Here is a 115343-nt window from a genome sequence, read left to right on the forward strand (position 1 = left end):
TGCATCTTCAAAATTACGATCTACGATTGTAGAATCTTGTCTATTGTACATTTTATATCCTTCTGGATCGCTCGCCTCATCAATATGCAGTTCATACGGTATGACTGTTTCACCCATATGTAATTCAACAATAAGGCTTGTCTCATCACTATAAACAATTTTTAAATCATCAACTTTAGTAGCGATAGTTTCTAGTCGCTGTTTTAACTGCTCAATTGTAATTCTAGTTGGTATAACGGCAATCATATCTGAAAAATGACGTTCTAATGTTCCATTCATAGCTGCGCGGTATGTTTCTGTTTGCACTTCCATCCAATCACTCCTATTCAAATGAATTCATTTTACATGCCAATTAAATGTCGATATTTTCTGTTTTCTCTCTCTAACATTATAGAGTGCATTTGTAGAAGGTGTAAAATTATTATTTTGTATTATAGTTTGAAAGCGTGTAAATTAAATAAATCTTTTGTAAAATTTGTCGAAATATCATTCTATATAACGAATCATTTGTTATGATAGAAATGCTGAGAAAATATGAAATAGAGAGAGGAAAATGGCTGTGAAGAAATTGTTAAGTGTCTTTTTATCATTCATACTATTGCTTTCATTTACTGGAACTTTAGTACAAGCAGAAGAAACTACTTCTATGTCAGTAGAAAAAGCAATTCAAGTATTTAAGCAGCAAGGGAAAACGAAGGGGATTGTGGAAGGATATATTGTCGGATATACGCAAAGTTCTTCTAAATATACGAAGGATCCAGCTAAGTTTGATGATACAAACGTAGCAATTGCAGATTCGCCAAATGAAACGAATCCAGACAAAATCATGCCCGTTCAGTTGCCAAAAGGTGATGTGAGAACGGCAGTGAATGTAAAAGATCACCCTGAAAATATCGGGAAGAAAGTTAATTTGACTGGGACTCTTGAATTATATTTTAGTAACCCAGGTCTAAAATCAGTGACAGCTTATAAGTTTCAAGGTGAAGGCCAGAACCGTGTTAGCGATGTAGTAGCTTCACCGAACGGCGGAGAAGTTGCTAAAGGAACAGCGGTAACATTAACGACGAATACAGAAGGCGCAACAATCTACTATACGTTAGATGGCTCTAATCCTACTAACAAAAGTGTTCGTTATAATGGACAAATTGTAGTGAATGAAAATAGTGTAGTGAAAGCAATCGCAGAAAAAGAAGGACTTACTTCTTCAGCAATTTCGACATTTTCATTTATTATCGTAAATAATGAACAGGTTCGTATTCATGACATTCAAGGGAAATCACATATGTCTCCTTACAACGGGAAGAAAGTAAACAATGTGGAAGGCGTTGTCACAGCGCTTGATAAAAACGGCTTTTATATAGAAGATAATCAGCCAGATAATGATCCAGCTACTTCAGAAGGTATGTACGTATATAAAAAAGATGCGAATGTAGCAGTAGGAGATCTTATTCAAGTTGATGGAGTAGTAGAAGAATATGTTGGATCAGGATATGCAGAGCGATTTGAAACAGACTTAACCACTACAGAAATTAAGGCAAGTCGCGTTGCTGTAATCGCAAAAGATCAATCTTTGCTGGCACCGATTGTACTTGGGGAAAACGGTGTGAAAATCCCGGACCAGATTATTGATAATGATGCATTTGGTTTATTTGATCCAAATGAAGATGCAATCGACTTCTATGAAAGTATAGAAGGTATGCGTGTTACGATGCCAACACCAAAAATTATTACACCTCAGAAAAACGGAAATTTATATGTAACAGTAAAAAATGGTGGAGATAAAATAGTAACACAATATGGCACACCTCTATTAGATGAAAATCAATTAAACCCAGAGCGCCTTTCTGTAAAAGTACCTCGCGATTATGTAGCAAAAGTAGGAGATACTTTCACTGGAGATATAACAGGGGTAGTAGGATATGATTACGGTTCTTTCCGTATTTCGCCAATAACAGAACTGCCAGCTGTAGTGGATGGTGGATTTAAGCAAGTAGGGGCAAATATTCAGCCACGTCTTGATAAGTTAACGGTTGCTACATATAACATTGAAAACTTCTCAGCGAATAAAAAAGAAACAACAGATGAAAAGGTAAAAGCGTTAGCGTATTCTATTAAATACAACTTAAAAATGCCAGATATTATCGGTGTAGAGGAAATGCAAGATAATAACGGATCAATTAATGACGGTACAACAGATGCGTCATTAAGCGCAAAACGTATCATTGATGCAGTTCTAGAAATTCGTGGACCGAAGTATGAGTATGTCGAAATCGCTCCAAACAATAATCAAGACGGAGGAGCACCAGGAGCGAATATTCGCGTCGGCTTTTTCTATAATCCATCACGTGTGAAATTAGCGCCGGTACCGAAGTTACTTGATAAAAATGTTGTTCGTATTGGAGACGAAAATCCATTGTTTGAAAGTACACGTAAACCGCTAGCGGCAGAATTTATGTTCCAAGGACAAAACATTGTTGTCGTTGCAAATCACTTAAACTCAAAACTAGGAGATGCAACGCCATTTGGAAAAGTGCAGCCGCTCGTATTAAAGAGTGAAGACAAACGAATTCAGTTAGCGCAAGAAGTAAATCATTTCGTGCAAGGAATTCAGAAAAAGAATACGAATGCACCAGTTGTTGTGTTAGGTGATATGAACGATTTCGAATTCTCTAAACCACTAAAAACACTAGAGGGAACAATCTTAAAAGATATGTTAAACACAATGCCGAAAGAGAACCGCTACACGTACATTCATGAAGGAAATGCACAAGTGTTAGATCATATTTTAGTAACAAACAACATCGCACCGCACACAATTGTAGACCCAGTACACTTAAACTCAAACATTATGAAAGAACACGGACGTGTAAGTGACCACGACCCAGTACTTGCTCAAATTGATTTGAAGAAGGCTTCTTAAAGTGGGGAACGCTTAGGTGACTAAGCGTTCTTTTTTTTGCATCGTTATAGAATAGTATAAAGAGATGATTCCTTTTTTTGTAATCTAATGATAAAATTGATTGAATATTTAGTTTTTAAAAAGGAGGAAAACAATGCAGTTACAAATAAATGGAAAGGTAATGAATCAGTTTGCAATTTTTTTTAGTACGATCATCATGCTTCAGTTTGTAGCTGATATAACAGGACTTACAAGCAATCTAGATATTACGTATAACTTAATACATACAGCAGCTTCTTATATAACATTTAGTTTGGCGGTTATTTTCACTTTAATAGGTGCAAGGAGAGAATTAAGTAAATATGCAATTGTTTCATTATGTTTAGTAGTGGCGATTAAAGCAATTTATTTTGTAGCGATTGTTATTTTATGGGGATTGGCTGGTACGCCATAAGTGAATAGTAAATAAACCCTAATTTCCAATATAGTAAGGAAATTGGGGTTTTATTATACTTGAAACGCTTTTCTACACCGCTCTCTTTTTTGCAGTCTTCTTTTATATTTTTTTCTATCCCGCTTTACTCCTTGTATATACATAAGTAAGCTAACGAAAAGGAAGAAAGCACATTGCGTCATTAAAATATATGGTGACATGCCTTGCAATGGTTGTTTCGGATCATATAAATGAAAAGGTGCTCCGCCTATTGAAGGAAGTATTGTATTTAGCAGGACGTAAGGAATGGAGGCGGCTGCAAATGGAAAGAGAATTGCCATATAGTCTTTTTGTGACCATACAGATGCAGCAAGTCCTAAAAGGGCCATTAAACCTGCAAATAAAAAATTAATTCCGATATATACAGCAATGTAAGTGAGAGGCGCATCAAAATATAGGTTTGCGAACATTCCATCAGCATTTATGATGCCTGAACCAATCGTAGGTGTTCCGTCTGGAATGGTTAATTTGCAAAATAATAACGATAAGATGAATGGAAGTGTATAAAGAAATCCTCCGCAAAAAAAAGTAACGATATATTTCGCTACTGAATAAGGAAATATAGAAATCCCCTTACTCACAAACGGTTTAAAACCATCGGACTTATCCGAATTGTAACTTGTACTAAAGGGGAAACTCGCAATAACTGGCATTAATAATAAATAAACATCCATTTCATTGTCGCGAAATCCAATCCATTTTAAATCTGTTGATATAGGACCATTTGCTGCGTTTCCTAAATAACGAATTACATAATAATAGTGATAAATGCAAATAAGAACGAATCCACTAAGCATCATAATTAAAGAAATACGACTACAAAAAGCTTGCTTTATATTTAAACGAAGTGCACGCATCATGACTGAAAAAGCCTCCACTGTTTTGATAAACTTGTCTATTTTCTATATTACTATTAATTGTAAAGATTTTCTTGTTTTTTTATTTGATTATTTGAAAAAGAGGAATTTTGTTGTTGTGAAGTAAGGTTTAGCTGAAATTAATTTTTCTAAAATATGGTTGACAATTAAGTATTACATTTGTAATCTTAATTGTAGATTACAAATGTAATACTTAGGAGTGAAACAGACGATGACAAATCAATTACCTAAAATATCTGAAGCGGAATTAGAAATTATGAAAGTACTTTGGTCGAATTCTCCGCAAACAGCGAATGAAATTATAGAAGAACTGGAAGATGCAATGGACTGGAAACCGAAAACAATCCGCACATTAATTAATCGTTTAGTGCAAAAGGAAGCTGTTTCTTACCATCAAGATAAAGGGCGTATGTACGCTTATTACCCGTTAGTATCACAAGATAATTATTTGCAAGTGGAAACGAAATCTTTACTAAAACGTTTTTGCGGTGCAGCGTTTAAGCCATTACTTGTTAATTTCTTAAAAGAGGAGAAATTATCTTCAGAAGATATTAATGAATTAAAACGCATTTTAGATGAGAAGACAGAGGAGAATAAGAGGAAGGATCGATAAAAATGATAAACACGCTTATAAATGTATACCTTCCTCATTTTTTTGATTGGCTTATAGAAACGTCACTTATGGCTAGCATATTAGTCGGATTTATTTTATGTATAAAAGTTCTATTTAGAAATAAATTAACCCCCCGGTGGCAATATATGCTGTGGATCGTATTAATGATAAGACTCCTTTTACCGTGGTCGCCAGATAGCTCTTATAGCATTTACTCATTACTTTCTTATAGTTCTAGCGTATCGGAAGTTATTCCAAAAAATATGCCGGCTACTGAGAATATAGTGAACATAGAAAGCGACCGAAAAGTGGAATTGGAATCAAATTCTAAAATGGTGACAAAAACTAGCGAACCGGAAGTAAAAGTCAGTTCGGAAAAACAGACTACATTTTCTTTATACAAACTTGCTTTGTATGTGTGGCTAGCTGGGGTAATCGTATTAGCAGCCACCACGTTTCTTACAAATAGACGTTTATATTCTTACATAAAGAAACAACCGGATATTACGGACGAACAGGTCACTACAGTGTTTAATCGCTGTAAGCAGTCTATGAAAATGAAGAAGGCAGTTTCATTACGTCTTGCAGGAAAGATTGCAAGTCCAACGGTTTTTAGTTTCTTTCGCCCGAAAGTATTACTATCAAAAAAACATATGAAAGTATTAAATGAACAACAATTACAATATGTCTTTTACCATGAGTTAGCTCATATTAAGAGAAACGATGTAGCTGTAAATTGGATTATGTACAGTTTAATCCTATTAAATTGGTTCAATCCAATTCTTTGGTACGCCTATTTTTGTATGCGAGAAGATCAAGAATTAGCCTGTGATGCATATGCACTTACTTTTATAGATAAAGAGGAACAAATTGCATACGGTCATACAATTATTACCCTTTTAGAACACTATTCCTATCAAGTACCAAGCCTAGCAAATTTAAGTAGAAATAAACGATCACTAAAAAGGAGAATCATTATGATTAAAAAATTCCAAAAGAAATCGTATCGTCTTTCTTTACTTGGAGTTATTGTCATAGTTGCTATAGCATCTCTTTCTTTATTCAACGCACGTGCAACGGAAGGGAAAGAAAAACAAAAGGATAAAGTAGAGCAGTCAAAGGATGCTTTCCAAAATGCTGTAGATATGCTGTTTGGTACAGAAGAAAATGCAAAAAAAGAATATAGGTATTCAGCAAGAGTGTATGAAAATAAGACAGATTATTTATATTTAGCTGAAAAGGCTTTAACAACAGATGAGTTCCAACAGTACATAAAATTGTATAAAGAAATTATTAATATACAGAAAAAAGGTGCTCCGAGAGATTCTGACTACGAGTCAATATTTTTTAGGGAAGAACGTTTAACAGAAGCTGATCGTGAAAAATTATATGCACTTTATGATCAATCAAAACCGTTTAATGACAAAGTGGAAGAATCTTTAAATTACACGGTAAAGGAAGCGCAGGAACATGTAGATTTTCAAATTAAGAAGCCAACTTACACAATTGAAGGCTACGATCTAAAGGATGAAAAGGTAAGTTGTTTTATTAAGAGAAGACCCGAGTTAATTATAGAATTAGAGTATACAAACGGAAAAGGAAACTATACAACTTATCAATCACAAGTATTTGGAGAAAGTAAAGATCCGTTCCATGCTTTATTTGTTGTAGAAGAAAATATTGAACAGTACGAATTAGAAGGTAATCAAATATTCTATGCGACTCATAACTCGGATAGGAATTTACAAGGTATGAAGATGATTGTTCCAGCAAAAGGGAAAAATCGTGCATACCAAATCGTTATTATTAATCATAGTTTAGAGAACCCAGGAGAAGCAGTATTCGATAAGAATGTAAATAAAGAAGAATTAGAGAAAATTATGCTTTCTATGTTGAAATAGCAAAAAGGTGTTCTTAAGATGTATATCTCTAGAACATCTTTTCCTTTTCTCTTTTCTTCTGATAAACTATGGAAAGTATGATATACACTGACTGGAATTTTTTTATACTGGAAATAATAAAAAGAGAACTTGTATAGAATGTAAGCGTGTGGTAATATCAAAGATGTACTGATTGACTATATTATCCAATTGGTCATTTTTGGAGGTGACAATGTGGCGATAGATCGAAAACGTTCTATTATTGAAGCTGCAACAAAGTCTTTTTCAGCGTTCGGTTATAAAGCAACAACGATGGATCAAGTAGCGAAGTTAGCGAATGTAGGAAAAGGAACGATTTATACTTTTTTCAAAAATAAAGAAGAGCTATTTGGTGAAATTATTTCTAATTTAATTACAGAAATGAAGCAAGTTGCAGAAAATGCAATTCGTTCAGATGTTTCATTTTTTGAAAATGTACATAGAGCATTATATAGCATCTTGGAATTTAGAAAAGAACATCAGCTCATGATTAAATTAATTCAAGAAGAGCGCGATATGGGAACGAAAGAAGTACAAGAAGTTATGCAACAAGTTGATGTGGAAATCGTTTCTGTTATTCAATCGTATTTAAAGATTGCGATTGAAAAAGGTGAAATTAGCAAATGTGATCCAGAAATTACAGCATTTATTATGCTTCGTCTATATGTATCGCTTATTTTTGATTGGGAAAAAAATCATGAACCGCTAGAAAAAGAAAAAATTGCAGAGTTATTTGAACTTTATTTACTAAAAGGATTGTCAAACTAAGATAATCCTTTTAATTTTATAAAAAATGACCAAATGAACAATACGGTCATATATTTAAGTTAAGAGGGGATATAGAAAAATTATAATCATAATAAGAAAAAGTTGCATAGTAATAAATTCGGGGATAAGGCATATGTATGAACAAGTATAGCCTTTTTGTTTGGGTAAAAATGACTATATGAACATTTTGGTCATTTTATAAAAGGGGGAGAAATTATGAAAGGGAATCAGTTACTTCGGAAAGAGTTCACGGAAATTATAAAAAGTAAAAAAATATTAATTCCAATTATTGCGGTCTTATTCGTACCGATTTTATATGCAGGGATGTTTTTGTGGGCCTTTTGGGATCCGTATAAACAGTTAGATGACTTACCAGTTGCAGTAGTCAATTTAGATAAAGGCGCAGTATTTGATGGGAAATCAATTGAGGTCGGAAAAGGGCTCGTTGATAATTTAAAAGATAATAAAAGTTTTAAATGGGAGTTCGTAAGTGAAAAAGAAGCGAAGAAAGGAATGGAAGGTAGAAAGTATTACATGTTAGTGCGCATTCCAGATGACTTCTCAAGTAACGCTACAACGTTACTAAAAGACAATCCAAAGCCATTAAACTTAGAGTACATTCCAAACGAAAGCTTAAACTTCTTATCTTCACAAATTGGAGGAACAGCCATTGAAAAGATTAAAACTGAAGTATCAAGCACGTTAACGAAAACATATGCAGAGAAAATGTTCGATTCTATTAAAGATGTCTCAAAAGGATTAGCAGATGGATCAGAAGGGGCAAGTAAACTACACGACGGATCAAGTGAATTGCATGATGGTTCAAGTAAAGTGACGGATGGCCTTCATACACTTCAATGGAAGTCTGGGGAGATGAAGGATGGAGTTGAGAAACTATTTGATGGATCTGGGAAAGTGACAGCAGGTTTAAATACGTTAAATAGCAAAACCGGTGAAATGCAAATAGGTATCGGGAAATTAGTAGATGGCTCCGGAAAAGTAACAGATGGTTTACATGTATTAAATAGCAATGCAGGTATCGGGAAATTAGTAGATGGCTCCGGAAAAGTAACAGCAGGTTTAAATACATTAAATAGCAAAACGGGTGAATTGCGTGATGGATCTGAGAAAGTGACCGGTGGCTTGAACAAATTAGTAAGTAAATCCGGTGATTTAAAAACAGGAACAACTGATCTATCAAATGGTATGGGAAAACTTGTTGAAGGGCGAAGTCAATTAGAAAAAGGGTCTCAAGAAATTCAAAAGGGATTGCAAGATTTAAATAGTAACGTACAAAAGTCTGCTGCAGGCTTAGAGGAAATGCAGTCGAAAGTTCCTTCTATATTGAATACAGTAAATGAAAAAATAGATGGAGCTGGGGCGAATATAAATCAGTTAAATGAACTTACGCAATCAACAGTAGGAGATGCTAAAACTGCAGCACAAGATGTAGCGAATTTACAAAAGCAAATTGAAAGTTTACCAAAAGAATATCAAGAGCAGTTACAACCGTTCATAACAAGTGCTGTAAAAAGTACAGCGACAGTTCAGCAAAAGGCTGCCGGAGTAGCAGGTGGAACAAATAAACTAAATGAAGAAGTAAAACAATTAAAGGGTGAAATACATCAAACAACAAATGGATTGCAAAATAAATTACCAAATCTAGCAGGGATGAAAGCTCTGGCAGGTGGTGTTGAGAAACTAACGAACGCACAAAATGAATTTGTTAGTAAATTTCATGGATTTGGTGAGGGATTAGATAATGCAAAAATAGGTGCTGATAAATTAAAAGATGGATCAGTTCAATTAATTGATGGAGTAACGCAATTACAAAGCGGCTCTGGAAAAGTAACAGATGGATTAGGTCAATTATCTGCAGGAGTAAATCAATTAGCAGATGGCTCAAGCCAAGTAACAGGTGGTTTAGGAACATTATCTGCAGGAGTAAACCAATTAACGGATGGCTCAAGCCAAGTAACAGGCGGTTTAGGTACATTATCTGTAGGAGCAAATCAAATGGCAGGTGGAGTAAATCAATTAGCAGATGGCTCCGGTCAAGTAACAACAGGCTTAGGCACATTATCAACTGGCTCAACCCAGCTAATCGATGGCGTTAATAAACTAGCAGACGGATCAGGAAAAGTAACGGATGGTCTCGTAAAAGTAAACGATGGTTCAGGTGAACTTGCTGAGAAACTTGGCGAAGGGGCAGTGAAAACTGGTGAAGTAAAAGGGACGGATAAAACGTATGATATGTTTGCAAGTCCTGTAAAAGTGAAGACGGAGAAAATGGCGGAAGTTCCTAACTACGGAACTGGATTTACGCCGTATTTCCTATCACTCGGTTTATTCGTTGGGGCATTACTATTATCAATTGTATATCCATTACGCGATACAGTAGGAGTTCCAAAATCAGGATTTAGTTGGTTTATTAGTAAGTTCGGTGTTTTACTATCAGTTGGTATTATTCAAGCGATAGTAGCAGATGTTATATTACTGTTTGGATTAGGTGTAGAAGTACAAAGTATTCCGTACTTCATACTCTTTAGCATCGTTACAAGCTTAGCATTTATCGCATTAATTCAATGTTTAGTAACAGCTTTTGGTGATGCAGGCCGTTTTATCGCCATCATCACATTAATTATGCAGCTTACAACAAGTGCCGGAACATTCCCACTAGAATTGATTCCGAAGTTTTTACAACCATTCAATGCTTGGTTACCGATGACATACTCTGTATCAGGATTGAAAGCAGTCGTATCGAGTGGAGACTTTGACTTCATGTGGAAAAACATAGGAATACTCATGATTTTTATCGTTGTATTATCATTTGGAACAATCGTTTCTTTAACTTTGATGCACAAACGAAAATTTAAAAATGTGCTTGAAAATCAATCGGTTGAAGCGTAGATAAAAGCACCTTTTTGGTGCTTTTTTTATTAGTTTTGTTTTATCCCGCTTTAATGATGGGCAGTAAGACCCCACCTCAAAATTCAGCGAAAGCAAAGAAGTTAGGTGGGGATCAACTGCCCATTAAAGCCCGATTGGTGAGGGCTAATAATCAGTGGGGGATGAAGAAACCCCCACTGATTAAAGTTTCACTTCATTGGTTGAGAAAGTTCATTTGTTTTTCTGTTTTTACGGAACAAGTATATAACGATACTTATAAGAATAATTGTAGCTACAATCCAAATAAATGGACCATATTTTTCAGCAAAAGTATATAGTTTCATATTACTAGCAATTTCCTCTTTTGTTTTTCCTATTAGAATTTCAGAACCGCTATACCCTTCAAGGGTATCCCCCTTTTTTATGCCAAAAATAAGAGTGTCTGATTTGTTTTCTATTCCCGTATATCGGTATCCTTTACTTTTAATTGTTAATTGAGTATCATCCTTTTTTAGTGAGTAATCTTCGATGGAAATATCTTTTCCTGACAGTGTAATTGGTTCCATCGAAAAACGAATTTCTTTTAATGCAGGAAGAACCTCATTATTTAGTAAGAGCTGCTTTGCAATATGTTGCTCTGTATCAATGTTTATCCAATTTGCTTTTCGTCGTTTATACGTATTAATTTCAAGGAGTGCGAATTCTTTATTTTGAAGTTTTTCCTCTGTAATAGGTTGCGCAGTAGTTAATGCTCCTTTTAATAAAATCACACCGTCTTTTGCAGATTGAAATGAAGAGACTTCTTTCGTTTCTTTTAATGTATTGATAGCACTTCTATAATCTTCTTTTCCTAAAAGAACAGCTCCTGTATGTACGGTTAAAATAAGATATAGAATGCTTAATACTATAATAGCTTTTTTCACTATGTACCCTCCAAAGTATGTATAAGTTAATTGTAACATAATTTACCATTTTTAATTTGTTAATTTGAATAATAGGTTGCAAATGTAAAAGTGGTAAGTCAGTTTGAAGAAAGTGTGGGTGAGAGGAGTAAAAATGAAAAGGAATTCCATAATAGGAAACCAGAAGATACAAAGAAAATAGATAGTAGAATATATACGTCTGTCGTAGTAGCGTCATTATCGAATAAGAGAGGAAGCAGTGTTGAAGCACTTATGGTGAAAAATAGCAAAAAAGATAATGAATAAGAAAAATTTATCAATTTTAGAGTGAAATATCATTTATAATCATCCTTCTCCTTAATTTCACCATATCGCATGTGCAGTTTAAACGAAAGAAAAGGATTTACAACAATTTACAGAGAAAACTAGAATAGAGGAGTTGATATGATGAAAGGAAATCTTACTTATTATTTTATCTTAAATCCGCTAATCATCTTTCTTGTTTACGCCCTTTCACCTATCTTGTTTCATAAAGAAAAACATATAAATATGAAAGATGCACTAGGAATACTTTTAGTTTACTATGTGCTAATTAGCGGGTATTACTTTATGGATGTTATAAGTAAAAGAATGAAGAAGAATAGTGAGGACAAATAATAAAGTTTTATGGCGTAAAAATCGATGGAGGACAACAAAATGACTGAAAGTGAAATGAAATTCCGTGATACGACCATTCGTAACTTTTTCGATAAAGAGGATCGTTTAAAATCGATTCCAGGTCAAAAGAAGAAGAAACTAGTATTGTTAGAGCATTTAATTAGCAAGTTAGATGCTGGAAATCAATATACAGAAAAAGAAATTAATACATTTATAAAACAATATCATGATGATTTTTGTACGATTAGACGTGAATTTATTGTACATAGGTTTATGGATAGAGAGGATAATATGTACCGTATAAACGGGAGAGAAGTTTGGACGAAGTGGGAGGAGTTAAAATAATGAATCAGCGAGGGGATCCCCGCTGATTATAAGCCTGTGCTAGTCTTGCTGTTTCTTTGTAGTAAGTCTATGAACGCTTCAACATTCGAACTTGTAATGTACCCAAGCGTTATATATTCATCTTCATAGTAAAATATTATTTTTTTGTCAAAGATTCTTCTCTTCGTTTCTATGGATAGAATTTTTTCATAATCAAATTCGGCAATGAATGTGTTTTTATATTGGCTAAAAAAGAGAAGTCTTTGATTAGTAGCAAGTAACATGCCAGGATACGGGACTTTATGCGTAATCATATAGCCAGTAAGTGAACATTTTAAAGTAGATAAAATCTTTTCTTCTTTATGTAATAGTTGTTTTGCAGCTGTTAAGATTGGATTCATTGCATACATTCCTTTTATTTTGATGTATGAATATTGTATCAAGAGTAAAAAGATTCTCAATATGCAATATTGCATATTGGACGTTTTATAGTTTTAATATTATTTTTTAAAAGAAAAAGTACGAGGTGATTCAATGATACGATTAGCAAAAGAGGCTGATGCAGAAGCAATAATGAACATTAGAAAAGAAATTATATTATCGGAAAATACTACAAAGTTTTTCATAGTATCCCCGAAGAAGTTACCGAATGATATGAATGCAGAAAGAGAAAAGATACGGAAAAGCAATGAGAAAGGAAATCTTTATATCGTGTATGAAGTAGATGGGAAGGTAGTTGGCTTTTTAATTTTCAACCGATATGAACTAGAACGGTTACAACACGCAGGCACAATGGGAATGGGGATTAAAGAGGCGTATTGTAATCAAGGCATCGGCACGAAATTAATTGAATTTCTTATTAGTTGGGCTAAAAGGCAGAAAGGTTTAGAAAAAATTTGTTTAGGTGTAGTTTCTGTTAATGATCGGGCAATTAAAGTGTACAAACGTATGGGTTTTGTAGAAGAAGGAAGACAAAGAAAGCAAATAAAGTATGAAGATGGATCATATGGAGATGACGTATTGATGGGGTTTTATATTGAATAACAAAGAGGAGTATTCTATTGATAGCAAGTGGGAATTTATGAATTGTATAGGCGGTGCATATTCCACTAAAAAGAGACTGCCAATATTGGCAGTCTCTTTTTAGTGGAATTGTTAACACTTAGCAAACCTTAAGTTCCAATCTTTCTTTCTGACGAAGATGATGAGCAAAATGCATAGAAATAAGTTGAAACCATTCTGCTGCATTTAAGTAACCAAGCCCAGGATGTTCGACTTTACAATCACTTGGAATAGAAGAAAGTGTTGGCTCTGTATTTTTTACAATTGTAATTAATTCTAGAAATTGTTTCTGCATTTCTTCTTTGGTGCCTGGATTTTCAGGTGTATATCCAGGATGATTTGGTACTTTAATTTGTATATTTGGGAAAGCACCAAGTTTATATACTTTTTCACCCATCTCTGTTTTTATGTTAGTTATTGATGGTGTTTCTATTTTACATTTTGTGATTGCATTTAACTGCATGTATGTGGAGGCAATTAAATGATTATACATTTGACCAAGAGACCATTCCTCACTAGAAGGCTTCATCCTAAATTGCTCTATAGAGTACTTTTCTAATTCCTCTATGTAATACGTTGCTAACTCCTCAAATTTCTTCATAGTGTTAACTCCTTTTTATAAAAATGTATTTGTTAATACCTAATATAAAGGATGGCTACTGACAACATTATGTCAGTAGTGAAATTAAAGTTTTAACATTTTTTTTGCTTCATCACGAATTTTCTCAGAAAGAATTTTTGGCTCAAGTACTTTCACTTGGCTTCCCCAGCTCAATACCCACTGAAATACTTCGTCTATGTTTCTTGATTTCAAAAAAACGTGAAAACTGCTATCTCTATGCTCGTATGAATCTATAAAAAAGTAGCGGGATTCAATAATCTTATGTGCAATATGTGATGGAAATAGTAAATGAACCGTAAAAGTCCGATTGCTTTCAGGTTTATAGTTTTGTAAAGAAAAGTCTTTCGGCTTTGTAAAGAATTCTTGTTCTTGCTGTAACGTATCCATACGATCTAAACGAAAATTGCGTATTTGTTTTCGAAGTAAGCAATGTGCAACGATGTACCAAATTCCCGAAATATTGACTAAGCCGTAAGGATGGACGGTCCGCTGCATTTTTGTATTTTCCCTCGGTTTACGATAAGAAAAAGAGACAGCTTGTTCTTTTTGTATAGATTCTTGCAACAGAATCAGTTGGTTTTCAAGTTTTTTTTGTTCAGGTTGTTGCTGCGAAAATATAGGAGAAAGAAAACGAAAAGTTCCTCGTAATTCCCGGGCTTTCTTTTGTTGATCAGCAGGGAGAACAATTTCAAGTTTCTCTTTTGCTGATCGTGCATGTACAGAAAAAGAAGAAGTAAAAGTTTTCTCGATATAATCACCGCCTAGTAAAAGAGTAACAGCCTCTTCAGGCGTAAGCTGAATGGGGGGCAAGAAATAACCATCCATTAATGAATAACCGTGGCCGGGCATGGCGAAAAGTGGGACGCCAGATTCACTAAGTGCATCCATGTCTCGATAAATAGTCCTTATACTTGTTTCGAATTTTTCAGCTAAGCTTTTTGCTGTAACAGTTTGTCTTCTTTGTAATTCAATTAATATGGCTAATAAACGATCTGTCCGATTCATGAAATATCACCTTCAAATTTTTATAAATATGCTTACTATAAACTTCTAAAAGCAGTATGTTTTCCCCTCCCATTAACAGACTTTTCCCTATGTATAATATTAATATAGTAAAATCATAACAACCGATATTGCAGTTTCCAATAATATACTATATAATCAATTTAAGAAAACGTTTTCATGCAAAGGGGGAGAATTTCGTGTCGACTATAGAGGACGTGGCGAAATTAGCAGGGTTATCAAGGACAACGGTTTCTAGGGTGATTAATAATCATCCATATGTTTCAGATGAGAAGAAAAAAAGGGTTCAATTAGCAATGAAGCATTTAGGCTTCGTTCCTAATTCTGCGGCGAGAAGGCTTCGTAAACAAAAAACGGAAACAATTGCGGTGCTAGTTCCAAGGATTACAAATCCTTTCTTCAGTAGATTTATTGAAGCAATCGAGATTGCTGCTTCTGAACATAAATATAAACTGATTATTTGTCAAACAAGATATTTACCGGAAAAAGAGATGGAGTATTTACAATTATTATCTACGAAACAAGTAGATGGGATTATTCTATGTTCACTAGAAAATCCGTGGGAAGATGTAGAGCCATACTTACAGCACGGTCCAATCGTGTTGTGTAATGAATATATTGAGGAAGCAAATATTCCAACAGTGAAGTTTGATCATGCGCAAGGAGCATACATAGCTGCGAAGCATGTGTTAGATCAAGGATATCGTAATCTTATTTTTTGCCGTGGTAACGAAACCAAAGTCGTTAGCCAGCAGCGAAAAATGGGCTTTTTACGTGCAATAACTGAGAAGAGCCGCCAAGTAGAAGCGATTGACTTTCTTGAAAACGCTTTCTCTTGGGAAGATGGAAAACGAATATTCCATGAAGTATTAAAGGACAAAAAAAATCCTACCGCGATTTTGGCAGGAGGCGATGAGGTAGCAGCTGGAATTATCTCAGAGGCGAAACGCCATAACTGGAGCATTCCAGATGATCTTGCTGTTATCGGTTTTGATAATCAAATATTATCGCAGATTACAGAACCAGGTATTACGACAATTGAACAGCCAATTGATGAAATGGCCCGAAAAGTTGTCGACCTAATGATGGATAAAATCCATACGAAAAATTATCGGAAAAAAGAATTGTATGAGTTTGAACTGGAGCTCTTGGTGAAAGGTTCAACGATGAAGGATAAGATGTTATTAGCCTAGTAGACTATGTCTGCTAGGTTTTTTTATGTTCAAAAACTACTATTCTTCGTGAACGCAATCATCACATTTGTTATGGTATGCTTCGTGTTGCTCATCAATTTCTTTCCCGCAGTGTGCACAAGTTTTCGTCGGTAAATTTCTGAAAAACTCCATTGGTTGATCGATCATGTCAATCCCTCCATTTCCATTTCTTACTATCATTGTATTAGTACAAAAAATAAAAGTCAACAACTGTTTTATAACAAAATTGAAAATTAATGAAAAAGTTTAGGAAATGGATTATAGTTAACAATGTAGGATGTAAGTAAAACATGCATTTCTACTCGGTTTTAGAAAGGATGGATACATATGAAAATGACTGTTGTCGGCTTTTGGGGCGGCTTTCCAGAAGCGGGAGAAGCAACGTCGGGGTATTTGTTTGAACACGATGGTTTTCGTTTACTTGTAGACTGTGGTAGTGGTGTACTAGCACAGCTTCAAAAATATATAACACCATCTGATATAGATGCAGTTGTACTTTCGCATTATCATCACGATCATGTTGCAGACATTGGGGTATTGCAATATACGAGATTAATTATGAGCGGGGCGAAGGGGCAGCTACCGGAATTACCAATATACGGCCATACCTTTGACGAGAATGGATTCCATTCTTTAACGCATGAACCACATACGAAAGGAATCGCGTACAATCCAGAAGAAACACTTCAAGTTGGACCGTTCTCGATTTCATTCTTAAAAACTGTCCATCCTGTTACATGCTTTGCGATGCGTATTACAGCTGGTAGTGACGCTGTAGTATATAGTGCTGATTCCAGTTATATTCCTGAATTTATTCCATTCACAAAAGATGCTGATCTTTTCATTTGTGAGTGTAATATGTATGCACATCAGGAAGCAGCGAAAGCAGGGCATATGAATAGTACAGAAGTGGCAAGTATTGCGAAAGATGCGAACGTAAAAGAACTTCTATTAACGCACTTACCGCATACAGGCAACCCATCTGATTTAGTAACAGAAGCAAAACAAATTTTTAGTGGCCATATTACGTTAGCGCATAGTGGCTACGTATGGAACTCATGAGGTGATACGATGTTATTTATTGATAATAAAGGGATTACAGATCCTAGAATAAACTTAGCAATTGAAGAATATTGTGTGAAGAATTTAGATATTAACGAAACATATTTACTGTTCTACATTAACGAACCTTCTATTATCATTGGTAAAAACCAAAACACAGTAGAAGAAATTAATGCTGATTACGTAAAAGAAAAAGGGATTCATGTCGTTCGTCGTCTATCAGGCGGGGGCGCAGTATATCACGATTTAGGAAACTTAAACTTCAGCTTTATTACGAAAGATGATGGAGACAGTTTCAGCAACTTCAAAAAATTCACAGAGCCTGTAACGAAAGCGCTTGGTAAATTAGGCGTAAATGCAGAACTAAGTGGTCGTAACGACATTTTAGCTGAAGGTAGAAAAATTTCAGGTAACGCGCAGTTCTCAACGAAAGGTCGTATGTTCAGTCACGGTACGTTACTATTTGACTCTGAAATCGATCACGTCGTATCGGCATTAAAAGTAAAAATGGATAAGATTCAATCAAAAGGTATTAAATCAATCCGTAGCCGCGTTGCGAACATTACAGAGTTCCTAAACGAAGAAATGACGACAGAAGAGTTTAGACAACTTCTTCTAGAAACAATTTTCGAAGGAGAAACAGAAATCCCAATGTATGAATTAACAGAAGAGGATTGGAAAGAGATCCATAAACTTTCTGAAGAACGTTACCAAAATTGGGATTGGAACTACGGAAAATCACCGAAGTTCAACTTACAACATTCACACCGCTTCCCAGTTGGACAAGTTGACGTTCGTCTTGAAGTGAAAAAAGGAACAGTAACAGAATGCAAAATTTACGGCGACTTCTTCGGTTCACTAGATGTTCATGATATTGAAGAGCGTCTAACAGGCGTTCAATTCGATAAAGATGCATTCACTGCAGCTTTAGAAGGCGTAGATATTGCACGTTACTTCGGTAACATTACAACAGAAGATTTCTTACATTTATTCTTCTAAAAATAAGGGAGGTTGCCATAACGGGCAGCCTCTTTCTTTTTGTGTAGATTGTCAGATTTTGTCGGTAAGTCGATATAACTGGAAAATCGCTGATATAAATTGAGTTGCGCTGATATAACTGAAAAATCGCTCATATAATTTCATTTACCACAAAACATAAAATCACAGGACATTTGCCCCTCGTAAAGGAATATATATTCAAAAGGAGGCGAATCGAAATGAAAAGGGTAATGTACGTTGTATTATTACTTAGCTTCGTCGTCGGAATGACAGCGTGTAGCAGTGGATCGCCCTCAAGTCGTACAATTTTGTCTATCGGAAAACCAGCGGAGGATAATGTTATATATTTTACGCATACAGATAACAAACGAAAGATACATGATATACAAGACATGTTTCAAAATAAGAAGTGGAAAAGAAATGAAACATTCAGCACTGTTAATAAAACACCAGATGTCGTCTTATCGATAGATGAAGACAATACAGGGTTACCGGCATTATATGTTACCGTGTACTTTCATGAAAATGGAGCGGACGTTTTGAATTTGTATGGGGAGTATACGAGCTTAAATAAAGAGGAACTTGAAAATCTTAGAAAAAAGATGAGTGCATATTATCCTAAAATGATTTTTGGTCTAGTGTTATAAATTACTTGTAAATAAAATCCCCTTATTTTTCCAAAGTAAACTAAGAGAAGGTGATCTGTCTATATGCAGTTAATAGAATATCACTTGCCACTTTAATTTTCTTTTAATATAATTAATTTAGAATTTTTAAATATTCTAAATTTTATAAAGGTGGGGTTTTTGTGAATCTCGTTCAATCTTTGGCTGAAACGGCAAAAAAGAAGGGGGAAAAACCGGCTTATATATTTATGGATCAGTCGGTCTCATATGACCAATTAAACAAAATGGTCACAAGGTTTTCTAGCAATTTAGCAGAAATGGGCATTGGAAAAGGGGACAATGTCGCATTAGTTGTTGGGAACTCACCACATTTTTTGGTCGGTTTATACGGAACAATGAAAGCCGGAGCAACTGTTATTCCAGTTAATCCAATTTATACAGCAGACGAAATGCATTATATTTTACAAAATGGAGATGTAAAAACAATCATCGTACTCGACGTCCTTCTACCTGTTATACAATCTCTTACAACAAGACTTCCTTCATTAGAAAACATCATCATATGTGAAACCTCATCAGATTTTAACCATACAGAAACCGAAAAAATGAAAACGTTTACTAGTTTTGTGGGGACTGGAGATACAACTTACGAAGGTCCTGAACTAGATGAAGAAGATGTAGCGGTTATTCTATACACTTCGGGCACAACTGGAAAACCGAAAGGCGCTATGTTAACACATAAAAATTTATATAGTAATGCGAACGATGTGGCGTCGTATTTACAATATACGGCTGATGACCGCGTTGTTGCGGCACTGCCTATGTTCCATGTATTCTGTTTAACAGTTGCGGTAAATGCACCGATTGTGAACGGGGCAACGATTTTAATGTTACCGAAATTTAGTCCGAAAGAAGTATTCCGTATTTGTCGCACGTACGAACCAACGATCTTTGCTGGCGTACCGACAATGTACAATTATTTATATTTATTTGAAGAAGCAAGCGCAGAAGATGTGAAGACGCTTCGTCTTTGTATTTCCGGTGGTGCATCGATGCCTGTTGCTCTTCTGCAAAACTTTGAAAAACGTTTTAACGTTATTGTTTCAGAAGGATACGGTTTATCAGAAGCATCACCAGTTACTTGTTTCAATCCGCTAGATCGTCCTCGTAAACCAGGGTCGATTGGCACAAATATTTGGCATGTAGAAAATAAAATTGTAAATGAACTTGGGGAAGAAGTACCTGTCGGCGCAGTCGGCGAATTAATTGTTCGCGGACCTAACGTTATGAAAGGATACTATAATGCACCAGAAGATACAGCTGCGACATTGAAAGACGGCTGGCTATATACAGGTGACTTGGCGAAAATGGATGAAGAAGGTTATTTCTATATCGTTGATCGTAAAAAAGATATCGTCTTAGTTGGCGGTTATAACGTATACCCTCGTGAAGTAGAAGAAGTATTATATACGCACGAATCTGTAGCGGAAGTTGTTGTAATCGGTGTTCCTGATGAAAATTTAGGAGAAGCAGTGCGAGCTTACGTCGTTCTGAAACAAACGAACGTAACAGAAGAAGAACTAATGCATTACTGTACGTTACATTTAGCGAAATATAAAGTGCCGAAAAGTATTGAATTTTTAACAGAGCTACCGAAGAATACAACGGGTAAATTGTTAAGAAGAGCTTTGAGAGAAAAAGCGATGCAAGTATAAAAATAGGGGCAACCATCTTTATGAAGGTGGTTGCCTTTGTATTTTTTAGAATCGGTTAAGCTATAAACCCATATATTTAAACCGTAATATGACTAATAAGGAGGAGATATAAGTGGAGCAGAAGGAATTACGTTTGCGGCGAGTGCAATACCTTATTTGTGACATTATGGATGAAATGAACGCGGAAAGTGAGAAGAAAAACTTAGAAATACTGCAGCAAGTCATTGATCAACTTTCAGGTGCGATAGGTGATTTAGTTGATCCATCAAGCTCGTATTCTATCGATTATTTGGAAAGAAAAGTGCACACGGCTCATTATTTATTATTTAAAAATGAGCGGAAAGCGTATTTGTGTAGGAAATGATACTTTTTATTGATAATTATTATCAATAAAGGGATTGTGTTGCGTATATTCATATAGAAGCAGCTGATACATACGATGTTAATTTTAAAACTTATAAAGAGCAAACAAATGAAAATATAAAACTACTAAAAAATGTGCTGCTTAAAAAATTATTGGGGTGCGAAGTATGTTAATAGTTTAATTCAAGAAAATATTTCAATTGGAGCAGATAAGGGCTGGGTTCCAGATGAAGAGGTAAGCCGCGCGGAAGCAGTACAATAACATAATATATTTTATCAGTAGATATTCAGTCGGGGGGATAAGGATGATTGTGTTACGAAAAAATGAATATTATATATTTTTACCTAAAAGAAATGAAAAGTTTGCTGTTCACATAAAAAACCGAACCACCATCTAAATAGCGGTTCGGTTTTTTTATTTTTTCTCTACCAATTTTTTATTCTTCCAATCTAGTGTGAACAATTTATTAAATGTTTTTTGATCAACGTCTTTTACGTTGTTTCCAACCCAGTTTGCAGTTCCGAATGTGTAGCCTGGACGAAGTTGGTAATCGTCGGCGTGTTTTGTATAAGCGACTTGTAAGTTAGATTGATCTGTATTTTTTTCAGAGATAACAACAGCGATCATACCAGGAGAGAAACCGCTATTTGTTAGCGCTGGAAGTTGATCCATCGGTATTAAATTACCTTTTGCATCAGATTCATATAGGTATGTGCGAGAGTACATGAAAAGTTGGTTTCCATATAAAGAATGATAGGAGTCACGTGTATAAATACCCCAGTTTTGATTGTTATATCCGTTAAAGAATACGTTCCACTTTACGTTTTTGTTTGTTTGGTCAATTAAATTTGTTTTATAACTAGTTTGTTTATAGCTTACAGAGTCAGACCAAGTGACTTGACCAGTTGCACCAGCTTCACCGCTAGGGCCATTAGGCGTTACAGAAGCTTTAACAGAGCCACCAAGTTGATAAGATACGCTAGATGTTACAGTCGTTTCTTCTACAGCATTTGTAGGTGCTACGTTAAAGAAACGAGCGCTGTTATCTTGAAGGTTAAATGCAACATCATATTGTGAAGGATAACGTAATGTTGCACTAGCGCCAGGGATTGGGTAGTTATCAATAGGTGCATCACTTATAGTAGGATTTGCTTTTAGAAAACTACCAGTTGTATTAATAACGGCAATCTGTTTATCAGCGCTTGGGTCATCGATAAAAGTTACCTTTAAAGACATTGTCATATTATCAGCTTGGTCATTATTAAATGTATTATAGCTCGTATGTGTTTTTGCATTTTGCCCGATATCTGTTACAACTTGCGATGTTGTTTGAGCATAAGCAGCAGGTGTTGAAAGAGTTACAGCGCTACTAGCAAAAACAGCGGATAATGCTAAACATTTTAAGTATGTTTTAGAACGTTTCATACAATCACTTCCTTTTATCTTTGTCGATATATGTCGTATTACATTTATATCGTAACATGAAAATAAAACGGAATGGATGGTTATGCATAATTGCATAGATGAGTTTTGAAGGATAACGATAATAGCATTTTATCAATCCTTATTAAGGAAATTGATGTGATTTTATTTTATCCCGCTATTTGCTGGGCAGTAAGACCCACACCTCAAAATGTAGCGAAAGCAAAGAAGTTAGGTGGGGGATGAATAGATCCCCACTGATTAAAGTTTCATTTCATATATTCCTCCTAATCAATTCTCCAACTTGCGTCGCAACAAACGCAACATCACTATCAATTTCATCCAACACGTAAGACTCTAAAATGCCCATTACAGCTGTTCCTAAAAATTTTAAGACGATATGTTTATCGATGTTTTTATTTACTGATGTGTCTGTATTTAATTTTTTCTCTATTTCACCCATGATGAAAGTTAGTAATTTTTTTTGAAATGATAAGGTGCTGTTACTTCTAAATAGTGCCGCAAAAAATGGTTTGTGTTCTTTGAAGTATTCAAACCATATGATTGTTCCTTCTATAAATTCTTTGTTTTGCTTCTCGTAGCATATTTCTTTTAATTGGTCTAAATGATCGTCCACAATTTTATCTAATAAATTGTACTTATCTAGATAGTGTAAGTAAAACGTTTTTCTTCCGATGTTTGCTTTTTCGGTAATGTTTTTAACTGTAATTTCATCAAATCCATCTGTAATTAACATTTCTATAAATGCCGATTGAATGGCGTTTTGTGATTTTATAATTCTTCTATCGATTTTCTCCATATCGTGTCCCTCCGTTGTTGATACACATATTTCTTTATGTGTGTATTATCATCCAAATGCGTAAATGTGGTCATTGAAACAAGGTTCTACTCATTTTATTATAAATATACATGTGAGTAATAACTCTCACAAGTGTAAAATTAATAATAAGATAAGGGTGGTTTTATATATGGCAGTTACGAAGGAAAATATAAGATTTTATGCAAGAGGTTTACAAGTTGCAGGTATTTTGAACATTCCTGAAGGTGCTGAGGAAAAGAAACAAAATCCATCGATTGTTTGTGTGCATCCAGGTAGTAGCTGTAAAGATCAAACAGCAGGATTGTATGCCGAGAAGTTAGCGGAACAAGGATATGTAACGCTTGCGTTTGATGCGTCATATCAAGGTGAAAGTGAAGGTACACCGAGATATATTGAAGAGCCAGCTGCGTGAGTTGAGGATATTCGCTCAGCAGTAGATTATTTAACTACTCTTCCTTATATAGATGAAGAACGTATCGGTGTGTTAGGTGTTTGTGCAGGCGGTGGTTATGCGGTAAATGCTGCGATGACAGAGCGCCGCATTAAAGCAGTTGGTACAGTTGTTGGTGCAAATATCGGTCGTTTAAATCGTGAGTCTAACCCGATTGGTGTGTTAGAGGCAATTGGTAAACAACGTACTGCTGAAGCACGCGGAGCAGAGGAAATGATTACAAATTGGATTCCTAAAAATCAGGAAGAGTTAGTAGCAGCGGGTATGACCGATATAGATATTGTAGAAGCAGTTGAGTATTACACAACGCCGCGAGGGCAAAGTGTTAACTCTCCAAATAAGCTAAACTTTACGAGCATGGGATCGGTAATTGGTTTTGATGCGTTCCATTTAGCAGATACGTTATTAACGCAGCCGCTGCAAATTATTGTCGGTAGCAAGCAAGGCGCATTCGGTTCTTATAAAGATGGTCATGAGCTGTATGAGAAAGCAGCTTCAGAGAAAAAAGATTTACTTGTTGTGGAAGGTGCGAGTCATTACGATTTATACGATCAACCAGAACCAGTAAAAATTGCAGTTGAAAAATTAACAAGTTTTTATAAAGAGCATTTGTAAAAACAATGTTGATATAAATGGTGCCTATAGTTGTTAGATACAAGTCTAACAACTATAGGTTTTTGCTATGATGAGCGAAGTGCTTAATATTTACGTTATAAGTGCATAACAAGTTATAATAAAAGAAATCAATAAGGAGGCTGGCTGTGAAGAATCTTCGTTATCTCAATATATTTACTATGTTAATTATATACACACTACTTATGTTTTACATTGGCTGGAACGGATGGGTTTGGCTTCATGCGGTGTTTGGCTGGGAATCTTGGGGATATTATGCTTTTATAGTTGCATTTATTTCATATGCGTACATTCTCGTGCAAGTGTTTAAGTTTTTGCCATTTCTGCGAACGATAGGTTCGATTTGGTTTGCGGTTATTCAATATGCGCTTATGCTGTTGCCATTAGCTAATATTATGGTCTTTCTTTTACAGTTTTCAGTAGAGAAAGAAGCGGCAATTATTTGGACAGGGGCGGCTGTGATAGCTGCATTTATCTTTATCTTTGCGTATGGAGTATTTAATGCGTATAGTCCGGTAGTAAGAAAGTACGAGGTGCACATACCGAAAAAGGTAGAGGGGCGTAAAAGTTTATGCATTGCGATGGCTTCTGATATGCATTTCGGTAAACTGTCTGGCGTTTCGCATTTAAAAAGACTTGTTCGTCATGTAAATGAGATGGAACCTGATATTATTTTACTGCCAGGTGATATTATCGATGATCATCCAGGTGTGTTCATTCAAAAGAATATGGGACCAATCATGAAACAAATGAAAGCACCATTAGGCGTATATGGCGTATTAGGAAACCATGAATACTACGGTAGAGCGGTTCCAGAGTTTTTACAAGAGATGGATAAGATTGATATTCGTATTCTTTTAGATGAAGTAATTACAATTGAAGGTGACTTTTATCTCGTTGGAAGAAGAGATAAAACAGAGCGAGATCGCCAAAGCTTTGAACAATTAATGAGTACGGTAGATAAATCGATGCCTGTTATCGCAATGGATCACCAGCCATTTGAGTTGAAACAAGCAGCGGAGGCGGGTGTTGATTTACTATTATCAGGTCACACGCACCGCGGACAAATGGCGCCGAATCATATTGTAACGAGAAGAATGTACGAATTAGACTGGGGATACGCACAAAAAGGTGCATTCCACGCGATTGTTTCTTCTGGTTTCGGATTCTGGGGACCACCGCTTAGACTTGGAAGTAGATCAGAGATTGTACAGGTGGAAGTTACGTTTGAATAGCGTGATAAAAAGAAAAGGACCGATGAAAGTCAGTCCTTTTCTTTTTCGTTTTTTCTAAAATCATACGTGTCCGTCTCTACATGTAATTTATGATTATTAATCATTACTGTATGATCGTCTAACCATTGTACAGTTGCATCTTCTTCACGATAATTCCAGTATATATTTTTCTTGTTCATAAATTTTTTATTATTTGTTACAAGCTCTCCTCTTATAGCAAAGCTAGTCGTTGCACCGCCATTATGTCTGTATATATGTAAAGTATACGTATTATCTGGCGAGTGTATGGATTGAATCTTTTCACCGCCTGAAACCCCAGATAAAGTGAAGAATTTCCAATATCCTAAACTAATGAATACAATAATGATGAATAGAATGGTGAAGAAAATCTTTTTCATGTTTCTCCTCTTTCCCTTAACGGCCATAACTGTATTAAATCAAAAAAGAATTTAACTGACAATCTTATCCTTTTTATCGCCGAAATGTGTACGTTTCTATTTCTAGCGTCCTGTTCACGGTTTGGGATGAAAGTCCCTCTATTTTTCAATAAAAAAAGGCTCCACATAAGGAGCGCTCAATAAAAATAAATGAATGAAAAGAAATAACAGATATGTATAAAATAAATATATTAGAATTTAATATTTGTATTGATGTCGATTTCATAAAAAAGGTACGATTAAAAGACGCTGCTGAAATAAAGGGGGATTATAAGTGGTTATATCAGATGTGCTATACGGTGGGTTTGAAGTGAATCAGGTGTTAGAAGAATTAATTGTAAGTAAGTCTGTGCAAAGACTAAAAGGTATTCATCAAAATGGTGCAAGCTACTTAATAAATGAGAAATGGAATGTAACGCGCTTTGATCATTCAGTTGGTGTTATGTTGTTAGTGAAAAAACTTGGTGGTTCAGTAGAAGAACAAATTGCAGGTTTACTGCATGACGTATCACATACTGCTTTTTCTCATGTGATTGATTATGTTTTTGATAATATAAATGAAAGTTATCATGAAGAGATATTTAGCTCCGTTGTGAAAAACTCAGAAATTCCAGTGATTCTTTCAAAGCATGGTTATAACTATAAAGATATTTTGTTAGATGATTCGAAATGGACGTTACTCGAAAGGTCAGCACCAGAATTATGCGCAGACAGAGTTGATTATACGTTACGAGATATGTATACATATGGGTATGTTTCTTTAGAAGAAGTTCACAGTTTTTTAGAGGATGTCATTGCTGTAGATGGGAAAATGGTCCTTCAAAATATCGAAATAGCTGAATGGTTTGCAGAAACGTATTACAAAGAAGTAATCGATTTCTTTATGCAACCAATGAATATTTACGGAAATGATACGTTAGCAAAAACGCTAAAGTTAGCTCTACACAAAAAGGTTATTCATGCAGATGATTTTCTTCTTGAAGATGATGAGCTAATTTCGAAATTGCAGCAATGTACTGATTCAGAAGTACATGCTTTATTAAGAAAAGTTCATCCGAATGTAAAAGTAAAAGAAGATAGAAACGATTATGATTTGTATCAGAAAAATAAAGTCCGTCTCATTGATCCTCCATTATTTCGTGAAGGTGAAGTTGTTCCATCGTCTGTTGTGTCGGAAAAAATAAGACAGATGAGCGAGGTCGCTTATGAAAAAGCGGTGAGAGGGATGTATGTGAAAGTGATTTCGGATTAAAAAGGAGAGCATATCTTTGCTCTCCTTTTTAATCCGAAATCACTGATCAAACCAATTCCAAACCTCAATATCCCCAAGAGTCGCATAACGCACATTCGGTGAGTTTTGTAATTTCAATAATTCTTTCGACGGGCCAGTAATGACCATGCCGTATACTTTAACGCCGTTATCTTTTACATACTGATAGCGCTTATCTAAGTTCAGATCCTTTTCACGAGTCCAAGTCGTTTTACTTACAGTTTCTTTATTTATAGAAAGAATGCGCATCATTTCGATTACTTCATCTTCTTTTGTGTGTAGTTTTTTTGTTTCATTTTCAGGAAGATTTATATGTTCTCGAAATCCGATAACTTCTCCGCTATGCAAGAGAAAATCGTCTTCATTTATTCTTTCTTGTCCTGTGTCTAAGGCGTACCATAAAGGAGTTGGTGGCATTTCTTGTGCTTCAAATGCGCTATATAGAATGGATTCGACTTCTTGTAAAGTGTAAACTTTATCGAAAGATATCGCTAATTCTGCAACGGTACCCTCATGTATCTTTCCAAGTGTATCCCAAACTTTTTTAGATGATTCTTTCAAAGAAGCTTCTTCCTTAATTTTTGGATGAACAAAGGAAAGTTTTTTTGAATAGGCTCTGTTTTCCCAAGATTGATTTGTGACAGTTACAGATGATAAGAAACTACGCATTGTTACTGTACCAATTGGAAATTCTTTTTTACCGATCGTTTTATATAAATCCATTTCAGTTTCTGTACGAAAGAAAGGTTTAACCTTCGTATTTCCTCCAGCGGAACGACTATTTGGCATTGTTGCTTCTATTGCGAGTGCTGGTATATCATCCACTTTCCGGAAGTTTTTCATTTCGTTCGAATAGAAGTAAAAGGAAGATGCAAAATGACCAACAAAATAGATTGCTATACAAACAGCAAGGACAAAACTAACGGTTTGCCAACGCTGTTTCCATTTTATTTTCCAAAACGGGACTTTTAGATTTTGTGGTGGTAGTCTTTTCTTTATCGGTTCACTTTTTGAAAGCAAATCATCTAAGTAATCGTCACACTCTTCACATGTTTCAATATGACTTTCTAACCGCTCTTGTTCATCCTGCGTGAGCGTTCCGTTTTCGTATTTCTCCCATAGTTTTTTAAACTTTGTACAACCCATCCTAATCACTCCTTTATGCCTTGTGTTTCTTTTCGTCCCCTGTGTAATTCAATTTTCACTTTCGCTAGTGAGAGACCAGTCATCTCTGCTATTTCCTTATACGAGAATCCGTAGTAATCTCGTAATAGTAGAACATTTCGTCTTTCAAGGGGAAGCGAAGATAAACTGTCTAACCAACTAGCAATCTCATGTTTTACAAAATAAGAGTGTTCTGTACTTGGTACGTTTGGTAAATGGAATTCTTCAACTGTCGTTGTTTTATATCTTTTTTCTTTTCGATACCAATCGATAAAGGCGTTGTAGGCAATTGTAAATAACCACGGCCTAATTTCTTCTCCTTTATAATAGTCAATATGGATGAGCATGCGGTAAAACGTCTCTTGCATGAGATCTTCCGCGTAGTGAGAATCTCCGGTTAGGGAGAGAAGATAGCGAAATAAATCTTGCATGTGCTCGGAGTAAATGTCTTCTAATGATTGTTTGCGTTTCACTACATTTCCCTCCCTCCCTTCATACATAACAACGAAATACATATCAAAAAGTTACATTTGTTTTTAAAAATATAGTAAAAAACGTCAAGAATTGGATAGGATTCTCTTTTATCATAATACATATAAGGCGGGTGAACAGAGATGGAAAGCTATGAAACACAAATTCAAAGGTCAATTGATTATATTGAGGAAGATGTCATGGAAAAACAGACGCTGCGTAATTTAGCACGTATTGCAGGTTTTTCTGAGTCGCATTTTCATCGTGTATTTCAGGCGTTAGTAGGTGATACAGTAATGGAGTATGTTCGAAAGAGGAGGTTAGCCCGGGCAGCTTATCAACTTTCTCATACGGATGAAAAAGTTATTGATATCGCATTTGAGCATGGCTTTCAATCTCACGAAACGTTCACGAGGGCCTTTAAGAAATTATTTCAAATGACACCGAGTGAATATCGAAAACAAGAAATTGAAACGCCGATGTATTACAGCGTGAATGTAAAGCAAAGAAAATTAAATCCGTATTTAGGAGGCATACAAATGGAATATCGTATTGTAAATAAACCAGAATTTTTAATGGCGGGTTATGAACTGAAGACGACAAGTAAAGAAGGGAAAAACCATCAAGACATCCCAGCATTTTGGCAAGAATATTTACAGAAAGATCTTGGAACAACGATTCCGAATCGTAAAGATACGAGCCAATGGGTAGAGCTTGGATTATGTACTGATTTTAATCTAGAAACAGGCGATTTCACTTATATTATCGGAATGGAAGTTACAGGATTTGAAAATGTACCAAATGAAGTTGCGAAGCGTACTTTCCCAGCAGCGACATATGCTGTATTTACAACGCCGAAAGTTCCTCATGAAGAAATGGTATCGTCTATTCACCAAACGTGGAATGCAGTGTTCTCAGAATGGTTCCCGCATTCAGGATATGAACATTGCGGCGTTAATGAGTTTGAACTATACGATGAGCGTTCTCATGCAGATAAAAGCGAGTTCGCTCAAATTGAACTTTGGATACCAGTGAAGAAGAAGTAATAGAAAGAAAAGCGAGCCACTGAGTGGTTCGCTTTTTTCATATATGCTGCTATATTTGACGATTTTTGTCGGTAAGTCGATATATCTTGAAAATCGCTGATATATTTTGATTTACGCCGATATATTTGAAAAATCGCCGATATAATTCGAGTTGCGCCGATATATTTAGAAAATCGCCGATATAATTTCATATACCGAAGAACTCCCCAAAAAGAAAAGACGCCACATAGCGCCTTTCCTACGAATGAAACGGAAATACAAGTATAATTGTCGTTCCTTTTCCGAGTTCGCTATCAATTGAAATCGTTCCGTTATGAGCATGAACGAGCTGTTTTGTAATAGCGAGACCAAGTCCCGTTCCGATGTTGCTTTCTTCTGTATTGGTTCCTCTGTAATATCGCTCAAATAGAAGTTCTTTCGTTTTATCATCCATTCCTTTTCCATTATCTGAAATAGAGAGTGTAAATGAAGTAGCGTTTTGCGAAAGTTTTACGATGACGTTTGTCGTTTCATTATTATGTTTTACAGCGTTTACGAGTAAGTTTTCGATAATACGCTGGAACCATTTTTCTTCAATGAAATATTGAATTTTGTTTGAGCTTGGTACGAATTCAATATTTTGGTTTTGAAGTGTCGGATTATTAATGAATTGTAATAATACTTTTTGAACGAATTGATTCATTTCAATGTTTACATGCTGCGCAGGAAGAGTGTTATTTTTTAATTGATACGTTAAGCTTAAGTCATCAATTAATGTCGTCATATATTGCGATTTCTCTTTCATAACGCTGCCGAATTGTTGAATGTCACGATCAGTCCAGTTGTACTGCTTTGATTCTAGTAATAATGCGTAGCCATAAATAGAGCTAAGTGGCGTTTTTAAATCGTGCGTGAGACCGGTAATCCATTCTTCACGTGTTTGCTGCAATACTTGTCTCATTGCATCATTTTTTTTGAGTGTAATAGAAAGGTGCTCTAGTGAATTTGTCACATCACTAAATAAGCGAAATGACCATTTTTCTTTACCAGATCGCCGGAACCTGACAAGTTTCCCTTTTTTACTAACAGGCTCTTCGTACTTTCCGCCAGCGATATTTTTAAGCCAACGCATCGCATGTAATAACGGTTTTCCGAATTTATTACCGTACCAAATAGACAGAATGACTAAATAAACAAATACGATAAGAAGGATTAATCCGCATCCGATTAGAAACTTTTTAGTAAATACATCTTCTATTTCATCATCTGGGTAGTAGTGCTCATTTTTTGCAGTTACAACGAGAAGATGATTGCTATTGGTGTCGTAAAAGCTAGACGTGTTTTCTTTATGATTCCATGGTTCTTTTGCGTTAAGAGCAGCTTGTATGGCAGAAAACGTTTTTTTCTTTCCATTTGGATAGGAGAATACTTCTTCGCCGCCACTATTAAAGATTTGAAGAGTAGCCTTTTCTTTAGAAAGTAACTGTTTTTCTTCTTCTGTTAATGTGAACGTATCTGTAGATACAGAAGGGTGCTCTTTCTGGATCGTTTTCAGTAATACATTGCTTTTTAACATACCGCCATAAATAACAAGTACGTTCTTTTCTTCTAATTCTATTTCCCAATATTTAAATGTATAAGGGCTTTCTATATGATTCTGTATATACGAGAATAATGATGCTTTCGTATAAGATGTTGGCACGTCACTAGGCGTATTAAAGTGATAGAGAACTTTTCCGTTTTCCTCCACAACTTGAATCCAATCATTTTTCTCTTTAATTAAGTCTTTTACTTCAGCTTTTAACGAAATATCACCATCTTCTGAAGAGATATATCTTGCAATCATAAAATTATCAGAATCTGGAATGTTCGGTTCGTATGAAGTACTCGTAACAAGAAAAATTAAATACGTGAAAGCCGCTACTACAGCAATCAGTAATGTAACTAAAACAAAAACGTGTTGCATGATAAATTGAATAATAAGTCGTTTATTAAAATTCATATCGTCACCCTACTTTGTAACGAACTTATAACCAAGCCCGCGAACGGTTTTTATATATTCTGGTTTACTTGGATCGTGTTCAATTTTTTCACGTAGTTTTCGAATGTGGACCATAACAGTGTTGTCATCGCCATTATAGGCAGGTGCTCCCCAAACTTTTTCATATATTTCCTCTTTCGAAAATACGTAGTTCGGATTCTCGCAAAAGAAGAGTAGTAGTTGAAAGAGTTGAGCAGAACATTCGACAATGTGCCCATCTACTGTTAGTTCTGCAGAGTGCTGATCAATTTCAAATCTTCCAAATGAAATTGAGTGTGATTTTTGTTCGTGTGGTACGGTTTGTTTCATATGTCTCCGAAGCTGTGCTTTCATACGTGCTACTACTTCTAATGGATTAAATGGTTTCGTAATATAATCATCTGCACCGTATGAAAATCCGGATATTTTATCTAAATCAGATGCTTTTGCTGATAGGAAGAAAATTGGACAATCTGTTTGTTGGCGAATGATTGGACAAATATCAAAACCAGATTGTCCAGGAAGCATTACATCTAAAATAATTAAATCGTAATTGTTTTGCTTAGTTAGAGATAAAGCTATTTCAGCTGATGTTGCAGTTGTAATATGAGAAAAGCCTTCTTTTTCAAGAATGGTAGTTAGTAATTGTAAAATTGCTGTTTCATCATCAACGAGTAAAATATTTGCTTGGTACATAAATATCCCTCCTAATTTTCTCGAATATCATATCATCATTTTGTAACTTATGGAATTTTTAAGGAAATTTTAAGGTTTTCTTTCGCAAAAAATTAAGAATCAAATGATATGATAAAAGTAACATAGGGGAGGAGATGAGTGTGAACCCGTTTCAAGTGATGCGAGCTAGATATTTTTTAATTGTATTTGCACTATTAATTTTAATAGCGAGAAGTAGTGGCGATTTGCTAACAAGTATATTTCATATACAAAATTCTTCTTTTATAAATATCCTTATATTCTATATCCTTCCGATGGTATGGATTTCTTATGAGTATAGAAAGCACCACATTTCATTTTCATTATTTGTTAATAAAAATGAAACATTTAACTTGGTACAAGTTTTATACATTACCGTTATGTTATGCATGTTTAGTTACGGGTATCTTATTTTGTATATGTATAGTTTTGCATGGATTACACCGGACTTTATTATGAACGCCCTGCATGAACCAATTGTAGATAGTACTGGGGGATATGTATCTCAAGTCATTAGGGTCGTATTCATCGCACCAATTATCGGGGAATTTGTTTTTCGCGGATTTTTACTTCAACGTTTTGCAACAAAATGGGGAACGAGCATAGCGACCATCGTTGTAGCAATATTGTTTGCGTTGTTACATGTTGATTTCCTCGGTGCAGCCATATTCAGCATCGTATTGTCAATCGTATATATTCGTACGAAAAGTTTACTCATGCCAATTGCAATACATATGTTAAACAATGCATTTGTAATAGGTGCGTCTTTTTTAATAAGTAGAGAAAAAATTATGAGTTTTGCCGATTTCTCAAATTATACGACATTCTTTCCTGGACTTATTATTTTTATAACAGGATTAAACTTAGTACTTATCTTTTTATTTGTTAATCGCAAATATTGGAGTAAAGAAGTGCCAGTTATATATGCAGAGCAGAAAAAGAGCTTTTCAGATGTAGCCGGGAGTAAATAAGATGAAGAAGACGGTTGAAAAAATATTAAAAGACATTATAGATTCTACGTCTATTACAGATATGTGTGATAGAAGTGTTTGTCATTGGCTTCAACCTGTAGTAGATACGATTGTGTTTCCAGAGTATTACGTATTTTCTAGTACTCATTTAAAAGAAAATATTATTTCTCTTCTTATTGTGTTCGGGGTTTTACTAATATTTGGTCTAATTGTAGAAGAAATGATGAAGCGCATCTTCAAAAAGAATGAAGAGAAGTATATGTGGATTCATAAAGTATTCGAGAAAGTAATGGTGGCTTTCCTTTTGTTTTATGGTATGAAAACAATCATTTACTTTATAGCTTTGAAACATCATTAATTCGAAATTTGAAAGGGATGTATAAAATTATATGAATGAAACGATATCATCAAATAAGTTTTTTTATTTGATTTTACTTAGTCTAGTGTTAATAACGACAGTGAATGTTATTTTGCGCTGGGAGGAAGCTTATTTTTTCATGTATTTAGCGCTCCATTTGTTGGGGATTTTATGTATAAGTGGTGGAGTCGTTACTGAAAAAAAGAATGAAGAAAGCGTTAACTATATGTGTGTGATCGGTCTTGTTTTACTTTTAGCTGTACAGGGTATTATGAAATATAGTTCTTTCTCCTTACAAGATTTTAGTTTATTAATAGATGTACTTCCTTAAAGAGGCTTTTTATTTTATCTAAAAAGCAAGTAGGGTACGTGTTGGTTTGTAAGTGTGATCCTTATTACGGATTGTGAACCGAAGAAAGTGTTTAAAGATAGGTAAGACTCTTCTTATGTAGAAGAGTTTTTTTATGTAAATAAAAAGATTCAGAGCAATTCACATAATAAGCTTGTTCTAATTTAGCGTGTACGAACTTACAATAATAATAGACAGGCAGCATAGAGGAGGGAATAGCGTGAGGAAGGTTATCGGTTGGTCGCTTTTTTTGTACGTTGGATTTGCGTTACTTATATATTGGTATTTATTTGGATGGAATCATGAACTTATTCCGGACATGTATAAGGGAACGAGTGCAGATCCAGAAACGTTTATGAGTGCTAGAGAGCTTACGCTAAGCCAAGATTATTCGCGCGTGAAAAATTTACTATACTTTTTAGCGACGCCTCTTGAATGGATTATTTTATTATTTGTACTTGTGCTAGGTATTTCAAGAAAGTTTGAGAAATGGTCGAAGGAAACGACTAAAATAAGTGTTTTGCAAGTTGCGATTTATTTCTTTTATTTATCATTATTGACAACAGTGCTTGCCTTACCGATGCAATGGATTGGCCGGAAAGTGTCCGTTGATTACGGCATTTCAACACAAAGTACACAAAGCTGGATAAAAGATCATGTTATCGGTTTTTGGGAAAGTTATGCGACTATGTTAATCGTAGTTACCGTTCTATTATGGCTTATCCGTAAATTTCCGAAGAGATGGTGGCTCGCAGGATGGGCGCTCTCTGTTCCATTTACAATCTTTTTAACATTCATACAGCCTGTCGTTATTGATCCGCTTTATAACGACTTCTCGACGCTGAAAAATAAAGAATTAGAAACGAAAATTTTAGCGATAGCAGACAAAGCGGACATTCCTGCTAAACACGTATATGAAGTAAACATGTCAGAAAAAACGAATGCATTAAATGCTTACGTAACAGGAATTGGTCCTAACGCCCGTATTGTAATGTGGGATACAACGCTTAAGCAGTTAAAAGATAAAGAGATTTTATTTATAATGGCTCATGAAATGGGGCATTATGTTATGAAACATATATATTTTGGCGTTGCAAGTTATGTATTGCTATCGTTTATAGGTATGTTTTTAATTAGTCGTATTATAAATATGTGTATTCGCAAATGGGGAGATACATTGCAAATTTCAAAAGTAGCATGTTTCTCCATTTTACCTTTATTTTTCTTAATTTCTTCTGTACTCTCTTTTGCAGCACAACCAGCAACAAACTACGTTTCACGTATAGAAGAAAGAGCCGCAGATCAATATGCTTTAAATATGACGAAGGACGGGAAATCTGGTGTGAAAACTTTTCAATATTTATCAAAAACAAGTTTAAGCCAAGTAAATCCGCCTGCGTTAGTAAAATTTTTCTTATACACGCACCCACCAATTTTTGAAAGAATTCATACGTTTGAACAATATGAGAAACAAAGCAAAAAGGAGTAGCATGATAGCTACTTCTTTTTTTATAGGGATATAAGTTTGATATTGGGAATATTTATCATTGCTTTTTATTGCGATTTTGTAAATAATAAGCTATAAAATTCTAAAAATCTATATATAAAGGAATAAAGGTGGAAAAATGTATTTTTTACAAAATTTAAAAGTGAAATATAAATTATTGTCGCTTATTTCATTAGCAGTTTTAGGTATGGTAATTATGAGCAGTGTAGCAATTAGTTCTATTAATAAGATTAAGCATGATACAGAGGTTGTAGTAGATGATTATCAATATTCTGCAATTTTATTAGAAGGAATGCTTCGCACACAAAATTCACTAGAATATAATTTATTAGAATTAATTACGGTATCACAAAATGAAGTGGCAAATAAAGAGGGAATAATTGATAATATTGAAAAGGATCTTAAAAAATATGATTCTTTATTAAAAGAATATGATGATGGTTTTAATTTAAGTAAGCAAGAGGATGAACTGTTTCAGAAGATGAAGAAATCTTTGCCAAGTTATAAAGATACATATAAAAAATTATTTGAAAAGGCGAAGGCAACAAACGAGCCACAAATGGTAAATGAATTTGAGAAGGAATTAAAACCGAAGGGAATAGAGTTAGCTGGTTATGCAGTGGATCTAGAATCGTATGTTTCAAATTTAGCTGACCAAGTATTTAAAGATTCTCAAAAAATGATTGATCGTTCCGTTATTACCTTTATCATTCTTGTAGTAGTTACTACAATCGTTATATGTATAGTAAGTTATATTATTAGCAAGCTTATAGTTGCTCCTTTACAAACGGTTAGTCGTATGATGGAAAGAGCGAAAGAAGGAGATTTAACCGTACATGGTGATTATACTGCTAAGGATGAATTAGGTATATTAGTAAGTAATTTTAACGAGATGATTGCAGGGCTAAGAACAAATATGCAAGAAGTAGAGAATAATATTCAGCTTTTATTCCAACATGCAGACGGAGTAGTATCTGCATCAGAAGTATCTAGTAGTGCAGCGAAGAAAATCACTATGGATATTGAAGAAGTTGCAAATGGTGCAGAGAGTCAAATGCAAGCAATGGAACAAACTGCGGGTGCGATGGAAGAGTTGACGCAAGGAATGCAGAGTATAGTCAATACATCATCCTCTGTAAATGAATTATCTGCTCAATCAGCATTAGATGCAGAGAATGGTAACAAATTAATGAAACAAATGATTCAACAGATGGATACAATCCAAAATTCGGTACATAGCGGTGTGAAACAAGTAGAGACTATGAAAGAACAATCAGAAGAAATTGTTAAAATCATTGATGTTATGCAAGGTATTACCTCCCAGATTAACTTATTAGCATTAAACGCCGCAATAGAGGCTGCACGTGCTGGTGAAAGTGGTAGAGGATTTGCAATTGTGGCAGATGAAGTGCGGAAATTAGCAGAACAATCTAGTGATTCTGCAAAACAAATTGAGAATCTTATTACTCAAGTTATGGGAACAACGAACCATACGGTACATATGATGGGGAAAGTAGATAATGAGGTACAGGCAGGTACACAAGTAGTAATGCATACAGAAAAAGTATTTGGAACAATTACAGAAAAAGTACAGCAAGTATCTGAGCAAATTCAAACGGTATCTATGTCTACAGATGAAATTGCAGCGAGTAGTGAGGAAATCTCGGCTTCTGCAGAAGACATGGCTCAAATTTCCCAAAGATCATCTGACCGAACTGATAGGGTAAAAGAGTCTATTCAACAGCAAGAAAAATCTGTTCAAGAGATTTCGGTTTCAATTGAACATATGCATAACGCAGCAGGAAAATTAAAACAAATAGTTGCCCAATTTACTCTTCAAAAGTAGTAGCATATTTGAGTGTTAATAAATATAAAAAAATCATCCTCTTTTAAGAAAAAAGGATGATTTTTTTATCCCGTTATTTGCTGGGCAGTAAGACCCCCACCTCAAAATTCAGCGGAAAATGCTACCTCTGAAATATAAACCATGAATATAGTAATCTCCATTAGGCATCTCCTTTAGGTGCCAATAAAGGGAAGTTATAAAGTGAAAAGGAGTTTATAAAGAGATTGTAGAATGTTTTAGTATATAACACCTTAGATGTGACAACTTCCTTTTTGAAAAAGAAAGAAGGGGTATAAAGCAGAAAGGTAGTGGAAATATTTCTTCTAGAAGATTTGCATTTTATCTTACATTCACAAAAAAAATAGTACTCCTGAAACAATGAAGTTCATTTTATTTGAATGAAATAGGGAGAGAGGATAATGAAGAAAAAAATATTGGGTGTAATGATGATCGCGACAATGGCAGGAGGTATATTTGCAGGGGCGAATGTGACACCTGTAAAAGCGGAAGAGTATCCACAAATGATTGTGTTTGAAGATGTTCCATACGGATTTTGGGCATATGATGCTATTATGGATTTAGCGTATCATAAAATTATATTAGGGTATGGAAACGGGAAGTATGGTGTTGGCGATCTTATAACACGTGAACAAGTAGCTGGGACTATTTACAGAACACTTGAGATAAAAGAAGAAGGGCCAGTAGCGAATCCATATAAAGATGTTTCTGATAGTACAACCACTTTTAAAAAGGAAATTTTAGCGTTAACAAAACGTGGTGTTTTTACAGGGGATGGCCAAGGGGATTTTAGGCCGAAAGCACCAATCTCTAGAGCGGAAATGGCTGTCATTTTAAAACGAGCATTTAATTTTGAAACGAAACAAAAACATACATTTAAAGATATTCCAAAAGGTCACTGGGCAGAAGATGCAATTAGTGCGTTACAATCTAATAATGTTGTGAGAGGAACTGGGAATGGCATGTATGAATTAAATCGCCCTGTACCTAGAGAACAATATGCTCAGTTTATTAATAATGCGATTATTAATTATCATTTGAAAGAGGATTGGAAGTAGAGTGAAATATGAAAGCACAAATAGAAAAATTTGTGCTTTTTTGTTTGTTTTAAAAAGAATTATTATTCGTATTTATGTATTTTTATGGTTATAAACAAGCTTTATAATCAACCCGATGAAAAAGACATGATGTGTAATATGATTCACAAAAACGTCACGAAATGTGTCGGGAAATATATTGTCACTATACCATTTATTCTGTATATTTTTAAAAAAACATATACATATTGGGGAGATAATTTGATGAGCAAAAAATTATTAAAAACAGCTACAGCATTAACAATTATGGGTGGGGTGTTATTCTCAGCAGAGAGTAATAGTGTAAAAGCGGAAAGTGCACCGTTGCAAAAAGCAAATACAATTGTATTTAAAGATGTACCAAAAGGACATTGGGCATATGAGGCAATTCATGAATTAGCGGAACAAGAAATAATTTTGGGATATGGCGATGGAATATTCGGTTTTGGGGATAATGTAACACGTGAGCAAGTTGCAGCTTTAATTTACCGTGTGTTTGATATGGAAGAACAAGATGAATATGAAAACCCATATGGAGATATCGATGAAAATTCAACAAGCTTTATCGAGGAGATATTGGCTCTAACGGAAATCGGAATTTTCCAGGGAGACGAGAATGGAAACTTTAGACCGAAGGCGACGTTAACGCGTGCGGAAATGGCACAAGTTCTTACGAATGCTTTTGACCTACAGGCAAAGGGATCTCATAACTTTAATGATGTTTCAGCAAATTCATGGGCAACGAATGCAATTAGTGCAGTACAAACAAATGGTATTACAATGGGAATCGGAGAAGGTAAATTCGGTCCGTCTATGAAGGTAACGAGAGAACAATACGCACAGTTTTTACATAGAGCAATATTGCATGATATGGAACAAGGGCAGTAATAAAGTTTAACTAGTCAAAGTGAAATTCAAAAATAATACAAAAAGGTCGTTGTTGTATAACAGCGGCCTTTTTTGTATGAAATAAAGCGCGAAAGAATGGCGTTTTGAAAAAAAAACGAAATGAATTTTCAAAAAAAACTTCCTTTTCTGAAGATTTGTTATATAATATAAAACATGAAATCAAATCTGTTATAAAACAGTTTAAGAAGGGGATGCTAATATGTCGACGCAAACTTCACGGGTTACACTCGTTGGAGAAATGTTACCAGCGTACAGCGAAATATTGACACCTGAGGTGCTTAGTTTTTTGAAGGAACTACATGAGAATTTTAATGAGCGCCGCATAGAACTTTTACAAAAACGTGTAGAAAAACAAAAGAGAATTGATGCAGGGGAGTTTCCGAAGTTTCTAGAAGAAACAAAACACATACGTGAAGCGGATTGGACAATTGCCAAGCTGCCAAAAGACTTAGAGGATCGCCGTGTAGAGATTACTGGACCGGTAGATAGAAAGATGGTCATTAACGCTTTAAATTCAGGAGCGCATCTTTTTATGGCGGATTTTGAAGATTCGAATTCACCAACTTGGGAAAATGCAGTGGAAGGCCAAATCAATTTACGAGATGCAGTAAAGGGAACGATTTCACATGAAAATGATAAAGGGAAAGAATATAGATTAAATGAGAAAACAGCTGTACTCATTGTACGTCCAAGAGGATGGCATTTAGAGGAAAAGCATATGCAAGTTGATGGGAAAAATATGTCGGGTAGCTTAGTAGACTTCGGCTTGTACTTTTTCCATAATGCGAAAGCTCTTTTAGCAAAAGGGAGCGGCCCATACTTTTACTTACCGAAAATGGAAAGTTATTTAGAAGCGAGATTATGGAATGATGTATTCGTATTTGCTCAAAAATATATCGGCATTCCAAATGGAACGATTAAAGCAACTGTGTTACTGGAAACGATTCACGCTTCGTTTGAAATGGATGAAATTTTGTATGAGCTAAAAGATCATTCTGCTGGCTTAAACTGCGGAAGATGGGATTATATTTTTAGCTTTTTAAAGAGTTTCCGTAATCATAATAAATTCTTACTACCAGATAGAGCACAAGTCACGATGACGGCGCCATTTATGCGTTCGTATTCTTTGAAAGTAATTCAAACATGTCACCGCCGTAATGCACCAGCAATTGGAGGAATGGCGGCACAAATTCCGATTAAAAATAATCCAGAAGCAAATGAAGCAGCTTTTGAAAAAGTGCGTGCTGATAAGGAACGCGAAGCTTTAGACGGTCATGACGGGACTTGGGTTGCCCACCCTGGACTTGTACCGGTTGCAATGGAAGTGTTTAATCACATTATGAAAACACCAAATCAAATTTTTAGAAAACGTGAAGAAATATGTGTAACAGAAAGCGATTTACTAGAGGTACCAGTGGGAACGATTACAGAAGAGGGCCTTCGCATGAATATTAGCGTAGGTATTCAATATATTGCATCTTGGTTAAGCGGACGGGGAGCAGCACCCATTTATAACTTAATGGAAGATGCGGCAACAGCTGAAATTTCAAGAGCACAAGTATGGCAATGGATTCGTCATGAAGGTGGAAAACTAAATGATGGTCGTAATATTACGCTTGAATTAATGGAAGAATTAAAAGAAGAAGAATTAGCAAAAATAGAAAGAGAGATTGGTAAGGAAGCCTTTAAGAAAGGGAGATTCCAAGAGGCGACAACGTTGTTTACAAATCTCGTTCGAAATGATGAATTCGTACCATTTTTAACATTACCGGGTTATGAAATTTTATAAAAAATGAAAAGGGGATGGAACAAATGAAAAACGAAAGAATCGAGAAGTTACAAGAAAGCTGGGAATTAGATGAGCGTTGGAAAGGGATCACACGTCCATATTCGGCAGAAGATGTAATTCGCCTGCGCGGGTCAATTGATATTGAACATACGTTAGCGCGTCGTGGTGCTGAGAAGCTTTGGACATCGCTTCATACAGAAGACTATATTAACGCACTTGGCGCATTAACAGGAAACCAAGCGATGCAACAAGTAAAAGCTGGGTTAAAAGCGATTTACTTAAGTGGTTGGCAAGTAGCAGCTGATGCAAACCTTTCTGGGCATATGTATCCAGACCAAAGTTTATATCCAGCGAACAGCGTACCTGCTGTAGTAAAACGAATTAATCAAACGCTTCAACGTGCGGATCAAATTCAGCATATGGAAGGAAGCGATGATACAGACTATTTCGTACCGATTGTAGCAGATGCAGAAGCTGGATTTGGTGGGCAATTAAATGTATTCGAACTGATGAAAGGTATGATTGAAGCAGGTGCATCAGGTGTGCATTTTGAAGATCAATTATCTTCAGAGAAAAAATGTGGCCATTTAGGCGGAAAAGTACTACTACCAACGCAAACAGCAGTACGCAATTTAATTTCTGCACGCCTTGCAGCAGATGTAATGGGAGTGCCGACAATTATCGTTGCAAGAACAGATGCGGATGCAGCTGATTTAATTACGAGCGATATTGATCCTGTTGATAAAGCATTTATTACAGGAGAAAGAACACCAGAAGGGTTTTACCGTACGAATGCAGGTCTTGATCAAGCAATTGCGCGCGGTTTAGCGTATGCACCGTACGCAGACCTCGTTTGGTGTGAAACGTCAGAACCAAATTTAGAAGATGCAAAACGATTTGCGGACGCAATTCATAAGGAGCATCCAGGGAAGCTACTTGCATATAACTGCTCACCTTCATTCAACTGGAAACAAAAACTAGATGAAAAAACAATTGCAAGCTTCCAAAAGGAAATCGCATCTTACGGTTACAAGTTCCAATTCGTAACACTTGCTGGATTCCATTCATTAAATTACGGTATGTTTGAACTAGCACGTGGCTATAAAGAGCGCGGCATGGCAGCATACTCTGAACTACAACAAGCAGAATTCGCAGCTGAAAAACATGGCTACTCTGCAACACGTCATCAACGCGAAGTAGGAACAGGTTACTTTGATGAAGTGGCACAAGTGATTACAGGCGGAACTTCATCAACGACAGCGTTAAAAGGATCTACGGAAGAAGCACAGTTTACGAAATAAAAGGAAGGGGCACCTTTTTGAAAGGTGCCCCTTGTTATTTTCTAAACGATTCGAAAAGAGAGATTGAGTTGTCGGCAAAAAACGATACTAACTTTTCTTTATTACTAAATCAACTCCACTCAGCCCTATGATCACGAATAAACTTCATATCTTTCTCATAATGCTCTAGATGTCCTTCATCGATCATTCTTTGGAAATTCAAGTCGCCTTCTTGAGCTTTTCGTTTCATATATGTACATAACCCTTCTAATCGAAGCAACACCATTCCTAAGTAATCTTCATCCATATTTTTATCATAGGACTGAACGAACAAATTCACTCTCTCTTTAATACGATCTGCATGTTGCGATGAGTCATAATGAACGGCTTCACCGGATTCAGTATAATACACTCTACTTAAAGGCACACAAGGATAGAGTGTATAAGCGATATCCCATAGTCTTGGACCAGGAGCAGCAACATCGAAATCAATAATCCCTACTGGCTTCTCATTATTAAAAATAATGTTATATATGGCAAAATCATTGTGACATAAAACCTCAATGTTATTTGGAGTATGATCCATCGGTTTCCAATCAGCTAATAACGGAAAATCACTTACAGCATCATGGTAAAGGCGGAGCATCTTTGCTATTTCTTTTAATACATCATTAGATCGCATATATTCTTTTAATGGATAATTGCCAGCTTCTCCTTCAATAAAGGATAAAATCTCTCTATCCTTTTCATCTACACCTAAAAGCTTTGGAGCATAATGAAATCCTTTGTTTTCTAAATGTTGCAATAGCTTATGAATCTTTTCACTGCCTGGCTTTAACTCTCGCCGAACAGTATTTTCAGAACGATATACGCTTGAGACGTTTCCCCCTGTTAGCCTTTCTTCTTTAGCGTAGTTTGACATGTGAAAATTCCCCCTGTGATTAAAAAATCCAATTCCAAATAGTGAATAGACCAACAACGGCAGAAAAGAGAAGGGAAGCAAGCAATGCTAGACAGCCAAAAGGAACTAGCTTATCTTTCCATGTTTCTTTATACTCATAAATTAACTCCTCTGCTACTTTCTTCTGCACTGAAGATAAAGGTTGATCTTTATACAAACCTTTTATATGGTTAGAATCGCCTTTAAACTTTAAAGCACGTGCAATATGATGAGGACTATTTCCCATTGATTTTTCAAATAATAAACATGATTCATGCATAATATCTGTTTTATGCTCTTCTAGATACCAGTAACGCCCAGCCATTTCTGGATATTGTAATTTATAATAAATATCTCCGAGTTGTTTTCGAAGATGTAATTCATTTGGGTATGTAAAGATGAGGCCATGCAACCTATCTCTTGCTTTTCCAAGATTATTATTTTCAATATCCTCTTCAATTCTTTTTAATGTTTTTCTAGGAATTTTATTGGTCATAAATTCCTCCTTATTTAGAATAGAGATAATTATATTTTATAAGAAATACTAAAAATTAGAAATTCTATTTTCGAAAAAGATTGTACATTTTATTTTAATGTGCTATGATGATGTCAGTTGAATAGTTAAATTAAGCAATCCATATGTTATCAAGTGCTGAAAACGAACGAGAAAAAGTATGTGAGAACTAGTTTATGTTTCGTATTTGATAATGTGTGGATTCTTTTTTTAGACAGGAAGACTAAAAAATTTAAAATTTGTATTTTCTTAGGAGGAAATAATTATGGCAGTAACAGGACAAGTAAAATGGTTTAACAACGAAAAAGGTTTCGGTTTCATCGAAGTTCCAGGCGAAAACGACGTATTCGTACACTTCTCAGCAATCGAAACTGACGGTTTCAAATCTTTAGAAGAAGGTCAAAAAGTTAGCTTCGAAATCGAAGACGGTAACCGTGGACCTCAAGCTAAAAACGTAATCAAACTATAATTTTATAGTTGATGATGGAAAAAAGGATGGCTAATGCCATCCTTTTTTTGTTGTGGAGAAAGTTTTTTTAGAGCCTGTTTTTATATCTAAATCTCTTTTTCGATGTTACAACTGGTAAAAAATTATCTGGAATGCGTATTAGTTTCTGTAGAAGAATTAGTTCAGCAAGAGCATTTGCTGCGTATGATAGTAAATAACTATAAATTTGTATTCTCTGTTGAAATGGGGAAATCTTTTCCAGATAGGCCTTGAGTAACATCTTTTTTGTTAGCGTTGTTGTTGGAATTTTGTACGTTTTGAGATGATGTTTCTAACAGTTGTTCTTGTTCCTTACTAGGGGTATTCAGAGCATCTGAGGGAATGCTATTAACCTGCTGATTTAATGGATTTTCTTTATCCATAGTATACAACTCCTTTGTAGAATTCGATAAAAAGCAATGTAATTATAAATAGCTACTTATATATATTGTGTTTTTGAATGACATTATATACAAAACTTATATTGCAAAGTTAACTAATTAACGAATTGTTAGTGATGGATAAAGATGTACAAATTTTAATTTTTTAATAAAAATTAAAAGCGGGTAACAAGTACAAATACTCTTTCTCATGTTTTATATAAGGATCATATTACAAATCAAAAAAGATGTAGAGAACCTTGGAAGAAAATATAGTCGTTTTTTAGGGGGAAGAAGAATAAATAAAATGATACTACAAATGTAAAAAGGCATTCCATAAAGGAAGGCCTTTTATTGTTCTTGCCCTGATTTTTTCTTCTCACGTTTTTTACATTCTGGACATTTTGATTTACGAAACGGTTTGGCAAAGAATAGCAGAATGAAAAATAAACCGAATATAATACTAGCTGAGTTTTTCACGATAATGACGCTACTATTTTTCATTTGAATCGATGGTTGGATCTCTTTTTCTTCCATAGTGGCCCTCCATATATTGGATTTACATTTTAATTATAGCAAAGTTAGTTGTTGTAATGATGTGAAATGAGGAATGGATAATAAATATTTATAGGTAGTATAAATGCTGTTTTTATAACTTTAAAATTAATTAATTTCTATATTGTGATTTTATTGTTTAACAAATGTTTGATAAATGATAAAAAATTGTAAAAAAGCGGAACTTGTAAGCTATTTTCTTTTCATAGATGCTAAAATTATATATGCAGCTGCTAATATAAATGGAAAAAAGGAGATAATGGAGTATGGAAAGTAAAGTGGAACGCTATGTCGAAAATTATGTTGTAACGAAAAATACGATGGCCTTACTTCCTGTTATTCTAAGTGAAAAGAAAATTGTTACGCGAGTCGTTGAAATGAATGATTCTTTTTTCGTATTTCAAAAACCTCTAGATATTATAGAAAGAAGTTGCCGCAAGCATGGCTCTAGTTTCTTAGGCAGAAAAGAAGGAACGAAAGAGTTAACTCATATTACACATAAAGCACCGATTGCGATTAGTCCAGCAGATCAACTTTATTTTTTCCCTACCTATTCTTACTCTAGAAAAGAGTGTGCTTGGTTGTCTCATTTTTATATTGAAAGTAATAAAGAATTAGAAGATGGAAATCTTATTATTAGATTTATAAATGGCTTTGCTGTGAAATTAGAAATATCAAAAACTAGTTTTGAAAATCAACAAAATCGTACAGCGAAATTACGTACTGAATATGAAGATCGTAGGAAAAAACAAGGGAATCCTTGTTTTAAAGAGGTCGATAAAAAAGAGGAATCAACATTAAAACCCGCTTATGAGAAGGTGTATTTTGTGAAGGAAGGCGAAGTGTGAAAGGATGGGGGAATCCCCATTCTTTTTTTGTTTGTCAGTCAGTCTTTGTAGATAAGGCGATATATTAGAAAAAACGAGTTGTAATTGATATATTTAGAAAATCACCAGTATAATTTCATTTACCGATAAAAACCGAAAAACAATCTAAATAACAAAATGAACGACACGTCCTGTCGAATATTGATAGATTATCATAGCTAAATAATGAAGGAATTCTTATGAAAGATATGGAAACTTTAATAAATACATCTCCGTATGTCGTATCTACCATTTCCTCTTTCATATAAGCAATGATACAGTAGGGATAGTATTTAGAGTAAAGGGGTAAAGTGTAGAATGGATTTTCAGACAATCAAAGAGTATTTTTCACCAGAAAATATGGATCATATTGTTGAGAGTTATAAAGCGTTCGGACCACTTCTTGGTATTGGTTTACCGATGATAGAGGCGTTGATTCCGGTATTACCGCTTATTGTATTTGTACTGGCGAATGCTGTTGCATTTGGCTTTTGGCTCGGTTTTCTTTATTCATGGCTTGGATCAGTAATGGGTGCATTACTTGTCTTTTTCATCATCCGCCATTTTGGTCGCAGTCGTTTCTTTTCGTTTGTAAATAAGCATGAGAGAGTACGAAAAGCAATGGGGTGGATTGAAAGGAAAGGATTCGCACCGATTTTTGTTATATTTTGTTTTCCGTTTACACCGTCAGCGCTAATAAATGTTGTCGCTGGTTTATCCCGAATTAGTGTAAAACAGTTTGGTCTAGCGTTAGCATTCGGAAAACTTGTGATGATTTTTATTTTAACGTATATCGGTCATGATTTAATGTCATTTATTCATAATCCAGTGAAATCAGTTATTGTAGGGATTGGTATTTTTATTTTATGGTATGTCGGTAAGAAAATCGAAGTAAAGTTAGAACTACATTAAGAATAGTCTTCTTTGTAAAGGAAAGCTTCAGTATTAAAGGATAAGGGGAGAAGCAGATGAAGAAAACTTTGAAAAAAGAAGGCATAGAGTGGATACGAACAATTTTAATTGGTGTATTATTAGCTGTATTTTTTCGAACGTTTTTCTTTTCAACGTATGTTGTAGAGGGGAAGTCAATGATGCCGACATTGCAAGATGGCAATATGCTAGTTGTAAATAAGGTGAGTTATCAAGTTGGGGACTTGAACAGATTTGACGTTGTGGTATTTCATGCGAATAAAAAAGAGGACTATGTAAAGCGGGTTATCGGTTTACCTGGAGATCATATTGAATATAAGCAGGATAAGTTATATATAAACGGTCAATTTATTGATGAGCCGTATTTAGAGAAGTATAAGAAAGAGATAAATGGAAGGCAACTAACAGGCGACTTTACATTAGAAGAGTTAACGAAAGAAAAGCTGGTGCCACCCGGGTTTATTTTTGTAGTAGGTGATAACCGGCTCGGGAGCTGGGATAGTAGACACTTTGGCTTTGTAAAAGCTGATACAGTTGTCGGTAAAGTTGATTTGCGATATTGGCCAATTCAAGAGGTGCAAACGAATTTTTCAAAAGGTTGATATAATGAAGTAGAAGTATAGAAAAGACAAACAACTCAGTTTGTCTTTTTTCGTGTACTATAATACAATTATAGTAGCAAACTAACGTTCGTTATGTAAGTGAAAGGTGGGGTTACATGTCACTTCGATTTGTAATTGGTAGAGCGGGAAGTGGAAAAAGTACACTTTGTTTACGCGAAGTGCAAGAAGAGTTAAAACAACGCCCGAGAGGGAAAACAATATTATATCTTGTGCCAGAACAGATGACATTCCAGACGCAGCAGGCGTTAATTGGAAGTGAGGATGTAAGAGGTTCTATTCGGGCACAAGTTTTTAGTTTTTCACGATTAGCGTGGAAGGTACTACAAGAAGTTGGCGGAGCGAGTCGTCTTCATATTGATGAAGCGGGTGTACATATGTTACTCCGTAAAATTGTAGAGTCTCGTAAAGATGGATTATCGGTGTTCCAAAAAGCAGCGGAGCAAAACGGTTTCTTTGAACATCTTGGCAGTATGATTGCAGAGTTTAAACGTTACAATGTAACGCCATCTAACGTATATGAAATGTGGCAACAATTGGATGCGCATAGTAGCAGTGCCGAACAAAAGTTACTAGCGAATAAAGTGTATGATTTACAGCTATTATACGATGATTTTGAACGTGCTTTAATTGGAAAATATTTAGATTCAGAAGACTACCTGCAATTGCTAGTGGAAAAGCTTCCGCAGTCTGAATATGTAAATGGTGCGGAAATTTATATAGATGGATTTCATTCATTCTCCCCGCAAGAGTTAGAGATTGTAAGACAGCTTATGATTTGCGGAGCGAGAGTTACGATCACGTTAACGATAGATGAAAAAACGTTAGCACAGCCAGTAAATGAACTCGATTTATTTTATGAAACGACGTTAACGTATGAAAAAATAAAACAAGTAGCGCGTGAAGAGAAAATAGAAATTGAAAAAACAATTCCACTTATGGAACAGCCGCGTTTTCATTCTCCCGCATTAGCGCATTTAGAAGCTCATTATGAAGCGCGTCCGAATGAAAAATTTAACGGTGAAGCGAGTGTAACGATTAGCACAGCTGCGAATTTACGAGCGGAGGTAGAAGGTGTTGCTCGTGAAATTCGTAAACTTGTTGCGAATGAAAAATATCGTTACCGAGATATTGCAGTGCTTCTTCGTAATGGGGAAAGTTATTACGATGTGATGCGCACGTTATTTACAGATTACAATATCCCGCACTTCATCGATGAAAAGCGCCCGATGTCACACCACCCATTAGTAGAATGTATTCGTTCTGCACTCGAGATTATTAGTGGGAATTGGCGTTATGATGCGGTGTTCCGCTGCGTGCAAACAGAGCTTTTATATCCATTAGACGTAAGAAAAGAAACGATGCGTGAAGAAATGGATGAATTTGAAAATTACTGTTTAGCGTACGGTGTACAAGGAAAGAGATGGACTTCAGAGGATCCATGGATGTATCGCCGTTATCGTTCTCTTGATGATACGAACGGGATGATTACAGACAGTGAACGTGAAATGGAAGAGAAAATAAATAGGTTACGTGACGTTGTAAGAACACCTGTTATTCGCATGCAAAAAAGGTTAAAGCGTGCAGGAACAGTTATGCAAATGTGTGAAGCAGTTTACTTATTTCTAGAAGAGCTGGATGTTCCGAAAAAACTAGAAGAATTACGTATACGTGCAGAAGAAAGTGGAGATTTCTTATTTGCGACAGATCATGAACAAGTATGGGAAGAAGTAATGAGCCTTCTTGATACGTTTGTAGAGATGCTTGGTGAAGAGAAAATGTCTCTTTCTATGTTTACGGACGTTATGTCGACAGGTCTTGAGGCACTTCAATTTGCTAACATTCCGCCGTCATTAGACCAAGTGTTAATTGCTAATATTGATCACTCCAGGTTATCTGACGTGAAAGCAACGTTTATTATAGGTGTAAATGAGGGTGTTATTCCAGCAGCACCTATGGACGAAGGTATGCTTTCTGATGAAGAAAGAGAAGTTCTTGGTGCAGCAGGGATTGAATTAGCGCCAACGACGAGACAAACTTTGTTAGAAGAACAGTTCGTTATGTATCAAATGGTAACGAGAGCATCTGAGAAGTTATATATTTCATGCCCGCTTGCAGATGAAGAAGGAAAGACGTTACTTGCGTCTAGCTTTATTAAGAAAATAAAAAGAATGTTCCCTAATGTGAAAGATTCATTTATTACGAATGACGTAAACGATTTATCACGTTCAGAACAAATTTCATACGTAGCAACGCCAGAAGTAACGTTATCTTACGTTATGCAGCAACTACAAACGTGGAAGCGATACGGATTTGAAGGGAATTTAGACTTTTGGTGGGACGTATATAATTTCTACGTAACTTCAGATGAATGGAAACAAAAAAGTAGCCGCGTCTTATCAAGTTTATTCTATCGAAATCGTGCGAAGAAACTAAGTACAGCAGTAAGTAGAGATTTATACGGAGATATAATTAAAGGAAGCGTCTCTCGTATGGAACTATTTAACCGTTGTGCATACGCTCATTTTGCGCAGCACGGTTTATCGCTTAGAGAGCGTGATATTTTCAAGCTTGATGCGCCGGATATCGGCGAATTATTCCATGCGGCATTAAAGAAAATTGCGGACAAGTTATTGCGTGAAAACCGTACTTGGGCGGATTTATCCATAAAAGAGTGTGAGCATCTTTCTGTTTTAGTAATAGAAGAAATCGCACCGTTATTACAACGACAAATTTTATTAAGTTCAAACCGTCATTTCTATTTAAAACAAAAACTACAACAAATCATTTTCCGTACGTCAATCATTCTTCGTGAGCATGCGAAGTCAAGCGGATTCGTACCAGTTGATTTAGAAGTGCCGTTCGGTATGGGCGGTACAGGCTCACTTCCGCCGATGGAATTCTCATTACCAAATGGTGTGAAGATGGAAGTTGTCGGCCGTATTGACCGTGTTGATAAGGCAGAAGATGAAAACGGGACGTTCCTACGTATTATTGATTATAAATCAAGTTCAAAAGCGTTAGATTTAACGGAAGTGTATTACGGATTAGCACTTCAAATGTTAACGTATTTAGATGTTGTTACTTCGAATGCGCAGACGTGGATGAAAAAAGGTCACGCAGCATCACCAGCTGGTGTATTGTATTTCCATATTCATAACCCAATCGTTGAGATGAAAGGTGACGCATCTGAAGCTGAAATTGAAAAAGAAATTTTAAAGAAATTTAAAATGAAAGGACTCGTATTAGGAGATGCTGACGTTGTTCGTTTAATGGATAACAAACTTTCAACAGGAAGTTCAGATATTATTTCTGCTGGCCTGAAAAAAGACGGTAGCTTTAGTGCGCGTTCAAGTATTGCAAGTGAGCAAGAGTTTAACGTACTGCAAAAATATGTACACCATACGTTTGAAAATATCGGAAAAGATATTACAGAAGGTGTTATCGATATTGCTCCTTATAAAATGGGAAATAAAGCAGCATGTACGTTCTGTAACTTCAAATCTGTTTGTCAATTTGATGAGTCACTTGAAGATAATCAGTTCCGATCGTTAAAAGATATGAAAGATAGCGAAGCGATGGAGAAAATAAGAGAGGAGGTTGGCGGAGAATGATAGAAAATTGGCCTAAAAAACCAGAAGATAGTCAATGGACAGATGACCAGTGGAAAGCTGTTGTAGCGAACGGGCGTGATATTTTAGTTGCGGCTGCAGCTGGATCAGGTAAAACAGCAGTATTAGTTGAACGTATTATTAAAAAGATTATTAATGAAGAGAATCCAGTCGATGTCGACCGCCTGCTCGTTGTAACATTTACGAATGCAGCGGCGCAAGAGATGAAAAACCGAATCGGGGAAGCGTTAGAAAAGGTATTAATTGATGAACCAGGCTCTCAACACGTAAGAAAGCAGCTGAGTCTATTAAATAAAGCTTCCATTTCAACAATTCACTCATTCTGTTTACAAGTAATTAGAGGATATTACTACATGCTTGATGTTGATCCTCGTTTCCGTATTGCGAATCAAACAGAAAATGAATTGTTAAAAGAAGAAGTGCTAGATGACATATTAGAAGAAGAGTACGGAATCGAAGATAATACAATCTTCTTTGAACTTGTTGATCGTTATACGAGTGACCGTAGTGATGATGACTTACAACGTATGATTTTAGCGCTTCATACAGAGTCAAGAGCGCATCCAAATCCGGAAAAATGGCTTGATAAATTAGTAGAAGCATATGACGTAGAAGGAAAGACAATTGAAGATTTAGTATATGCTTCTTATTTATTAGAAGATGTGAAATTCCAGCTTGAAACAGCGGAACAGCATATTCGTAAGGCAACTGAACTCGCAATGCTTCCTGACGGTCCAGCGCCTCGCATTGAAACCCTGCAAGCAGATGTAGCTTTACTTGGAACGCTATCATCAGCTGCTCATGAGTCGTGGACAAGTTTGTATGAAGCGATGCAAAACGTATCGTGGCAAACGTTAAAGCGTATTAAGAAAAGTGATTACAATGAAGATGTTGTAAAACAAGTAGACTCTCTTCGTAATAAAGCGAAAGATGAAGTGAAGAAATTACAAGAAGAGTTATTTAGCCGAAAACCTGAAAGTTTCTTACGAGATTTTCAAGATATGCACCCAGTATTAGAAAAGCTTGTTCAACTTGTAAAAGTATTTACAGAGCGTTTCCAAGCGATGAAGCGAGATAAAGGAATGGTCGATTTCACAGATTTAGAGCATTTCTGTTTACAAATTTTAAGTGAACAAAGTGAAAATGGTGAAATGAATCCGTCAGCAGTGGCGCTTCAATATCGTAATAAATTTGCTGAAGTATTAGTCGATGAATATCAAGATACGAATTTCGTACAAGAATCGATTATTAAATTCGTAACGAAAGATTCTGAGAGTGAAGGAAACTTGTTCATGGTTGGTGACGTAAAGCAGTCGATTTATCGTTTCCGACTAGCCGAACCAGGACTATTCCTAGGAAAATATAAACGCTTCACACAAGAAGGATTGGGCGGTGGAATGAAGATCGACTTAGCGAAAAACTTCCGTAGTCGTCATGAAGTACTAGCAGGTACGAACTTTATCTTCAAACAAATTATGGGTGAAGAAGTCGGAGAAATCGACTACGATGCAGACGCTGAATTAAAGTTAGGTGCTACCTATCCAGAAGGTGAAGATGTAGCGGCAGAACTACTGTGCATTCAGCAAACGGAAGAAGAAGTAATAGACGGAGAAGAAGGTGCAGAAGTCGAAAAAGCACAGCTTGAAGCTCGTCTTATGGCGCAGCGCATTAAAGCGATGGTTGATTCAGGTTATGAAGTGTATGACCGTAAAAATGATAGTATGCGCCCAGTACAATACCGCGACTTCGTTATTTTACTTCGCTCCATGCCGTGGGCACCGCAAATTATGGAAGAGTTAAAACTACAAGGAATTCCAGTATATGCAGACCTTGCGACTGGTTACTTTGAAGCGACAGAAGTAAATATTATGATGAACGTATTCCGCGTTATTGATAATCCGATGCAAGATATCCCGCTCGCAGCAGTACTTCGTTCACCGATCGTTGGATTAAATGACGAAGAACTTGCGACGCTTCGTGCTCACGGAAAGAAAGGGTCATTTTATGAAGTAATGAGCTCATTCTTAAAAGGGGCACCACTTGAAGAGGAGCAAGAACTTCATGATAAATTAGAGTGGTTTTATAACTTACTGCAAGGATGGCGTGAATTCGCGCGCCAACAATCACTTTCTGATTTAATTTGGAAAGTGTACGGTGAGACAGGTTATTACGACTTTGTTGGCGGTTTACCAGCTGGAAAGCAAAGACAGGCAAACTTACGCGTACTATATGACCGTGCAAGACAATATGAGGCAACATCATTTAGAGGATTATTCCGCTTCTTACGTTTTATTGAACGTATTTTAGAACGCGGTGATGATATGGGTACGGCGAGGGCCCTCGGTGAACAAGAAGACGTTGTTCGCATTATGACGATTCATAAAAGTAAAGGGCTAGAGTTCCCAGTTGTATTTGTAGCTGGACTCGGTCGTCGTTTTAATACACAAGACTTAATGAAACGTTTCTTATTGCATAAAGATTTCGGTTTCGGTTCGCAATTTATCGATCCGCGTAAACGAATTAAATATACAACATTATCACAGCTTGCGATTAAGCGTAAAATGAAAATGGAATTAATTGCGGAAGAAATGCGCGTACTATACGTAGCATTGACGCGTGCGAAAGAGAAGTTAATTTTAATTGGAACAGTTAAGGATGCAAATAAGGAAATGGAAAAATGGCTCGATGCGAGGGAACATAGTGAATGGTTATTACCAGATCATATACGTGCCGGGGCGTCTTGTTATTTAGACTGGATTGCACCTTCATTATATAGACACCGTGATAGTGAAATGCTTCTTGAATTAGGACAAGGAAGCATTCCGGATGAAATTTACGGGTATGACACGAGCTGGAAAGTAGAAGTTGTGGATGGTAATACGCTACTTGCACCAGAGCCAGTTCAAGAAGAGAAACAAGAATTATTAGAAGCGCTTCGTGAGAAAAAGGCTGTGCCATTACAAAGTGAACGGAAAGAAGAAGTGTACGACAGATTAATGTGGAAGTACGGATATGAGGATGCGACATCTCATCGTGCGAAGCAATCTGTTACAGAAATAAAGAGAAATTATCAATCTGAAGAAGGTAGCGATAACACCTTTATTAAAAAACTACGTGCACCAATTAAAACACGTCCGCGCTTTATGGAGAAAAAAGGGTTAACGTACGCAGAGCGCGGAACAGCAGTCCATGCCGTTATGCAGCATGTTGATTTGAAGAAGCCGATTACGGTTGAAGTTCTTCAAGAGCAAATTGCTGGAATGGTAAATAAGGAATTATTAACATTCGAGCAGGCGGAAGAAATAGTGATTGAAAAAGTAATTTCATTCTTTAACAGTGACTTAGGTAAAAGGGTATTAGCGGCGAAAAGTGTTGAGCGTGAAGTACCATTTACGATGATGCTTGCAGCAGAAGAAGCATATCAAGATTGGCAAGGGAATAGCGGGGAATCGATTCTTGTCCAAGGGGTTATCGACTGCATGATTGAAGAGGAAGATGGTATTACGTTAATCGACTTCAAAACAGATACGATTGAAGGGAAATTCCCAGGCGGATTTGAACAAGCGAAACCAATTTTAGAAGATCGCTATAAAATGCAGCTTTCGTTATATGCAAAAGCACTGGAGAAAAGCTTACAACATCCTGTGAAAGAGAAATGTTTATATTTCTTTGATGGGAATCACGTTGTAAATATTGAAGAATAGAGGGGCTTGAAAATGGTAACGGAAAAAACGTTAAGAACTTGTGAACAGGGACACGAGTACTATAAAAGTAGCGATTGTCCAACTTGCCCAACCTGTGAGAAAGAGAGAAAACCAAAAGAAGGTTTTCTCTCTCTTCTTTCAGCGCCAGCAAGAAGGGCATTAGAACACCATGGAATTCAAACTGTAGAAGAACTCTCAAAATATAGTGAAAAAGAAATTTCAAAACTGCATGGTATGGGACCTGCGTCTTTGCCGAAGCTTAGGAAGGCTTTGGAGGAGAGTGGGTTATCATTTAAATAAAATGAAATAGTGCCTCTTCACTACTTACTTGTTTATACCACTATTTGTGGACAGTAAAGCTCTTGCTTATTAAAATTTTATTTTAATAATTTTGAATTAGATAAAAGAAAAAAGTAGGAGATATTCTCCTACTTTTTTTACGCTGTTCCAATCTGATCTTGATCTGCCACATCAGAATCAAATGTATTCGTTGCACTAACACCGTTAAACGTATTCACGACAAACCCAACATTGGAAGCTCCAGATCCGTTATAGGCTTTCGTGTTTTCTTTCGGAGATACGTTATAAAAATCTCCTAAGTTGAAAGAGCCGTTACTGTTTTGCACGACGAGATTTCCTACAACCGAAGGCATACCATCCACCTACTTTACTAAGCTTTTTAATTACTATATGAATTATTGTGCGGAAGGTTCATCCGTAATATATTGGCGGATTTGTATAATACGAGAGTTATTAAAACCATAATCAACATTTCCAATTTGAAAGCAACCAGAATTTAAAAGTGTCCGCAATTCAACGTTATTCACTTCAATAAAAGGGCATTCATTTACAATATTTAATTTTACATCTGTCGTTCGTTTTGGAATTGTAATGTATTCATCTGTAAAGATTTCAAAAGCATCAAAGCGACCTTCTCCCCGTATATAACAAGGAATTTCACGGTGGACGGCAATAGCTCTACTTTTTAATTCCATTTGGTTTGCATCTCCAACTTGAAATACAGCAGCAATCCCTAAAGAAATAATAGAAACATTTTGGACAATAGACACATGATGCAACATAATTTCTCAGTCTCCTTAACCTGGAGTAGGAGGGACATCTGTTACTAATGGTACAAATGGACCCTCTGTAACTGTTTCAAATGGTGTATCGAGAATAGAAGATAGAATGAGGAGATTTGCATCTCCAATTAAAAAGAGTGCGGACGACGATACACCGTTCATTTTAATCTGTCCGACTTTTAACTCACGGTTTACAACGTTAAGGTTCATACATACTTACTCCTTTCGGAAATTTCCCGGTATGTGCTGAATAAAGGAGAGAAAGGCTTTGTCAATATCTTGTTTCATTGCCTGAATAATGATATCTCGTAAATAATCTGGATCTGTTGAAATACCTTCATATGATTGCGCTTGTGATAAATAATAAGGGAGTCGATGCTCCATCTGTTTTTTTATGTCATCCACCATCATTTGTCGATACATTTCATCAAGCGGTGTTCGCTCTTCTTGTTCAAAATGGAGAATACGATTATATGCTTCTTCATCTAAGTATCGATGCATTTCTTGGAGGATACCTTGATAAAAGTCTGGGTTTGTTTCGGTTTCAGGGTTTACCTTCAATGTTTCTGTATCCACTTGAAAATCTTCAATTTGTTGTCCTTTTGCTGAAAATGGGTTTAAACCAATATTTAAAGTACCATTTAAATTTTCGACTTTTAATTGATCGAATTTGTATTCCACTTTTCCTACAGAAGAGGAGGGGCGATTTTTTAATTCGTTAAGCTCTTCTTGGAGTTGGCGCACTTGATCTTCTAAATTCAGGATGGCTGCTTGTTGTGTTTGAAGAGCTTGTTGAAGTTGGTGTAAGTAAGTATATATATCTTGATTCATTTGTGAAACCTCCTTTTCAATAGGGAGGGTAAAAATATTCCTGCTATATATTTATGACAAGGATGTCTTAAGAAGAACTAGTTGATGGTTTGATAGAAATAATTTGTCCTTTCGCTTGTAATGGGCGAAGCGGCTCCGTAAATCCGCCCGTATTTGAAAATTTAGATAGGGCTTTAATACTTCCGGCAGTACCAATTTGGAACACAGAAGAGGTTGTAATGCTATCAATTTTAATGCTGTTAATGATGATGCTTTGGTTTACGTAAAAATTCAATACAATCGCCCCCTTTAAGTTGAACCAATTATCGCTTGATCGACGACATCTGAATCGTTGACAGTCGTTGCACTTTGATAATTGTAGACAGAAACGTTATCTCCAACATTAAAAGAGCCGGCCCCGGCGAAAGCACGTGAGTAACTAATAGGCCTAATCGCAAATACATCTCCAATATGAAAAATACCACTTGATCCAATATTGACGATACGAATATGTCCGACCATAGCTGGCATACAAAACACCCTTCGTTTTTAAAATTTTCTTTTCTACTATTGTATGGGCGTTTCCAATAAAATGTGTATTTTTTTGAAATAAAAGAAACACACGCATTATTGCGTGTGTGTTTTGAATGTTTGATTAGGGTGTAAATCCGTATGTACATGACAAATTACATTTAAGAGCCTGTCCAGTTCTTGGCTACAATCCACTGTTTTTTGAGAAGTCATTCCATAGCGTTCAGCAAAATAAATCATTTTTTCACGTTTTTTTTCAATCGCTTGCTCAAACATTGAAATCGGCTCCATCTCTAAATGAAATTTTTAGTATATATGTAGTACATATTATACAAAAACTTCATAAAAAAGAAATGCATTCGCTAAAAAAAGTAAAATTTCTACATTTTATGCCAAATGATAAAGGGTAACGAATAGGGTATGAGAAGAATATTGTAAAAATTAGCGTGCATGAGAAGGTTTTTTTCTTAAGGATGCGAATACAATTAAAGGGCATGAGTTTTAGGATGGAGAGTGGAAATATTGCGTTTTGTAACGGCGAAGAAAGAAGAAAAGGTATTTGTAGGTATTGTGGATGAAGAAGAAGAAAAGGTATTACACTTAAGAGAAGCGCAAAGACAAAAAGGGGAAAAGGTTACAATCCCTATTACAATGTTAGAGTGTATTGAAAGAGGGACTGAATGCTTTGAGAAAGTATGTGAAATTGTAAATTGGGCAAAAGAAAACGGGGAAGCGGCGTATTATCCGTTAACAGAGGTGAAAATATTAGCACCGATTCCAAGGCCAAGAAAGAATATTTTGTGCGTTGGAAAAAACTATCGTGAGCATGCGGTAGAAATGGGCGGAGTAGAGTCTATTCCAGAAAATATAATGATCTTTACGAAAGCACCAACAACAGTTATTGGCATAAATGAGCAAATTAATGGTCACCCTCATGCAACGGACGAACTAGATTACGAAGGAGAATTAGCTATCGTTATTGGTAAGCGAGGGAAACAAATTAAAAAAGAAAAAGCGCTTGAGCATGTTTTTGGTTATACGATTATCAATGATGTAACAGCTCGAGACATTCAAAGAAAACATAAACAGTTTTTCCTTGGGAAAAGCTTCGATACATTTTGTCCGATGGGACCGTATTTAATTCATAAATCGGTGGTTAATGCGCCGAATGCATTACACATTGAAACGGTAGTAAATGGAGAAGTAAGGCAAACTTCCAACACAAATAAAATGATTTTTTCAATAGAAGAAATTATTTCAACGATAAGTAAAGGAATGACTTTAGAACCAGGCGATATTATCGCAACAGGAACCCCGGCTGGTGTCGGAAAAGGTTTCACACCACCGAAGTTTTTACATGCTGGTGATGAAGTGGTTATTACAGTAGAAGGAATTGGTACTTTGCGAAATGTAGTGAAGTGAAGAAAAGAGCTATCTTGTTAAAAGATAGCTCTTTTTTATGGCCTTGGGTTATAGAGGTAATCAATAACGGAAAAAGTGTAAAGACCAATGAATGCAAGTGTGCAAATGCCAAATAGTATAACCGTAAGTGCGCTTTTTTCTCGTCCAAAACCAATGATAGTAAGAATAACAGCAGTCCAAAATGATGCTTTCAGTAGTGTGAATGTAGTAGGAGTTGAGTAGTGAGTAAGCCATGTTGTGGAAAGTAGGAAGCCAAAGAATGTAACTAAAATAAAAGATGTAGCTAAATAGTTAATATGTTTACCATATCTTAATAGCATATCGCACCTCCTTTACGATTTTAAAATACAGAAAATTAAAATTTCATCTTAATATAAATGAATATAAAAAGAAAGAGGTTGTCCCAACATGTCGGACAACCTCTCTATCATTACGATAATACAGCTTTAATTTTTTGGAATGCCCACTCTAAATCTTCTTCAGAGATTACTAGAGGTGGTGCGATACGAATTACGTTTTCATGTGTTTCTTTACATAGTAGACCAGCTGCTTTTAGTTGTTCACAGTAAGGACGAGCTGGCTCGTTTAATTCGATACCGATGAATAAACCTTTACCGCGAACTTCAGTGATCATTGGGTTGTCAATCTCTTTTAATTGCCCAACTAATTTTTCTCCTAATTGAAGAGAACGCTCTGTTAATTTTTCTTCTTCTAACACTTCAAGAGCTGCGATAGAAACAGCACATGCAAGTGGGTTACCACCGAATGTAGAACCGTGAGAACCTGGCTCAAATACACCTAAAATATCGCGGTTTGCTGCAACACAAGAGATCGGGAACACGCCGCCACCAAGTGCTTTACCAAGTATGTACATGTCAGGAGTTACATCGTCCCAGTCACAAGCAAATACTTTACCAGTACGGCCTAAGCCTGTTTGGATTTCATCTGCTACGAATAAAACGTTTTCTTTTTTACATACTTCAAAAGCTTCTTTTAAGTAACCAGCTGGCGGGATGTTAATTCCTGCTTCACCTTGAATTGGCTCTAAAATGAATGCTGCTGTGTTTGGTGTAATTGCGGCTTTTAATGCTTCTAAATCACCGTAAGGAATTACAACGATGCCAGGAAGCATTGGACCGAATCCACGCTTGTACTCTTCGTTTGAAGACATAGAAACAGAACCCATTGTACGTCCGTGGAAGTTATCTTCACAAACGATGATTTCAGCGCGGTTTGCTTCTACTTTCTTCACATCATAAGCCCAGCGACGAACTGTTTTAATTGCAGTTTCAACAGCTTCAGCACCTGTATTCATTGGAAGTACCATTTCTTTATTAGTTAGTTTCGCAACTTTTTCGTACCAAGGACCTAATTGATCGCTATGGAAAGCACGAGAAGTTAACGTAACACGATTTGCTTGGTCAATTAAAGCGTTAATAATTTTCGGGTGACGATGACCTTGGTTTACTGCAGAATATGCACTTAATAAGTCCATATAGCGGTTTCCTTCAGGATCTTCTACCCAAACACCTTCTGCTTTAGAAATAACGATTGGAAGTGGGTGATAGTTATTTGCTCCATATGTGTCTGTAAGTTCGATAATATCCTTAGTTTGAATCATGATTGTTCCCCCTTTTGTTATTACAAGAAGTTTGTAAATACTCTAAATATTATATCATTTAAATGTAAAAAAGCGAAACATTTCCTGAAAATAAATGAACATGTTATCATATAGAGTGAAAAAGTGTGAAAAGAGGAGGTAAGGGATACGATGGTACATATGCATATTACAGCATGGGCGTTAGGTTTAATTTTATTCTTCGTTGCGTATTCACTTTATTCAGCAGGAAGAAAAGGTAAAGGTGTACATATGGGGCTTCGCCTAATGTATATCATCATTATTGTGACAGGCTTCATGTTGTACATGAGTATTGTGAAGACAGCAACAGGTAGCATGCACATGTGGTACGGCCTGAAAATGTTAGCTGGTATTTTAGTTATCGGCGGAATGGAAATGGTTCTTGTAAAAATGAGCAAAAACAAACCAACAGGGGCGGTTTGGGGCTTATTTATTGTTGCGCTAGTAGCAGTATTATACTTAGGACTGAAATTGCCACTTGGCTGGTACGTATTCAAATAAAAATAAAACCACCTTATAATCTCAAAGACTTGGGAGATAAGGTGGTTTTTATTTTTTATGTCGCATCGATATGCAACTCTTCTCCATTTACTTTCGTAAAACGGAACATATTTTTATTTGACGTAGTGTGACGGACGAAATGGTGTTGCAGTGTACAGATCATTTCTTCGTTATCAAACAAAAGAATATTTACTCCTTCGCGTGACTCCTCTTTCGGTAAGAAAGATAAATAATTATGACAATACATGCAATCATATAAAGAGTAGTGAAGTGATTGCAATGATTCAGTTAATAATGTGAAGACAGAGTCAGGTAATTCCTCGAGCCATTCATTATAGCTAAGAAGTAACTTTTTTCGAATACGTACCATTTCACCATTTTGCAAATGGTGTTGCTCGTTGGCGATTTGTAATACATCTTGTTCATAGAAACGGGCTGGTAACCAATTGTTATTATACAAAATTTCAAACCCATCTTCGGCAATATCTTCTAATAGAAACGCTTCATCATTTTCATCATCAAAGAATACCCATTCATTGTTTATATATTCTACATTACCGACTGTATGAGCACGGGGCTGGTTATATAAAATATGTTTACGTTGTATCATATACGATTTCTCCTTTATGAAAAGTAGTTATTCCTGTTATAGACAGTTCGTGCGTTCTTTATAACTAGACACATCTAGACATAGGTGGGCATACAATAAAACACGTTTTACTGAGTGAGAATGCTATTCCATATGTGGATAGTAGGTTATCGTCAAGTTTTTCATTTTTTGATCCGCACTCTTAGGGGGGGATTACTGCACGTTCAAGAAAAGAAATAAGATGGAAGGATGATTTATATGTGCGGGATTACAGGATGGGTGGATTATAAACGCTCATTAGAAGGAGAAAGAGATGTCGTTACGAAGATGGCTGAGACGTTAGCGAAGCGGGGGCCGGATGATAATAAAGTTTGGATTAAAGGAAATGTCGCATTTGGGCATAAACGGTTAATCGTTGTAGACCCTGAGGGCGGTAAACAGCCGATGACTTGTTTAAAAGATGAAACGAATTACGCCATTTGCTATAACGGTGAACTTTATAACACAGAAGACATTCGAAAGGAATTATTAAGAAGAGGGTATACGTTCAAAGGTCATTCTGATACAGAAGTATTATTAGCTTCTTATATTGAATGGAAAGAAGAATGTGTCGATCATTTAAACGGTATATATGCGTTTGCAGTATGGGACGAACAGAAAGAACAAGTATTTATTGCGAGAGATCGATTAGGTGTAAAGCCACTTTTTTATAAATATGATAGCGGACGCTTACTATTTGGTTCGGAGTTAAAAGCGATATTGTCGCATCCAGATGTGAAGGCGGAAGTAACATTAGAAGGGTTATCAGAAATATTCGGACTCGGACCGTCAAGAACGCCTGGCCACGGTATTTATGCTGGTATAAAAGAATTACGTCCAGGTCATGCGATGACATTTTCAAAGAACGGTTTGTGTATATGGAGATATTGGAATGTAGAAAGTAAAAAACATGAAGACTCTTTTGAAGAAACAGTAGAGAAAACGCGCTTTTTACTACAAGATGCCATTACAAGACAGCTTGTTTCTGATGTACCACTATGTACCTTTTTATCAGGTGGTGTAGATTCGAGCGCTATTACAGCTATTGCGGCGAAAGAATACGAGAGATCAGGAAAAGGACAATTACACACGTATTCAATTGATTACGAAGATAATGACAAATACTTTAAAGCGAATGCGTTTCAGCCAAATTCAGATGCTCCGTTTATTAATTTGATGACAGAGACGTTTCAAACAACCCATCATCGTTGCGTCATTTCGAATGAAAAACTAGCAGAGTATTTAACGGAGGCGGTACTCGTTCGTGATTTGCCTGGTATGGCAGATATCGATTCGTCATTATTATGGTTTTGCCGTGAAATTAAACAAGATTTTGTCGTCGGCTTATCTGGAGAATGTGCAGATGAAATATTTGGTGGATATCCGTGGTTTTATAGAGAAGATGACCTACAATCGAGTGCATTTCCGTGGATGCGCTCTACAGAAGCGCGTGAACAACTTCTAAAAAAAGAATGGAGAAATAAATTAAATTTACAACAATATGTACAAAGGCGCTATGAAGAGTCGATTCAAGAAGTTCCTATTTTAGAGGGAGAAAGTCCGCTAGAAGCGAAAAGACGCCAATTATTTTATTTAAATATGGTATGGTTTATGACAACATTATTAGACAGAAAAGACCGCATGAGTATGGGGGCAAGCTTAGAAGTACGTGTTCCATTTGCGGATCATCGTCTTGTCGAATATGCGTGGAATATTCCTTGGGAAATGAAAATGTATAAAAACCGCGAAAAAGGTCTATTACGTAAAGCGTTAGAAGATGTGCTTCCACATGACATCTTATATAGAAAGAAGAGTCCTTATCCGAAAACGCATAATCCGCACTATACGAAAGCAGTCACAGTATGGCTACAAGATTTATTAACAGATAAAGGTTCAATTTTACACGAACTATTTGATAAAGAGCAGTTGAGCGGATTGATTCAGTCTGGCGGCAGTGCATTTCAATCACCTTGGTTCGGGCAATTAATGACAGGTCCTCAACTTTTAGCTCATTTAGCACAAATTCACGTTTGGTTTAAAGAGTATGGGGTAAATATTAGGGAATAAGGGAAAAGCGACTTACTTTTATGTAAGTCGCTTTTTATTAAAGAAATTGTCAAATGAAATTTAAAATCATATTAGAAAAAATACTTATTTAGAATAATTATCTTTACGTACTTATTATTGTTTGTTATAATTGGAAACAAACGTTCTTGAAAAAGATTCTCATTTATAAAATTGAGGTGTTATATAGATGACAAAGAAAAAAATAGGTTTACTCGTAATGGCGTATGGAACGCCAGAATCATTAGATGATGTAGAAGCGTACTACACACATATTCGCCACGGTCGTAAACCTTCCAAAGAGGCACTCCAAGATTTAATCGAGCGCTATAAAGCGATTGGTGGAATTTCGCCGCTTGCAAAAATTACGAAAGAACAGGCGCATAAATTAACAGATTCAATGAATAACATATTTACAGAGTATGAATTTACTTGTTACTTAGGTTTAAAACATATTGCACCATTTATAGAAGATGCGGTAGAAGAAATGAAGCGTGATGGGATTGAGCAAGCGATTAGTATCGTATTAGCGCCACATTACTCTACATTTAGCATTAAAGCGTATAATGACCGTGCTATTCGTCTTTCGCAAGAAATTGGTGGTCCTGTTATTGAACCAATTGAACAATGGTATGATGAACCGAAATTTATTTCGTATTGGGCAGACCAAATAAAAGAGACGTTTACAGAAATTGATAATAAAGAGAAAGCAGTCGTAATTTTTTCAGCGCATAGTTTGCCAGAAAAAATTATTGCAACAGGAGACCCATATGTAGAACAACTAAAGCATACGGCAGATTTAATTGCAGAAGCTGCAAATATTCAAAACTATACAATCGGTTGGCAAAGTGCTGGGAATACTCCAGATCCGTGGATTGGTCCAGATGTGCAAGATTTAACGAAAGATTTATATGAAGAGCATGGGTACGAATCTTTCGTATATTGCCCAGTTGGTTTTGTAGCGGAGCATTTAGAAGTTTTATATGACAACGATTATGAATGTAAAGTTGTAACGGATGAATTAAATGCCAAATATTTCAGACCAAATATGCCGAATGCACAATCTGCATTTATCGACTGTTTGGCTGAAATTGTTTCCAAAAAAGTGAAGGAAATAGTTGACAAGGATTTAATTTTGAATAATAATTAATTTATAATAATTTTAAATAAATAATGATTACTACGAAAGAAAGAGGAGGATCCCCCTAGATGAATCCAAATAATCGCTTAACAACAAACCAAGGTGCTCCAGTTGGAGACAACCAAAATTCTCGTACAGCTGGTCGTCGTGGACCAGTATTATTAGAAGACTATCATTTAGTAGAAAAACTTGCGCACTTTGATCGTGAACGTATTCCGGAGCGTGTTGTGCATGCACGTGGTGCAGGTGCTCACGGTGTATTCGTAACGAAAAATAGTATGAAGCAATATACGAAAGCAGCATTTTTACAAAATGAAGGAACTGAAACGCCTGTATTTGTTCGTTTTTCAACGGTTATTCATGGTCAAGGTTCTCCTGAAACAGCACGTGACCCACGTGGGTTTGCTGTTAAATTTTATACAGAAGAAGGAAACTACGATATCGTAGGTAATCATTTACCAGTTTTCTTCATTCGTGATGCAATTAAATTCCCTGATATGGTACATTCCTTAAAACCAGCACCTGATACGAATATTCAAACGCCAGATCGTTATTGGGATTTCATGACGTTAAGTCCAGAATCTACACATATGATGACATGGGTATTTTCTGATTACGGTACACCAGCAAGCTATCGTGAAATGGAGGGTTTCGGCGTCCATTCATTTAAATGGATTAATGAAGAAGGTAAAATTGTTTATATTAAATACCACTGGAAACCACAGCAAGGTGTACGTAACTTAAATGCGAAAGAAGTGCAAGAAGTACAAGGGAAAGACTTCAATCATGCAACTCGTGACTTGTTCGATGCAATCGAAAAAGGAAATTACCCAAAATGGGATTTACACGTACAAGTTATGCAATTAGATGAAATGGACTCTTTAGACTTTGATCCACTAGATCCAACGAAAGTATGGCCAGAAGATCGCTTCCCATTAATGGAAGTAGGGACAATGACGTTAAATCGTAATCCGAAAAACTTCTTTGCAGAAGTAGAGCAAGTAGCGTTCTCTCCAAGTGCAACTGTAAATGGTATTGAGCCATCGGAAGATAAATTATTACAAGGTCGTTTATTCTCTTACCCAGATACACAGCGTTATCGTCTTGGTGCAAATTACTTACAAATTCCTGTAAACTGCCCATACGCAGCTGTTCAGAATCAACAACGTGATGGTGCGATGCAAGTGAATCAAAACCCATCTACAATCAACTACGAACCGAGTCGTCATGCAGAGAATCCAGTTGAAGACAAAGCTTACCGCGATTCAACTATGAAAGTAGAAGGCTATGTATCTCGTGAAAAAATTGAGAAACCAAATGACTTCAAACAAGCAGGTGAGCGTTACCGTTCATTCTCTAAAGAAGAGCAAGATAACTTAATTGCAAACTTAACAAATGATCTAAAAGACGTAAATGAACGCACAAAATTATTAGCTGTTTGTAACTTCTTCCGTGCAGATCAAGAATACGGTATGCGTTTAGCGCAGACATTAAATGTTGATATTACGCAATATGTAGGAAATGCTCCGAAATAAATAGGAAAAGACGACTGGGCTTTGGTCGTCTTTTTTGTGTGTAAATTTATGCCGGGGTATTTTTCATCTTCTTCATGTTGGAATTTTTTGGTAAATGGGTATCCTGTGTCGGAACGTCGATATATTCCTGACAGTATATTAAAAAGAGATGCAATCTACTACCGATAGATTGCATCTCTTTTTTAGTTTGCTCGCTCTGCATGTTCATAAGCCTTCTCACCATGCATTGAAATATCAAGACCCATGTGTTCTTCATGTTCATCTACTCGAACAGGGAGGAAGAAGTTGATCGCTTTAATAATGGCATACGTCATGATGATTGTGAATGCATATGTTGCGCCAATCGCTATAAGTTGTTTAAACAGTAACGCGGCGTTTCCGTAAAACAATCCGTTCGCACCATCCCCGTTTACGGTAGTAGTTGCAAATAGTCCTGTTGCAATACCGCCCCAAGTTCCTCCGATGCCGTGGCATCCAAAGGCATCAAGTGTATCGTCATACCCAAATTTTGTTTTTAAGAAGAAAACGGCGCCAAAGCATAATATGCCACCAATTGCTCCGATAAGAAGGGCGGAGAAAGGTGTAACGAACCCGCAAGCTGGTGTAGTAGCGACTAGACCAGAAACAACTCCGCAAGCAGCTCCCATTGCGGTCGGTTTTGATTGGAAGAACCATTCAGAAAGCATCCAAGTTAGAGCGGCGGCAGCGGCGGCTATATTTGTATTAATAAATGCAGTTAAAGCTACGTCGTTTAAGGATAATGCGCTGCCGACGTTAAAACCGAACCAGCCAAACCATAATAAGCCTGCACCTAACATTGTAAATGGCAAATGGTGAGGAGAAGAACCATTTATGTTTTTTCGTTTTCCAAGGAAAATAGCTAATACAAGACCAGCAACTCCGGAAGTGATGTGAACGACGTTTCCGCCAGCGAAGTCTAGTGCACCAAGTTCTCTTAGCCACCCGCCAACGCCCCATACCCAATGAGCGACAGGATTGTAAACGATCGTTGTCCATAGAAGGATAAAAATAAGAAAGGCAGAAAATCGCATTCTTTCAGCAAATGCACCTGAAATTAAAGCTGGAGTTAAAATGGCGAACATGAGTTGAAACATCATGAATAAATTGTGAGGAATAGTAGATGAGTAGTCTGGATTTGGTGCGTAGGTAACTCCGTTTAGACCGAACCAATCAAGTGTACCGATAAGCCCGTGCCAATCTGGTCCGAATGATAAAGAATAGCCGATAACAATCCATTGAATCGAAACGATAGCCATTGCGCTATAACTATGCATCGTTGTGCTGAGTACATTTTTGCTGCGAACCATACCTCCATAAAAAAGTGCCAATCCTGGTGTCATCAACATGACCATTACTGTCGTCACAAACATAAAAACTGTATCTCCCATACCTATGATCTCTCCTCCTGTAATGTTAGAAAAAATAACATCTATTTGTTATGTTTCATATCATATTCGAAATTAAACCAAAAATCAACTAAAAATTCAGAAAATTATATGCATGATGTTATGAAACCTAACATGAATTATTTTGTTAGGATTAAAATCGACATATGCGTTTCATTCGGATAATTGGTATAATATTCTTACAATTAAAAAGCTTGGGGGATGCGTGTGGGAAAAATACGGACTAGGAAACTATTCATTTGTTTTTGCTTAGCTGTTGTTTTGTTTGTACCAATACATACTTTTGCAGACGAAAAAAGAGAGTGGCGAGATGAAGTTATATACTCCATTATGATTGATCGCTTCAATAATGGAGAACCGAAAAATGACAAACAGTTAGAAGTTGGTAATTTAGAAGGGTATCAAGGAGGGGATATAAGAGGAATTATAAAAAGGTTGGATTACATAAAAGAAATGGGTTTTACTACCGTTATGCTTTCGCCGCTTTTTGAAAGTGGAAAGTACGATGGATTAGACGTGCGAAATTATAAAAAGGTAAATGAACATTTCGGGACAGACAATGATGTGAAAGAACTTGTAAAAGAAGTTCATGCAAAAGGAATGAAAGTTGTATTTCAATTTCCGTTTGGAGAAAACGAACAACAGGTAATTGACGCAATGAAATGGTGGATAAAAGAAGTTGATTTAGACGGAAGTTATGTTATACATAGTGAAAAAAAGCCGCGTTCCTTTTGGGATAACGCGCAAAAAGATATGCAAGTGATAAAGAAAGATTTTCGTATTATGACAAAGGAGGATAGCGAATACAACGAAAAAATAGTAGAGTCGTTTTCTAAAGCAGATGTATCGGTGAAATCGTTATACGATGTGAGTAAAAAAGAAGGAGAATTTGTTACGTTCTTAGATAATCAAGAAACAAAAAGATATGCGCGTATTGCAAAAGAACATATGTATTATCCGCCATCACGTTTAAAACTGGCGCTTACTTATTTGTTAACATCACCTGGAATTCCGAATTTTTATTACGGAACTGAAATTGCATTAGATGGAGGAAGTGTACCCGATAATAGACGATTAATGGATTTTAAGTCAGACGAAAAGTTTATGCAACACATAGCAAAACTAGGTGAACTTAGGCAGGCGAGACCGTCTTTACGACGCGGTACGTTTGAGCTTCTGTATGATAAGAGCGGGATGAGCATACTAAAACGAAAATATAAAGATGAAGTAACTTTAGTAGCAATTAATAATACGAAAGAAACACAAAAAGTCTCCTTACCTGCAAGTGCAATTGGTGAAAAACAAGAGTTAAGAGGATTGTTGCAGGATGAAATTATAAGAGAGGAAAACGGAAAATTTTATCTCGTTTTAAAGCGTGAAGAATCAAACGTGTATAAAGTTAAAGGAGAAACAGGTGTGAATTGGTTATTTATCTCCTTAATCGTTGGGGTGAATGTATTATTTATTGCGTTTTTAATTGCAGTTAAAAGGAAGCGTAGATGAGAAGTTGCTGGCTCTATGTTCATGTCTTCTTATTGTATATGTAAGTTTGTTCGGTGGCGCGATAGTGTTTATTCTGTTGATATGAAATTTCTTAAGAGAAACGATGTGAGAATGAAAACGTCCCTAGTGAGAGGAGGGCCAGGTTAGGAAGGGGATTTTCTTCCTAACCTGTTTTTTGTGTTAGCACCGATGGGGAAGAATCTTTGAAACAATCAATAATTGCAACTATATTAATTTTACATTACATTAAAAGTTAGAGAATACTCTTATACTAATACAGTGCTAAATAGTAGGTGGAAAAATGGAATTTTACGATTTGGGTATTACCATTAAAGAGCTTAGAATTAAAAAAAATATATCACAATCCGAATTATGTCATGGAATATGTTCGCAAAGTCAAATTAGCAAAATAGAAAAAGGTGTGATTTATCCATCTAGTATATTGTTATATCAATTATCAGAAAGACTTGGTATTGACCCAAATAATATATTTGCATTAACTCAAAACAAAAAACTAAAATATGTAGAAAATGTAAAATGCGTAATAAAAGATTGCTTAAAGCAAAAACAATATAATGAACTTTATGAAATCGTGAAAAAAGAGAAAGATGAAAAGAATTTCCAGGCAAAAGAAGATAAACAATTTCTCCTATGGCATGAAGCAATTGCTATATTTGAGGCGAACAGATCCATAAAAACTGCTTTAAAGCTTTTAAATAATGCATTAAAACTAACTTTAACCAATGTTGATTTTTTATCAGAAAGAGAAATAGATATTATGCAGACAATGTCTATATTTTATGCGGAAAATAAAGAATATGATAAAAGTATTACTATATTAAGAAGGTGTTTAACTAATTTTAATAAGTTAGATTTTCCGAGAGATAAAGCGATTAAATTAAAAATCATTTTTAATTTAGCGAAATGTTTAGGTATGACCTATCAATATGAAGAGGCGGTAAAATACATTGATAAAGGAATCAAATTAGCTATTAATCTAAATACTTTATACTTATTAGGTGAACTTTACTATTTAAAGGGATGGAATTTATTAAGATTTAAACAACAGAATGAAGAAGATATTGCAAATAACATGAAAAAAGCATTATTTATATTTGAACTAACAGAAAAAGAAAATCTGATAAAAATGGTTAAAGAAAAATATTTTGAAAACCAAAATGAAAAAAGCCACTCATAATTCATTTGGGGATTACTTGAAATATAATAGAACCTACAGGGAAAATCCCTGTAGGTTCTAAACTTATAAACCTTCTTCTAAAATATTAGTGTTTAATATAAATTTTTGAATAAGAGTTTACTTAGTGTACTTTTTATTTTGAAGTCTGCATCTTTATTAACCATTTATGCTTCTTTTTAACTCCATCCAAATATAATTAAAATTAAGATGGTTCAAGTCGGAGGAAGGCGCTTTGGGGTGTCTTTTCTTTAGACCTTTATCATTAACTATTTAATGTTTTTTTAAATGATTACATGACATAGTTTTTTTGTACCAAGCTTTGTTGATACAGTTAGACTTATCCGTTAGTGAATTCGCATTATTAGAACATCCTACAGTATTTAGGGAGAATGTGGCCAATAAAAACCATAGTATTAATTTCTTCATATAACCACTTCTAACTCTTTTTTAATTAACATTTTTAAGTTCCTTATTAATTTTACATTACATTAAAGGTTGGGAAATATTCTTATACTCATAAATTGTTACGTTTTGGCGGGGGAGGAATTATGAGTTACAGCGATTTTTAAGATGACTTTGGTCTAGGGTGTAGTTACTAAGAAAAGTAATTCAAATCGAAGGGGAAACGTCTTGAGGTGTCTTTTTCTTATTTTCAATAAGGTCTGCTAAATACATGTATAAAACAAATTCTACAATAAGGCCTAGTTTAATCATACGGTCACTTGTAAAGTATGCGTATGGTTAGACCCTGTTCACTTAGCAATTTTCACCGCATATACCTTTTTCTATAGTTTGTTCTCGTAATATTGTCTCTACAAGACAAAAAAGAAAACTCCTCTAATTAAGAGGAGTTTTCTTTTTAGCGGTAGTTAATGAACTGTACGTCGATTGGTAAATCAGCGCTACGAACAGCTGCGATTACTGCTTGTAAGTCATCACGGCTTTTTGCTGTAACACGTACTTGATCATCTTGTACTTGTGTTTTTACTTTTAATTTCATTTCTTTAATGATGTTGTTAATTTTTTTCGCGTTATCTTTATCGATACCTTGTTGAAGTGTTGCGCGTTGGCGAACAGTGTTGCCAGTTGCAGCTTCAACTTTTCCGTAATCTAAGTTCTTAATTGGAACGTTACGTTTTACAAGTTTAGAGATAAGAACGTCTTTTACTTGCTCTAATTTAAACTCGTCATCAGAAGTTAAAACAAGTACTTCTTTTTCTAATTTAATATCACTTTTACTTCCTTTAAAGTCATATCGGTTTTGGATTTCTTTTAATGCGATGTTAATTGCGTTTGTTACTTCAGGTAATTCTACTTTCGAAACGATGTCAAAAGAACTATCTTTTGCCATAGTTAGCACCTCCAAATAAATTTCTAATCTTGTTATGTACTGTACATACTAAAGTATATCTGAAAACGAGTCTAGACTTAAGTGTTTTCGTACTTATATTCATGTAACCTCATTTTATTATAGTGAATTTTGGGCAGTTGGACAAATATAGGAAAAATCATGTTATAATTAACTTTTGTTTGGAATGATAAAAAAGATAATTTTATATATATAGAAGGGAATTAAAAAATATGTATTTGCAAATAGGATCGATTGAACAGGTAACTGTTTTACGCGAAACGGAAATCGGATATATGGTTGGGAATGAAGAAGAAGAAATTTTCCTACATAAAAACGAAGTAGCTGGAGAAATTGAAGAAGGCGATATGATTGATGTATTCTTATACCTTGATCACCAAAATCGTATTTCAGCAACAATGAAGGAACCAATTATTACAACTTATGATTGGAACTGGGTAAAGGTTGTAGAAGTTATTCCTAGTTTAGGTGTGTTTGTTGATATTGGTGTGTCAAAAGATATACTAATTCCAGCTGATGAGTTCCCGATTTATATGCCAGTATGGCCAGAAGTAGGCGACGAATTATATTGTACGTTAAAATTAACGAATCGTGATCGTTTAATTGCTCTTCCGGCAAGAGACAGTGATATGCAAGAAATTATCGTAGATGCAACGCCATCTATGCGTAATAAAAACGTAAATGGACGTGTATATCGTTCGCTTCAAGTAGGTTCATTCGTTTTAACAGATGAACATTTCCGTGCTTTCTTACACCATACAGAAAGAAAAGAACAAGTCCGCATCGGTCAGCGTGTAACAGGCCGTATTATTGACGTAAAAGATGACGGTACAATTAACATTTCACTTCTTCCTCGTAAAGAAGAAGGAATGGAAGACGATGCTGCAGTAATTTATGCATATATGGAAGAACGAGGCGGAGCAATGCCGTTTTGGGATAAGAGCCATCCAGAAGATATTAAAGAACGCTTTAACATGAGTAAAGCTGCATTTAAGCGTGCACTTGGTAAGTTGATGAAAGAAGAAAAGGTTTACCAAGAAGAAGGTTGGACTTACTTTAAGAAATAAGATAAAAGATTAAAAAGCACAACCTTATCTAAAAAAATAAGGTTGTGCTTTTTTAATTTCCTTGCGGAGAAACAAGAGTAAATGTATCTTTCAAATCACTATCATTTATTTTAATATTTGCCTTTTTTAATTCCTCTTGTAACAATTTTTTGCTGAATACAGGATCAGCAGTACGTTCTTCCTCTAAGTTTTTGCGAATAGAGTTTTTTACCTCATCGTAAGGTTTTAAATCTTTTTTATCAGTTAATTTAATAACGTGATAACCGTTTGATGATTTTACGGGGTTGCTAATTTGTCCAACATTTAGTTTGTAGGCAGCCGTTTCGAATTCAGGAGCCATTGTACCTGAATTGAAGTATCCAAGGTCTCCGCCTTTATCTTTTGATAGTAGATCTTGTGATTCTTGTTTTGCTAATTCTTCAAATGAAGCACCAGCATCTAGTTTACTCTTTATTTCTTTCGCTTCATTTTCGTCACTTACTAAAATGTGACTCGCTTTAATTTCTGGCTTATAGTGGTCTTTTACGTCTTTCTCTGTAATGCTTTTCTTAATTGCTTCATTCATAGCAAGTTTGAACTTAATTTGATTTTTAAAATCCTCTTCATCTTTTAAACCGTTATTTTCTAATACTTTTTTGAATTGATCTCCATATTGTTTTTTTACTTTTTCTACTTCTTTATTTACCTCTTCATCAGATACTTTATATTTTTTTGTGATGACGTCTTGTGCCATCATTTCGTATAGCATGTCTTTTCCGTAACGATCTTTCAATTGTTTTTCGAAGTTATCCTTTGTAATGGTCGAGTCTGTTGCTGTAGCGACTGTAGCTGAGCCGTTTTTTTGTCCGCAAGCAGATAACATCAATATACTTATTAGTGCAGTAATAATGAAAATATGTTTCCCTCTCATGCCAACACCTCATCCGAATATGTTATCGCTATTGTAGAATATAGAAGTGAACATGAAGTGAATTTTTAATGTTTTTTTCCTTTAAAATGTAAAAAAGTACATCAACATAATTGTTGATGTACGATGGAATCAAAGGTGATCGGTCTTTTTAGAGTATGCACGTTTACCTTGCTGAATATTTTTTTGCTCTTGCTCATTTTTTTGTGTGCGTTTTGCGTTATTATCGCGTGCTTTTTTGTCGTTATCACTCGTATGTGGCATATGTATCAACTCCATTTCTAAACGTTGTACGTTTATCATTTCCTTTTTCGTAAAGACTATGTATAGCGGTGCATTTATGAAGGGTAAAGGTGGATTCCAAATGGATTTGAAGTTGAATTATACTGAACTTATAAAGAAGTTAATCGTTGTAATCATCGCAGGTTTATTAAACGCGATTGGGATGAATTTATTTTTAACGCCAGCAAAAGTGTATGCGAGCGGCTTTGCTGGATTGTCTCAATTATTATCGCAAATATTAGGTGATTTTTTATCGATTCACATATCTACGGGAGTATTGTTTAGCTTATTTAATATTCCTGTCGTTATTTTAGCGTGGAAAAAGGTTGGAAAGGCCTTCACCTTTTTTAGTTTTCTTTGTGTTATATTTATGACTCTGTTTCTAGAAATCATCCCTGTTAGAGCGGTTTCGAATGATATCATATTAAATGCGATTTTTGGCGGGATTATTTCGGCAATTGGAGTAGGGATTGCTTTAAAGTGGGGTGCTTCTACAGGTGGATTAGATATTATCGCCATGATTTTATCAAAAATAAAAGATAAGCCTGTCGGTACATACTTTTTCTTTTTTAATGCAATTATCATTATCGCTGCTGGCTATGTATATGGATGGGAAAAAGCGTTGTATACGCTAGTGACTTTATATGTATCAACGAGAATTATTGATGCAATTCATACTCGTCATGTAAAGATTACAGCATTAATTGTTACGAAGAATGGGACAGACGTAAGAAAGGCGATTCACTCGCGATTAGTAAGAGGGATTACAACGATACCAGCAACAGGTGCTTATACGAATGAAAATAAAGAAATGTTAATGATGGTTATTACCCGTTACGAGTTATACGAATTAGAGAGGATTATTAAACAAGTGGACCCAGGTGCATTTACAAATATACTGCAAACAGTTGGGGTGTTCGGATTGTTTCGGAAAGATTAAAGAGGACCAAAGTTGGTCCTCTTTTTTAATGTAAATTCGTGATGTTTTGCAATTGCTCTTGCATTTCACGGAGCTGAACTTTTTCAGCAGTTGAAGAGTTTGCGTAAGCGGATTGCAAAGCATTTTTTGCTCTATACACGAGATCTTGTTGCTCAGTACCGCTTGAACAAGATACGGCATTTTCAACAGCATCTCTAGCTTGTTGGAATAGTAAGTTCCCCATTTAAACCCCTCCAAAAGAAGAGTTACTTCTTGCTTTTTCTGCCTCAGCTAATGTACCTCTGTACGGGAATCTTGCATCATGCTTCATAACAGCATCGGCTCCTTGTTGGATAAAACGTTTTGATTTGTTCTTTTTACCCATTCGAAAACCCCCTTTATTTAGCTGAAAACAATCGACGCAATGTCTCATGCGTCTACTTATAGTATGGACATTTGGCAGGAAACTATAAGTAGGGAATTTTTAGATTACAACCCAAGAACCTCTTCTAAATATAAAGCAATACCATCTTCTTCGTTCGTTAACGTCGTATGGTTTGCGAGTGATTTTAATTCAGGGATGGCATTTCCCATTGCGATGCCGTGACCAGCAAATTCAATCATTTCAAAATCATTATCTTCATCACCGAAAGCGATAATTCGCTCTTGTGGAATGTTGTAATGACTAGAAATTTTTTGTAATCCAACCGCTTTATTTAATCCGCTTTTCACAATTTCAATAATTGGCCAAGGTGCGCCCCATTTTCTATGGTCGATTACTTCCGCGTGCATATCGGTTAAATGTTGACGAATTGCAGTAGAATGCTCGTCATGTGCGTCAATTAATAAGCAAGTTGGATGATCGTTTAAAATATTTAATAAGTCTCCCGTAAAAATCTTAGGAGAGCCGAATTCGAAAATATGTTTTTTATCTTCATCAATTTCACGAACATACACATCGTCCATTACTTCCGCGTATATATTTTTTACGCCAAAATCAAAGCAAGCTCGGACAATTTCTTGCGCTGTTGCTAGCTCAAGAGGAGAGTGATGTGTTCCCCAGTTTGAATCAAGAGGATGATGTACGTAAGCGCCGTTAAAGTTTACAATAGGTGTGTTAAGATCAAGTTCTTTATAGTAATCATAACTAGCACGGAATGGACGTCCTGTTGAAATAACAACAATATGTCCCTGTTCCTTTGCTTTTGCAATTGTATGTTTCGTTCGAGTGGAAATTATTTTGTTGTCTGTTAATAAAGTGCCGTCTAAGTCTAATGCGATTAAATGTTGTTTGTTCATAATTTCACCTCTTATAATAATTTTTTTGTATCTATCTGTATTTCCGTTTTTAATATGCAGAAATAAGAGGTTAGACTCGGTGAAATCACCATAGATGGAAATTTCACTATATATCCATCTTACGTCTCAAAGTGCTGTGGTGTCTACTATTTATCGTTGGAAATTAAGAAAAGTCAACATCTTTTTAGAAAGTTCAAACAATGTTTCTTTCATTATGTACAAATTGTGAAAAGGGTTACATTGCTCGTGTGATGAGACATATAATGAACATGTAATCTTCTCGTATATGTTTGACTCTCCTTTGAAACTAGCCTAGAGTAGGTTGGTTTCTTTTTTTTTCTACAAGTAAGAAAGAAATCCCTGCTTACGCTTGTGTCATTCATATATATGTACAAGAATGAGATGTAGTACTGTTTCCTAAACATGACAGAAAAGCTTTCTTTTAAAATGGATATACTAATGAGGCAAGACGTCATGGAAGGAGAATGAAGATGGGACAAAATCGCAGGTTTCGTTCTGGACAAAAAGCGCCGAATGATGGCATTTACGTAGAAATTGGTGAAACGGGAAGTATGGTGAAAGATCCGCAAATGGTGAAATTAACTGCCGGTGAAAAGTTTCCGGATAACACGAATCATAACCGCCAGTGGACATATAAAAGAAAACCGTAACAGAAGCCGCAATCGTTATTGCGGCTTTTTGTCGTTACACATTGTAATTTCATTTACCGTATTTTTTAGCAGTATAATGAATGCTCTCTTTTTCTTTTTCCAATAATAAGTTTGAAAATACATAGGCAAAATTATTGTATAAAAAAGTCAATTGGCGTATAATCAAATCAAAGGTCAAAGAAAGTCAAACTTTTGGAGGGCTGTAAAGATGGACTTAAATCAAATGACAACAAAAACACAAGAGGCGATTATGAGTGCCCAATCTTTAGCGGTATCTCACCATCACCAAGAGGTGGATACTGTTCATCTATTACTTGCATTATTAGAAGAGCAAGATGGATTAGCAGTACGTATATTTCAAAAAATGAATGTTGATATAGAAGCATTAAAGCAAGGTGCTGAAAGTTTAATTAAAAAGAAACCTTCTGTAACGGGGAGCGGTGCAGAAGTTGGAAAATTGTATGTAACGAGCGCTCTGCAACAACTGCTTGTAAGAGCAGGGAAAGAAGCAGAAAAACTGCAGGATGATTACATTTCAGTAGAACATGTATTGCTTGCTTTTTCTGAAGAAAAAGGCGATATAAATCAATTATTTACAAGATTGCATATTACGAAAGATAACTTATTACAGTCTTTAATGACAGTTCGGGGGAATCAAAGAGTGACTAGTCAAAATCCAGAAGCAACTTATGAAGCGTTAGAAAAATATGGCCGTGATTTAGTAGCGGAAGTGAGAGCAGGGAAAATCGATCCTGTAATCGGCCGTGATAGTGAAATACGACGTGTAATTCGTATTCTTTCACGTAAAACGAAAAACAATCCTGTTTTAATTGGGGAGCCAGGTGTTGGTAAAACAGCAATCGTTGAAGGGCTAGCACAGCGTATCGTGAAAAAGGATGTACCTGAAGGATTGAAAGATAGAACGATTTTTGCGTTAGATATGAGTGCGCTCGTAGCTGGTGCGAAATTCCGTGGTGAGTTCGAAGAGCGTTTGCAAGCTGTATTAAATGAAATTAAAAAGAGTGAAGGCCGCATTTTATTATTCATTGATGAACTTCATACAATTGTTGGAGCTGGTAAAACTGAAGGTGCGATGGATGCAGGAAATATGTTAAAACCGATGCTTGCACGTGGTGAACTGCATTGTATCGGGGCGACGACACTCGATGAATATCGTAAATATATTGAGAAAGATCCAGCTCTAGAAAGACGTTTCCAACAAGTATTAGCAGAAGAACCAACTGTTGAAGATACAATTTCAATTTTACGTGGATTAAAAGAACGCTTTGAAATTTATCACGGTGTAAATATTCATGACCGTGCGATTGTAGCAGCGTCAGTTTTATCAGATCGATATATTTCAGATCGCTTCTTACCAGATAAAGCAATTGACCTTGTTGACGAAGCATGCGCAACAATTCGTACAGAAATTGATTCTATGCCGACAGAATTAGATGAAGTAACGCGCCGCATTATGCAGCTGGAAATTGAAGAAGCGGCTCTTGGAAAAGAAACGGATCGTGGTAGCCAAGAGCGTCTAAAAACATTGCAACGTGAATTATCGGATTTAAAAGAAGTTGCAAGTGGTATGAGAGCGAAATGGGAGAAAGAAAAAGAAGACATTCACAAAGTTCGTGACTTACGTGAACATTTAGAACGTCTGCGTCGTGAATTAGAAGAAGCAGAAGGTAATTACGATTTAAATAAAGCAGCCGAACTTCGTCATGGGAAAATTCCAGCAATTGAAAAAGAGTTAAAAGAAGCGGAAGAAATGGGCGCGCATAATAAACAAGAAAATCGTTTATTACGTGAGGAAGTAAGTGAAGAAGAAATTGCAGATATTGTTTCACGCTGGACTGGTATTCCTGTTGCGAAACTCGTGGAAGGTGAACGCGAGAAATTATTACGCTTAGAGCAAATCTTATCAGAGCGTGTCATCGGACAAGAGGAAGCAGTAAGCTTAGTGTCAGACGCAGTTCTTCGTGCTCGCGCTGGTATTAAAGATCCGAACCGCCCGATTGGTTCTTTCATCTTCTTAGGACCAACAGGTGTTGGTAAAACAGAACTTGCAAAAACGCTAGCCCAGTCTTTATTCGATAGTGAAGAGCAAATGATTCGCATTGACATGTCTGAGTATATGGAGAAACACGCAGTGTCACGCTTAATTGGTGCACCTCCTGGATATGTAGGATATGAGGAAGGTGGTCAATTAACTGAAGCGGTAAGACGTAAACCATATTCCGTTGTTTTATTAGATGAAATTGAAAAAGCACATCCAGAAGTATTCAACATTTTATTACAAATGTTAGATGATGGGCGCATTACAGATTCGCAAGGTCGTACAGTGGACTTTAAAAATACAGTTATTATTATGACTTCAAATATCGGATCTGCTCATTTACTAGATGGATTAGAAGAAGATGGTTCGATTAAAGAGGAATCAAGAGACCTTGTAATGGGGCAATTAAGAGGACATTTCCGCCCTGAATTTTTAAACCGTGTTGATGAAATTATTTTATTCAAACCTCTTACAACGAATGAAATTAAAGGCATTGTTGATAAAATTGTAAAAGAACTACAAGGTCGTCTAGCTGACCGTCACATTACAGTAGCATTAACAGATGCAGCAAAAGAATTTGTTGTGGAAGCTGGTTTCGACCCAATGTACGGAGCTCGTCCACTAAAACGATACGTACAGCGTCAAGTGGAAACGAAATTAGCACGAGAATTAATTGCAGGAACAATTACTGACAATAGTCACGTAGTTGTTGATGTAGAAAATAACGAATTAGTCGTTCATGTGAAATAAAAATAAAAAAAGAGTTCGGATAAAATCCGGACTCTTTTTTTAGTGTTGTTCTACTGGTTCGTTTGGAATTGTAGCTGAAATTGCTAGTACTAACACAGCAAGAACAACTGAGAAAATAGACGCTTGGTTAAAGTCGTATGTACCGCCAGTCATAGAGCCGATTACATAGCTCATCATATGTACAAGTAAGAACGACCAAATTAATGCCCAAATGAAACGCATATTTTACACCTCTATTCGTTCAATCTGTCCTTATTGTAACACAATTGAAAAAAGAATATAGAAAAATATTTGTAGATTTTTCAACGCAAATTTGCATTCCGTTCATACATTATAAAAGAGTGGTTTTATATGTTTAGAAAATAAGGCGGGGGAAAAATGAGTATTACGGAACGTTTTTTTTACTTAGAAAAAGAACCATGTGTCATTTATTTACCGGAGAAGCCAAATGGATTTTCTGTAATGCTTCTTGGTGATTACAACTACTTTATTGAGAATGGTACAAGTTTATGGACACAGCATGCGGGTAGATCTTATTTTTTACATGGCCTTATTGAGCAAGGCTACACGGTCTTTTCTTCTAATTTATACGGAAGACATTGGGGAAACGACCAATCTGTTCGTCTAGCAAAACGTTTATATGACGTTGTGTTGAGAAAAGAGACATTGAATGCGAAAATGCACATTATGGCAGATGGTATGGGAGCACTTGTAGCACTTGAAATGATGAACAAATATCCTGAGTGTATACGCTCTGTCATTATGTTAAATCCGTGTTTAGATTTACCAGAATATGTGGAGTTTGAGAAAGAGCATAAGTTTTTTTACAAGAGACTGGTGAAGGAATTAAGTTTGGCGTATGATTCCAAAGAAGAAGAATTAGAATTAAAAATAAATAAGAAATCATTTACGCTTCTTCCATCTTGTGTACCTGTTAAAATTTTCGTATCAACACAAGAAAAAAGAGGAAGAAAACAGCAGTTGCGTAGATATGAGAAAATGAGGCAACTAAATCAATGTGATACTTCTGTCTTGTTCCATCTGCAAGATGTGAAATATAAAATGGTTAGGCAAACGACCGATTTCTTTAAAAAATATGAAGAAGAATTATGAAGCTCCCATATACATAAATGAGGAGCTATTTGTTTCAGAGGGAAAGGGTTGGTGGTATGGAACGCGTGCTGATAATAGGTGCACTTACGTTTGTAGGTTATCACCTTGTAAATAAAATGATTGCAGAAGAAGTGGAAGTCTATGGTCTTGATTTTGATGAATTCGATAGTATGACCAAAATTAATGAAGAGAAGTTATTATTAATTGGGCGAAATGCGTTATTTACGTATTATTCGATAAGAGATGAAGATGGATGGAGATCGGTTGAGGAAGAGAGATTCGATACTGTTTACTTTTGCTTATATGAGCCAAATCAGCAAAGTGGATTTCGGAATGAAAGAGTCATATTACAATATTTAAAGCGAATTATAAGAATGTGTGAAGAACAAAAAGTGAAGTTAAATTTAATTTCTTCTATTGAAGTAGGCAGTACAGATGAATCCGAAAATAAGCGCCTATTTTTGAAAGTAGAAGAAGGATTGAAAAAAGGGAATTTACAATATAGTGTATTTCGAGTTCCAACATTATATGGACCGTGGCAACCGTCCTTTATGATGTTTCATCAGCTTATTTTATCAGAATTAGTTGAAAAAGAGTGCCGTTGTACGATTGAGGAAAAGGGGAATGATTTACTTTACGTTGAAGATGTATGTGAATACTTATGGGAACATGGAACGAACGGGGCGCATCTTGGTATATACAATTTACTTAGTGGTAAACAGTCATTATGGGAAAAAGGGATGAATCTTTTACGCGCGGATGATAAAGTAAATAAAAATAATAGCGAAGTAAGAGATGAGGCTATCGAAGTAATTTCGATAAAAAGAAATACTCCGTTAGAATACGGTTTAAATAAGCAACTGGCACACATGAAAAAATATAAAGAGTTATACGAAGGGTAGTACGCGTGTTACACTATTGTATGTGAAAGTTTTAATGGAAAGGAAGAGTATAATATGAACGAAAAAAGCATGCAGTTTTTACAAATCGCAATGAAGCATTTACCGGAAGCAAAGGCAATTTTAGATGATAATGGAATTGCACTTGATATGGAGAAGGCACAGCCGGTGTTAGAGTTGTTAATGAAAGTTATGAACGAAGCTTATGAGCTTGGGAAAGCAGATAAAGAATAAAAAGCATCTTTTTAAGATGGAAGAGAGGCCCGAACCGTGGATAGAAGCGGTCAGGGCCTTTTTTATTCTCGCCTGGGGGAAAACCAGAGATATGAAGAGGATAAAGGAAAAGTAGTGAGGAGAACTCTCTAGTTTAGAAGGAAAGCAGATAAAGAATAAAAAGCATCTTTTTAAGGTGGAAGAGAGGCTCGAACCGTGAACAGAAGCGGTTTGAGTCTTTTTATATTTGAGAGGTATGTTTCTGTTTCTTTTAATGAAAAATAAAGTAGATAATGCGTTAGCTTTCTGTTTTATGCGAAATATATTCTAGACAAAAATACATTTATGTTTTAAAATTAGTACCAAGTCATAATAATTGATATAAAACGGAGGGCTGCGATGTGAACGTGGGCATTTTAGGGATCGGAAGATATGTGCCAGAAAAAGTAGTCACAAATCACGATTTAGAAAAAATAATGGATACATCCGATGAATGGATTCGTACGAGAACGGGAATTGCAGAAAGACGCATTGCCGATGATACAATAGATACTTCATATATGGCCGTAGAGGCTGCAAAAAAAGCACTTGAAGATGCAGGGGTTAGCGGAGAAGATATCGATCTTATTTTAGTGGCGACAGTAACACCAGATCGTGCGTTTCCAGCAGTAGCTTGTGTCATTCAAGAAGCGATTGGAGCGAAACATGCAGCTGCAATGGATGTAGGTGCAGCATGCGCTGGTTTTATGTACGGAATGATTACAGCGCAGCAATTTATTCAAACGGGGACTTATAAAAACGTATTAGTAGTTGGTAGTGATAAGCTATCTAAAATTGTAGACTGGAATGATCGAAATACAGCGGTATTATTTGGAGACGGAGCCGGTGCTATCGTAATGGGAGCAGTTTCAGAAGGAAGAGGCGTTCTATCTTTCGAATTAGGAGCAGACGGAAGCGGCGGTAAGCATCTATATCAAGACGAGTATGTTATGATGAATGGCAGAGAAGTCTTTAAATTTGCCGTTCGTCAACTTGGTGAATCTTGTCTTCGCGTGCTGGATAAGGCTGGTCTTACAAAAGAGGATGTGGATTTCTTAGTACCGCATCAAGCGAATATTCGTATTATGGAATCTGCAAGAGAGAGATTAAATTTACCACAAGAAAAAATGAGTATGACAATTGAAAAGTTTGGTAATACATCGGCTTCTTCAATTCCGATTGCAATGGTAGAGGAATTGCAAAATGGACGTATTCAAGATGGTGATTTAATTATACTTGTTGGTTTTGGTGGCGGATTAACATGGGGAGCAGTCGCTCTTCGTTGGGGTAAATAAGGACTGAGAGAAAAAAAGGAGTGTATTTTGTATGGAAAAAAAGAGGGTCGTAATTACAGGACTAGGAGCTGTTACACCGGTCGGAACAGATGTTGAAACAGCATGGGAAAACATTAAAAAGGGTGTATCTGGAATCGGACGACTTACAAGAATTGATCCGGAACTATTTCCAGCAAAAGTAGCAGCAGAAATTAACGACTTTGAAGTCGAGAAATATATTGATAAAAAAGAAGCGCGCCGTATGGACCGCTTTACACAATATGCAGTAGCAGCAGCGAAAATGGCAGTTGCAGATGCAAAGCTTGAAATTACAGAAGAAAACGGACCTCGAATTGGTGTATGGATTGGATCAGGTATTGGCGGTATGGAAACATACGAAGAACAATTTAAGATTTTTACTGAGAAAGGCCCACGCCGCGTGAGCCCATTCTTCGTACCGATGATGATTCCGGATATGGCAGCAGGTCAAGTATCAATCGCAACAGGAGCAAAAGGAATTAACACTTGTTCTGTAACGGCTTGTGCATCTGGTGCAAACTCAATTGGTGATGCATTTAAAGCAATTCAGCGTGGTGATGCTGATGCAATGATTACAGGCGGAGCAGAAGCACCGCTAACAAGTATGGCATTCGCAGGATTTAGCTCAGCGAAAGCATTAACATTTAATGAAGACCCAGCAACGGCTTGCCGTCCATTTGATAAAAACCGTAGCGGTTTTGTAATGGGTGAAGGCTCAGGTATTCTAATTCTTGAAGAATTAGAGCACGCATTAGCGCGTGGTGCTCACATTTACGCGGAAATTGCTGGTTATGGTGCAACTGGAGATGCGTTCCATATTACAATGCCTGCTCCTGGTGGTGAAGGCGGAGTGCGTGCAATGCGTCAAGCTTTAGCTGATGCAGGCCTACAGCCAGAAGATATTGATTACATTAATGCGCATGGTACAAGTACGGATGCGAATGAAAAATATGAAACGATGGCAATTAAAGAAACTTTCGGTGAGCACGCGTATAAAGTAGCGATTAGCTCAACGAAATCAATGACAGGTCACTTATTAGGAGCAGCTGGTGCTGTTGAAGCGATTTTCTCTATTAAATCAATTACAGACGGAGTAATTCCGCCAACAATTAACTATGAGACACCAGATCCAGAATGTGACTTAGATTACGTACCGAATCAAGCGAGACACCAAGAAGTAAATGCAGTATTAAGTAACTCATTAGGATTCGGTGGTCATAACGCAGTGTTAGTATTTAAATCGTATAAATAATAGATGAAATAAGGAGTTTTTTCGCAATATATTGCGAAAAAACTCCTTATTTATTTTTACGCCTTTTTCTCCTGTAGCATATACATAAGAAAAAGGAGGGATAGAGATGGGGATTGTTGAAACAGCTGAATGGCTACATTTATATTATGGACGGCCAGAAAAACTTTGTGAGAAATTTACGAAGTATATTCCGTTGCCAAAAGAAAGGTTGTATCGCTTTTTAATTTCAAAAGGGATGTATCGCCCGATCATGCGCGGAGAAAAGGAAATTAAAGAATTAGAGGAAAAGGAAATTTGGAAAGAATTGAGCCTGGAGTATGATAAACTGAAAAACTGGTTAAAAGGTCCAGATGTCCCTGTCTTTATTTTATTATCAGATTCCTATAATCGAACTGTACAAGAAGAGTATAACGGTAGGGCGGGATTATCTATGCGTCATGTTATTTTCTTATTCGTATGTGGACGGAATTCGGTAGAAGAATTAAAAGTGTTATTAGCGCATGAATATCATCACATATGCAGGTTACATCAAATTGAGACGAAAGAAACAGAATATACATTACTTGATACGATGATTATGGAAGGGCTAGCTGAACAAGCAGTAACAGAAAGGTATACAGAAAAAAACAATGCACCGTGGACGGCGTATCTTTCAAAAGAGGAGGCTATTTATTATTGGAAAAATATTGTACATGAAAGAATAAGTATAAAACGAGGAACAAGGGAACATGACATCTTATTAAATGGCTTTCACTCTTATCCGAAGATGCTTGGCTATGCGCTTGGATTTCATATTGTCAAAGATTGTGTAACTTTGGAAGGAGAAGATACACTTTCTTTATTATCTATAGATGCAAAAGAAATATTGAATAAAGCAAGTACATTTCATATATAAAAAAACAGGAGTTCTATTTCCTGTTTTTTTAGTATTAATAGAAGAAAAAATAATAATTAGAATATATTTCCTCAAGTGGAATAAAGTTAAGCAAAAATGAACATAATGATTGGTACAAACAGTAGTGAAGTGAGGGGTAGTGAATGTTATATCTACATGATGTATGGGTAAATTGGTTTGAAGGTGAAGAAAATGGGTATAACGTTTGTCATTTTTACGAATGGCGGAAAGATGATACGATTGAGCTATTAGATCAAGTGCCATTATTAAAAGTAGATGCCACATTATATCATTACATCGAGAACGAATTGTTAGAGCTTCCGCAAAAAATGCTGGAAGACGTACATCATAAGGCTTATATTCGTAAAAATCATGAACGTTTGCAGCAAGAGTATTGCTTTGTTGTTACAGATGGAAAAGGAATTATTGCGATTGACACAATTGGTTACAATGTACCAATTCGCAAAAGCAGACTTATACCACGCCAAGAGCAGATGGTATATGAGATGGTAGAAAACGTACAAGCAGAAAAGTATGAGTTCCAAGTAGAAGAAACAGAAAAAGAACATCACATTTTATCACCATCGCCTTTCATTATGAATGGCTTGACTCGTAAAGAAAGACAGCTAAAACAATTATTATTTATGGCGTTAGATCAATTACATACAACGAAAAATACAGCAGAAATTCGCTATTGGTTCACAGAGTGGGATCCATCAGCATATGGAATGGTTCAACATATGGAATTTGAAGATATTTGGGTTAAGCTGTATGATGAAGCGAAAACAGGCTGGTCTGATAAGCATGAACAATTATGCGAGCGTCTCGTAAAAGGACAGCCATTTTTTGAAAAGTTATGGGAAATGGAAAATGAGCAAAAGGTAAATTAAAAAACCGCCAATTGGCGGTTTTTTAATTTTGTAGAAATCCAGCTCCGGCAGCAAGCTCTTCGTGTCTAAGAACCTTTCGCATAAGAAGACAAAAAGCGTCTTCTATGCGAAAGAACCTTAGCCAGTCAGAGCTGAACGAGCTGCCTCCGCTTTATATGTTACCTACGTTTTCTGCTTAGTCCCATTGCGTTTTCTACTTTGCGTAGTTGTTTGAATGCAACGCGGTTTGCTTTTTCTGCACCTTTGTCTAGAATTTCGTCTAGTTCTGGTGAGTTGATTAGTTCGTTATATTTGTCTTGGATTGGACGAATTGCTTCTACGACTACTTGCGCTAGGTCGCCTTTGAAGTCGCCGTATCCTTTTCCCTCGTACATTGCTTCAATTTCTTCAACTGTTTTTCCAGAGAATGAAGAGTAGATTGTTAATAAGTTAGAGATACCAGGTTTGTTTTCTTTATCAAATTTCACAATACCTTCAGAGTCAGTAACAGCACTCTTAATTTTCTTTTCAATTGTTTTTGGTTCATCAAGCATACTGATCATTGATTTTGGATTCGGATCAGATTTACTCATTTTCTTCGTAGGTTCTGTTAATGACATAACGCGAGCGCCTACTTTTGGAATACGAATTTCAGGAATTGTGAACACTTCACAGAAGCGTTTGTTGAAACGCTCTGCTAGGTCGCGTGTTAATTCCATATGTTGCTTTTGGTCATCACCAACCGGTACGATTTCAGTGTTGTAAAGTAAAATATCAGCAGCCATTAATGGTGGATACGTAAGTAATCCAGCTGGAACTGAATCTCTACCCGAAGCTTTATCTTTATATTGCGTCATACGTTCTAATTCTCCAACGTAAGCAACAGATTGCATGATCCATCCTAATTGAGCGTGTGCTGGTACTTCTGATTGTACAAATAAAGTAGCTGTTTCAGGATCGATGCCGCATGCTACATAAAGTGCAGCAAGACTGCGGATGTTTTTACGAAGTCCGACGGGATCTTGAGGTACTGTAATCGCATGTTGGTTTACAATACAGAAATAACAGTCGTGTTCATTTTGAAGCTCTGTAAACTGCTTCATTGCGCCTAAATAGTTTCCAAGTGTAATCGTTCCACTTGGCTGAATACCAGAAAAGATAACTGACATAAGTAATTCCTCCTAAAATTGAATGCGTGATGGGGGGGGGAAGAGAAGGCAAACAAAAAAGCCCATTCATCCCAAAAACTATAGGGACGAATGGACCGCGGTACCACCCTAATTATTTCACTACTGTGAAATCTCTCTAATCCATAATAACGTTAGGATATAACGCCAAAGCCTACTACTTTCGGTTCGGTTTGGTGCTCAAAAGCCCATTCCATACTGTACAATTACTTGTTCACACCAACCACAAGCTCTCTGAAATTGCCTCAATATGTACTCTTCTTTATCATCGCATACATATAAATTTATTTATTGTTACTTGAGCTCTTTTAATATGAAAGAACTAAAGTTTTATAACAAAATGTTTTGCTGATTATTATATCATATGGGATAGTGTTTGCAAACTACATCAAAATAGTAAAGCTAATGAGGGTCGAGAACAACCCAAGGAAGATACCTGTAATACAAATTGGATATGTCCATTTGAATGAATATGTTTTATAAATACGTTCTTTCTTATCTGTAGGGTCCTCGACTTCTTCAATTAAAGAGTCAATCTTTTTGTTCGTACCAAATACTCTTTGGAATGCGTAAATGGTTACATTGAAAAAACCATTTTGAAATATGTATAAAAAACCGCCGATAAGAATAAAAAACAGTGCAATATAAAACAAAATGTTGACAAAGTTCAACAAAAATTGAGATGAAATGAGGAATGCACCAATACTAGAAGCAATCATCGCTATAAAAATTAGTATACAAGTATGAAAAAAAACTTTATTCAAAATATTCCCCTCCGTCAAAATATTACTAGAATTATTATACTATAAAAGCTATAATAAGTACTAGGATTAATTTTTTGAAAATTATACGCAATTAAAGGTCTGATTTTAAGATGATGGTAGCAATGTTAATGTATCCCTTTACGAAAAATTAAAAATATAAATATTTTATTAAAAATTTTAACAAAAAAACAAAAAACTATATTCACAATTGTTATATTATATGTATAATGAAAATTGTAGAAACTTGGAGATTATTCTTTCAATTCTACTTTTTAACAAGTGAGGGTACAGGAAGTGCAATTAGGGGAGGCAACACAACATGAAGAAAAAGATACCGTTATTACTTGCATCGACTTTAACTGCAAGTATGTTGCTGGGTGCGTGTAGCTACCAAAAAGATGACGCAAAAGCAAAAGGGAAAGAAAACGCTACGAGTAGTAGTAACGGAAAGCAGACTCTTAATTTAACAGAGTTATCTGAAATTCCGTCAATGGATGCATCGCTAGCATCTGACTCTGCATCTTCTACAGCATTAAATAATACGATGGAAGGTTTATATCGTATTGGCAAAGATCAAAAGAGAATGCCTGGAGTTGCAGAAGATGTCGAAAAGCTAGATGATGGGAAGAAATACATATTTAAATTAAGAAGAGATGCGAAATGGTCGAATGGGGAACCTGTAACAGCTAAAGACTTTGTGTATTCATGGAAAAGAGCAGTAAATCCAGATACAAAAGCAACGTATTCATACATTATGTTCGATATTAAAAATGCAGAGAAAATTCATAAAAAAGAATTACCTGCTGACCAATTAGGTGTAAAAGCGATTGATGATTATACACTAGAAGTAGAATTAGACAATCCCGTTCCTTACTTTATCGATTTAACAGTTTATCCAGTATTTTACCCACTAAATGAAAACTTTGTAAAAGCACAAGGTGATAAATTTGGTTTAGAGGCAAATACAACATTATATAACGGTCCATTCGTTATGAGTGATTGGAAACATGAACAAAGTTTCCAATTCAAGAAGAATCCTTCATATTGGGATAATAAAACGGTTAAAATCGAAGAAATCAACTTTAATATTGTAAAAAATACAGCAACTGATGTAAATTTATATGAGACAAACGCGATTGATCGAGCGGCTTTAACGTCTGAATTTGTTGATAAGTTTAGAAAAAGCCCAGAGTTCCAAACAAGAAAAGAGGCAGGGGTTGCTTACTTAAGATTTAATCAAAGTAATCAGTACTTAAGTAATAAAAACTTAAGAAAAGCAATTTCAATGTCCTTTGACCGTGATAACATTGCAAAAGTTATTTTAAATAACGGCGCAATTGGAGCTTACGGATTTGTTGGAAAAGATTTCGCTGAAAGTCCAAATAAAAAAGATTTTCGAGCTGAAAATGGAAAGCTAGTTGAAACAAATCCAAAAGAAGCAAAAAAGCTTTGGGAAACAGCGAAGAAAGAGCTTGGAACTGATAAAATCGAACTAGAATTCTTAAACTTTGATAATGAAGATGCTAAAAAAGTTGGGGAATTCTTAAAAGGTGAGATGGAAAAGAACTTACCAGGTTTATCAATTAAAATTAAACAGCAACCATTCGCACAAAAAAATAAATTAGAAGATTCTCAGCAATATGATATTGCGTTTGGTATTTGGGGACCAGATTTCCCAGATCCAATCTCATATTTAGATATGTTTGTTACGAATGGTTCTCAAAATAAAACAGGGTATTCTAATCAGAAATATGATGAGTTAATCCTAAAAGCTAAAACAGACACAAAAGATTTACAAGCTCGCTGGGACAACCTTCTAGAAGTAGAGAAGATGTTAATTAAAGAGGATGCAGTTATCACTCCAATCTTCCAAAAAGGTTCAGCGTATGTAGTAAAAGGTGCCGTAAAAGATATTATCCCAATTAACTATGGTGGTAAATTAACTTACAAATGGGCATCTGTTGAACAAAAATAATCTTTTTTTCCATCGTTTACAAGGGTATATGCCTATGATGGGCATATGCTCTTATTTTAAAAAAATAAAAGTAAGAATATTTTAAACTATCTTATTGCTTTTGAGAAAAACGGGGAGGTGCTTGACTATGGGACGTTATGTATTAAAACGTTTCGTGTACATGGCTTTGACATTATTTTTAATTACTACAATGACTTTCTTTTTGATGAAATTACTTCCGGGTTCTCCGCTTAAAAACCAGGAGAAGCTATCACCGGCACAAAAAGAAATCATTCTTGAAAAATACGGATTGAATGATCCGGTACCAGTTCAATATGCACGTTACTTAGGTAACTTAGCAAAAGGTGATTTAGGGGTATCATTCCAATATGATAACCGCCCAGTAACAGACATGATTGTGGATCGTATTGGACCATCAGCCCAATTAGGTTTACAAGCGATTATATTAGGAACATTTATCGGTTTAATTTTAGGTATTGTTGCCGCACTTCGTAATAATACGTGGGTAGATTATAGTGCAACAGTTATTTCGGTACTCGGAATGTCGGTACCATCATTCGTATTCGCCGCATTACTGCAATATTTCGTAGGGGTAAAACTTGGCTGGTTCCCAGTAGCATTCTGGAAAGGACCAGAGTTTACTGTAATGCCTACAATTGCATTATCGATGGGAGTTATCGCAACAATCGCACGTTTCTCTCGTGCAGAATTAATTGAAGTTATGCAAGCCGATTACATTTTAACAGCGAAAGCGAAAGGAATTAGCCAAGGCGTTATCATTGTCAAACATGCACTTCGTAACGCGTTAATTCCAGTTGTAACAATTTTAGGACCAATGGTTGCGGCATTAATTACAGGAACACTTGTTATCGAGCAAATTTATGCTGTACCAGGACTTGGGGAACAATTCGTTAAATCGATTACTTTAAATGACTATACAGTTATTATGGGAACTACGATTTTCTATAGTGCGATCTTCATTTTAGTTATTTTCATTGTCGATATTTTATACGGAATTATTGATCCTCGTATTCGTTTAGCGGGAGGGAAAAAATGATGAAAGATGTACAAAAATTATCTCCAGATTTATTTCAACAAGCCAATCAAAATAATGTTGATAATGAAGTCATTGCCCGTCCAAGCTTAACGTTTTGGCAAGATGTAAGAAGACGTTTATTCCAACATAAAGGTGCGATGCTTGGCCTTGTATTGTTAGTTATCATTGCGCTATTAGCGATTTTTGGACCGATGGTAAGTAAACACTCGTATAAAGAGCAAGATTTAGGTCGTGCGAAATTACCACCAAAAATTCCAGTTATTGAAAATGTTCATTGGTTACCATTTGACGGTACAGATCAATATGGTGTTGACCAATATGAAAAACGTGATATTAAAGAGTACTTCTGGTTTGGTACAGATGACCTTGGCCGTGACTTATGGACAAGAACATGGGAAGGTACACGCGTATCATTATATATCGCTCTTTTAGCGGCAGCAATTGACTTAGTAATTGGGGTTGCATACGGAGGTATTTCAGCATTCTACGGCGGTAGAGTAGATAACATTATGCAACGTATTATGGAGATTATTAACGGTATTCCATACTTAATCATCGTTATTTTAATGGTAATCATTATGGGATCTGGTATTTGGTCAATTACACTTGCGATGGCGATTACAGGTTGGATAGGGATGTCGCGTATTGTTCGTGGACAAATCTTAAAGTTAAAAAACCAAGAATATGTATTAGCATCTCGTACATTAGGTGCAACAAATACACAATTAATTGTGAAACATTTAATTCCAAACGTAATGGGACCTATTATCGTAATGACAATGTTTACAATTCCATCAGCGGTGTTTGGTGAAGCGTTCTTAAGTTTCATCGGTTTAGGAATTCAGCCACCATTTGCGTCACTAGGTTCTCTTGTAAATGATGGTTATAAATCTATTCAAACGTATCCGCATATGATGTTCATCCCTGCGGTTGTCATCAGTATATTAATTTTAGCGTTTAACTTAATGGCAGACGGATTACGCGACGCGTTAGATCCAAAAATGCGTAAGTAAAAGAGGGGAGAGGCAAAGATGAAAACATTGTTAGAGGTAAAAGATTTACAAGTCTCCTTTGATACACATGCAGGTGAAGTACAAGCTGTACGCGGCGTTACTTTTGATTTGAAAAAAGGAGAAACATTGGCGATTGTAGGAGAATCTGGTTCAGGGAAATCAGTTACTTCTAAAGCGTTAATGGGATTAATTCCGAATCCTCCTGGACGCATTAAAAATGGTGAAATCGTATTTGAAGGTCGTGACTTAACAAAATTAACAGAAAAAGAAATGCAGCAAGTACGGGGTAAAGATATTGCGATGATTTTCCAAGATCCAATGACATCATTAAACCCAACGATGACAATTGGAAATCAAATTATGGAAGGTCTAATTAAACACCAAGGGATGAGTAAAGCAGATGCACGTAAAGTTGCTTTAGAGTTAATTGACCTTGTAGGTATTCCAAATCCAGAAGCTCGTTTAAAACAATATCCTCACCAATTCTCAGGTGGTATGAGACAGCGTGTAGTTATTGCGATGGCGTTAGCTTGTAACCCGAAATTATTAATTGCCGATGAGCCGACAACAGCGCTAGACGTTACGATTCAGGCGCAAATTTTAGAACTTATGAAAGACATTCAGCAAAAAACAGAAGCAGCAATCATTTTCATTACGCATGACTTAGGTGTAGTAGCAAACGTTGCGGACCGAGTGGCAGTTATGTACGCTGGTAAAGTGGTTGAAATTGGAACTGTAGATGAAATTTTCTACAATCCGAAACATCCGTATACTTGGGGTTTAATCGCATCTATGCCAAGTTTAGATGGTTCAGAAGAAGAATTATATGCAATCCCTGGAACGCCTCCAGATTTATTGAAGCCGCCAAAGGGAGATGCTTTTGCACCACGTAATCCGCAGGCACTGAAAATTGATTTTGAAATGGACCCACCTTTATTTAAAGTAAGTGATACGCACTATGCGGCAACTTGGTTACTTCACGAGCAAGCTCCAGAAGTAAAACCGCCGGCAGTCGTTGAAAAACGCATTCTTCAAATGAAAGCAGGTGAACAACATGACTAAACAACGTGAGAAATTAATTGAAGTAAAAAATGTAAAGCAGCACTTCGACGTGAGTGGTGGTGTTGTCAAAGCGGTTAATGATATTTCATTTGATATTTACCGCGGAGAAACATTTGGTCTTGTAGGAGAATCAGGTTGTGGTAAATCGACAACTGGAAGAACGATTATTCGTTTATATGATGCAACTGCTGGTGAAGTGTTATTCGATGGTGAAAATGTACATGGTAAAAAATCACGCGCAGAGCTGAAGAAATTCAACCGTAAAATGCAAATGATTTTCCAAGATCCATATGCATCATTAAACCCTCGTATGACAGTAGGGGATATTATTGCAGAAGGTATCGATATTCACGGACTAGCGAAAAGTAAAAAAGAGCGCATGGACCGTGTTCATGAACTATTAAACACAGTTGGTTTAAATAAAGAGCACGCAAACCGTTTCCCACACGAATTCTCAGGTGGACAACGTCAGCGTATCGGTATCGCTCGAGCGCTTGCTGTAGACCCAGAATTTATCATTGCCGATGAGCCGATCTCAGCACTTGACGTATCGATTCAGGCGCAAGTTGTAAACTTACTGAAAAAGCTACAAAAAGAAAAAGGTTTAACATACTTATTCATCGCCCATGATTTATCAATGGTAAAATACATTAGTGACCGTATTGGTGTAATGTACCGTGGCCAAATCGTTGAGTTAACAACAAGTGATGAATTATATGCGAATCCAATTCATCCATATACGAAATCACTATTATCAGCGATTCCACTTCCAGATCCGGATTATGAGCGCAATCGTAAACGTATCGTATATGATCCATCACAGCATAATTATGGTAGTGAAGCACCAACAATGCGTGAAATTCGCCCAGGACATTTCGTACTATGTTCTGAAGCGGAGTACAAGAAATATAAAGAGATTTATCAATAAGAAAAAGAGCCATTCTTCTGTTATGGAAGGATGGCTCTTTTTCTACTATATAAAAGAATTGTATACATTTGTCGGTCAGTCGATATATTTAAGGAATCGCCGATATAAATCTCATGTATCATTAGTGATATCCATATGCAAAATTACTGAACTTGAACAGAAACATTCTCCTCTTGTTCTTCAGGTTTAACAAGGGCATAACGCTCCCACGCTCTACTTTTCCAGCGGAAGAACATAATAATGGCACGTGTCCATTCGTCGATGGCGATTGCTAGCCAAATACCAACGAGACCCATATCTAAATGAAAGGCGAAAAAGTAACCTAGTGGTAAACTCATTAACACCATAGAGAATGCACCGATTAAAACAGGATATTTTGCATCACCAGCTGCACGAAGCGAATTAATGATGACGATGTTCATCGTACGTCCCGTTTCAAGTAGTACACTTAGTAAAAGAACACTTGCGCCTAACCCGATAATGTGCGGATTATCTGTAAATAGTCCCATTAATTGTGTACGGAATATAATAACGAGAGCGACCATACATAAAGTTACACCAATTGCCCATTTTACACTTTTCCACAAGCGTTCGTATGCTTCATCCTTTTCGCCACCACCAACGAGGCGGCCAATAATAATGGCTGTTCCCATACCAATCGCAATTGCAAATAAATAAGTGAACATGGAAATGTTAGTAGCGTATTGTCTAGCAGCTAATGATTCCGTTCCTAAGTACGTTGCGTAATAAAGGAAGACGATTTGACAAGCTTGATACATCACTTGTTCAAATGCAGATGGAATGCCAATTTTTAAAATTTTCCCAATGTATTCTTTGGATAAAGTGAAGTAATATTGTAATTTCACACGATATTCCATAACGCGGTATAGTAACCAGAAGAAAACAATAAGTGCGATCAATCGACTGATAGCGGAAGAAATTGCAGCCCCTTGTACACCGAGCTCAGGGAAACCAAATTTCCCGAAAATGAGTACGTAGTTTCCAGCGATATGAATCATATTCATTCCGAGTGAAATAAACATCGCTTGCTTTGTAAAACCGTGTACACGGATAATTGCGGCTAATGAGTTAATAATAGCTTGTAGGAAGATGGCTCCTCCGACGATAGATAAGTAGTTTTGCGCATACGTTAGTACATCGCCTTGTAAGTTCATTGCGAGCATCATATGTTTCGAAAATAAAAGAAAACCAGCGCTTATAACGAGCCCAACTATTAAATTTAATGTGACGGCTAATGCTGATATTTTAGATGCTTCCATAAAGCGTTTGGAACCGAGGTATTGAGATACAACGATAGCAGCGCCGTTCCCGATGACTTCTAATACCAAAATCGCAATATGAAGATATTGATTCGCTGCACCAACCCCAGATACAGCATCGTCTGATAATGCACTTAACATGAAAGTATCAGCGATCCCCATTAACATAAAAAGAAAAACTTCTAGAAAAATAGGCCATGTTAATAAGAATAAACTTAATTTCTCAGTAGGCCCGTTTTTTGCTTGAATTGCTGCCATGTCCGTCCCCTCTTTACCGATATCTATTTTTAGCAAAATGTATCGTAACATACTTTCTTAACCTTTGCACTCATTTTAGCCTACATATTTTTATTATGAAGAGAGTGCTATTTTATGATAAAAACAAAAGGATAATTATACATAAAATATTATGAGATATAAAATTCATTTTTATCTGATAATTTAGAAGAGTGTAAAAAATGTTATTTTTAACACTTTAGTAAGAATAATCAGCAATATGAAACGTTTACAAAGGTATATTTTTTAACGGAAAATTTTAATGAAATAGAAATATAAATATACAAAAAATATATTTGTGTGTATAATATGAATTATTAGAACATATATATATTTCTTTTTGTTTGAAAATGAAAGGGTTAACATTTTTTTGGAGGGTGGAAGTATGAAAAAAAAGATACCAGTTTTTGTAGCATCAACAGTAGCGATGAGCATGATGTTAGGGGCATGTAGCTATCAAAAAGATGAATCGCAAGCAAACGCTAAAGGGGATAGCGGAAAAAGCGGCGCGAAGCAAGTTATTAACTTAATTGAAACACAAGAAATTCCAACGATGGATCCAGCGTTATCAGCTGATGCAGTTTCTTCAAGAGTAATGACTAATACGATGGAAGGCTTATACAGTTTAGGAAAAGATGATAAGCTAGTTCCTGGTGTAGCGAAGGAATTCAAAAAATCAGAAGATGGTAAAAAATATACATTTAAATTACGTGAAGACGCAAAATGGTCAAATGGTGAGCCTGTGACGGCAAAAGATTTCGTATATGCATGGCAAAGAGCGATTAACCCAGATACAGCTGCGAAATCAGCGTACATTATGTATGATATAAAAAATGCAGAGAAAATTAATAAAAAAGAGATGAGTCCGGATCAATTAGGGGTAAAGGCGATTGATGATTATACATTAGAAGTGGAATTAGATAATTCAATTCCATACCTTGTAGATTTAATGGTATATCCAATCTTCTATCCTGCGAATGAAAAGTTTGTGAAAGAGCAAGGTACGAAGTTTGGTTTAGAAGCGAATACAACGCTTTATAACGGGCCATTTACACTAAGTGATTGGCAACATGAACGTAGCTTTAAAATGACAAAGAGCGCGTCATATTGGGACAATAAAGAAGTAAAGATTGAAGAAGTAAACTTTAATATTGTAAAAGATACATCTACGCCAATTAACTTATATGAAACAAATGCAATTGATCGAGCGTCGTTATTAGCGGAGTTTATTGATAAATATAAAGGAAAACCAGATTTCCAAACAGTAGAAGATACATCTGTATTCTTCCTTCGTTTAAATCAAAAAGATCCAGCTTTAGCAAATAAAAATATTCGTAAAGCAATTTCACTTGCTTTTGACCGTAAGCCATTCGTGGATACATTATTAAATAACGGTTCTAAGCCAGCGACAGGATTAATTCCTGATAACTTCATTAAAGGACCAGATAAAAAAGATTTCCGTGCTGTAAACGGGGATATTGTAAAACCAAACGTGAAAGAAGCGAAGAAATATTGGGAAGCTGGTAAAAAAGAACTTGGTAAAAATGAAATCGAATTAGAATTATTAAATGAAGATGTAGAGTTATCAAAGAAAACTGGTGAATATTTAAAAGGTGAATTAGAAAAGAATTTACCAGGTTTAACAGTGAAAATTAAACAACAACCATTCGCACAAAAACTAAAATTAGAAGATGCGGGCGATTATGTCATGTCATTCTCTGGATGGAGTGCGGACTTCCCAGATCCAATTACATATCTTGATATGTTTGTAACAGATGGGTCACAAAATAAGATGAAGTACTCTAATCCAAAATACGATGAAATCATTATGAAGGCGAAAAAAGATGGAAGCGATGTAAATGCTCGTTGGAAGAACTTATTAGAAGCAGAAAAAATGTTACTTGATGATGCTGCGATCGTTCCAGTATATCAACGTGGTAGAGCATATTTACAAAGAGATTCAATTAAAAATATGTATAACCATAAATATGGCGGCGATTTAAGCTTTAAATGGGCTTCAGTAGAGAAATAAGAAAAAAAGCAGGTGATCACCTGCTTTTTTTAATACGTTCGTTTCTTATAAATGCCTTTTCCGCCAACTTGGTTCCAGCCAGATTGTACATCCAAACTTTTGTTAACAAACTTCATTTTTTCTTTTCCACCAAAGAGCTTTTCGCCGATGCTATTTGTAATGACACCAATCAATGCTGTTATTCCGATGATGAGGGCAGCAACCGTAATAAAATCAATAAAAAAAGCAATCATTTGAAAACTCCCCCTTTGCCTGTCTGTATGTTTATTGTATGAGATAAAAAATGAAAAAGAAAGAAATGTCAGAAAAATATTTAATTTACTTTAGAAATCATGTAGACAGGAGGGAGGATATTTGTTAAAATAAGAACAAATGTTCCTTTTTATTCTCATTTGTATAGTCTTACATTTCTTAATTGATTTATCAAGAAAAAGTAAGAAAACGTTCTCTTTTTCATAGGGAAGATTATAGATAAATAACTATATTATATGAAAAATCTATGGGAAGTGAGTAGTAAAAGGGTTGAAAGTTATTGTTAAAGTACAGCTGAAATGAGCGTAATCATGTTACATAGCAGTGAAATACACGGGAGAGTTTTCTCAACTAGCAGGAAATTTACTGTATATTTCTTGCAAAATCTATTGTATAATGATTATAGAAGTTACTTATTAAAAGTAATTGTTGTTTATTATAAGTTGTTGCTTACATGAAATGTGATTTTTGTACTTTTCAATAAGACAAGTTATCACGAAAAATTGCTGAAGTTAGAAATTAAAACTGTATTTAGTACAGAATTTGTACTCTTTAAGGAGAGTGAGCTTTGTATGGTAACATTATATAGTTCTCCAAGCTGTACGTCTTGTAGAAAGGCGAAATTATGGCTAGAGGAAAATCATATTCCCTATACAGAACGTAATATTTTCTCAGATCCATTAACGATTGAGGAAATTAAAGAGATTTTACGTATGACAGAAAGCGGAACGGATGAGATTATTTCTACTCGTTCGAAAGTTTTCCAAGAATTGAATGTAAACTTAGAGTCTTTACCACTTCAAGATTTATATAAGATGATTCGTGACTATCCAGGGATTTTACGTCGTCCAATTATGATTGACGAGAAACGCCTTCAAGTTGGTTACAACGAAGACGAAATTCGTCGTTTCTTACCACGTACAGTAAGAACGTTCCAATTACGTGAAGCACAACGTCTTGTAAATTAATTATAATAATATGAAAACCTTCTACCTATTATATAGTAGAAGGTTTTTTTTAATGTTTCACATTGCGTAATCGAACTTGTTGTACAATAAAGCCGATGCATAAAATAGTGAAAATGAACAAATAAGGAATGCTTGCAGTGAAACTTGGATTGTTATGAAAAAAGGTTGCAAGTCTGTCTTCATGTGTAACCATTTTTCCTGCAGTATAGGCAAGAATTGCTGCACCGCAATAAATGAGGAATGGAAATCGCTCCATAAGTATTAAAATAAGTTTGCTGCCCCAAATAATAATCGGGATAGAAATGAGTAAGCCGATTATGACGAGTAAAAATCTCCCGTGAGCTGCACCTGCAATGGCAATAACATTATCAAACCCCATAACGAGATCCGCGAAAACAATTGTCCGCACAGCTTGAAATAAAGTTGTTTTTCCTTGAATAGAAGAAAGATCGTTGCTATTATCGGTTAATAAATTGACTGCAATTAATGTAAGTAAAACCCCGCCAATCAATTGTAGAAATGGAATGTCGAGTAAATAGACAGCTAGTATAGTAAGGACAATTCTTAGTACAATCGCTAAAAGAGTACCGATCAAAATAGCCTTATTTCGTTTCGATTCAGGTAAATTTCGGCTAGCTAGTGCGATGACGATTGCATTGTCACCACCTAATACAACATCGATACCGACAATCATTAGTACGGATGTTAAAAACTCTAAGTCCATTCGTCTGCCTCCATTTATGATGTTTTAATAAGCGAACTATATGTATGTGATGAAGAAAGTTGTTGTTAAATAATCTCTTCTAATAGAAGTTTCACTTTATTACAGTGTACGGGGGAATGTGGAAATGTATGTCCAAATTTTTTGTAAGTAAGAAATCGCTATAATAATATATTTACGTAGTTGATCGAGTAAAGATAGGCATATAACTATTTTTGTAAAATAAATCGATTTTATTTCCATTCTGGAGAATCTTATCATAAAATGAGAGTACAAGAATCTATTGATTTGTCATATGAGTGGGGAATCCCTTCATAACAATTCTAAGCAGGAAGGGAGAGTTGTATTTTGGATATTGAAAGAATTAATGATCATACGATGAAATTTTTTATTACGTACATTGATATAGAGGATAGAGGATTTAATCGTGAAGAGATTTGGTATGATCGCGAACGAAGTGAAGAGCTCTTTTGGGAGATGATGGACGAAGCTCGTGATCATGACGATTTCTTTATTGATGGACCGTTATGGATTCAAGTGCAAGCAGTCGATAAAGGGATTGAAGTACTTGTCACGAAAGCAGAGCTTTCAAAAGACGGGCAAAAGCTGGAACTACCGATAGGGGTAGACAAAATTATAGATATTCCTCTAGATGAAGGCATCGAATCATTATTCCAACAAGAATTAGTTGAAGAGGTAGAAGAACAAACAGGAACAAACTTTAATGAAGATGGTACGTTTGGCTTTTTAATTAAGTTTAATGATTTTGAAGATGTCATCTCATTAAGTCATCGTCTTATCTTTGAAGATATAAAAGATGAGCTGTATTCATTTGAGAACCGCTATTATGTATATGTGGAATTCGATGAAGTGCTACATGATGAAGAAGAAATCGATCGTATTTTAAGTATTATTTTAGAATATGGGGAAGAATCAACTTTAACAATTCATCGTGTAAGTGAGTATGGAAAACAAATTGTGAAAGAGCATGCTCTTGAAACGATTCGCAATAATTTTCCTGCTAAAACGTAGGCCGATTTCTGTAGTATGAAATCGGCTTTTTATATGAAGAATAGGAAAGCTTTCTTAGTTAGGAGGTAAGAGATGAAAAATACGTTAAAGCTGATTTTCTTTATACTGCTATTGTTCGCATTATTTGTTTCGTTACGTATGTTTATTGATGTAGCATTTTATTCAGATGTGATTGGGATAAAAGATGTTTCGATTTTAGGTATTATCAGTATTTTATTTACAGTATCTGCGTTTTTAATTGGTTGCGTTATTTTCTTAGAAAATCGACATCCATCTAAAACACTTACATGGTTAATTGTTTTAGGAATTTTTCCGGTATTTGGCTTCTTTGCTTATTTATTATTTGGACAAAATTTTCGGAGAAAAAGAATGTTCCAAAAGAAGGCGTTACTTGATGAACAGGCGTTTTTACAATATAAAGGGCATGAAGATTACGAAGAACGAATTTTACGCAATCATAAGCATCAAGAACTGTTATTTCGTTTAGCGGATCGATTAGGTGCTTTAAATATTTCATTTCAAACTGAAACGAGGACATTAACAAATGGAGATGAAACGTTTCGGGCTATTTTAAATGGGTTAAAACGAGCGAAACATCACATTCATATGGAATATTACATTGTGCGTGATGATAAGTTAGGAACAGAAATTAAAGATATTTTAATACAAAAATCGAAAGAAGGCGTTGTTGTTCGCTTTTTATATGATGCGGTTGGAAGTTTTAAGTTATCGAAATCGTATATTGAAGAATTAAACGATGCAGGTGTAGAAATGATTCCATTCTTTCCTGTGCGCTTTCCGATTTTAAACGATAAAATTAATTATCGAAATCATAGGAAAATTGTTGTGATTGATGGGAACGAAGGGTTTGTAGGCGGTTTAAATATCGGTGATGAGTATTTAGGGAAAAATAAATATTTTGGCTTTTGGCGAGACACACATTTATATTTGCGTGGTGAAGCTGTACAAAGTTTACAGCTTATTTTCCTTCAAGATTGGTTTTATATGACTGGGGAGGCTGTGCTAGCCCCTGAATATTTACAAGCAAAAGCAGTTGAGGGTGATCATTGGGGAGGAGTGCAGCTAGTTGCAGGTGGCCCCGATAATAAGTGGGAAACGATTAAGCATTTATATTTTGCAATGATCGCTTCTGCTCGAAAATCTATTTGGATTGCAACGCCGTATTTTATTCCGGATGATGATATTTTATCCGCATTAAAGGTTGCTGCACTTGCTGGTATTGATGTTCGTTTATTAATGCCGAGTAAACCGGATAAGCGGACTGTCTTTTATGCATCGAGATCGTACTTCCCAGAACTTTTAGACGCAGGAGTAAAGATATATGAATATGAAAAAGGTTTTCTTCATAGTAAAGTTGTCATCGTCGATTCTGATTTAGCTTCAATTGGGACAGCTAATATGGATATGAGAAGTTTTCATTTGAATTTTGAAGTAAATGCCTTTTTATATGATACAGAGAGCATTAGAAGACTTGTTCAAGACTTTAAAGATGATTTAGAAGAATCAAGTGAAATTCATGTTGATCATTTTCATAAAAGACGTCTTCATAGACGAATTGTTGAATCAACGTACCGCTTATTATCACCTTTATTATAAAAAGAGATGTCCGAAATTGGGACATCTCTTTTTTTAAAAGGAATTTGTAACAAATTGTAGAATATAAGGAGCTGAAAGGGTGTGATTACGATATTTATCGCTAAAAGAGAAAACGGAGAAAAAATTCATTTACTCTATAATTGTAATGAAGAGCTTTTGCGCCGTATGCGTCAACAAGAACGATTCTTTTGTGTAGCTTGTGGAAAGGAAGTGCAAATGAAATTAGGGAAACAAAAAAGTTGGCATTTTGCTCATAAAAAAGTGAATTCATGTCTTGCCTTTTATGAAGCGGAATCAACGTATCATATGCATGGTAAAGAATTGTTATATAGATGGTTTAAGCGTCAAAACTTTCAGGTGGATATAGAGTACTACCTTCCAGAAATTAAGCAACGACCAGATGTTTTTGTAGAGAGGGCGGGCAGAAAAATTGCAATTGAATACCAATGTGCAAACCTCGCTATAGAGCAGCTGTACAAAAGAACATATTCGTATTGGCAAGCTGGTATACAGGTCATTTGGATCGTTGGTGGAAATCAATTAAAAAGGCAATCTGCATATTGGATGAAATTTTCCTCACTTATGGCTTTCTCCTTACAATCTTATCCTCAGCCACTTCTTATTTTCTTCTGTCCGAAACAAAAATCATTTATGAAATGTGCATTTGTCACTCCCTTTTCTACAAATGTCTTTTTCTCACATACTATATATTTACCAACTGATACGACTACTTTTGAAATTCTTTTTTCTCCCGTGCCTTTCGGGAAAGAAAGATTGGGTGAAGAGTGGAAGAAGAGAAAGAACTACTTCCGCAAAAATGCCCTGCCGATTTGGAATTATAATTATAAGTCATTATTACGCCTCTTATATCAATTTAAATGTACCCCAGCAAGCTTTCCTTCTGAAATTGGTGTTCCACTCCCTTCTGCATTTGCTTTACAAACAAACCCATTTATATGGCAAGCTTTCCTATATATGAAGTGTGTAGGGGAGCTTGCAGTAGGAGAGTGTATTTCTCTTCAATACGTGTGTAGTTATGTAAAAAGGTATACGAAAAGGCGGATACTTCCGTACTTTTCAAAGCACATATGGAAAGTGGCAGTTACTGAATATATGACATTTTTATGCTATATAGGTGTTTTGCGTAAAGTGGGAACTTATACATACCGGAAAATAAGGGATATCGTGATGTTAAAAACAGAGGAGGAAATTATGAAACATGATGAGATTTGCTTAATACATGCGCTATCTTTATTTGAGGTGAATTTTAACATGAGAGGAGGAAAAGGGGATATAATAAAGAATGATTGTGAAGGAATTACATAAGAAAAAAACGAATTGTACTTAAGTAGAGATATTTAAAGGAGGGCTTAAAGAATGTCTGAACAAAACAAAGCGAAAGCATTACCAGATCGCAACGAGATTGAAGAAGCAAGTACGTGGCGATTAGAAGATATTTTCCAAACGGATGCAGAATGGGAAAAAGAATTCCAAGCTATTAAAGAGCTATTGCCGAAGTTAACTGAATTTAAAGGGAAACTTGGTGACTCTGCGGACAATTTACTTGAGGCGTTGCAATATGAAGATGAAATTTCAATGCGATTAGGTAAGTTATATACATATGCTCATATGCGTTACGATCAAGATACAACAAACTCTGTATATCAAGCATTAAATGATCGCGCAACAAATTTATATTCACAAGTATCTAGCAGCACAGCGTATATTGTGCCTGAAATTTTATCGATTTCAGAAGATACACTGCAAACATTCTTGAAGGAAAATAGAGATTTAAGTGTATATGAACATGCATTAGAAGAAATTACACGTCAACGCCCGCACGTATTATCAGAAGCTGAGGAAGCTTTATTAGCGGAAGCATCTGAAGTAATGAGTTCATCAAGCAATACATTCGGTATGTTGAATAACGCGGATTTAAAATTCCCATCTATTAAAGGGGAAGACGGAGAAGAAATAGAAATTACACATGGCCGTTACATTCAGTTTTTAGAAAGTGATGATCCTCGTGTTCGCAAAGATGCATTTAAAGCTGTATATGAAACGTACGGAAAATTTAAAAACACATTCGCGAGTACGTTAAGCGGAGCAGTAAAACGTAATAATTTCAATGCGCGTGTTCGTAAATATGATTCTGCTCGCCAAGCTGCACTGAGCAATAATAATATTCCGGAAGCAGTATACGATCAACTCGTTGAAACAGTAAATGACAACTTACATTTATTACACCGTTACATCGATATTCGTAAGCGTGCACTAGGACTTGATGAGCTTCATATGTATGATTTATATACACCACTTGTATCAGAAGTGAAAATGAATGTGAAATACGAAGAAGCGCAAGACCTTTTATTAAAATCTTTAAACGTACTTGGTGATGAATATGTTGATATTTTGAAAGAGGCATATGAAAATCGCTGGGTAGATGTGTATGAGAATAAAGGAAAACGAAGCGGTGCATATTCATCTGGTGCATATGGAACAAATCCGTATATTTTAATGAACTGGCATGATAATGTAAATAATTTATTTACACTTGCTCATGAGTTTGGTCATTCGGTGCATAGTTACTATACAAGAAAAACACAACCGCACGTATATGGTGATTATTCCATCTTCGTAGCAGAAGTGGCATCTACTTGTAATGAAGCGCTTCTAAATGATTATTTATTAAAAACGACAGAAGATAAGAAAGAGCGTCTATATTTATTAAATCATTATTTAGAAGGGTTCCGTGGTACTGTATTCCGTCAAACGATGTTTGCAGAGTTTGAACATATTATTCATAAGAAAGTACAAGAAGGACATGCTGTTACGCCAGACATGCTAACGGAAATTTACTACGATTTAAATAAGAAATATTTCGGTGACGCTTTAGTAATCGACGAAGAGATTGGTTTAGAATGGTCTCGTATTCCACACTTCTACTACAACTATTACGTATATCAATACGCAACAGGATTTAGTGCAGCGACAGCTCTATCTAAACAGATTTTAGAAGAAGGACAACCAGCAGTAGAACGTTATATTAACGAGTTCTTAAAAGCAGGAAGCTCTGATTATCCAATTGAAGTGCTGAAAAAAGCAGGAGTAGATATGGCATCTCCTGAACCAGTAAAAGAGGCGCTACAAGTATTTGAAGAGAAATTAAATGAATTAGAAGCATTATTATTTGAAGAAAAGTAATGAAAAAAGACGAGGGATTGTATCCTCGTCTTTTTTGTTGAATAGATTTAATGTCGATATTTGTTGAAGAGAAAGGTGGATTTCTTTGTTTTTTCTAACTGAAAGGATAGCTTTACGGCTGATTTTTGAAATTAAAACCCTTTGAATCGTTTTTTATAATTGAAATAAGAGAGTGTGATAACGATGATTCCGAATAAAAGAGGTAAGGCAATAATTTTAGGAAAAGCTTGTAGTAGAGAGAGGATGTACAAGAAAAAAGAAACGATGACAGCTAGAAAGAGAAGAGCAATATAAGATTTTTTCATAAATAAACCCCCTAAATGACCTTTTTTATAGCTTATTCAAAAATGAAAACGTTTAGAATGTGACAAAAGTGTGAAATTCGACAAAAGGGGTTGTCATCTGACGTCGAATCTTGTAATATAATAAGCGTGAACGAATTCACATACAAACATATACCCCTTTGTTTGAACGTGAAAATTTCTCCCATCCCCTTTAATATTTTTATAAGCCGTAAAGAAGAAGACCTGGTGTTTACACCAGGTCTTTTTCTTTTGCTATCCATTTCCAATAACGTTCGCATTTTACTTCTATCATTTGTACTTTTCGTTTCAGTTGTAATTTTTTTAGTTCGCGTTCAATTTCTTGTTGCGGACAGTCATAAATAAATGCTACTTCTTTTGAAGATATAAATTGTGTTGCTTCTAGTAGCACTTCTAAAGGTGGTAATGGTTCTGGCTCAATTTCACATTTTACAAGTTCTTTCAATAATTGTACGTATACATCGTAGGAATAATTTCCAGCGATTTTAATACCTTCTTCATCTGAGTTCGCATGAAAAAAGACGAGGGAAGGTATTTCTGTAATATGCATTTCATTCGTGAATTTCAAGTCACATTGGAAAGCTTTTTTTGCACTAGCAGAATGTAGATCTTTTTTAAATTCTTCTACATCAATATTGCTATCTCTCGCACATGCAAGTAATAGTTCGCAGTCAGGGTTTGATACATTTTCAAGGAAAATGTATTCTTGGAGTTTTCGCAAAAACTTCGAACCTGCTTTTCGGCCTTGCAACTCCGCTGCCTTAATTGCCATCGAAACTAAATATGGTGTTGACGATGCTTCTTGCATATGTACCTTTCCATCACATGAAAAACCTTGTAAACTGGTTGTCTTTTCCCACACAAATCGAATATTAGCAGGTTTATTCCATTTGTGTGAGGAAGCGTTCGTTCCATCCACTTTTCCTGTTACGATATGACGAATAGAGAAGTATTTCCCGTATTCAAGCCATAGTTTAATAATAAAAGGCTCAATTTCCCAGCAATCTTTACAAAGTGGATCAATAAATAAATATGCTTCTACAGACTTATGCTCACATGCGGAAGGAGATGGCATATTTATATGCTTTGCTTCCTGCTTATCCATTACACTTCACCTGTTTCGTTTGGAGTATTAACCATATGCTGAGCGGTTAATGCTAAACGTTCAAAAACAAACTCTCTTATATGACCATGCACTCCAGTATCATCCATTGCTTGCTCCATACATGATAGCCAAGCCTCTGCTCGTTTCGGGGTAATCTCAAACGGGAGATGGCGCGCTCTTAACATAGGATGACCATGTTCTTCAGTGTACAAATTAGGACCACCTAAATATTGTGTTAAAAATTGCTTCTGCTTCCTAGCGGTTTCTGTTAAATCTTCCGGGAAGATGGGAGATAAGTCAGGGTGTTTACTGACATAGGAATAAAATGTATCTACTAATATTGCAATGCATTGTTCACCGCCAATTGCTTCAAATGGTGTCATCGGTTGCTTGCTCATCCTTTATAAACTCCTTTTTCCATGAAATGTATATCTATTGTAGCAATGGAATGTTCGAGAGGGCAAATAAACAGCCTTCTCAAAGACTCTTTGCTTATTCTACGGGTGTAACCTTTTTTAGTGAGATGTATCCACTAGTGAAACATATTCACTAGTGGAATTTTCACTTTAGCGTGCTTTGTTTTGTTTGGCAAGGAAAAAGCGTTTTACTTTGTTATTTGTATGGCGAATAGGTATGTTATGTTGCGTTAATAAATCAATAAATGCAGCTTTTCCTGTTTCTTCATCTTGCACTTCAAATTCAATTTCATAATCATCGTGATTGTAATAGAAACTATGATCAAAGACAAGCGTTCCGCCTTTAAATAATGTTTCTGCTCTTTCTGTTGTTAAACTACCCATATATGTTAAAGCAGAAACAGGAATTTGTAATTTGTGTAATTGATCTACTACTGCTCCTTGAATGATTGTGTTTGTTTCCATCATCATTTTTGCTTCGTCTTCTGTTACGACTTGATGCGTTTCTAATAAACCGATTTCTGCAGGTTGTTTCAACGTTAACGTATAAGTTTCTCCTTTATGACGAATACGAAGTGCAGAGCCAGCTTCTTTTAACGAGAAGTCAGGTGTTTCAAAGTAGTGATTCACTTGTTTTGTAAATGCTTCAATAGAAAACGATTTACATAATGTATCGAATTCTTCTTTTGTAACGATATTTTTGAATTCAATTTCAATTTCTTGTGTCATTGTATAATCTCCTTTTGAAAAATAATTCTTTACACATTATCGCTTTTTCATAAATTTGGTTCAATGTTTTATTTGTTTGCGTCCATGTTATGATACAATAATACTGTTAAGTAAGACAGGAAGTTGAGATGGAGGAGTTAGAGCATGCAAAATAAAATCCAAGTTAAGAGCGTAGAAAAGAGAGAGAATGCTCTTATTTTTTGTGCGGAAAATAGTGAAATAGAGGTAAAGGAGTTAAGTGCGCGTAATCACGTACTTGTAGACTCAGACAATTTATCATTTTTATATATCTTAGAAAATGAATCATCTTTCATTTATGTAAGTATTCCGCACACATGCTGGGAAGCAATGCATGAAGCGATGAATAACGATGTGGTTATGTTCGTTCGCGTGAATGACATTGAAATGGAATTAGAAGGATTAAAAGAAGAAGTAGAATATTTAGTTGAAAATATTGAAGGTAATGCAAATTACGGAGAAGAACTAGTAACTGCTGTAGAAAAAGTATTTCTATAAGCAAATGGATTGATTTTGGTGGTGGTTGAAATGAATCGAAATTGGGAAGAATTTTTAGCACCTTACCACCAAGCGGTGGCAGAGCTGAAAGTGAAACTAAAAGGAATGCGTACTCAATTTGCAATGTTAACAGAGCATTCTCCAATTGAGTTTGTAACAGGAAGGGTAAAGTCGGTTGCAAGTATTATTGATAAAGCGGAGAAGAGAAATGTACCGCTAGACCGATTGAGAGAAGATATGCAGGATATTGCTGGGCTTAGAATGATGTGTCAATTTGTTGATGAGATTAAGCCTGTTGTAGAATATCTTCGAAAACGAAATGACTTTGAAATCGTGGAAGAACGTGATTATGTTACGCAAAAGAAAGATAGCGGTTATCGTTCTTATCATGTTGTCATTAGTTATCCTGTTCAAACGATTCAGGGTGAACAAAAAGTATTGGTAGAAATCCAAATACGCACGCTAGCAATGAACTTTTGGGCAACAATTGAGCATTCTTTAAATTATAAATATAGTGGACGTTTTCCTGAAGATATTAAAATAAGGTTGCAACGTGCAGCTGAAGCGGCGTTTTTATTAGATGAAGAAATGTCTTCTATTCGTCTTGAAATTCAAGAAGCGCAAAAGGCTTTTTCAAGAAAGCAAGAAACGAAAGATTCTGAATCATAAACTAAAGGGTGTTGGGCGATGAAATTTACAATTATGTCAAAGGGAGATCAATCATCAGATACACTGGCAAGCACGATGAAAGAGTACTTGCTAGATTTTGGATTTATAATGGATGAAAAGGAACCCGATATTGTAATTTCTGTTGGGGGAGATGGAACGCTTTTATATGCGTTTCATCGTTATTATAATCGATTGGATGAAACAGCATTTGTTGGTGTACATACAGGACATCTAGGTTTCTATGCAGATTGGTTACCGACAGAAGTAGAGAAATTAGTAATTGCAATTGCGAAAACACCATTCCAAGTGGTGGAATATCCGCTTTTAGAAGTTATTATTCGCTATGTGAATGGAAGTAAAGAGTCACAGTATTTAGCGATGAATGAGGCGACTGTAAAAAGTGCAGAAGGTACATTAGTAACAGAAGTAGAAATACGCGGAGAATATTTTGAAACATTCCGCGGAGACGGCCTTTGTATCTCTACTCCTTCAGGAAGTACCGCGTATAATAAAGCGCTTGGCGGAGCGATTATTCACCCATCTATTGAAGCGATTCAAATTGCAGAAATGGCGTCCATTAACAATCGTGTATTTCGTACTGTAGGATCGCCACTTGTATTGCCGAAGCATCATACATGTGTGTTAAAGCCAGCTGCAGGAATGAACTTACAAATCACAGTGGATCATTTAACGATGGTTCATCAAGATGTGAAATCAATCCAGTATCGCGTTGCAAACGAGAAAGTACGATTTGTTCGTTTCCGTCCATTCCCGTTCTGGAAACGAGTTCGTGACTCGTTTGTTGCAGATAAATAGAAAGGGTTATATATTTGAACAGATTTACATTGAAATGGGATATAGGGCCGGCTGAAGAGGGAACTTTAGTTAGGGAATTTTTGAAAACGAAAGGTATTTCTAAAGCCGCTTTAACGGATATAAAGTTTCACGGCGGGGCAATTGAAGTAAATGGTCACCATGCGAGTGTTCGTCATCAGTTGCGTGCTGGTGAAGAATTACGTGTCTTTTTTCCAGTTGAGGAAAGAAGTGAAGGGATGATGGCAGAAGATATCCCTTTAAGCATTGTATATGAAGATGACGCGGTTCTTATCATTAATAAAGAGGCGAACATGTCAACGATTCCGTCTAGAGAACATCCGACAAGGAGTGTTGCCAATGCGCTTTTATCTCATTATGATAAGCAGCACCTTGCAAGTACAGTGCACATCGTAACACGTTTAGATCGTGATACTTCGGGGCTTATGCTTATTGCAAAAAATCGTTTCGTGCATCATCTTTTATCGAAGCAGCATCAACAAAAAGCTGTGAAACGAACGTATGAAGCAATTGTTCACGGAAAGATTGTAGAACGAGAAGGAATGATTGATGCACCAATTGGTCGAAAATCTGATAGCATTATTGAGCGAACGGTTTGTGAGGATGGACAAAGGGCAGTTACTCATTTTAAGGTAATTGATAGTACATATCATAAGACACATGTAGCGCTTGAGCTTGAGACAGGAAGAACGCATCAAATTCGTGTGCATATGGCTCATATAGGACATCCGTTACTTGGTGATAGCTTATATGGAGGGGGAAGGGATGAAATGAAACGGCAAGCACTTCATAGTAAATCTTTGACGTTTTATCATCCTATTTTAGAGAAAGAGATGTCTTTCACTATAAAGCTTCCAAGCGATATGCAAGAAGTGTTGCGGCATACTTAAAAAGGGAACAAAATTCTTATATTATAAAGAATTTTGTTCCCTTTTTTCTTAGCGGAATAATATTAAAATTTGATTTTCACCCGTACGCTTTATAACGAAAAATCCATTTTCGGCTTTTGTAGCAATGCCATTGTCATTTGGACGACAATATCCATGTGCTTCGCAAGTGCCGTCATCACGTACTAACATTTGTCCAATTAATCCGACAGGAAGCCACTCGGCGCGATCCTTTCTTGCTACATATTTGCAAGTTGGATCCCATTCTGTATTTAAAAGAGGTTGTATTTCTTCGGCTTCCGTCCATACATATTGGCGTTTTCCAAAGTTATCTGTTTTATAACGTTTTTGCCAACTTAAAGCCCCGCTATTTCCTATAAGGGCAGGGGTTGCACTAGATATTCCTAAAATGAACGAATCGTGTGAAGTAGCTATCCGAATTTTTTCTTCGCTACTAAATGTAACGAAATAACCGACATCAATAGGTTTATGACCTTCGGTTTCAAACATTTGTGCAAAATCCGTTCCGCTTGCATTGTAAGACGCGCCCTCAATGTACATTTCTCCATTATGAGCAAGCCATTTAGCCCCGATATTATGGTCGGTGTCGCTTACACCATTTGCAATAAACCAAGAATAAGCTTCTTCTGCAGTGCCGAAGCGCCCCATAATATGGCTACCTGCAAAATGAGCTGTTGATGTATGATGACCTTCCGCATGAGAAGAGGATCCGTTAGCGATAGTTGCGGTTCCTTCTGCGTGTGCTGCTTCGCCTAAAGCAATCGTCTGTTTACCCTCCGCATGAGAATAAGCCCCGCCTGCTGTCGTTTCACTTCCCTCACTATGTGAACTATGTCCAGTTGCTTTTGAGTTTGATCCTTCTGCATGAGAGAAAGAACCTTTTGCGTGTGTTAATAAGCCTTCCGCATGTGCTGCCATGCCCTCCGCATGAGAGTGAAGCCCCTCTGCATATGCATATCGGCCGCCCCTTTTAACTTTTGTATTTTCAGGTGTAGGTGTCTCAATTATGAGTGGTTTTTCAATTTGTATATCATTTGATGAAGCTAATGCTTCTTTTATTTTTTTTACTTTGTTTATAATAGCAGCTGGAATTTCTGGTTCCACTTTTTTATTCATTGCTACAGAAATATTTTCTTCCGTCTTTTCTTCTGTTTGGTTAGAATGTAGTATCTGTTCATCTTGATTTGAAAGCTGTTTATTTTTTTGTTGCATCTTTATTTTTCTGCGATCGATTATGCGGCTCATCACAGCATTTTCTAAAGAGACATATGTTGGTTTTACTTTGCTTTTTTTTGATGACTCTTGTTCTTCCAGTTCTTCTATCGCTGCAGCCCGAATACTACACCAGTTGTTAATTCCGTACATGGGCAGATATAAAGGGGGGAATTTTCTTTTTTGTTTAGAAGATTTTTTCTTCATTCTGTCACCTCCTGCGACATTATATGTAGGGTAATTAAAAAAAGATGCACTTTATTGCATCTTTTTTTAATTACTTTACCTAGTTTTATATGAAATCTGCCTAAATAATGCTAAGTAAGGTAGTTATGAAATTGGACGGAATTTCTCAGCGACAAAAGGTAAAGAAGAAGGGACAGAGATAGTCTCCATTTCAGGATAACGTAATCCGGTTAATTTGCCACCAAATACAGCACCAGTATCAATATTGACTGTCTGATTGACGAATCGAGGTTCTGCTACTGGTGTATGTCCATATACAATCCAAGCTTGTCCCTTGTATTCTTGCGCCCAATCGCGACGGACCGGTGAGCCATCGGCATGCTTTTCTCCTGTAATATCGCCATATAATACAAAGGTTTGTACTTTTTTATCTCGTCTTCCTATGTAATCTTGCCGAATCCCAGCGTGACATACGATTACTCTTTTTTCGTCTAGTATGTGGTAGAGTGGTGATTGTTCATAAAGAGTGATAAACTTTTCTTTTATAATGTTTTGCTTATGAGAAGGAAGTGCCTCATATTCAGCAACAGTTGTTTCAAGTCCGTGAGCGACTGTTACATTACGCCCAAGGAAAAATCGATATAGTTTATTACAGTGATTTCCAGGAGCGTAATAAGCTTCTTTTTTATGTATGACAAGTTCCCATACAATTTCAATCATACGTAATGAATGAGGACCACGGTCTGTAATATCGCCAACGAATGCAAGTTTGCGTTGGTCAGGGTGAACCGGTAGACCGCTACTCCAGTTATATCCTAGCTTCTCTGTTAAATTTTGAAACTCTTGGAAACATCCATGAATATCTCCTATAATGTCATATTTCATATTTAAACCTCCATCGTATTTTTCATTAGTATATCTAAAAAAGGATAGAGATAAAAATATAGCGTTTTTGTGTTGTTCATTTAAACATAAAGATTTTCGTTCTTGAGCGAACATTTAAAATGAACCCAATCGCAATCATGTATGTAAGCAGTGAACTTCCTCCGTAGCTCATAAGAGGTAATGTTATCCCTGTAATGGGAAGTAATCCGATTGTCATCCCGATATTTTGGAATACTTGGAAAGTAAACATTCCGATTGTACCAGCGCAAATGTAACTACCAAAAGGGTCATTACTTTCTAAAGCAATATGAATCATTCGAAAAATGAGTAAGAAAAAAAGAGAAATAATGACACTTGCGCCTAGAAATCCAAATTGTTCAGCGACATTAGTGAAAATAAAATCTGTATGTGGTTCTGGAAAATATACTTGTCCATTTTCCCACCCTTTTCCTTGCATTTCTCCGGATCCAGTCGCTAAGAATGCTTGTCTTAATTGATATCCTTGTGCATCATATTTGTAAGGTGCTAACCATCCGTAGAAGCGATTTAATTGATATTCTTTTAAAATATGTGCTTTAAAGAAATCTGTGTGAGTAAAAAAAATATATATTAATGTAGATCCAGCCACGAAAGTAGCTGAAACTAATCCGAAAATAAAACGCCATCGTATGCCAGAAACTAGTATCATTGCTGCAAGCATCGCTGAAATGACCATTGTATTTCCTAAATCTGGTTCCTTTGCGATGAGTAGTAGTGGTGGCAAACTTGTTGCAAATATTTTTCCAAGTAGTAAAAAATCGTCATGTATTGTTTGGAGAAAATATTTCTCATTATGGTTTGCTATAATTCGTCCAATGACGATAATTAAAAATAATTTCATAATTTCAGAAGGCTGAAAATTTCCGATGCCTGGGAGCCTGTACCAAGCTGTAGCGCCTTTAATTGTAACGGCACCTGGTACTTGAAGTTCTAGTCCAATAAGTAGTACCATTGCAAAGCTGTACAAATACCAAGCGATTTTTTGATAACGGTCGAAATCGATAATCATAATAACACCAATGGCTATAAATCCAATGAAATACCATTGGATTTGTTTTAGTACAAAATTGACGTTTTGTAAAAATGGCGGTAAAGAGGCTTGCGCACTTGCAATAGCACAACAACTAACAATCCCAATGGCAAATAAAATAAATAGTAATACGTAGTCTATTTGATATTGAGAATTTGGATCTTTCAATGTAGGTATTCCTTTCTACTGCTCTTTATAGTAATGGATTTTATCCCGCATTAATGGGCAGTAAGACCCCCACCTCAAAATTCAGCGAAAGCGAAGAAGTTCGGTGGGGGATCAA

Annotated in this window: 116 protein-coding genes, 2 pseudogenes and 1 other annotated feature (1 of these 119 only partly in view); of the genes and pseudogenes, 70 read left to right on the forward strand and 48 right to left on the reverse strand. The window is 35.8% G+C overall.

Features of this window, described 5'->3' with window-relative positions; all coding sequences use genetic code 11:
- Positions 1 to 312, reverse strand: partial view of a DUF4026 domain-containing protein gene (locus tag ACTFRY_RS09905; RefSeq protein ID WP_098616898.1) — the start only. Its footprint begins 1041 nt before the window's first position; only the first 312 of its 1353 coding nucleotides appear in the window; the start codon lies at positions 310 to 312; its stop codon lies off the left edge, out of view.
- Positions 313 to 553: 241 nt separating this feature from the next.
- Between ACTFRY_RS09905 and ACTFRY_RS09910 the strand changes: the two genes are divergently transcribed.
- A complete protein-coding gene (locus ACTFRY_RS09910) occupies positions 554 to 2920 on the forward strand; it encodes a DUF6359 domain-containing protein (protein WP_098616897.1) in 2367 nt (788 codons plus the stop codon).
- Positions 2921 to 3053: 133 nt separating this feature from the next.
- Positions 3054 to 3353 (forward strand): hypothetical protein, encoded by a 300-nt coding sequence (locus ACTFRY_RS09915; RefSeq protein ID WP_086410590.1) that lies wholly within the window; start codon positions 3054 to 3056, stop codon positions 3351 to 3353.
- 53 nt (positions 3354 to 3406) lie between these two features.
- Here the strand turns inward: ACTFRY_RS09915 and ACTFRY_RS09920 are convergent, their stop codons facing one another.
- Positions 3407 to 4252 carry a hypothetical protein gene (locus ACTFRY_RS09920; protein WP_098581007.1) on the reverse strand — a complete coding sequence of 282 codons (846 nt, stop codon included), beginning with the start codon at positions 4250 to 4252 and terminating at the stop codon, positions 3407 to 3409.
- 229 nt (positions 4253 to 4481) lie between these two features.
- On the opposite strand from ACTFRY_RS09920, the gene ACTFRY_RS09925 reads away from it, so the two are divergent.
- The 4 genes from ACTFRY_RS09925 (at position 4482) to ACTFRY_RS09940 (ending at position 10480) form a co-directional block, all read left to right on the forward strand.
- Positions 4482 to 4883 carry a BlaI/MecI/CopY family transcriptional regulator gene (locus ACTFRY_RS09925; protein WP_000184503.1) on the forward strand — a complete coding sequence of 134 codons (402 nt, stop codon included), beginning with the start codon at positions 4482 to 4484 and terminating at the stop codon, positions 4881 to 4883.
- 2 nt (positions 4884 to 4885) lie between these two features.
- A complete protein-coding gene (locus ACTFRY_RS09930; protein WP_098616896.1) occupies positions 4886 to 6784 on the forward strand; it encodes a M56 family metallopeptidase in 1899 nt (632 codons plus the stop codon).
- A gap of 213 nt (positions 6785 to 6997) precedes the next feature.
- Positions 6998 to 7570 (forward strand): TetR/AcrR family transcriptional regulator, encoded by a 573-nt coding sequence (locus tag ACTFRY_RS09935; protein WP_000963378.1) that lies wholly within the window; start codon positions 6998 to 7000, stop codon positions 7568 to 7570.
- Positions 7571 to 7786: 216 nt separating this feature from the next.
- The gene (locus ACTFRY_RS09940) at positions 7787 to 10480 is read left to right on the forward strand and encodes a YhgE/Pip domain-containing protein (RefSeq protein WP_098616895.1); all 2694 of its coding nucleotides are present in this window, start codon (positions 7787 to 7789) and stop codon (positions 10478 to 10480) included.
- Between the two features lie 188 nt (positions 10481 to 10668).
- Here ACTFRY_RS09940 and ACTFRY_RS09945 read toward each other — a convergent pair whose 3' ends face one another.
- Positions 10669 to 11421 carry a hypothetical protein gene (locus ACTFRY_RS09945; protein ID WP_003283506.1) on the reverse strand — a complete coding sequence of 251 codons (753 nt, stop codon included), beginning with the start codon at positions 11419 to 11421 and terminating at the stop codon, positions 10669 to 10671.
- Positions 11422 to 11472: 51 nt separating this feature from the next.
- Here ACTFRY_RS09945 and ACTFRY_RS09950 point away from each other — a divergent pair, with 51 nt between their 5' ends.
- The 3 genes from ACTFRY_RS09950 (at position 11473) to ACTFRY_RS09960 (ending at position 12363) form a co-directional block, all read left to right on the forward strand.
- Positions 11473 to 11667, forward strand: coding sequence for a hypothetical protein (locus ACTFRY_RS09950; RefSeq protein WP_098616894.1), 195 nt, complete (start codon positions 11473 to 11475; stop codon positions 11665 to 11667).
- A 138-nt stretch (positions 11668 to 11805) separates the two neighbouring features.
- Positions 11806 to 12018 (forward strand): hypothetical protein, encoded by a 213-nt coding sequence (locus ACTFRY_RS09955; protein ID WP_098616893.1) that lies wholly within the window; start codon positions 11806 to 11808, stop codon positions 12016 to 12018.
- A 39-nt stretch (positions 12019 to 12057) separates the two neighbouring features.
- Positions 12058 to 12363: a DUF2087 domain-containing protein gene (locus ACTFRY_RS09960; protein WP_000140286.1), complete on the forward strand. Its 306-nt coding sequence runs from the start codon at positions 12058 to 12060 to the stop codon at positions 12361 to 12363.
- Between the two features lie 26 nt (positions 12364 to 12389).
- On the opposite strand, the gene ACTFRY_RS09965 is transcribed toward ACTFRY_RS09960, so the two are convergent.
- Complete coding sequence (locus ACTFRY_RS09965) at positions 12390 to 12743, reverse strand: PH domain-containing protein (RefSeq protein WP_001068220.1); 354 nt, start codon at positions 12741 to 12743, stop codon at positions 12390 to 12392.
- A 133-nt stretch (positions 12744 to 12876) separates the two neighbouring features.
- On the opposite strand from ACTFRY_RS09965, the gene ACTFRY_RS09970 reads away from it, so the two are divergent.
- Positions 12877 to 13386, forward strand: a complete 510-nt coding sequence (locus ACTFRY_RS09970) for a GNAT family N-acetyltransferase (RefSeq protein ID WP_097855559.1) — start codon at positions 12877 to 12879, stop codon at positions 13384 to 13386.
- Between the two features lie 118 nt (positions 13387 to 13504).
- On the opposite strand, the gene ACTFRY_RS09975 is transcribed toward ACTFRY_RS09970, so the two are convergent.
- Together ACTFRY_RS09975 and ACTFRY_RS09980 are read right to left on the reverse strand one after the other, a co-directional pair.
- Entirely contained in the window at positions 13505 to 14005 is a 501-nt protein-coding gene (locus tag ACTFRY_RS09975; protein WP_098616892.1) for a DinB family protein, read from the reverse strand.
- A gap of 84 nt (positions 14006 to 14089) precedes the next feature.
- Positions 14090 to 15031 (reverse strand): helix-turn-helix transcriptional regulator, encoded by a 942-nt coding sequence (locus ACTFRY_RS09980; protein ID WP_098616891.1) that lies wholly within the window; start codon positions 15029 to 15031, stop codon positions 14090 to 14092.
- Positions 15032 to 15228: 197 nt separating this feature from the next.
- Here ACTFRY_RS09980 and ACTFRY_RS09985 point away from each other — a divergent pair, with 197 nt between their 5' ends.
- Positions 15229 to 16242 carry a LacI family DNA-binding transcriptional regulator gene (locus ACTFRY_RS09985; protein WP_000103715.1) on the forward strand — a complete coding sequence of 338 codons (1014 nt, stop codon included), beginning with the start codon at positions 15229 to 15231 and terminating at the stop codon, positions 16240 to 16242.
- A gap of 39 nt (positions 16243 to 16281) precedes the next feature.
- On the opposite strand, the gene yhfH is transcribed toward ACTFRY_RS09985, so the two are convergent.
- The gene (gene yhfH / locus ACTFRY_RS09990) at positions 16282 to 16410 is read right to left on the reverse strand and encodes a protein YhfH (RefSeq protein ID WP_000567010.1); all 129 of its coding nucleotides are present in this window, start codon (positions 16408 to 16410) and stop codon (positions 16282 to 16284) included.
- A gap of 180 nt (positions 16411 to 16590) precedes the next feature.
- Here yhfH and ACTFRY_RS09995 point away from each other — a divergent pair, with 180 nt between their 5' ends.
- The 5 genes from ACTFRY_RS09995 to ACTFRY_RS10015 all read left to right on the forward strand — a co-directional run bounded on the left by ACTFRY_RS09995 (position 16591) and on the right by ACTFRY_RS10015 (position 21029).
- On the forward strand, positions 16591 to 17325 hold the full coding sequence (locus ACTFRY_RS09995; RefSeq protein ID WP_098616890.1) for an MBL fold metallo-hydrolase: 735 nt from the start codon (positions 16591 to 16593) through the stop codon (positions 17323 to 17325).
- A gap of 9 nt (positions 17326 to 17334) precedes the next feature.
- Complete coding sequence (locus ACTFRY_RS10000; RefSeq protein ID WP_098616889.1) at positions 17335 to 18324, forward strand: lipoate--protein ligase; 990 nt, start codon at positions 17335 to 17337, stop codon at positions 18322 to 18324.
- Positions 18325 to 18542: 218 nt separating this feature from the next.
- Entirely contained in the window at positions 18543 to 18971 is a 429-nt protein-coding gene (locus tag ACTFRY_RS10005) for a hypothetical protein (protein WP_000832641.1), read from the forward strand.
- Positions 18972 to 19132: 161 nt separating this feature from the next.
- Positions 19133 to 20665 (forward strand): fatty acid--CoA ligase family protein, encoded by a 1533-nt coding sequence (locus ACTFRY_RS10010; protein ID WP_098616888.1) that lies wholly within the window; start codon positions 19133 to 19135, stop codon positions 20663 to 20665.
- 112 nt (positions 20666 to 20777) lie between these two features.
- On the forward strand, positions 20778 to 21029 hold the full coding sequence (locus ACTFRY_RS10015; RefSeq protein WP_061664466.1) for a hypothetical protein: 252 nt from the start codon (positions 20778 to 20780) through the stop codon (positions 21027 to 21029).
- A gap of 414 nt (positions 21030 to 21443) precedes the next feature.
- Here ACTFRY_RS10015 and cytK2 read toward each other — a convergent pair whose 3' ends face one another.
- Positions 21444 to 22454: a beta-channel forming cytolysin CytK2 gene (gene cytK2, locus ACTFRY_RS10020; RefSeq protein ID WP_000830629.1), complete on the reverse strand. Its 1011-nt coding sequence runs from the start codon at positions 22452 to 22454 to the stop codon at positions 21444 to 21446.
- A gap of 271 nt (positions 22455 to 22725) precedes the next feature.
- A complete protein-coding gene (locus ACTFRY_RS10025) occupies positions 22726 to 23271 on the reverse strand; it encodes a TetR/AcrR family transcriptional regulator (protein WP_000410998.1) in 546 nt (181 codons plus the stop codon).
- A gap of 169 nt (positions 23272 to 23440) precedes the next feature.
- Between ACTFRY_RS10025 and ACTFRY_RS10030 the strand changes: the two are divergent.
- Both ACTFRY_RS10030 and ACTFRY_RS10035 read left to right on the forward strand, forming a co-directional pair.
- Positions 23441 to 24358: pseudogene (locus ACTFRY_RS10030) on the forward strand (alpha/beta hydrolase).
- 146 nt (positions 24359 to 24504) lie between these two features.
- Entirely contained in the window at positions 24505 to 25611 is a 1107-nt protein-coding gene (locus tag ACTFRY_RS10035) for a metallophosphoesterase (protein WP_098616886.1), read from the forward strand.
- 29 nt (positions 25612 to 25640) lie between these two features.
- Here ACTFRY_RS10035 and ACTFRY_RS10040 read toward each other — a convergent pair whose 3' ends face one another.
- Positions 25641 to 26009 carry a DUF5412 family protein gene (locus ACTFRY_RS10040; protein WP_098616885.1) on the reverse strand — a complete coding sequence of 123 codons (369 nt, stop codon included), beginning with the start codon at positions 26007 to 26009 and terminating at the stop codon, positions 25641 to 25643.
- Positions 26010 to 26322: 313 nt separating this feature from the next.
- Here ACTFRY_RS10040 and ACTFRY_RS10045 point away from each other — a divergent pair, with 313 nt between their 5' ends.
- Positions 26323 to 27300, forward strand: a complete 978-nt coding sequence (locus ACTFRY_RS10045; RefSeq protein ID WP_098616884.1) for an HD domain-containing protein — start codon at positions 26323 to 26325, stop codon at positions 27298 to 27300.
- 39 nt (positions 27301 to 27339) lie between these two features.
- Here ACTFRY_RS10045 and ACTFRY_RS10050 read toward each other — a convergent pair whose 3' ends face one another.
- Together ACTFRY_RS10050 and ACTFRY_RS10055 are read right to left on the reverse strand one after the other, a co-directional pair.
- Positions 27340 to 28464, reverse strand: a complete 1125-nt coding sequence (locus ACTFRY_RS10050) for an anti-sigma factor (protein WP_098616883.1) — start codon at positions 28462 to 28464, stop codon at positions 27340 to 27342.
- Positions 28465 to 28469: 5 nt separating this feature from the next.
- A complete protein-coding gene (locus ACTFRY_RS10055; protein ID WP_000823978.1) occupies positions 28470 to 28955 on the reverse strand; it encodes an RNA polymerase sigma factor in 486 nt (161 codons plus the stop codon).
- A gap of 141 nt (positions 28956 to 29096) precedes the next feature.
- On the opposite strand from ACTFRY_RS10055, the gene ACTFRY_RS10060 reads away from it, so the two are divergent.
- Complete coding sequence (locus ACTFRY_RS10060; protein WP_087957680.1) at positions 29097 to 29999, forward strand: AraC family transcriptional regulator; 903 nt, start codon at positions 29097 to 29099, stop codon at positions 29997 to 29999.
- Positions 30000 to 30237: 238 nt separating this feature from the next.
- Here ACTFRY_RS10060 and ACTFRY_RS10065 read toward each other — a convergent pair whose 3' ends face one another.
- Positions 30238 to 31980 (reverse strand): sensor histidine kinase, encoded by a 1743-nt coding sequence (locus ACTFRY_RS10065; protein WP_098616882.1) that lies wholly within the window; start codon positions 31978 to 31980, stop codon positions 30238 to 30240.
- A 9-nt stretch (positions 31981 to 31989) separates the two neighbouring features.
- Complete coding sequence (locus ACTFRY_RS10070; RefSeq protein WP_029442109.1) at positions 31990 to 32694, reverse strand: response regulator transcription factor; 705 nt, start codon at positions 32692 to 32694, stop codon at positions 31990 to 31992.
- A gap of 140 nt (positions 32695 to 32834) precedes the next feature.
- On the opposite strand from ACTFRY_RS10070, the gene ACTFRY_RS10075 reads away from it, so the two are divergent.
- The 10 genes and pseudogenes from ACTFRY_RS10075 to aceA all read left to right on the forward strand — a co-directional run bounded on the left by ACTFRY_RS10075 (position 32835) and on the right by aceA (position 42836).
- Positions 32835 to 33683 carry a CPBP family intramembrane glutamic endopeptidase gene (locus tag ACTFRY_RS10075; protein ID WP_141541489.1) on the forward strand — a complete coding sequence of 283 codons (849 nt, stop codon included), beginning with the start codon at positions 32835 to 32837 and terminating at the stop codon, positions 33681 to 33683.
- A 1-nt stretch (position 33684) separates the two neighbouring features.
- Positions 33685 to 34041, forward strand: coding sequence for a hypothetical protein (locus ACTFRY_RS10080; RefSeq protein ID WP_030023820.1), 357 nt, complete (start codon positions 33685 to 33687; stop codon positions 34039 to 34041).
- A gap of 31 nt (positions 34042 to 34072) precedes the next feature.
- Complete coding sequence (locus ACTFRY_RS10085; protein WP_001006050.1) at positions 34073 to 34372, forward strand: DUF2101 family protein; 300 nt, start codon at positions 34073 to 34075, stop codon at positions 34370 to 34372.
- A gap of 238 nt (positions 34373 to 34610) precedes the next feature.
- Positions 34611 to 35879, forward strand: coding sequence for a M48 family metallopeptidase (locus ACTFRY_RS10090; RefSeq protein WP_001233318.1), 1269 nt, complete (start codon positions 34611 to 34613; stop codon positions 35877 to 35879).
- Between the two features lie 136 nt (positions 35880 to 36015).
- Positions 36016 to 36795, forward strand: a pseudogene (locus tag ACTFRY_RS10095) (MCP four helix bundle domain-containing protein); the annotation flags it as partial.
- Positions 36796 to 36951: 156 nt separating this feature from the next.
- Positions 36952 to 37743 (forward strand): methyl-accepting chemotaxis protein, encoded by a 792-nt coding sequence (locus ACTFRY_RS10100; RefSeq protein ID WP_406940645.1) that lies wholly within the window; start codon positions 36952 to 36954, stop codon positions 37741 to 37743.
- 419 nt (positions 37744 to 38162) lie between these two features.
- Positions 38163 to 38819 carry an S-layer homology domain-containing protein gene (locus ACTFRY_RS10105; protein WP_000727094.1) on the forward strand — a complete coding sequence of 219 codons (657 nt, stop codon included), beginning with the start codon at positions 38163 to 38165 and terminating at the stop codon, positions 38817 to 38819.
- Between the two features lie 138 nt (positions 38820 to 38957).
- Positions 38958 to 39725: an S-layer homology domain-containing protein gene (locus tag ACTFRY_RS10110; RefSeq protein WP_136986025.1), complete on the forward strand. Its 768-nt coding sequence runs from the start codon at positions 38958 to 38960 to the stop codon at positions 39723 to 39725.
- Between the two features lie 220 nt (positions 39726 to 39945).
- Positions 39946 to 41535, forward strand: coding sequence for a malate synthase A (gene aceB, locus ACTFRY_RS10115; RefSeq protein ID WP_000107348.1), 1590 nt, complete (start codon positions 39946 to 39948; stop codon positions 41533 to 41535).
- A 23-nt stretch (positions 41536 to 41558) separates the two neighbouring features.
- Positions 41559 to 42836, forward strand: a complete 1278-nt coding sequence (gene aceA / locus ACTFRY_RS10120; RefSeq protein ID WP_000787346.1) for an isocitrate lyase — start codon at positions 41559 to 41561, stop codon at positions 42834 to 42836.
- Between the two features lie 109 nt (positions 42837 to 42945).
- On the opposite strand, the gene ACTFRY_RS10125 is transcribed toward aceA, so the two are convergent.
- Both ACTFRY_RS10125 and ACTFRY_RS10130 read right to left on the reverse strand, forming a co-directional pair.
- A complete protein-coding gene (locus ACTFRY_RS10125) occupies positions 42946 to 43737 on the reverse strand; it encodes a phosphotransferase (RefSeq protein ID WP_098616879.1) in 792 nt (263 codons plus the stop codon).
- Between the two features lie 19 nt (positions 43738 to 43756).
- Positions 43757 to 44251, reverse strand: a complete 495-nt coding sequence (locus tag ACTFRY_RS10130) for a DUF6584 family protein (RefSeq protein WP_000182391.1) — start codon at positions 44249 to 44251, stop codon at positions 43757 to 43759.
- 283 nt (positions 44252 to 44534) lie between these two features.
- Here ACTFRY_RS10130 and cspA point away from each other — a divergent pair, with 283 nt between their 5' ends.
- On the forward strand, positions 44535 to 44738 hold the full coding sequence (cspA, locus tag ACTFRY_RS10135; RefSeq protein WP_000301518.1) for an RNA chaperone/antiterminator CspA: 204 nt from the start codon (positions 44535 to 44537) through the stop codon (positions 44736 to 44738).
- Between the two features lie 197 nt (positions 44739 to 44935).
- Here cspA and ACTFRY_RS10140 read toward each other — a convergent pair whose 3' ends face one another.
- On the reverse strand, positions 44936 to 45139 hold the full coding sequence (locus tag ACTFRY_RS10140) for a hypothetical protein (protein WP_000356922.1): 204 nt from the start codon (positions 45137 to 45139) through the stop codon (positions 44936 to 44938).
- 348 nt (positions 45140 to 45487) lie between these two features.
- Positions 45488 to 45673 (reverse strand): hypothetical protein, encoded by a 186-nt coding sequence (locus ACTFRY_RS10145; RefSeq protein WP_000391373.1) that lies wholly within the window; start codon positions 45671 to 45673, stop codon positions 45488 to 45490.
- A 284-nt stretch (positions 45674 to 45957) separates the two neighbouring features.
- Here ACTFRY_RS10145 and ACTFRY_RS10150 point away from each other — a divergent pair, with 284 nt between their 5' ends.
- The 6 genes from ACTFRY_RS10150 (at position 45958) to ACTFRY_RS10175 (ending at position 55743) form a co-directional block, all read left to right on the forward strand.
- Positions 45958 to 46539 (forward strand): competence protein ComK, encoded by a 582-nt coding sequence (locus ACTFRY_RS10150; RefSeq protein WP_016117409.1) that lies wholly within the window; start codon positions 45958 to 45960, stop codon positions 46537 to 46539.
- A 336-nt stretch (positions 46540 to 46875) separates the two neighbouring features.
- Complete coding sequence (locus ACTFRY_RS10155) at positions 46876 to 47469, forward strand: TVP38/TMEM64 family protein (RefSeq protein WP_000347520.1); 594 nt, start codon at positions 46876 to 46878, stop codon at positions 47467 to 47469.
- Positions 47470 to 47525: 56 nt separating this feature from the next.
- Entirely contained in the window at positions 47526 to 48089 is a 564-nt protein-coding gene (gene lepB / locus ACTFRY_RS10160) for a signal peptidase I (RefSeq protein ID WP_000751910.1), read from the forward strand.
- A gap of 116 nt (positions 48090 to 48205) precedes the next feature.
- Complete coding sequence (gene addB, locus ACTFRY_RS10165) at positions 48206 to 51721, forward strand: helicase-exonuclease AddAB subunit AddB (protein WP_440032342.1); 3516 nt, start codon at positions 48206 to 48208, stop codon at positions 51719 to 51721.
- On the forward strand, positions 51718 to 55443 hold the full coding sequence (gene addA, locus ACTFRY_RS10170) for a helicase-exonuclease AddAB subunit AddA (RefSeq protein WP_098616878.1): 3726 nt from the start codon (positions 51718 to 51720) through the stop codon (positions 55441 to 55443). The genes addB and addA overlap by 4 nt, the downstream gene beginning before the upstream one ends.
- Positions 55444 to 55455: 12 nt before the next feature.
- Entirely contained in the window at positions 55456 to 55743 is a 288-nt protein-coding gene (locus ACTFRY_RS10175) for an RNA polymerase alpha subunit C-terminal domain-containing protein (RefSeq protein WP_000255724.1), read from the forward strand.
- Positions 55744 to 55880: 137 nt separating this feature from the next.
- On the opposite strand, the gene gerPF is transcribed toward ACTFRY_RS10175, so the two are convergent.
- From gerPF to ACTFRY_RS10210, 7 genes are all read right to left on the reverse strand, one after another.
- The gene (gerPF, locus tag ACTFRY_RS10180) at positions 55881 to 56096 is read right to left on the reverse strand and encodes a spore germination protein GerPF (RefSeq protein WP_001141566.1); all 216 of its coding nucleotides are present in this window, start codon (positions 56094 to 56096) and stop codon (positions 55881 to 55883) included.
- Positions 56097 to 56138: 42 nt separating this feature from the next.
- Positions 56139 to 56525, reverse strand: a complete 387-nt coding sequence (locus tag ACTFRY_RS10185; RefSeq protein ID WP_098616877.1) for a spore germination protein GerPE — start codon at positions 56523 to 56525, stop codon at positions 56139 to 56141.
- Between the two features lie 15 nt (positions 56526 to 56540).
- The gene (gene gerPD, locus ACTFRY_RS10190; RefSeq protein WP_001052807.1) at positions 56541 to 56735 is read right to left on the reverse strand and encodes a spore germination protein GerPD; all 195 of its coding nucleotides are present in this window, start codon (positions 56733 to 56735) and stop codon (positions 56541 to 56543) included.
- 6 nt (positions 56736 to 56741) lie between these two features.
- On the reverse strand, positions 56742 to 57356 hold the full coding sequence (gerPC, locus tag ACTFRY_RS10195; RefSeq protein ID WP_001070760.1) for a spore germination protein GerPC: 615 nt from the start codon (positions 57354 to 57356) through the stop codon (positions 56742 to 56744).
- 67 nt (positions 57357 to 57423) lie between these two features.
- A complete protein-coding gene (gerPB, locus tag ACTFRY_RS10200) occupies positions 57424 to 57630 on the reverse strand; it encodes a spore germination protein GerPB (protein WP_001012508.1) in 207 nt (68 codons plus the stop codon).
- A 14-nt stretch (positions 57631 to 57644) separates the two neighbouring features.
- Positions 57645 to 57866 (reverse strand): spore germination protein GerPA, encoded by a 222-nt coding sequence (gene gerPA / locus ACTFRY_RS10205; RefSeq protein ID WP_001111188.1) that lies wholly within the window; start codon positions 57864 to 57866, stop codon positions 57645 to 57647.
- A 96-nt stretch (positions 57867 to 57962) separates the two neighbouring features.
- Positions 57963 to 58142, reverse strand: a complete 180-nt coding sequence (locus ACTFRY_RS10210; protein ID WP_000462841.1) for an aspartyl-phosphate phosphatase Spo0E family protein — start codon at positions 58140 to 58142, stop codon at positions 57963 to 57965.
- A 246-nt stretch (positions 58143 to 58388) separates the two neighbouring features.
- Here ACTFRY_RS10210 and ACTFRY_RS10215 point away from each other — a divergent pair, with 246 nt between their 5' ends.
- Positions 58389 to 59288 carry a fumarylacetoacetate hydrolase family protein gene (locus tag ACTFRY_RS10215; protein WP_001213075.1) on the forward strand — a complete coding sequence of 300 codons (900 nt, stop codon included), beginning with the start codon at positions 58389 to 58391 and terminating at the stop codon, positions 59286 to 59288.
- A gap of 35 nt (positions 59289 to 59323) precedes the next feature.
- Here the strand turns inward: ACTFRY_RS10215 and ACTFRY_RS10220 are convergent, their stop codons facing one another.
- Positions 59324 to 59608, reverse strand: a complete 285-nt coding sequence (locus tag ACTFRY_RS10220) for a hypothetical protein (protein ID WP_000926864.1) — start codon at positions 59606 to 59608, stop codon at positions 59324 to 59326.
- Positions 59609 to 59718: 110 nt separating this feature from the next.
- Complete coding sequence (gene rocD, locus ACTFRY_RS10225; RefSeq protein ID WP_000616657.1) at positions 59719 to 60909, reverse strand: ornithine aminotransferase; 1191 nt, start codon at positions 60907 to 60909, stop codon at positions 59719 to 59721.
- A gap of 150 nt (positions 60910 to 61059) precedes the next feature.
- Here rocD and ACTFRY_RS10230 point away from each other — a divergent pair, with 150 nt between their 5' ends.
- Positions 61060 to 61428: a YisL family protein gene (locus tag ACTFRY_RS10230; RefSeq protein ID WP_000233495.1), complete on the forward strand. Its 369-nt coding sequence runs from the start codon at positions 61060 to 61062 to the stop codon at positions 61426 to 61428.
- 55 nt (positions 61429 to 61483) lie between these two features.
- Here ACTFRY_RS10230 and ACTFRY_RS10235 read toward each other — a convergent pair whose 3' ends face one another.
- Complete coding sequence (locus ACTFRY_RS10235) at positions 61484 to 62038, reverse strand: DUF2777 domain-containing protein (protein WP_000616050.1); 555 nt, start codon at positions 62036 to 62038, stop codon at positions 61484 to 61486.
- Positions 62039 to 62275: 237 nt separating this feature from the next.
- Between ACTFRY_RS10235 and asnB the strand changes: the two genes are divergently transcribed.
- From asnB to katB, 3 genes are all read left to right on the forward strand, one after another.
- Positions 62276 to 64123 carry an asparagine synthase (glutamine-hydrolyzing) gene (asnB, locus tag ACTFRY_RS10240; RefSeq protein ID WP_000334002.1) on the forward strand — a complete coding sequence of 616 codons (1848 nt, stop codon included), beginning with the start codon at positions 62276 to 62278 and terminating at the stop codon, positions 64121 to 64123.
- Between the two features lie 187 nt (positions 64124 to 64310).
- Positions 64311 to 65270: a ferrochelatase gene (hemH, locus tag ACTFRY_RS10245; protein WP_098616876.1), complete on the forward strand. Its 960-nt coding sequence runs from the start codon at positions 64311 to 64313 to the stop codon at positions 65268 to 65270.
- A gap of 59 nt (positions 65271 to 65329) precedes the next feature.
- Positions 65330 to 66796: a catalase KatB gene (katB, locus tag ACTFRY_RS10250; protein WP_098616875.1), complete on the forward strand. Its 1467-nt coding sequence runs from the start codon at positions 65330 to 65332 to the stop codon at positions 66794 to 66796.
- A 182-nt stretch (positions 66797 to 66978) separates the two neighbouring features.
- Here katB and ACTFRY_RS10255 read toward each other — a convergent pair whose 3' ends face one another.
- The gene (locus ACTFRY_RS10255) at positions 66979 to 68211 is read right to left on the reverse strand and encodes an ammonium transporter (protein ID WP_098616874.1); all 1233 of its coding nucleotides are present in this window, start codon (positions 68209 to 68211) and stop codon (positions 66979 to 66981) included.
- A gap of 213 nt (positions 68212 to 68424) precedes the next feature.
- Here ACTFRY_RS10255 and ACTFRY_RS10260 point away from each other — a divergent pair, with 213 nt between their 5' ends.
- Both ACTFRY_RS10260 and ACTFRY_RS10265 read left to right on the forward strand, forming a co-directional pair.
- Complete coding sequence (locus tag ACTFRY_RS10260) at positions 68425 to 69726, forward strand: alpha-amylase family glycosyl hydrolase (RefSeq protein WP_098616873.1); 1302 nt, start codon at positions 68425 to 68427, stop codon at positions 69724 to 69726.
- A gap of 301 nt (positions 69727 to 70027) precedes the next feature.
- On the forward strand, positions 70028 to 70924 hold the full coding sequence (locus ACTFRY_RS10265; protein ID WP_000397894.1) for a helix-turn-helix domain-containing protein: 897 nt from the start codon (positions 70028 to 70030) through the stop codon (positions 70922 to 70924).
- 859 nt (positions 70925 to 71783) lie between these two features.
- Here the strand turns inward: ACTFRY_RS10265 and ACTFRY_RS10270 are convergent.
- Entirely contained in the window at positions 71784 to 72275 is a 492-nt protein-coding gene (locus ACTFRY_RS10270; RefSeq protein WP_001040149.1) for a YajQ family cyclic di-GMP-binding protein, read from the reverse strand.
- 230 nt (positions 72276 to 72505) lie between these two features.
- Between ACTFRY_RS10270 and ACTFRY_RS10275 the strand changes: the two genes are divergently transcribed.
- Positions 72506 to 73360 carry a CvfB family protein gene (locus ACTFRY_RS10275; protein ID WP_098616872.1) on the forward strand — a complete coding sequence of 285 codons (855 nt, stop codon included), beginning with the start codon at positions 72506 to 72508 and terminating at the stop codon, positions 73358 to 73360.
- A 52-nt stretch (positions 73361 to 73412) separates the two neighbouring features.
- Here ACTFRY_RS10275 and prsA read toward each other — a convergent pair whose 3' ends face one another.
- A complete protein-coding gene (prsA, locus tag ACTFRY_RS10280; RefSeq protein WP_001214216.1) occupies positions 73413 to 74270 on the reverse strand; it encodes a peptidylprolyl isomerase PrsA in 858 nt (285 codons plus the stop codon).
- Between the two features lie 129 nt (positions 74271 to 74399).
- Positions 74400 to 74531, reverse strand: a complete 132-nt coding sequence (locus ACTFRY_RS10285) for a DUF3941 domain-containing protein (RefSeq protein WP_001120851.1) — start codon at positions 74529 to 74531, stop codon at positions 74400 to 74402.
- A 100-nt stretch (positions 74532 to 74631) separates the two neighbouring features.
- Here ACTFRY_RS10285 and ACTFRY_RS10290 point away from each other — a divergent pair, with 100 nt between their 5' ends.
- Positions 74632 to 75489, forward strand: a complete 858-nt coding sequence (locus ACTFRY_RS10290) for a YitT family protein (protein WP_000364437.1) — start codon at positions 74632 to 74634, stop codon at positions 75487 to 75489.
- Between the two features lie 25 nt (positions 75490 to 75514).
- Here the strand turns inward: ACTFRY_RS10290 and ACTFRY_RS10295 are convergent, their stop codons facing one another.
- The 3 genes from ACTFRY_RS10295 to ACTFRY_RS10305 form a co-directional block, all read right to left on the reverse strand.
- Positions 75515 to 75712, reverse strand: a complete 198-nt coding sequence (locus ACTFRY_RS10295) for a DUF3813 domain-containing protein (protein WP_000527407.1) — start codon at positions 75710 to 75712, stop codon at positions 75515 to 75517.
- A complete protein-coding gene (locus tag ACTFRY_RS10300) occupies positions 75713 to 75853 on the reverse strand; it encodes a hypothetical protein (RefSeq protein ID WP_000516816.1) in 141 nt (46 codons plus the stop codon).
- 104 nt (positions 75854 to 75957) lie between these two features.
- Entirely contained in the window at positions 75958 to 76767 is an 810-nt protein-coding gene (locus ACTFRY_RS10305) for a Cof-type HAD-IIB family hydrolase (RefSeq protein WP_001041232.1), read from the reverse strand.
- A gap of 491 nt (positions 76768 to 77258) precedes the next feature.
- Between ACTFRY_RS10305 and ACTFRY_RS10310 the strand changes: the two genes are divergently transcribed.
- Both ACTFRY_RS10310 and clpB read left to right on the forward strand, forming a co-directional pair.
- Positions 77259 to 77438: a YjzC family protein gene (locus ACTFRY_RS10310; RefSeq protein WP_000531421.1), complete on the forward strand. Its 180-nt coding sequence runs from the start codon at positions 77259 to 77261 to the stop codon at positions 77436 to 77438.
- A 208-nt stretch (positions 77439 to 77646) separates the two neighbouring features.
- On the forward strand, positions 77647 to 80247 hold the full coding sequence (gene clpB / locus ACTFRY_RS10315; protein ID WP_098616871.1) for an ATP-dependent chaperone ClpB: 2601 nt from the start codon (positions 77647 to 77649) through the stop codon (positions 80245 to 80247).
- 39 nt (positions 80248 to 80286) lie between these two features.
- Here the strand turns inward: clpB and ACTFRY_RS10320 are convergent, their stop codons facing one another.
- Positions 80287 to 80469, reverse strand: a complete 183-nt coding sequence (locus ACTFRY_RS10320) for a YjzD family protein (protein WP_001211117.1) — start codon at positions 80467 to 80469, stop codon at positions 80287 to 80289.
- Between the two features lie 156 nt (positions 80470 to 80625).
- On the opposite strand from ACTFRY_RS10320, the gene ACTFRY_RS10325 reads away from it, so the two are divergent.
- The 7 genes from ACTFRY_RS10325 to ACTFRY_RS10355 all read left to right on the forward strand — a co-directional run bounded on the left by ACTFRY_RS10325 (position 80626) and on the right by ACTFRY_RS10355 (position 86861).
- The gene (locus ACTFRY_RS10325) at positions 80626 to 81360 is read left to right on the forward strand and encodes a hydrolase (RefSeq protein WP_000028714.1); all 735 of its coding nucleotides are present in this window, start codon (positions 80626 to 80628) and stop codon (positions 81358 to 81360) included.
- Positions 81361 to 81389: 29 nt separating this feature from the next.
- Positions 81390 to 82262: an NAD-dependent epimerase/dehydratase family protein gene (locus ACTFRY_RS10330; protein ID WP_001986101.1), complete on the forward strand. Its 873-nt coding sequence runs from the start codon at positions 81390 to 81392 to the stop codon at positions 82260 to 82262.
- A gap of 54 nt (positions 82263 to 82316) precedes the next feature.
- Positions 82317 to 82493, forward strand: coding sequence for a ComZ family protein (locus ACTFRY_RS10335; RefSeq protein ID WP_001986215.1), 177 nt, complete (start codon positions 82317 to 82319; stop codon positions 82491 to 82493).
- A gap of 380 nt (positions 82494 to 82873) precedes the next feature.
- A complete protein-coding gene (gene fabH / locus ACTFRY_RS10340; RefSeq protein ID WP_001100533.1) occupies positions 82874 to 83806 on the forward strand; it encodes a beta-ketoacyl-ACP synthase III in 933 nt (310 codons plus the stop codon).
- 31 nt (positions 83807 to 83837) lie between these two features.
- Positions 83838 to 85076 carry a beta-ketoacyl-ACP synthase II gene (fabF, locus tag ACTFRY_RS10345; protein ID WP_000412656.1) on the forward strand — a complete coding sequence of 413 codons (1239 nt, stop codon included), beginning with the start codon at positions 83838 to 83840 and terminating at the stop codon, positions 85074 to 85076.
- Positions 85077 to 85182: 106 nt separating this feature from the next.
- Complete coding sequence (locus ACTFRY_RS10350; RefSeq protein WP_000513275.1) at positions 85183 to 85971, forward strand: DUF2268 domain-containing protein; 789 nt, start codon at positions 85183 to 85185, stop codon at positions 85969 to 85971.
- Positions 85972 to 86114: 143 nt separating this feature from the next.
- On the forward strand, positions 86115 to 86861 hold the full coding sequence (locus ACTFRY_RS10355; RefSeq protein ID WP_000966128.1) for a YjbA family protein: 747 nt from the start codon (positions 86115 to 86117) through the stop codon (positions 86859 to 86861).
- A gap of 158 nt (positions 86862 to 87019) precedes the next feature.
- Here the strand turns inward: ACTFRY_RS10355 and trpS are convergent, their stop codons facing one another.
- Together trpS and ACTFRY_RS10365 are read right to left on the reverse strand one after the other, a co-directional pair.
- Positions 87020 to 88009: a tryptophan--tRNA ligase gene (gene trpS / locus ACTFRY_RS10360; RefSeq protein WP_098616870.1), complete on the reverse strand. Its 990-nt coding sequence runs from the start codon at positions 88007 to 88009 to the stop codon at positions 87020 to 87022.
- Positions 88010 to 88088: 79 nt separating this feature from the next.
- Positions 88089 to 88305 (reverse strand) — a binding site (T-box leader).
- A 105-nt stretch (positions 88306 to 88410) separates the two neighbouring features.
- Entirely contained in the window at positions 88411 to 88791 is a 381-nt protein-coding gene (locus ACTFRY_RS10365) for a DUF3899 domain-containing protein (protein WP_098616869.1), read from the reverse strand.
- A gap of 319 nt (positions 88792 to 89110) precedes the next feature.
- Between ACTFRY_RS10365 and ACTFRY_RS10370 the strand changes: the two genes are divergently transcribed.
- The 5 genes from ACTFRY_RS10370 to ACTFRY_RS10390 all read left to right on the forward strand — a co-directional run bounded on the left by ACTFRY_RS10370 (position 89111) and on the right by ACTFRY_RS10390 (position 94826).
- Positions 89111 to 90766, forward strand: a complete 1656-nt coding sequence (locus ACTFRY_RS10370; protein WP_098616868.1) for a peptide ABC transporter substrate-binding protein — start codon at positions 89111 to 89113, stop codon at positions 90764 to 90766.
- Between the two features lie 127 nt (positions 90767 to 90893).
- Positions 90894 to 91823, forward strand: a complete 930-nt coding sequence (gene opp3b / locus ACTFRY_RS10375) for an oligopeptide ABC transporter permease (protein WP_000534172.1) — start codon at positions 90894 to 90896, stop codon at positions 91821 to 91823.
- Complete coding sequence (gene opp3C / locus ACTFRY_RS10380; RefSeq protein ID WP_000974106.1) at positions 91820 to 92836, forward strand: oligopeptide ABC transporter permease; 1017 nt, start codon at positions 91820 to 91822, stop codon at positions 92834 to 92836. The genes opp3b and opp3C overlap by 4 nt, the downstream gene beginning before the upstream one ends.
- An 18-nt stretch (positions 92837 to 92854) precedes the next feature.
- Complete coding sequence (locus ACTFRY_RS10385; protein WP_000854346.1) at positions 92855 to 93898, forward strand: ABC transporter ATP-binding protein; 1044 nt, start codon at positions 92855 to 92857, stop codon at positions 93896 to 93898.
- Positions 93891 to 94826, forward strand: coding sequence for an ABC transporter ATP-binding protein (locus ACTFRY_RS10390; protein WP_000166348.1), 936 nt, complete (start codon positions 93891 to 93893; stop codon positions 94824 to 94826). The genes ACTFRY_RS10385 and ACTFRY_RS10390 overlap by 8 nt, the downstream gene beginning before the upstream one ends.
- A 143-nt stretch (positions 94827 to 94969) precedes the next feature.
- Here ACTFRY_RS10390 and ACTFRY_RS10395 read toward each other — a convergent pair whose 3' ends face one another.
- Complete coding sequence (locus ACTFRY_RS10395; protein WP_016117419.1) at positions 94970 to 96415, reverse strand: MATE family efflux transporter; 1446 nt, start codon at positions 96413 to 96415, stop codon at positions 94970 to 94972.
- A gap of 352 nt (positions 96416 to 96767) precedes the next feature.
- Here ACTFRY_RS10395 and ACTFRY_RS10400 point away from each other — a divergent pair, with 352 nt between their 5' ends.
- Complete coding sequence (locus ACTFRY_RS10400; protein WP_000727249.1) at positions 96768 to 98414, forward strand: peptide ABC transporter substrate-binding protein; 1647 nt, start codon at positions 96768 to 96770, stop codon at positions 98412 to 98414.
- A gap of 29 nt (positions 98415 to 98443) precedes the next feature.
- On the opposite strand, the gene ACTFRY_RS10405 is transcribed toward ACTFRY_RS10400, so the two are convergent.
- Positions 98444 to 98647: a hypothetical protein gene (locus tag ACTFRY_RS10405; protein ID WP_000559971.1), complete on the reverse strand. Its 204-nt coding sequence runs from the start codon at positions 98645 to 98647 to the stop codon at positions 98444 to 98446.
- A gap of 591 nt (positions 98648 to 99238) precedes the next feature.
- On the opposite strand from ACTFRY_RS10405, the gene spx reads away from it, so the two are divergent.
- The gene (spx, locus tag ACTFRY_RS10410; RefSeq protein WP_000258267.1) at positions 99239 to 99634 is read left to right on the forward strand and encodes a transcriptional regulator Spx; all 396 of its coding nucleotides are present in this window, start codon (positions 99239 to 99241) and stop codon (positions 99632 to 99634) included.
- 49 nt (positions 99635 to 99683) lie between these two features.
- On the opposite strand, the gene ACTFRY_RS10415 is transcribed toward spx, so the two are convergent.
- Entirely contained in the window at positions 99684 to 100358 is a 675-nt protein-coding gene (locus ACTFRY_RS10415) for a TerC family protein (protein ID WP_000362615.1), read from the reverse strand.
- A gap of 345 nt (positions 100359 to 100703) precedes the next feature.
- On the opposite strand from ACTFRY_RS10415, the gene mecA reads away from it, so the two are divergent.
- From mecA to pepF, 4 genes are all read left to right on the forward strand, one after another.
- Positions 100704 to 101387 (forward strand): adaptor protein MecA, encoded by a 684-nt coding sequence (mecA, locus tag ACTFRY_RS10420; protein WP_000350716.1) that lies wholly within the window; start codon positions 100704 to 100706, stop codon positions 101385 to 101387.
- 72 nt (positions 101388 to 101459) lie between these two features.
- Positions 101460 to 103004 carry a cardiolipin synthase gene (locus ACTFRY_RS10425; protein WP_000799195.1) on the forward strand — a complete coding sequence of 515 codons (1545 nt, stop codon included), beginning with the start codon at positions 101460 to 101462 and terminating at the stop codon, positions 103002 to 103004.
- 81 nt (positions 103005 to 103085) lie between these two features.
- Positions 103086 to 104330 carry a competence protein CoiA gene (locus tag ACTFRY_RS10430; RefSeq protein WP_000628326.1) on the forward strand — a complete coding sequence of 415 codons (1245 nt, stop codon included), beginning with the start codon at positions 103086 to 103088 and terminating at the stop codon, positions 104328 to 104330.
- Between the two features lie 51 nt (positions 104331 to 104381).
- Positions 104382 to 106208: an oligoendopeptidase F gene (gene pepF / locus ACTFRY_RS10435; protein WP_098616867.1), complete on the forward strand. Its 1827-nt coding sequence runs from the start codon at positions 104382 to 104384 to the stop codon at positions 106206 to 106208.
- Between the two features lie 131 nt (positions 106209 to 106339).
- Here pepF and ACTFRY_RS10440 read toward each other — a convergent pair whose 3' ends face one another.
- From ACTFRY_RS10440 to ACTFRY_RS10455, 4 genes are all read right to left on the reverse strand, one after another.
- Positions 106340 to 106513: a hypothetical protein gene (locus tag ACTFRY_RS10440; protein WP_000750355.1), complete on the reverse strand. Its 174-nt coding sequence runs from the start codon at positions 106511 to 106513 to the stop codon at positions 106340 to 106342.
- A 229-nt stretch (positions 106514 to 106742) separates the two neighbouring features.
- On the reverse strand, positions 106743 to 107636 hold the full coding sequence (locus tag ACTFRY_RS10445) for a ClpXP adapter SpxH family protein (RefSeq protein ID WP_000360656.1): 894 nt from the start codon (positions 107634 to 107636) through the stop codon (positions 106743 to 106745).
- Entirely contained in the window at positions 107636 to 108034 is a 399-nt protein-coding gene (locus ACTFRY_RS10450) for a globin domain-containing protein (RefSeq protein ID WP_000043386.1), read from the reverse strand. The genes ACTFRY_RS10445 and ACTFRY_RS10450 overlap by 1 nt, the downstream gene beginning before the upstream one ends.
- Positions 108035 to 108202: 168 nt before the next feature.
- Entirely contained in the window at positions 108203 to 108781 is a 579-nt protein-coding gene (locus ACTFRY_RS10455) for a CYTH domain-containing protein (protein ID WP_061664359.1), read from the reverse strand.
- Positions 108782 to 108925: 144 nt separating this feature from the next.
- On the opposite strand from ACTFRY_RS10455, the gene ACTFRY_RS10460 reads away from it, so the two are divergent.
- From ACTFRY_RS10460 to ACTFRY_RS10475, 4 genes are read left to right on the forward strand one after another with little or no spacing between them, the layout of a single operon-like run.
- Positions 108926 to 109297, forward strand: coding sequence for a hypothetical protein (locus tag ACTFRY_RS10460; protein WP_001180003.1), 372 nt, complete (start codon positions 108926 to 108928; stop codon positions 109295 to 109297).
- 30 nt (positions 109298 to 109327) lie between these two features.
- The gene (locus ACTFRY_RS10465; protein WP_001081482.1) at positions 109328 to 109966 is read left to right on the forward strand and encodes a GTP pyrophosphokinase; all 639 of its coding nucleotides are present in this window, start codon (positions 109328 to 109330) and stop codon (positions 109964 to 109966) included.
- Between the two features lie 18 nt (positions 109967 to 109984).
- Positions 109985 to 110782, forward strand: a complete 798-nt coding sequence (locus tag ACTFRY_RS10470; RefSeq protein WP_000673190.1) for an NAD kinase — start codon at positions 109985 to 109987, stop codon at positions 110780 to 110782.
- Positions 110783 to 110796: 14 nt separating this feature from the next.
- Entirely contained in the window at positions 110797 to 111690 is an 894-nt protein-coding gene (locus tag ACTFRY_RS10475) for an RluA family pseudouridine synthase (protein WP_098616866.1), read from the forward strand.
- 48 nt (positions 111691 to 111738) lie between these two features.
- Here ACTFRY_RS10475 and ACTFRY_RS10480 read toward each other — a convergent pair whose 3' ends face one another.
- From ACTFRY_RS10480 to ACTFRY_RS10490, 3 genes are all read right to left on the reverse strand, one after another.
- Positions 111739 to 113127, reverse strand: coding sequence for a peptidase G2 autoproteolytic cleavage domain-containing protein (locus tag ACTFRY_RS10480; RefSeq protein ID WP_044795511.1), 1389 nt, complete (start codon positions 113125 to 113127; stop codon positions 111739 to 111741).
- A gap of 123 nt (positions 113128 to 113250) precedes the next feature.
- Positions 113251 to 113991 (reverse strand): bis(5'-nucleosyl)-tetraphosphatase PrpE, encoded by a 741-nt coding sequence (gene prpE / locus ACTFRY_RS10485; protein WP_000872698.1) that lies wholly within the window; start codon positions 113989 to 113991, stop codon positions 113251 to 113253.
- A 76-nt stretch (positions 113992 to 114067) separates the two neighbouring features.
- Complete coding sequence (locus ACTFRY_RS10490) at positions 114068 to 115228, reverse strand: FtsW/RodA/SpoVE family cell cycle protein (RefSeq protein WP_000654697.1); 1161 nt, start codon at positions 115226 to 115228, stop codon at positions 114068 to 114070.
- Positions 115229 to 115343 lie beyond the last annotated feature (115 nt).

Origin of the sequence: Bacillus cereus group sp. MYBK195-1 (assembly GCF_051916605.1) — a bacterium.
Lineage (GTDB): Bacteria > Bacillota > Bacilli > Bacillales > Bacillaceae_G > Bacillus_A > Bacillus_A cereus.

Excerpts from the sequence above, each read along its gene's own strand:
- ACTFRY_RS09910 (WP_098616897.1), top strand. The coding sequence starts at position 554 with ATGGCTGTGAAGAAATTGTTAAGTGTCTTTTTATCATTCATACTATTG.
- ACTFRY_RS09915 (WP_086410590.1), top strand. The coding sequence starts at position 3,054 with ATGCAGTTACAAATAAATGGAAAGGTAATGAATCAGTTTGCAATTTTT.
- ACTFRY_RS09920 (WP_098581007.1), bottom strand. The coding sequence starts at position 4,252 with ATGATGCGTGCACTTCGTTTAAATATAAAGCAAGCTTTTTGTAGTCGT.
- ACTFRY_RS09925 (WP_000184503.1), top strand. The coding sequence starts at position 4,482 with ATGACAAATCAATTACCTAAAATATCTGAAGCGGAATTAGAAATTATG.
- ACTFRY_RS09930 (WP_098616896.1), top strand. The coding sequence starts at position 4,886 with ATGATAAACACGCTTATAAATGTATACCTTCCTCATTTTTTTGATTGG.
- ACTFRY_RS09940 (WP_098616895.1), top strand. The coding sequence starts at position 7,787 with ATGAAAGGGAATCAGTTACTTCGGAAAGAGTTCACGGAAATTATAAAA.
- ACTFRY_RS09945 (WP_003283506.1), bottom strand. The coding sequence starts at position 11,421 with ATGTTACAATTAACTTATACATACTTTGGAGGGTACATAGTGAAAAAA.
- ACTFRY_RS09955 (WP_098616893.1), top strand. The coding sequence starts at position 11,806 with ATGATGAAAGGAAATCTTACTTATTATTTTATCTTAAATCCGCTAATC.
- ACTFRY_RS09960 (WP_000140286.1), top strand. The coding sequence starts at position 12,058 with ATGACTGAAAGTGAAATGAAATTCCGTGATACGACCATTCGTAACTTT.
- ACTFRY_RS09965 (WP_001068220.1), bottom strand. The coding sequence starts at position 12,743 with ATGAATCCAATCTTAACAGCTGCAAAACAACTATTACATAAAGAAGAA.
- ACTFRY_RS09970 (WP_097855559.1), top strand. The coding sequence starts at position 12,877 with ATGATACGATTAGCAAAAGAGGCTGATGCAGAAGCAATAATGAACATT.
- ACTFRY_RS09975 (WP_098616892.1), bottom strand. The coding sequence starts at position 14,005 with ATGAAGAAATTTGAGGAGTTAGCAACGTATTACATAGAGGAATTAGAA.
- ACTFRY_RS09980 (WP_098616891.1), bottom strand. The coding sequence starts at position 15,031 with ATGAATCGGACAGATCGTTTATTAGCCATATTAATTGAATTACAAAGA.
- yhfH (WP_000567010.1), bottom strand. The coding sequence starts at position 16,410 with ATGATCGATCAACCAATGGAGTTTTTCAGAAATTTACCGACGAAAACT.
- ACTFRY_RS09995 (WP_098616890.1), top strand. The coding sequence starts at position 16,591 with ATGAAAATGACTGTTGTCGGCTTTTGGGGCGGCTTTCCAGAAGCGGGA.
- ACTFRY_RS10000 (WP_098616889.1), top strand. The coding sequence starts at position 17,335 with ATGTTATTTATTGATAATAAAGGGATTACAGATCCTAGAATAAACTTA.
- ACTFRY_RS10005 (WP_000832641.1), top strand. The coding sequence starts at position 18,543 with ATGAAAAGGGTAATGTACGTTGTATTATTACTTAGCTTCGTCGTCGGA.
- cytK2 (WP_000830629.1), bottom strand. The coding sequence starts at position 22,454 with ATGAAACGTTCTAAAACATACTTAAAATGTTTAGCATTATCCGCTGTT.
- ACTFRY_RS10025 (WP_000410998.1), bottom strand. The coding sequence starts at position 23,271 with ATGGAGAAAATCGATAGAAGAATTATAAAATCACAAAACGCCATTCAA.
- ACTFRY_RS10040 (WP_098616885.1), bottom strand. The coding sequence starts at position 26,009 with ATGAAAAAGATTTTCTTCACCATTCTATTCATCATTATTGTATTCATT.
- ACTFRY_RS10050 (WP_098616883.1), bottom strand. The coding sequence starts at position 28,464 with ATGGGTTGTACAAAGTTTAAAAAACTATGGGAGAAATACGAAAACGGA.
- ACTFRY_RS10060 (WP_087957680.1), top strand. The coding sequence starts at position 29,097 with ATGGAAAGCTATGAAACACAAATTCAAAGGTCAATTGATTATATTGAG.
- ACTFRY_RS10065 (WP_098616882.1), bottom strand. The coding sequence starts at position 31,980 with ATGAATTTTAATAAACGACTTATTATTCAATTTATCATGCAACACGTT.
- ACTFRY_RS10070 (WP_029442109.1), bottom strand. The coding sequence starts at position 32,694 with ATGTACCAAGCAAATATTTTACTCGTTGATGATGAAACAGCAATTTTA.
- ACTFRY_RS10080 (WP_030023820.1), top strand. The coding sequence starts at position 33,685 with ATGAAGAAGACGGTTGAAAAAATATTAAAAGACATTATAGATTCTACG.
- ACTFRY_RS10085 (WP_001006050.1), top strand. The coding sequence starts at position 34,073 with ATGAATGAAACGATATCATCAAATAAGTTTTTTTATTTGATTTTACTT.
- ACTFRY_RS10100 (WP_406940645.1), top strand. The coding sequence starts at position 36,952 with ATGCAAGCAATGGAACAAACTGCGGGTGCGATGGAAGAGTTGACGCAA.
- ACTFRY_RS10105 (WP_000727094.1), top strand. The coding sequence starts at position 38,163 with ATGAAGAAAAAAATATTGGGTGTAATGATGATCGCGACAATGGCAGGA.
- ACTFRY_RS10110 (WP_136986025.1), top strand. The coding sequence starts at position 38,958 with ATGATTCACAAAAACGTCACGAAATGTGTCGGGAAATATATTGTCACT.
- aceB (WP_000107348.1), top strand. The coding sequence starts at position 39,946 with ATGTCGACGCAAACTTCACGGGTTACACTCGTTGGAGAAATGTTACCA.
- aceA (WP_000787346.1), top strand. The coding sequence starts at position 41,559 with ATGAAAAACGAAAGAATCGAGAAGTTACAAGAAAGCTGGGAATTAGAT.
- ACTFRY_RS10125 (WP_098616879.1), bottom strand. The coding sequence starts at position 43,737 with ATGTCAAACTACGCTAAAGAAGAAAGGCTAACAGGGGGAAACGTCTCA.
- ACTFRY_RS10130 (WP_000182391.1), bottom strand. The coding sequence starts at position 44,251 with ATGACCAATAAAATTCCTAGAAAAACATTAAAAAGAATTGAAGAGGAT.
- cspA (WP_000301518.1), top strand. The coding sequence starts at position 44,535 with ATGGCAGTAACAGGACAAGTAAAATGGTTTAACAACGAAAAAGGTTTC.
- ACTFRY_RS10140 (WP_000356922.1), bottom strand. The coding sequence starts at position 45,139 with ATGGATAAAGAAAATCCATTAAATCAGCAGGTTAATAGCATTCCCTCA.
- ACTFRY_RS10145 (WP_000391373.1), bottom strand. The coding sequence starts at position 45,673 with ATGGAAGAAAAAGAGATCCAACCATCGATTCAAATGAAAAATAGTAGC.
- ACTFRY_RS10150 (WP_016117409.1), top strand. The coding sequence starts at position 45,958 with ATGGAAAGTAAAGTGGAACGCTATGTCGAAAATTATGTTGTAACGAAA.
- ACTFRY_RS10155 (WP_000347520.1), top strand. The coding sequence starts at position 46,876 with ATGGATTTTCAGACAATCAAAGAGTATTTTTCACCAGAAAATATGGAT.
- lepB (WP_000751910.1), top strand. The coding sequence starts at position 47,526 with ATGAAGAAAACTTTGAAAAAAGAAGGCATAGAGTGGATACGAACAATT.
- addB (WP_440032342.1), top strand. The coding sequence starts at position 48,206 with ATGTCACTTCGATTTGTAATTGGTAGAGCGGGAAGTGGAAAAAGTACA.
- addA (WP_098616878.1), top strand. The coding sequence starts at position 51,718 with ATGATAGAAAATTGGCCTAAAAAACCAGAAGATAGTCAATGGACAGAT.
- ACTFRY_RS10175 (WP_000255724.1), top strand. The coding sequence starts at position 55,456 with ATGGTAACGGAAAAAACGTTAAGAACTTGTGAACAGGGACACGAGTAC.
- gerPF (WP_001141566.1), bottom strand. The coding sequence starts at position 56,096 with ATGCCTTCGGTTGTAGGAAATCTCGTCGTGCAAAACAGTAACGGCTCT.
- ACTFRY_RS10185 (WP_098616877.1), bottom strand. The coding sequence starts at position 56,525 with ATGTTGCATCATGTGTCTATTGTCCAAAATGTTTCTATTATTTCTTTA.
- gerPD (WP_001052807.1), bottom strand. The coding sequence starts at position 56,735 with ATGAACCTTAACGTTGTAAACCGTGAGTTAAAAGTCGGACAGATTAAA.
- gerPC (WP_001070760.1), bottom strand. The coding sequence starts at position 57,356 with ATGAATCAAGATATATATACTTACTTACACCAACTTCAACAAGCTCTT.
- gerPA (WP_001111188.1), bottom strand. The coding sequence starts at position 57,866 with ATGCCAGCTATGGTCGGACATATTCGTATCGTCAATATTGGATCAAGT.
- ACTFRY_RS10210 (WP_000462841.1), bottom strand. The coding sequence starts at position 58,142 with ATGTTTGAGCAAGCGATTGAAAAAAAACGTGAAAAAATGATTTATTTT.
- ACTFRY_RS10220 (WP_000926864.1), bottom strand. The coding sequence starts at position 59,608 with ATGCTATTAAGATATGGTAAACATATTAACTATTTAGCTACATCTTTT.
- rocD (WP_000616657.1), bottom strand. The coding sequence starts at position 60,909 with ATGATTCAAACTAAGGATATTATCGAACTTACAGACACATATGGAGCA.
- ACTFRY_RS10230 (WP_000233495.1), top strand. The coding sequence starts at position 61,060 with ATGGTACATATGCATATTACAGCATGGGCGTTAGGTTTAATTTTATTC.
- ACTFRY_RS10235 (WP_000616050.1), bottom strand. The coding sequence starts at position 62,038 with ATGATACAACGTAAACATATTTTATATAACCAGCCCCGTGCTCATACA.
- asnB (WP_000334002.1), top strand. The coding sequence starts at position 62,276 with ATGTGCGGGATTACAGGATGGGTGGATTATAAACGCTCATTAGAAGGA.
- hemH (WP_098616876.1), top strand. The coding sequence starts at position 64,311 with ATGACAAAGAAAAAAATAGGTTTACTCGTAATGGCGTATGGAACGCCA.
- katB (WP_098616875.1), top strand. The coding sequence starts at position 65,330 with ATGAATCCAAATAATCGCTTAACAACAAACCAAGGTGCTCCAGTTGGA.
- ACTFRY_RS10260 (WP_098616873.1), top strand. The coding sequence starts at position 68,425 with ATGCGTGTGGGAAAAATACGGACTAGGAAACTATTCATTTGTTTTTGC.
- ACTFRY_RS10265 (WP_000397894.1), top strand. The coding sequence starts at position 70,028 with ATGGAATTTTACGATTTGGGTATTACCATTAAAGAGCTTAGAATTAAA.
- ACTFRY_RS10270 (WP_001040149.1), bottom strand. The coding sequence starts at position 72,275 with ATGGCAAAAGATAGTTCTTTTGACATCGTTTCGAAAGTAGAATTACCT.
- ACTFRY_RS10275 (WP_098616872.1), top strand. The coding sequence starts at position 72,506 with ATGTATTTGCAAATAGGATCGATTGAACAGGTAACTGTTTTACGCGAA.
- prsA (WP_001214216.1), bottom strand. The coding sequence starts at position 74,270 with ATGAGAGGGAAACATATTTTCATTATTACTGCACTAATAAGTATATTG.
- ACTFRY_RS10285 (WP_001120851.1), bottom strand. The coding sequence starts at position 74,531 with ATGCCACATACGAGTGATAACGACAAAAAAGCACGCGATAATAACGCA.
- ACTFRY_RS10290 (WP_000364437.1), top strand. The coding sequence starts at position 74,632 with ATGGATTTGAAGTTGAATTATACTGAACTTATAAAGAAGTTAATCGTT.
- ACTFRY_RS10295 (WP_000527407.1), bottom strand. The coding sequence starts at position 75,712 with ATGGGGAACTTACTATTCCAACAAGCTAGAGATGCTGTTGAAAATGCC.
- ACTFRY_RS10300 (WP_000516816.1), bottom strand. The coding sequence starts at position 75,853 with ATGGGTAAAAAGAACAAATCAAAACGTTTTATCCAACAAGGAGCCGAT.
- ACTFRY_RS10305 (WP_001041232.1), bottom strand. The coding sequence starts at position 76,767 with ATGAACAAACAACATTTAATCGCATTAGACTTAGACGGCACTTTATTA.
- ACTFRY_RS10310 (WP_000531421.1), top strand. The coding sequence starts at position 77,259 with ATGGGACAAAATCGCAGGTTTCGTTCTGGACAAAAAGCGCCGAATGAT.
- clpB (WP_098616871.1), top strand. The coding sequence starts at position 77,647 with ATGGACTTAAATCAAATGACAACAAAAACACAAGAGGCGATTATGAGT.
- ACTFRY_RS10320 (WP_001211117.1), bottom strand. The coding sequence starts at position 80,469 with ATGCGTTTCATTTGGGCATTAATTTGGTCGTTCTTACTTGTACATATG.
- ACTFRY_RS10325 (WP_000028714.1), top strand. The coding sequence starts at position 80,626 with ATGAGTATTACGGAACGTTTTTTTTACTTAGAAAAAGAACCATGTGTC.
- ACTFRY_RS10335 (WP_001986215.1), top strand. The coding sequence starts at position 82,317 with ATGAACGAAAAAAGCATGCAGTTTTTACAAATCGCAATGAAGCATTTA.
- fabF (WP_000412656.1), top strand. The coding sequence starts at position 83,838 with ATGGAAAAAAAGAGGGTCGTAATTACAGGACTAGGAGCTGTTACACCG.
- ACTFRY_RS10350 (WP_000513275.1), top strand. The coding sequence starts at position 85,183 with ATGGGGATTGTTGAAACAGCTGAATGGCTACATTTATATTATGGACGG.
- ACTFRY_RS10355 (WP_000966128.1), top strand. The coding sequence starts at position 86,115 with ATGTTATATCTACATGATGTATGGGTAAATTGGTTTGAAGGTGAAGAA.
- trpS (WP_098616870.1), bottom strand. The coding sequence starts at position 88,009 with ATGTCAGTTATCTTTTCTGGTATTCAGCCAAGTGGAACGATTACACTT.
- ACTFRY_RS10370 (WP_098616868.1), top strand. The coding sequence starts at position 89,111 with ATGAAGAAAAAGATACCGTTATTACTTGCATCGACTTTAACTGCAAGT.
- opp3b (WP_000534172.1), top strand. The coding sequence starts at position 90,894 with ATGGGACGTTATGTATTAAAACGTTTCGTGTACATGGCTTTGACATTA.
- opp3C (WP_000974106.1), top strand. The coding sequence starts at position 91,820 with ATGATGAAAGATGTACAAAAATTATCTCCAGATTTATTTCAACAAGCC.
- ACTFRY_RS10385 (WP_000854346.1), top strand. The coding sequence starts at position 92,855 with ATGAAAACATTGTTAGAGGTAAAAGATTTACAAGTCTCCTTTGATACA.
- ACTFRY_RS10390 (WP_000166348.1), top strand. The coding sequence starts at position 93,891 with ATGACTAAACAACGTGAGAAATTAATTGAAGTAAAAAATGTAAAGCAG.
- ACTFRY_RS10395 (WP_016117419.1), bottom strand. The coding sequence starts at position 96,415 with ATGTTACGATACATTTTGCTAAAAATAGATATCGGTAAAGAGGGGACG.
- ACTFRY_RS10400 (WP_000727249.1), top strand. The coding sequence starts at position 96,768 with ATGAAAAAAAAGATACCAGTTTTTGTAGCATCAACAGTAGCGATGAGC.
- ACTFRY_RS10405 (WP_000559971.1), bottom strand. The coding sequence starts at position 98,647 with ATGATTGCTTTTTTTATTGATTTTATTACGGTTGCTGCCCTCATCATC.
- spx (WP_000258267.1), top strand. The coding sequence starts at position 99,239 with ATGGTAACATTATATAGTTCTCCAAGCTGTACGTCTTGTAGAAAGGCG.
- ACTFRY_RS10415 (WP_000362615.1), bottom strand. The coding sequence starts at position 100,358 with ATGGACTTAGAGTTTTTAACATCCGTACTAATGATTGTCGGTATCGAT.
- ACTFRY_RS10425 (WP_000799195.1), top strand. The coding sequence starts at position 101,460 with ATGAAAAATACGTTAAAGCTGATTTTCTTTATACTGCTATTGTTCGCA.
- pepF (WP_098616867.1), top strand. The coding sequence starts at position 104,382 with ATGTCTGAACAAAACAAAGCGAAAGCATTACCAGATCGCAACGAGATT.
- ACTFRY_RS10440 (WP_000750355.1), bottom strand. The coding sequence starts at position 106,513 with ATGAAAAAATCTTATATTGCTCTTCTCTTTCTAGCTGTCATCGTTTCT.
- ACTFRY_RS10445 (WP_000360656.1), bottom strand. The coding sequence starts at position 107,636 with ATGGATAAGCAGGAAGCAAAGCATATAAATATGCCATCTCCTTCCGCA.
- ACTFRY_RS10450 (WP_000043386.1), bottom strand. The coding sequence starts at position 108,034 with ATGAGCAAGCAACCGATGACACCATTTGAAGCAATTGGCGGTGAACAA.
- ACTFRY_RS10455 (WP_061664359.1), bottom strand. The coding sequence starts at position 108,781 with ATGACACAAGAAATTGAAATTGAATTCAAAAATATCGTTACAAAAGAA.
- ACTFRY_RS10460 (WP_001180003.1), top strand. The coding sequence starts at position 108,926 with ATGCAAAATAAAATCCAAGTTAAGAGCGTAGAAAAGAGAGAGAATGCT.
- ACTFRY_RS10465 (WP_001081482.1), top strand. The coding sequence starts at position 109,328 with ATGAATCGAAATTGGGAAGAATTTTTAGCACCTTACCACCAAGCGGTG.
- ACTFRY_RS10470 (WP_000673190.1), top strand. The coding sequence starts at position 109,985 with ATGAAATTTACAATTATGTCAAAGGGAGATCAATCATCAGATACACTG.
- ACTFRY_RS10480 (WP_044795511.1), bottom strand. The coding sequence starts at position 113,127 with ATGAAGAAAAAATCTTCTAAACAAAAAAGAAAATTCCCCCCTTTATAT.
- prpE (WP_000872698.1), bottom strand. The coding sequence starts at position 113,991 with ATGAAATATGACATTATAGGAGATATTCATGGATGTTTCCAAGAGTTT.